Below are 115,343 nucleotides of genomic sequence, written 5' to 3' on the forward strand. Positions count from 1 at the left end.
TGGGTCATCATGACGCCTGCTTCGGCCAGCCAGCGATTGATGGTCTTGAACAATTGACGGGCCAGTTGATGCTGCTCGAGCAGGTGGCGGAAATTCATGATGGTGGTGCGATCCGGCAGGGCGCTATCCAGGGATAATCGGGCAAACAGGCGCATGGAGGCGATTTCGTACAGGGCATCTTCCATGGCACCGTCGCTCAGGTTGTACCAATGCTGCATGCAGTGAATACGCAGCATGGTCTCCAGCGGATAGGGCCGTCGGCCATTGCCCGCCTTGGGATAAAACGGCTCGATGACAGCGGTCATATTCTGCCATGGCAGAATCTGCTCCATGCGGGAGAGGAAAATCTCTTTTCGGGTCTGACGGCGCTTAGTGCTGAATTCACTATCGGCGAAGGTGAGTTGATGGCTCATGATGTCCCTCTGGGATGCGCTCCGGATGAATATGATGATCTCATATCAGGAACTTGTTCGCACCTTCCTTAGCCCAACTCATCATAACCCCTGTAAGTGATGTGCATAGAAAAATAAATGCAGCATTAACAAAATTATGTTTGGATGTGTAACCGTTAAGACTGTTCATGCTATTTTTGTCTATTTATTAATTGCAGTGAATAATAAAACAACTTGAATCATTCATTTGCTTTTTTAATATGATTCTACAATGCAGAATAAATATCATTTTCTCTTGTCAACTAAATATGCCACCAATAACGCCTGGGTGACATGGGGAAAGCTATTTTTATGTCATTGGCGAAAGGAAGGAAATGATTTTTTCGCCATGGTTTACGATACAGGAATGTATTAGCGTACCTGGATTTTCGGCAGCGTCCACGCTGTTTACCTTCGACTCAAGATACCGAGTCCATATAAAAAGAGTATCAGGTACAAACAGGGCAAGTGCCGTATTCCTTCATGCTTTAGCAACAAACCATCATTACGTAACGCAGGGTTACTGTTGACAACATTAGTCACTCGCAGGCAGACTTCAGGCCCATCATTATCTTCCGGATAATGCGTAAGCGTTTGACGTTATCCAACGCACCTTAATCCTGACGGTCAGGTGGAGGGGGCGTGGCGTTTCCTCGCCTTACTCTGCATTCTGGAGTAACGCATGACAGCAGTAACCCATAAAGAAAAAACATCTGCAGCGAACACATCGCTTTTTCGTATCGCGTTTGCGGTCTTTTTGACCTACATGACGGTCGGCCTGCCGCTACCCGTCATTCCACTTTTTGTTCATCATGAACTGGGCTATGGCAATACGATGGTCGGTATCGCCGTGGGGATTCAGTTTCTCGCAACCGTCTTAACACGCGGCTATGCCGGGCGACTCGCCGATCAGTACGGCGCCAAGCGTTCTGCGCTGCAGGGCATGTTTGCCTGCGCGCTGGCGGGCGGCGCGTGGCTACTGGCAGCACTCTTACCCGTTTCTGTACCGATCAAATTCGCGTTATTAATCGTCGGACGGCTGATCCTCGGCTTTGGGGAAAGCCAGTTACTGACCGGAACCCTGACCTGGGGACTGGGTCTGGTGGGGCCGGCACGTTCCGGTAAAGTGATGTCGTGGAACGGGATGGCAATTTACGGTGCGCTGGCGGCAGGGGCGCCGCTGGGTCTGCTGATCCACAGCCATTTTGGGTTTGCGGGTCTTGCGGGCACGACAATGGTGTTACCGCTGCTGGCATGGGCATTTAACGGAACGGTGCGTAAAGTACCGGCACATGCGGGTGAACGTCCCTCACTGTGGAGCGTAGTAGGGCTTATCTGGAAACCGGGTCTGGGCCTCGCGCTGCAAGGCGTGGGATTTGCCGTGATCGGCACCTTTATCTCTCTCTATTTTGCCAGCCACGGTTGGGCGATGGCGGGCTTTACGCTGACTGCGTTTGGCGGAGCCTTTGTGATCATGCGCGTGCTGTTTGGCTGGATGCCGGACCGCTTTGGCGGGGTCAGGGTGGCTATCGCTTCTCTGCTGATCGAGACCGTTGGGCTGGTCTTGCTCTGGCTGGCGCCGACGGCCTGGTTTGCGCTGCTCGGTGCGGCATTAACCGGAGCGGGGTGTTCGCTGATCTTCCCGGCGCTCGGCGTTGAAGTGGTGAAACGCGTACCGTCACAGGTCCGCGGGACCGCGCTGGGGGGGTATGCCGCATTTCAGGATATCTCTTACGCGGTCACTGGTCCGCTGGCGGGGTTGCTTGCCACGTCCTGTGGCTATCCATCCGTGTTTCTTGCCGGTGCGATTTCAGCGGTGCTGGGGATTGTGGTGACGCTACTGTCGTTTCGCCGGCGCTAGATGACCAGCCAGAAAATCAATAACGCGACCAGCAGGGCGATAAACAGCAGTCCGGGACGCGCGGTGAACGAGCGCAGCGTATCGATAACCGGTGTAAACGGACTATAAATCGGTTGAATGTGGCGGGGATCGTTTAATTCCCGATCGCGCTCGACGCGGCGCAGGAAGATCTGATTCAGGAGATCCTGCACTTGCGCGGTGGTCAGCACCGTCTGCGGTTGAATTTGCCAGGTCTGCTGGGCGTAATCTTTCAGGTTGAGCAGTTCATCGGCTTCCAGCGGTTGCTTGAGCGCCGCCTGTAGCGATTGCAGGGTAGGGGCGTGTTGCAGACTCAGGGTTTGACGCGCCTGCAGCCAGGTCGCCAGATGGGTGAACTGTTTTGCCGGGATCAGCTCACCGCTTTTCACGCCAGAAAGTTCCAGCATTGATTGCCAGATCAGCTTGCTGGATTCCCCCGTTGCGGCGGCCAGTTTGGTAACCAGTTGATTTAACGTATTGTGTTCGGCTGGCAGTAGCGGGCGATCGGTCGCCGGGCGCTGCTGCGGCTGCGGGATCGACAACTGTCCCTGCTGTAAAAGCGTTAGCACGTTCTTAAGCTGTTCCGGTTTGAGTTGGCTGAGCGCCGTTTGTCCGTACTGCTGACGAATAAAATCGCTGACCGCCTGGCGGTTATTTCCCTGAGTCAGTAATTCTGTCAACTGTGAAAGCACCTGGCGGTTGGCATGATTTTGTTGGGCCACACCGAGGCGCTGGTTGAGATTTTGTTCCGCCGCAGGGAAATGGCGCGACAGCAGTGGAGTATCGCTTTTTACGCCGAGATCGTGCTTCATACCTGCCCACACTTCCGCACTTTGCTGTTGCGTCAGTGAAATCAGGCGCGTTATCAGGCGTTCCAGTACGGTCCGCTGTTGCGTGGAGAGCGGTTGTTCGCCCGCCGTGGAAACCGCAGGTTGCCCTTCACCGGGAGGGCGTGCGGGAGTACCGGAAATGGGTTGCATCATCACTTATCCTTAAACCATCAATCTTAGCAAAGTATGCCTGGCGGCCAGATTATGGCACACTTGCCCGGTTAACTCTCGTTCTCAAACAGGTACGACAGACGTGAAAATTCTCGTTGATGAAAATATGCCTTATGCCCGCGAATTGTTTAGTCGTCTGGGTGAGGTCAAAGCGGTTCCCGGACGTCCCATCCCTGTCGCTGAGCTGGATGATGCCGATGCGTTAATGGTGCGTTCGGTCACCAAAGTGAACGCGTCGCTGCTGGAAGGGAAAGCCATCAAGTTTGTGGGTACCGCAACTGCGGGTACCGACCATGTGGATGAGGACTGGCTCAGGCAGGCGGGCATCGGATTTTCAGCGGCACCAGGCTGTAACGCCATTGCGGTGGTGGAATATGTGTTCTCCGCGCTACTGATGCTGGCAGAACGTGACGGATTCGCGCTGCGCGATCGTACAGTCGGGATTGTCGGTGTAGGTAACGTCGGTGGACGCCTGCAGGCGCGACTGGAAGCGCTGGGGATCCGCACGCTGTTATGCGATCCACCCCGTGCGGATCGCGGGGACGAGGGCGACTTCCGCTCGCTTGATGAACTGGTTCAGGAAGCGGATGTCCTGACATTCCACACGCCGCTGTTTAAAGAAGGGCCTTACAAAACGCTGCATCTGGCCGATGATGCGCTGATTTCTCGTCTGAAACCGGGCTCTATTCTGATTAATGCCTGTCGTGGCGCCGTGGTGGATAACGCCGCGTTGCTGGCGCGTCTTAAAGCCGGACAGGATCTGAGTGTGGTTCTGGATGTCTGGGAAGGCGAGCCGGATCTGAATGTCGACCTGTTGAACACGATCGATATCGGCACCGCGCACATTGCGGGCTACACGCTGGAAGGCAAAGCGCGCGGCACCACGCAGGTCTTTGAAGCATATAGCGCATTTATCGGTCATGAGCAGCGTGTCGCACTGGATACCTTGCTGCCGGCCCCGGAATTTGGCCGTATTACGCTGCATGGTCCGTTGGATCAGCCGACGCTGAAAAGACTGGTGCATTTGGTGTATGATGTGCGCCGCGACGATGCGCCGCTGCGCAACGTTGCCGGAATACCGGGTGAATTTGATAAACTGCGCAAAAATTACCTCGAGCGTCGTGAATGGTCCTCACTGTATGTGATGTGCGACGACGCAGATGCGGCGGCGTTACTGTGTAAACTGGGTTTTAACGCAGTTCATCACCCGACACGTTAATGTCTTCTTAATGCCCCCTGACGAATAATCGGCAGGGAGGCTTATGCTTTTCTGGAGTAAACCACCATGTCTGAAGGCTGGAATATTGCCGTCCTCGGCGCGACGGGCGCCGTTGGCGAAGCGTTGCTTGAAACCCTGGCTGAACGTCAGTTCCCGGTTGGGGAAATTTTTGCGCTGGCACGTAATGAAAGCGCAGGCGAACATCTGCGCTTTGGTGGTAAGTCAGTGATTGTGCAGGATGCGGCCGAATTTGACTGGACGCAGGCGCAACTGGCCTTTTTCGTTGCTGGCGTTGAGGCCACGGCGGCCTGGGTTGAAGAGGCGACAAACGCGGGCTGTCTGGTCATTGATTCCAGCGGTCTGTTCGCGCTTGAACCCGACGTTCCGCTGGTGGTGCCGGAAGTGAACCCGTTCGTGCTGGCGGACTATCGCAATCGCAATGTGATCGCCGTGCCGAACAGCCTGACCAGCCAACTGCTGGCCGCGCTGAAACCGCTTATCGATCAGGGTGGGCTTTCTCGCATCACCGTAACCAGTCTGCTTTCGGCATCTGCGCAGGGTAAAAAAGCGGTCGATGCACTGGCCGGACAAAGCGCGAAACTGCTGAACGGGATCCCCATCGATGAAGATGATTTCTTTGGTCGCCAACTGGCGTTCAACATGTTGCCGTTGTTGCCGGATCGCGAAGGCAGCGTGCGTGAAGAGCGGCGGATCGTCGATGAAGTACGCAAAATCATGCAGGATGATGGGTTGTTGATCTCGGCAAACTGCGTACAGTCACCGGTGTTTTACGGTCACGCGCAGATGGTGGCATTTGAAGCGCTGCGTCCACTGGCTGCCGAAGAGGCGCGTGATGCCTTTTCCCGCGGCGAAGACATTGTACTGTCAGAAGAGAGTGAATTTCCGACCCAGGTGGGCGACGCTTCAGGCAGCGCGCATCTGTCTGTGGGCTGCGTGCGTAACGATTACGGCATGCCGGAACAGGTTCAGTTCTGGTCCGTGGCGGATAACGTCCGCTTTGGCGGCGCGCTGATGGCGGTGAAAATTGCGGAAAAACTGGTGCAGGAGTACCTGTACTGATGTCTGACCAGCTACAACCGCCGGTGTATAAAATTGCGCTGGGCATCGAGTATGACGGCAGCAAATATTATGGCTGGCAGCGTCAGAATGAAGTCCGCAGTGTGCAGGAAAAGCTGGAAAAGGCGCTTTCACTGGTCGCCAATGAGCCGATTAACGTCTTTTGCGCCGGGCGCACCGATGCCGGTGTGCACGGCACCGGACAGGTTGTGCATTTTGAAACCACCGCGCTGCGTAAAGATGCGGCCTGGACATTGGGTGTAAATGCGAATTTGCCTGGTGACATTGCGGTGCGATGGGTGAAAGCTGTACCGGAAGATTTTCACGCGCGATTCAGCGCCACGGCTCGCCGATATCGTTACATCATCTACAATCACCGGTTACGTCCGGCGGTGTTAGGCAAAGGGGTGACGCATTATTACGAGCCGCTGGACGCCGAACGCATGCATCGTGCGGCGCAGTGTCTGATTGGCGAAAATGACTTTACGTCGTTTCGCGCCGTCCAGTGCCAGTCGCGCACGCCGTGGCGCAACGTGATGCATATTAATGTGTCGCGCCATGGGGCGTATGTGGTGGTCGATATCAAAGCGAATGCCTTTGTACATCATATGGTCAGGAACATTGTTGGCAGCCTGATGGAAGTAGGCGCCCACAACCAGCCGGAGAGCTGGATAGCAGAGTTGTTAGCGGCAAAGGACAGAACGCTCGCAGCGGCAACGGCGAAGGCCGAAGGACTGTATCTGGTTGCGGTGGACTACCCTGACCGGTTTGACCTTCCTAAACCGCCTATGGGCCCGCTCTTTCTGGCGGACTAATTCGAGTCGTATAAAGGCACAACTATGGACCTGATTTACTTTCTCATCGATTTTATCCTGCACATTGATGTGCACCTGGCGGAACTGGTCGCAGAGTACGGCGTCTGGGTTTACGCAATTTTGTTCCTGATTTTGTTCTGTGAAACCGGACTGGTGGTCACGCCGTTCCTGCCGGGGGACTCCCTGCTGTTTGTGGCGGGGGCGCTGGCGTCGCTGGGCACCAACGATCTCAATGTGCACCTGATGGTGGTGTTGATGCTGATTGCCGCGATTGTCGGGGATGCGGTGAACTACACTATTGGTCGCCTGTTCGGCGAGAAGTTATTCAGTAACCCGGACTCGAAGATTTTCCGCCGTAGCTATCTGGACAAAACACACCAGTTTTACGAAAAACACGGTGGAAAAACCATCATTCTCGCCCGCTTTGTGCCGATTGTCAGAACATTTGCACCGTTTGTGGCGGGAATGGGGCATATGTCGTATCGTCATTTTGCGGCGTATAACGTGATAGGGGCACTGTTGTGGGTTCTGCTCTTTACCTATGCCGGTTACTTCTTCGGCACCATTCCGATGATTCAGAACAACCTTAAGTTGCTGATCGTCGGGATTATTGTGGTATCGATCCTGCCGGGCGTGGTGGAAATTGTTCGCCATAAACGCGCAGCGTCACGTGTAACAAAATAGAAACTAACTCAGCGGTTCGACCACTTTTTTGTCCAAAGTTTCGGGCTGTTATGTTTTAATGTGCAACATTCATGGTCTGTTGGGGGCAAAAATGGCATTATGCGCCCCCACGGCAAAACTGGAACACACCAGGTTCAGGCAGAAAGGTCATAAATGAGCTGGATTGAACGAATTAAAAGCAACATTACTCCCACCCGCAAGGCAAGCATTCCTGAAGGGGTGTGGACTAAGTGTGATAGCTGCGGTCAGGTTTTATACCGTGCTGAGCTGGAACGTAATCTTGAGGTCTGTCCGAAGTGTGACCATCACATGCGTATGTCGGCGCGTAACCGCCTGCATAGCCTGTTAGATGAAGGAACGCTGGTGGAGCTGGGTAGCGAACTCGAGCCGAAAGACGTGCTGAAGTTCCGTGACTCCAAGAAATACAAAGACCGTCTGGCGTCCGCGCAAAAGGAAACCGGCGAGAAAGATGCGCTGGTCGTGATGAAGGGTACGCTTCACGGCATGCCGGTTGTGGCAGCGGCATTTGAGTTTGCTTTCATGGGCGGCTCGATGGGTTCTGTGGTCGGCGCACGTTTTGTCCGTGCCGTTGAACAGGCGCTGGAAGATAACTGCCCGCTGGTATGCTTCTCCGCCTCCGGCGGCGCGCGTATGCAGGAAGCGCTGATGTCGCTGATGCAGATGGCGAAAACCTCTGCGGCGCTGGCAAAAATGCAGGAGCGCGGTCTGCCGTACATCTCCGTGCTGACTGATCCAACAATGGGCGGCGTCTCTGCAAGCTTCGCGATGCTCGGCGATCTCAACATTGCTGAACCGAAAGCGCTGATCGGCTTCGCGGGTCCGCGCGTTATTGAGCAAACCGTACGTGAGAAACTGCCGCCGGGATTCCAGCGCAGTGAGTTTCTGATCGAAAAAGGCGCTATCGATATGATCATCCGCCGTCCGGAGATGCGCCTGAAACTGGCGAGCATTCTGGCGAAGCTGATGAATCTGCCGGCGCCAAATCCGGATACTCCGCGTGAAGGCGTGGTGGTGCCGCCGGTGCCGGATCAGGAACCCGAGGCCTGATAACTGAAAAGGGCAGGGCCACAGGCGCTGCCCTTTTGCTTTTCTCAACGTAACGATTTCACGGGCATCATGAATAACAAACGTATTCCTAAAGCCACGTCGCCCCTGGCCTCGTGGCTTTCTTATCTGGAAAACCTCCACGCGAAAACGATCGATCTGGGCCTTGAGCGCGTAAGCCAGGTGGCTGCGCGACTGGGCGTACTGAAGCCTGCGCCGTTTGTCTTCACCGTGGCTGGCACTAATGGCAAAGGCACGACCTGCCGGACGCTGGAGTCGGTATTGACGGCGGCGGGATATAACGTCGGGGTATACAGTTCGCCGCATCTGGTGCGTTACACTGAACGTGTGCGTGTACGTGGCAATGAACTGCCCGAATCGGCTCACACTGAATCCTTTGCCGAGATCGAAGCGGCGCGTGGGGACATCTCGCTGACCTATTTCGAATACGGCACTTTGTCTGCATTGTGGCTGTTTAAGCAGGCACAACTGGATGTGGTGATCCTGGAAGTTGGGCTGGGTGGACGACTCGACGCGACAAATATCGTCGATGCCGATGTTGGCGTAGTCACCAGCATCGCGCTGGATCATACCGACTGGCTGGGGCCGGATCGTGAAAGCATTGGCCGTGAAAAGGCCGGTATTTTCCGTGCGGGAAAACCGGCGATTGTCGGCGAACCCGAAATGCCTTATACCATCGCCGATGTCGCACTGGAGAAAGGCGCGCGGTTACAGCGTCGTGGCGAGGACTGGCAGTTTACGGTAACGGAGACGGGCTGGTCCTTTAGCGATCGCCACGGTAGCCTGGTGAATTTACCGCTGCCACAGGTGCCTCAACCTAATGCGGCGACTGCGCTGGCGGCACTGCGCGCCAGCGGCCTGAACGTCAGTGAGCAGGCGATTCGCGACGGGATTGCCCGGGCGATTCTACCAGGACGTTTCCAGATTGTGAGCGAGTCGCCGCGCGTCATTCTTGATGTCGCGCATAATCCTCATGCGGCGGAATATCTCACCGGACGGCTGAAAATGTTGCCGAAAAAGGGGCGCGTTCTTGCCGTTATCGGTATGCTACATGATAAGGATATTGCGGGAACGTTGGCCTGGTTGAAAAGCGTGGTCGACGACTGGTATTGTGCTCCGCTGGAAGGCCCCCGGGGCGCAACGGCAGAACAACTGCTGGAACATCTCGGTAAAGGCAGTGTCTATGACAGTGTCGCGCTGGCATGGCATGCGGCGCTGGCAGACGCGAGACCAGAAGATACCGTACTGGTGTGCGGTTCATTTCACACGGTTGCACATGTCATGGAAGTGATGGACGCGGGGAGAATCGGTGGCGAGTAAGTTTCAGAATCGTTTAGTCGGCACGATCGTGCTGGTCGCGCTGGGCGTCATTGTGTTGCCCGGGCTGCTCGACGGGCAGAAAAAACATTATCAGGATGAATTCGCGGCGATCCCGCTGGTCCCGAAACCGGGCGATCGCGATGAGCCGGATATGATGCCAGCGGCAACGCAGGCTTTGCCGACTCAGCCGCCAGAAGGGGCGGCGGAAGAGGTACGGGCAGGCGATGCGGCGGCACCGTCGTTGGATCCGTCACGCTATGCTTCAGCGAATAATCCTGAGCTTGATTCGACGCCAGCGCCGGTAGAGCAGCCCAAACCAAAACCGGTTGAAAAGCCGAAGCCGCAACCGAAGCCGCCTGTAGAGGCAACGCCTGCTCCGGTTCCCGCTCCTGCGCCAAAACCGGCGGCAGAAGAGAAACCGGCGCCAACGGGTAAAGCCTACGTTGTGCAGTTAGGGGCGCTGAAAAATGCCGATAAGGTCAATGAGATCGTGGGTAAACTTCGTGCCGCAGGTTTCCGGGTATATACTTCTCCGTCAACGCCAGTACAGGGTAAAATAACCCGTATTCTCGTGGGGCCGGATGCATCACGCGACAAGCTGAAAGGCTCGCTCGGCGAGCTGCAGCAAATCTCCGGATTAAGCGGAGTGGTGATGGGGTACAGCCCGAACTAAGTGAGGGTTGCCTGATGACAGCGCTCGGCGTCTTATCAGGCTTCCCACCTTGTTGTATGTCGGCCGGATAAGGCGTTTACACCGCCATCCGGCAGTGCCCGAAGAGGCATAAAACGGTATGGCGTTGAAGTTTTTTTCAGCGCCATTTTTATTTACGCGCGGGAAGGAAATCCCTACGCAAACGTTTTCTTTTTCTGTTAGAATGCGCCCCGAACAGGACGACAGGGCGTAAAATCGTGGGACACATATGGTCTGGATTGATTACGCCATTATCGCGGTGATTGGTTTTTCCTGTCTGGTTAGCCTGATCCGTGGCTTTGTTCGTGAAGCGTTATCGTTGGTGACATGGGGTTGTGCTTTCTTTGTCGCCAGCCATTACTACACTTACCTGTCTGTCTGGTTTTCGGGCTTTGAAGACGAACTGGTTCGAAACGGGATTGCCATCGCGGTGCTGTTTATCGCGACGCTGATCGTCGGCGCCATTGTGAACTACGTGGTAGGGCAACTGGTTGAGAAAACCGGTCTGTCAGGTACCGACCGGGTTCTGGGGGTCTGTTTCGGGGCTCTGCGCGGCGTGTTGATTGTGGCTGCTATTCTGTTCTTTCTCGACACCTTTACCGGCCTGTCGAAAGGTGAGGACTGGAGTAAGTCACGGCTGATCCCGGAGTTCAGTTTCATCATCAGATGGTTCTTTGACTATCTGCAAAGCTCGTCAAGTTTCTTGCCCAGAGCATAAGCGTTGGGTTGTAGCTTAACGAGGAAAAAGACGTATGTGCGGTATTGTCGGTATCGCCGGTGTTATGCCGGTTAACCAGTCGATTTATGACGCCTTAACAGTGCTTCAGCATCGTGGTCAGGATGCCGCTGGCATTATCACCATCGATGCAAATAACTGCTTCCGTTTGCGTAAGGCAAACGGTCTGGTGAGTGATGTTTTTGAAGCTCGCCACATGCAGCGTATGCAGGGCAACATGGGCATCGGTCATGTGCGTTATCCAACGGCTGGCAGCTCCAGCGCCTCTGAAGCTCAACCTTTCTACGTCAACTCCCCGTATGGCATCACGCTTGCCCACAATGGCAACCTGACCAATGCCCACGAACTGCGTAAAAAGCTGTTTGAGGAGAAGCGCCGTCACATCAATACCACCTCAGATTCTGAGATCCTGCTCAATATCTTCGCCAGTGAACTGGATAACTTCCGTCACTACCCGCTGGAAGCAGACAACATTTTTGCCGCGATTGCCGCGACCAACCGCCAGATCCGCGGCGCGTATGCCTGTGTGGCGATGATTATTGGTCACGGTATGGTTGCCTTCCGTGACCCGAACGGTATCCGTCCGCTAGTGTTGGGTAAACGTGATGTCGGCGACGGTCGCACCGAATATATGGTGGCGTCTGAAAGCGTCGCGCTGGATACCCTGGGCTTTGAATTCCTGCGTGACGTTGCGTCGGGCGAAGCGGTTTATATCACGGAGAAAGGGCAGCTATTCACCCGTCAGTGTGCCGAAAACCCGGTCAGCAATCCGTGCCTGTTCGAGTATGTTTACTTCGCGCGTCCGGATTCCTTCATCGACAAGATTTCCGTTTACAGCGCCCGTGTGAACATGGGTACCAAGCTTGGCGAAAAAATTGCTCGTGAGTGGGAGGATCTGGATATCGACGTGGTCATCCCGATTCCAGAAACCTCCTGCGATATCGCGCTGGAAATTGCGCGTATTCTCGGCAAGCCGTACCGTCAGGGGTTTGTGAAAAACCGCTACGTTGGTCGTACCTTTATCATGCCGGGACAGCAGCTGCGCCGTAAGTCCGTACGCCGCAAACTGAACGCCAACCGCGCGGAGTTCCGCGATAAAAATGTTCTGCTGGTGGATGACTCCATTGTGCGCGGCACCACCTCAGAGCAGATTATTGAGATGGCACGTGAAGCCGGGGCGAAAAAGGTCTATCTGGCCTCTGCGGCACCAGAGATTCGCTTCCCGAACGTGTACGGCATCGATATGCCTACTGCAAACGAACTTATTGCGCATGGTCGTGAAGTGGATGAGATTCGCCAGATCATCGGCGCAGACGGTCTTATCTTCCAGGACCTGGATGATCTGATCGACGCGGTCCGTACCGAAAACCCGGATATCCAGCAGTTTGAATGTTCCGTGTTTAACGGCGTATACGTTACGAAGGATGTAGATCAGCAGTATCTCGATTTTCTCGATTCCCTGCGTAATGACGATGCCAAAGCAGTTCAGTTGCAGAACGAAGTTGAAAACCTCGAGATGCACAACGAAGGGTAATCTCTGACCTGCCAGGGGGCGAATCCCGCCCCCTGACTTGCAACTCCCCATAAAATCCTGCAAAGTCAGCCCAGAAGTCAGACAGGGCGATAAATCATGAAGCGACTCATTATTGGTATTTCGGGTGCCAGCGGCGCCATTTACGGCGTGCGGCTGCTCCAGGTGTTGCGCGATGTACCGGATGTTGAAACGCATCTGATCATGAGCCAGGCCGCCCGCCAGACGCTTTCTCTCGAGACTGACTTATCGCTGCGTGATGTTCAGGCGCTCGCGACCGTGACGCACGATGCGCGCGATATTGCCGCCAGCATCTCCTCCGGCTCTTTTCAGACCGCCGGAATGGTCATTCTGCCGTGCTCAATTAAAACGCTTTCTGGCATTGTCCATAGCTATACCGATGGCCTGTTGACCCGCGCGGCAGACGTGGTGTTAAAAGAGCGCCGCCCACTGGTGCTGTGCGTTCGGGAAACGCCGCTCCATCTGGGGCATTTGCGCTTAATGACCCAGGCAGCGGAAATTGGTGCGGTCATTATGCCACCGGTTCCGGCGTTTTATCATCGTCCACAGACGCTGGATGATGTGATAAATCAGACAGTTAATCGCGTCCTCGATCAGTTTGATATCGCCCTTCCGCAGGACCTTTTTACCCGTTGGCAGGGTGCATAATATTGCCCCGTCGGCGGGCCTTTTTGCATCAATTGCCCTGAAACAGGGCAATTTTGTAACCGCGATCATATCCTCAACATTTAATTCGCTAAATCCATCTGAAACGCTGCGGTTCATCCGTCAGACCTGCTATCTTCAACATCAGGACAATATTGCAACGTTTTATTAACATATTTAACGTCGAATATCCCGAGCGGCGCGAAAATGGCATAAGACCTGCATGAAAAAGCCTGCAAACGCACAACACAACGTAAAACATAATAAAGTCATTCCACTTGAGGGTTATGTATGAAGAAGTCAATTCTCGCTCTGTCATTGCTGATTGGTCTATCTGCTACTGCATCCAGCTATGCAGCGCTGCCGCAAACGGTGCGCATTGGCACGGATACCACCTACGCTCCGTTCTCTTCAAAAGATGCCAAAGGCGACTTCATCGGCTTTGATATCGATTTGGGCAATGAGATGTGTAAGCGTATGCAGGTCAAATGTACCTGGGTCGCCAGTGATTTCGATGCACTGATCCCGTCGCTCAAAGCGAAGAAAATTGATGCCATTATCTCTTCGCTCTCCATAACCGATAAGCGCCAGCAGGAAATTGCCTTCTCCGACAAACTGTACGCGGCGGATTCGCGTCTGATCGCGGCGAAAGGCTCCCCGATTCAGCCAACGCTTGACGCGCTTAAAGGTAAGCACGTTGGCGTGTTACAAGGCTCCACTCAGGAAGCCTATGCCAATGACACCTGGCGTAGCAAAGGCGTGGATGTGGTGGCCTACGCAAACCAGGATTTGATTTACTCTGACCTGACGGCGGGCCGTCTTGATGCGGCATTGCAGGACGAAGTTGCCGCCAGTGAAGGTTTCCTCAAACAGCCTGCGGGCAAAGACTTTGCTTTTGCCGGCCCTTCCGTGAAGGATAAAAAGTACTTCGGCGACGGTACAGGCGTCGGTTTACGTAAAGACGATACGGAACTGAAAGCTGCCTTTGATAAGGCGCTGGCCGATCTGCGTCAGGATGGCACTTACGACAAGATGGCGAAAAAGTATTTTGACTTTAACGTCTACGGCGACTGATACCTGAATACGGGGGACCTGACTGCACCGTTTGGGTTAGCCATAGCGGTGCGTGACGGGTTGAATGCACCATTATGGTGCAATTATGGCGGTTGAACAGAGCGGAAGTGCATATTTAAGCGCTTTTCATGCAAAATAAACCGGGGACAGGGCAGAATGTTTTGCCTTGTCGACCCGATTAATGGCACGATAACTGCACCTGGTCCTGTAAACATCCCCTATAAAAGACAGTCTGTTGAGGATAGTTATGAAAAAACTGGTGTTATCTCTTTCTCTGGTCCTGGCTTTCTCCAGTGCTACCGCAGCCTTTGCCGCCATTCCACAAAAAGTTCGTATTGGTACCGATCCAACCTACGCCCCGTTTGAGTCGAAGAATGCGCAGGGTGAATTGGTGGGTTTTGATATCGATCTGGCGAAAGAGCTGTGCAAACGTATTAATACGCAATGTACCTTCGTTGAGAACCCGCTGGATGCGCTGATCCCGTCGTTAAAAGCGAAGAAAATCGACGCTATCATGTCCTCGCTTTCGATTACTGAAAAGCGTCAGCAGGAAATCGCCTTCACTGACAAACTTTATGCAGCTGACTCGCGTCTGGTCGTGGCCAAGTCATCAGACATTCAGCCGACCGTTGAGTCGCTGAAAGGCAAACGCGTCGGTGTGCTGCAGGGCACCACTCAGGAGACGTTTGGTAACGAACACTGGGCGCCAAAAGGCATTGAGATTGTGTCGTATCAGGGGCAGGACAATATTTACTCTGACCTGACTGCGGGGCGTATTGATGCTGCATTCCAGGACGAAGTTGCCGCAAGCGAAGGCTTCCTGAAACAACCCGTTGGCAAAGATTACAAATTCGGCGGCCCGTCTGTGAAAGACGAAAAACTGTTTGGTGTAGGGACCGGCATGGGTCTGCGCAAAGAGGATAACGAACTGCGTGAAGCCCTGAACAAAGCGTTTGCAGAAATGCGCGCTGACGGAACTTACGAGAAGCTGGCGAAGAAATACTTTGATTTTGATGTTTATGGCGGTTAATCCCCGCAGGTGCAGATAAAGCCCAGGACGTGATGATGAACCGGTTTTATGCTTGATGGCACTGCGCTTATCCGGCCTACAGGTGATTGCTGTAGGGCGGATAAGGCTACGCCGCCATTCGGCATAACAGGTAGCACCATCACGTCAAAAGAGGCTTCTAACTCGCCACTCACGACAGGACAGGCAGCATGTTGTACGGGTTTTCAGGTGTTATTTTACAGGGCGCAATTGTCACGCTGGAACTGGCTCTCAGTTCCGTGGTGCTGGCCGTTCTGATCGGCCTCGTCGGTGCGGGGGCTAAACTCTCGCAAAACCGGGTGACGGGGCTTATTTTCGAAGCTTATACCACCCTCATTCGCGGGGTGCCGGATCTGGTGCTGATGCTGCTGATTTTTTATGGCCTGCAGATAGCACTCAACACATTAACCGATGCGATAGGCATCAGTCAGATTGATATCGACCCGATGGTCGCTGGTATTATTACGCTCGGTTTTATCTATGGCGCGTATTTTACAGAAACCTTTCGTGGCGCTTTTATGGCGGTACCAATAGGACATATTGAAGCCGCTACCGCTTTCGGTTTTACCTCTTCACAAATTTTCCGCCGTATTATGTTTCCGGCAATGATGCGCTACGCGCTGCCGGGGATTGGGAATAACTGGCAGGTGATCCTCAAAGCGACGGCGCTGGTCTCGCTGCTCGGTCTGGAAGATGTGGTCAAAGCCACGCAACTGGCCGGAAAGAGCACCTGGGAGCCATTCTATTTCGCCATCGTCTGCGGGCTTATCTATCTGGTATTTACTACGGTTTCCAATGGTGTGCTGCTGTTCCTTGAGCGCCGTTACTCCGTCGGTGTGAAGAGGGCTGACCTGTGATTGAGATAATTCAGGAGTACTGGAAATCCCTGTTGTGGACGGATGGCTACCGGTTTACGGGGGTGGCGATTACGCTGTGGCTGCTGATTTCCTCCGTGGTGATGGGCGGCATTCTGGCCGTTTTTCTGGCCATTGGTCGTGTTTCCAGCAACAAATTCATCCAGTTTCCCATCTGGCTGTTTACCTATATTTTTCGCGGGACGCCATTGTACGTTCAGCTACTGGTGTTCTATTCAGGGATGTACACGCTGGAGATAGTCAAAGGCACCGATTTTCTGAACGCTTTCTTCCGCAGCGGTCTGAACTGTACCGTTCTGGCGCTGACGCTGAACACGTGCGCCTATACCACAGAGATTTTCGCCGGGGCCATTCGCTCTGTTCCGCACGGTGAAATTGAAGCCGCGCGCGCGTATGGCTTCTCCTCATTCAAAATGTATCGTTGCATTATTTTGCCTTCGGCGTTGCGTATCGCGTTACCCGCGTACAGCAACGAGGTCATTTTAATGCTGCACTCCACGGCGCTGGCGTTCACGGCAACGGTTCCGGATCTGCTGAAAATCGCCCGTGATATTAACTCGGCGACCTACCAGCCCTTTACCGCTTTCGGTATTGCCGCCGTGCTGTACTTAATCATATCGTATGTCCTGATAAGCCTGTTCCGCCGTGCGGAAAGGCGCTGGTTGCAGCATGTTTCCTCTAAATAATTCGGGTAACACGATGTCTGAGAATAAATTAAACGTTATCGATTTGCACAAACGCTACGGCGAACACGAAGTGCTGAAAGGGGTTTCACTGCAGGCCAACGCCGGAGATGTGATCAGTATTATTGGCTCATCCGGCTCCGGGAAAAGTACTTTTTTGCGCTGCATAAACTTCCTCGAAAAACCGAGCGAAGGGTCGATTGTGGTCAACGGCCAGAACATCAACCTGGTGCGTGACAAAGACGGTCAGCTTAAGGTAGCGGATAAAAATCAGCTTCGTTTACTGCGAACCCGCCTGACGATGGTGTTTCAGCACTTTAACCTGTGGAGCCACATGACGGTGCTGGAAAACGTCATGGAAGCGCCAATTCAGGTGTTGGGTCTGAGCAAACAGGAAGCCCGTGAACGGGCGACCAAATACCTGGCGAAAGTCGGCATTGATGAGCGTGCACAGGGGAAATACCCGGTGCATCTTTCCGGTGGTCAGCAGCAGCGAGTGTCGATTGCGCGCGCCCTGGCGATGGAGCCGGAAGTGTTGCTCTTTGATGAACCAACCTCGGCGCTGGATCCTGAACTGGTCGGCGAGGTGCTGCGTATCATGCAGCAACTGGCCGAAGAGGGGAAAACGATGGTGGTGGTGACGCACGAAATGGGCTTTGCCCGCCATGTCTCCAGCCACGTGATTTTCTTGCATCAGGGGAAAATCGAAGAAGAAGGCAATCCAGAGCAACTCTTCGGTAACCCCCAAAGTCCACGCCTGCAACAGTTCCTGAAAGGATCGCTGAAGTAACGGGTTCAGGCGTATCGTTAAGGTAAGCCGGGAAAGGCAACAGCCTCCCGGCTTTTTTTGCGAGTGACTTTCCGTAAGCCCTGAAAATATTGCAGACCAGCGCATTTACCCTGGATTCATCACCGCAAAGCGCAATGTCTGTTGGTGTCGCAGACGATTAACGCGCGTAACGTCATGTCATCGACTCACAGGGATGATGGTATGGCCATGACAACAGCTAAGGTTACAGCGCATGATGCGGTCTTTAAAACGTTCATGTGCCACCCGGACACTGCCAGAGATTTCCTGGAATTCCATCTGCCTGCTTCATTGCGGCAACTTTGCGATCTGGACTCGCTGAAACTCGAGTCAGGTAGCTTTATTGAAGAGAATTTCCGTGCGTATTATTCCGATGTTCTTTGGTCGTTAAAGACGGCGGAAGGAGAGGGCTTTATCTATGTGGTGATTGAACATCAAAGTTCACCCGATGCTCATATGGCATTCCGACTGATGCGCTATGCCATGGGGGCAATGCAACGTCATCTCGATGCCGGACATAAAAAACTGCCATTGGTGATCCCGATGTTATTTTATCACGGCGCGGTGACGCCCTATCCCTTCTCCTTGTGTTGGCTGGATGAATTTGCCGATCACTCTACGGCAAGACAGCTCTATACCGCTGCCTTTCCTCTGGTTGATATCACGGTTGTGGCGGATGATGACATTATGCAGCATCGACGGATAGCGCTCCTGGAGTTAATGCAAAAGCATATCCGCAAGCGTGATTTAATGGGCTTGATGGAGCAATTAGTTGCCCTGTTGATTAAGGGTTACGCTAATGACAGCCAGTTGAAAACGCTGTTTAATTATATGATGCAAACCGGTGACGCCGCGCATTTTAGTGAGTTTCTTGCCGAGGTTGCCCAGCGTTCACCCCACCACAAGGAGAGACTAATGACTATCGCCGACAGATTGCGTCAGCAGGGGTTAGATCAGGGGATTCAACAGGGCAAACGCGATGAAGCCCAGCGGATTGCACGTATGATGCTGGCAGATGGGATTGATGCCCACACCGTCGCCAGGATAACCGGTCTTCCCGTTGACGAGCTTACCGCTACGCGCGCCTGAGACTTTCTTGCGTCGATGAACGGTTAACCTCACGCCATCTCCAGACGGTATCCCCAGTCGTCATAGTGGATACCGTTGATCTCAAACGCTTTCTCCAGCACCTGCGTACGCACAAATCCCAGTTTTTCCAGCAGGCGGACTGAACCCCGGTTCTCGGCAAGCACCCAGGCGTTGATGGCTTTCACGCCAGCTTCGCGGAAGGCATAGTCGCAGACGGCACGAACGGCCTCACTGGCGATACCGCGTCCCTGGACGGCGGGAATAACGCAATAACCGATGTCAGCTTCCTGCGGAAAATGATGACTGATTTGTAAGCCAATGTCGCCCAGCGGTGTGACATCGTGATGCTGGCGGATCACGAAGGTGTGTTTTGAGGTAAGACGACGCGCAAACAGCAAACGCGTTTCGCGTTCCGGGCAGAGGTTGCCCATAAAACGCATGATGTCCGGATTTTCACGAAGCGCGAGGAAAAAGGGCCAGTCTGTGGGTTGAAACGGGGAAAGCGTCAGTCGTTCGGTTGTGAGTCGTGCCATAAAATCGCCATTCCGGGAGCCAGTGAGACTACCTTACCACCGGAACGGCGAGAGTGAACAGGGAAGACGTTAGCGAACGACATCCGCCAGCGCTTCTTCAAGGTCATACCAACGGAAGGGAAATCCGGCGGCTTCCAGTCGTTTGGGCAGGGCGCGTTGCCCACCCAGCACCAGTACCGATGATTCGCCCATCAGCAGGCGAATCACGGTGGCTGGTACGCGAAGAATGGCTGGCCGTTGCAGGGCATGTCCCAGCGCATGAGCAAACTGCTCATTGCGTACCGGATAGGGCGAGACCATGTTGAACGGCCCACGCAGGTCGTTATCCAGCAGCCAGAGAATCGCATTGACCATATCATCAATGTGGATCCAGGCCAGATACTGGCGACCGTTGCCAATGGGGCCACCGAGACCCAGACGAAACGGTGGAACCATTTTACCGAGGATCCCGCCCTTTGGTGCCAGCACCACGCCGGTACGCAGCAGGCAAACACGCGTTTTGTCGCTTTGCGCTTCGCAGGCAATTTGCTCCCAGCGTGCGCAAAGTTTATGGGTGAATTCGTTATGCGGCGGTTCTTCCTCAGTGACGACCACTTCGCCCAGATCGCCATAATAACCTGTGGCAGAACCTGAAATCAGGACTGACGGCGGGGTTTCACTGGCATTAATGAGGTCCGCCAGTTTCTGGGTGATGCGCCAGCGGCTCTGACACAAGCGATCTTTTTGCTCCGTCGTCCAGCGCTTGTCAGCAATGGGCTCACCGGCCAGGTTAATCACCGCGTCAAAACCGTCGAGATTTTGCTTATCTTCCAGCGTGTCCCACAGTGTCACCCGGTCATTGAGCTTTTCCCGGGCAGTATCGCGGTGGCGGGTCAGTACGGTCACCTGATGACCAAGTTCCTGCAGGCGCGGGACCAGGTGTCCTCCAATAAGGCCAGTCCCTCCAGTTACCAGTATCTTCATGCAGCCTCCCGTGATGTCGGTTAGCGCTGCCAGCTCAACGTCATGGAGACGGAATCGGCATAACGCAACGCGTGTAGTTTGTCGACTTCCACTTCAGCATAAGTGACCCAGTGGTGTTCGCGTGCGATATCGAGCACATCCTGGGTTAATTTTTCTAACAATGAGAAGCGATTGTTCTCAACGTGCAGGATGATATTTTTGGTGATCGTGCGGTAATTCAACGCATCATTGATATCTTCGCTGACGCGAGCCTTGTCCGCCGGATAGTGAATCGCAACGTTGATGACAATATCCTGTCGGTTATTGATCTCTTCCTCTTTGATGCCAATGAAAGTGCGTAAGCGAAGGTTTTTTATACGAATTATAGCGTCATGATGTGACATTGCAGGTCTCCTCCATGTATGAACTCTCGCATGATACACGAGAACCCGGTCGCGTTATCCTTTTGCTCACGCAGGATCCTGATGCGCCAGCATCATTGCGCGCTCTGTGGCGGGCCGACTGCGAATGCGCTCAAACCAATTCTTCACGGCAGGAAAGATGTCCAGGTCGACGCGCTGACGCTGCCAGGCGTTCACCCACGGCCAGCAGGCGATATCGGCAATGCTGTAATGCTCGCCGCCCAGCCACGGCGACATCTCCAGCCGTTTATTGAGAACGTTATACAGCCGTTGTGTTTCAACCTGATAGCGCTCAATAGCGTAGGGGATGGACTGTGGAGCAAAATGGTTGAAATGGTGGTTTTGACCAAGCATTGGGCCCAGCCCGCCCACCTGCCAGAACAGCCATTGCAGCGTGCTATGGCGCTCGCGTAATTCACCGCTAAGCAACAGGCCGCTCTTTTCCGCCAGATAGAGCAAAATGGCACCGGACTCAAACAGGCTCAGCGATGTGCCGCCATCGAGCGGGTTATGATCGACGATGGCGGGAATTTTATTGTTGGGTGAAATGGCGAGGAAATCGGGGCGAAACTGATTACCCTTACTGATATCCACTTTAATTAATCGGTAGTCCAGCGCGGCTTCCTCAAGGAAGAGGGTAATCTTGTGCCCATTGGGTGTCGGGGCGTAATAGAGGTCGATCATTTCTGCTCCACAACGTGTTTATCGGATAAGCCAACCACAAGTATAGAAAGCCTGTCGTGCTGTGTGAGTTTTCATCAGGTGACAGCGAGCGAAAGACCCTCTATGTTGGGAGAAAAGCCTAATAAAGACGAGGATGCCATGAGTAAACCCACTATCACGCTGTGGTCCGATGCAAACTATTTCTCCCCCTATGTGCTCTCCGTGTATGTCGCTTTGCAGGAAAAGGGACTGCCGTTTAGTCTGAAAACCGTCGATCTTAACAACGGTGAGCATCTACAACCGGGCTGGCAGGGGTATGCACTGACGCGTCGGGTACCGTTGCTGAACATCGATGGTTTTGAGTTGAGCGAGTCCTCCGCGATTGCTGAATACCTGGAAGACCGCTTTTCGCCACCCACCTGGGAGCGAATCTATCCTCACGACCTGCAAAAACGCGCGCGTGCGCGGCAGATACAGGCATGGTTGCGCAGTGATTTAATGCCCATTCGAGAAGAACGTCCGACAGATGTCGTTTTCGGTGGGGTAAAAAAAGGACCGCTGAGCGAGGTGGGGAAAATCAGCGCAGACAAACTGTTCTCCATAGCGGGGAATCTGCTGGCACATGACATGCCAAATCTTTTCGGTGAATGGTGTCTGGCCGATACTGATTTAGCATTGATGCTCAACCGTCTGGTTCTCAACGGCGACGACGTCCCGGAGCGACTGGCGGAATATGCAGCATTTCAGTGGCAACGCGCCTCTGTCCAGCGTTATATTGCGCTTTCCGCGAAGCGTTCAGGCTGATAAAACGTTTGTAATCCAGTATCATAATGCGGTTTTTGATGACACGGAGCATGTGATGAAACTGATGTTTGCATCCGACATTCATGGGTCCCTGCCCGCTACAGAACGCGTGCTGACCCTGTTTTCACAGAGCGGCGCGCAGTGGCTGGTGATACTGGGCGATATCCTCAACCACGGGCCGCGAAATGCGTTACCCGAAGGCTACGCACCCGCTCAGATCGCTGAGCGGCTCAATGAACAGGCGTCGCAGATTGTCGCGGTGCGGGGAAATTGTGATAGTGAAGTGGATCAAATGCTGCTGCAGTTTCCAATAACCGCGCCCTGGCAGCAGGTGCTACTGGAAAATCAGCGACTGTTTCTGACTCACGGTCATCTCTTTGGGCCGGATAACCTGCCGGCACTGCGGGCCGGTGATGTCCTGGTATACGGGCATACGCATCTGCCGGTGGCAGAAAAAAGAGGCGATATTTATCACTTCAACCCGGGTTCAGTAAGCATTCCGAAAGGTGGCTACCAGGCAAGTTATGGCCTGCTGGACGATAATGTTTTGAGCGTTATCGCACTCAATGATCAAAGTATCATTGCGCAGGTGGCGATTAATTCGTAATTTACCCCCACATATGTAAATGCGCCGTAAGAGCGCCAGAAAAAGAAGGTTTCCTGATGGTGGAACAGCGTCGTTTGGCAAGTACGGAATGGGTGGATATTGTGAATGAAGACAACGAAGTCATTGCACAATCCAGCCGGGAACAGATGCGAGCGCAGGGCCTGCGTCATCGTGCGACCTATATTGTTGTACACGACGGAATGGGCAAAATACTGGTGCAACGTCGTACCGAGACAAAAGACTTTTTACCCGGAATGTTAGATGCCACTGCCGGTGGCGTTGTGCAGGCTGACGAACAGTTGCTGGATTCTGCCCGCCGTGAAGCGGAAGAAGAGTTAGGCATCGCCGGTGTGCCATTCGCCGAACATGGTCAGTTCTACTTTGAAGATAAGAACTGTCGCGTCTGGGGTGCGCTGTTCAGCTGTGTGTCGCACGGCCCGTTCGCCTTGCAGGAAGAAGAGGTCAGCGAAGTTTGCTGGCTGACGCCGGAAGAAATTACCGCCCGCTGTGATGAATTCACGCCCGACTCGCTGAAAGCGCTGGCGCTGTGGATGACCCGTAACGCTAAAAATGAAGCGGCAAGGTCAGAGTCGCAACAGGAGAAGCAGGAAGAGGCGGAGTAACGCCCTTTCTGAACTAACCGTAAAAAGGAGCCATAAGCGGCTCCTTTTGTCTTTTAGTGGTATCCCATGATTTGAGCGCCAATCACCACCACGCTGGACATAATGAACAGCAGCCCCAGCAGCGTCGCACCCACTTTCAACCAGTTACGGAAATCCACCCGACAGACGCCTAATGTTGCCATCAGTGATGCAGAGGTCGGATAGATGATGTGGCTAAAGCCATCGCCAAACTGGAACGCCAGTACGGTGACCTGACGGTTAACCCCCACCAGATCGCCGAGCGGCGCTAACAGCGGCATGGTCAGCGCCGCCTGGCCCGATCCCGACGTTACAAAGAAATTAAACACTGCCTGGAAGAGCAGCATAAACCACGCGGCAACGGCGTTGTCCAGTCCGCTGATGCCGTTGGCGATGCTGTGTAACAGCGTATTGAGCACGCTGGCGTCACCCGCTTCGCCGTTGCCTACCAACAGTAAAATGCCTTTGGCAAAACCTACCAGCAGGGCGGGGGCAATCATCATGCGTGCGCCTTCGGTGAATGAGGACGCCATAATGTTGACCGTCATGCCGTTAAGACGGAAGACAACGGCGATAATGCCAATGACCAGGCCCATGGTGAAGAACTGGCTGGCTATCTCCGGAATAAACCATGCGTTGACGATAACGCCCCAGACCACCCAAACCATCACCCCGGTCAGTACCAGCAGCACCAGCCAGTCGCCGATTGTGAAGCGGCGCTCGACAACGTAATCCTGCTGTTCGCGAAAGAAACGGTCAGATTCATGCACGCGTGACAGAAGCGGATTCTTTTTCACCCGCGAGGCATAGACCAGGGTAAACGTCAGACCGATCAGTGTCGAAATAACCCATACCACGATGCGCAGACCGGAACCGGAGAGGACCGGTACGCCGGCAATGCCCTGCGCGACCACCACGCAGAAAGGGTTCATCCATGAACTGGCAAAGCCAATTTGTGTCGCAATATAGGTCACTAACACCGTGGTGATACTGTCATACCCCAGTCGCACCATCAGCGGCGCGATGATGATCGCGAAGGCAACCGCCTCTTCTCCCATGCCGAACACCGCACCGCCCAGCGAGAAGAGAATAAACAGTACCGGGATAAACAGAACCTCGTTGCCTTTGGTATGACGGATGAGCGCAAGGATGCCGTTATCAATAGTTCCCGTGCGCATAACGATGCCAAACGCACCGCCAATTACCAGCATAAACATGATGATACCGACGGCGGTACCGAATTTAGAGCCGGAGGTCAGCCCTTCGAACGGGAAGTTCATCAGTCCCGGGCTTTCATCGCCGGTAGTGAAGAATTTAACCGGATGATACTGCGCTTCACCGGCCTCGTTGGTCAGAATACGGAAAGAGTGGGGGTCAACCACTTTACGGGTTTTTGTCTGACCATCCACCTGGTATTGCACCTCCTGGCTGTCGAACATCCCGACGGGGACAACCCAGGTCGCAAGGCTGGTTAAAATGGCGACAAAGAAAATAATGACCAGCGTATCGGGCATGGCCCATTTTCTGGCTGGCTGTGTTTCGGTTACTGCAGACATGAAAGACTATCCCTGTTGCAAAGCAAAGAGGCTAAGTATGCAAACAGGCGAATGGTTATTCATTGATGCAGCGCAGTTAAGCAAATAAATCCGTTTTTGCATTGCCAGAAACGGCAATAAAAAAGCCGGAAATCAGGGTGATTTCCGGCTTTTGACCGGGCCCGTCTGGACCCAGCGGAGACAACTTACTGCTGTTGTGAAGACTGAATCGCGGTCAGAGCGATGGTGTAGACGATATCGTCAACCAGCGCGCCACGGGACAGGTCGTTCACCGGCTTGCGCATACCCTGCAGCATCGGCCCGATGGAGATCAGGTCGGCAGAACGCTGTACCGCTTTGTAAGTGGTGTTACCGGTGTTCAGATCCGGGAAGATGAACACGGTAGCGCGACCCGCAACCGGAGAGTTCGGCGCTTTGGATTTTGCCACGTCAGCCATCACGGCGGCATCGTACTGCAGCGGACCGTCGATCATCAGGTCAGGACGTTTTTCCTGTGCAAGACGAGTTGCTTCACGCACTTTCTCAACGTCGCTACCCGCACCAGAGGTGCCGGTGGAGTAGGAGAGCATTGCGACGCGCGGTTCGATACCAAAGGCAATGGCAGAGTCAGCAGACTGGATAGCGATTTCAGCCAGCTGTTCTGCGGTCGGATCCGGGTTGATCGCGCAGTCGCCGTAAACGTAAACCTGTTCTGGCAGCAGCATGAAGAAGACGGAGGAAACCAGTGAACTGCCTGGCGCAGTTTTGATAAGCTGCAGCGGCGGACGAATGGTGTTAGCCGTGGTGTGAACAGCGCCTGATACCAGACCGTCAACTTCGTCTTGTTCCAGCATCAGCGTACCGAGCACCACGTTGTCTTCCAGCTGTTCGCGGGCAACGGTTTCGGTCATGCCTTTGCTCTTACGCAGTTCAACCAGACGCGCGACATAGCTTTCGCGAACCACTTCCGGGTCCACGATTTCGATGCCAGCGCCTAGCTCAACGCCCTGAGAGGCCGCAACGCGGTTGATCTCTTCCGGGTTACCCAGCAGTACGCAGGTTGCGATACCACGTTCAGCACAGATGGCTGCCGCTTTCACGGTACGCGGTTCGTCGCCTTCTGGCAGCACAACGCGTTTACCGGCTTTACGCGCCAGTTCGGTCAGCTGATAGCGGAAGGCTGGAGGAGACAGACGACGGCTACGCTCAGAGGTCGCGGTCAGGGACTCGATCCAGTCAGCGTTGATGTAGTTCGCCACGTATTCCTGAACTTTCTCGATGCGTGCGTGATCGTCAACCGGCACTTCCAGGTTGAAGCTCTGCAGGCTCAGAGAAGTTTGCCAGGTGTTGGTGTTCACCATGAATACCGGCAGGCCGGTAGCGAAAGCGCGTTCACACAGTTTAGAGATGCGCGCATCCATTTCGTAGCCACCGGTCAGCAGCAGGGCGCCGATTTCAACGCCATTCATCGCGGCCAGACACGCGGCAACCAGCACGTCCGGACGGTCAGCGGAGGTGACCAGCAGGGAACCGGCGCGGAAGTGTTCCAGCATGTGCGGAATGCTACGCGCACAGAAAGTGACAGACTTCACGCGACGCGTATTGATGTCGCCTTCGTTGACGATGGTGGCATTCAGGTGGCGCGCCATGTCGATCGCACGGGTCGCGATCAGCTCAAAGCTCCACGGCACTGCGCCGAGAACCGGCAGTGGGCTGCTCGCGGTGAGCTGTGCCGGATCGACTTTTACGACCTGCGCTTTGGAAGAGTCGTCGAAAATCTCAGACAGATCCGGACGGGTACGACCTTGTTCATCAACCGGAGCGTTCAGTTTGTTCACGATAACGCCGGTGATGTTGGTGTTTTTTGCGCCGCCGAAGCTGCTGCGAGTCAGTTCAATACGCTCGTTCAACTGTTCCGGCGTATCGGTGCCCTGAGACATGACGAAGACGATTTCCGCGTTCAGCGTTTTAGCGATTTCGTAGTTCAGAGACTGCGCGAACTGGTGTTTACGGGTTGGGACCAGGCCTTCAACCAGTACCACTTCTGCGTCTTTGGTGTTCGCATGGTAGTTTGCGATGATCTCTTCCATCAGCACATCTTTCTGATTGCTGGACAGCAGAGACTCTACGTGGCTCATCTTCAGCGGTTCAGCCGCGGTGACAGAAGAGTTTGCACGAACGATAGCGGTGGTCTGGTCTGGCGCATCGCCACCGGCGCGTGGCTGGGCGATGGGCTTAAAGACACTCAGACGAACGCCTTTGCGTTCCATAGCACGGATGACGCCGAGGCTGACGCTGGTCAGGCCGACGCTGGTTCCGGTAGGGATCAGCATAATAATACGGGACACGGTTTATCCTCTTTCGTTACCGCCCGTTGGGCGGGTTACAAAACAGCACCGCCAGCTTAGCTGGCGGTGTGATATCAGGCAGTCAGACGGCTCGCGTCTTGCGCGATAACCAGTTCTTCGTTGGTTGGGATCACCACCGCAGGACGGGTACCTTCTTTGTTGATGAAACCAGATTTGCCGAAACGGGCAGCCAGGTTACGTTCATGATCAACTTCAAAGCCCAGCACGCCCAGTTTACCCAGGGACAGCTCGCGAACCATGGCCGCGTTCTCACCGATACCGCCGGTGAAGACAACCGCGTCCAGACGACCGTCCATCAGCGCCGTGTAGGAACCGATGTACTTCGCCAGACGGTGGCAGTAAACGTCCATTGCACGTTTCGCGTCTTCTTTGGTGGTGTAGTTGTCTTCAACATAACGGCAGTCGCTGGTCACTTCGGTCAGACCCAGCAGGCCGGATTCTTTGGTCAGCATCTTGTTGATCTGATCAACGCTCATGCCCAGTGTGTCGTGCAGGTGGAAAATGATTGCCGGGTCGATGTCACCAGAGCGGGTACCCATCACCAGACCTTCCAGCGGAGTCAGGCCCATAGAGGTATCAACACATTTACCATTGCGGATAGCAGAAACAGAACCCCCGTTGCCCAGGTGGCACGTGATGATGTTCAGCTCTTCTACCGGTTTGTTCAGCATTTTTGCCGCTTCCTGGGTAACGAAGAAGTGGCTGGTACCGTGCGCGCCATAACGACGAACGCCGTGTTCTTTGTACAGGCTGTACGGCAGGGCATAGAGGTAAGACTCTTCCGGCATGGTCTGATGGAACGCGGTGTCAAACACTGCCACATTTTTGTCTTTCAACTGCGGGAAGGATTTCAGTGCTTCTGCAATCCCGATCAGGTGAGCCGGGTTATGCAGCGGTGCGAAAGAGGCAGAATCTTTGATGCCCTGAATAACAGAGTCATCGATAACCACGGAGCTGGTATACTTCTCGCCGCCGTGTACGATACGGTGACCGATTGCAGTCAACTGCGCAGACAGTTCTGGTTTTTGTGCCAGAATAGTATTAACGATAAAGTTCAGCGCTTCACTGTGAGCGGCGCCTGCACCTAAAGCCGCTTCTTGTTTACCGCCGTCCATTTTCCATTTGATACGTGCTTCAGGGAGATGGAAACATTCGGCTAAACCAGAAAGGTACTCTTCACCGTTAACTGCATCGATGATTGCAAATTTCAGTGAGGAGCTACCGCAGTTCAGAACCAGTACTAACTTACTCGACATGGAAGTACCTATTATTGATACGTGGCTAAAAAAACGTCAGGGAGCCATAGAGCGTAGCGCAGTGTGACGCTGACATTTATGATTAACATCATGCCAGTTGTCTTTTTTGGCATGATGGAAGAAATACCTTTGAGTCTATGCCATTTTGCGTATTTTTCAGCCAATGGCATACTATATGTAAATTTGACGACTCAATGATTTTGGACTACAGGCCTTTTACAGGCCGCTACAGGATACCCGATAGTGGGTATCAATGACAAAATGTTTTGAACGTTGTCCCGTATAGTTGTTGTTTTGCACAAATATTTGAAATTTTATATGTGAAGTTGAGGTAAGCCATGTCGACGCCGGATCATCGCTCCGTAAATTTTTTTAGCCTTTTTTGTCGGGGGCAACATTACTCAAAGACGTGGCCAATGGAAAAGCGCCTGGCACCCGTCTTTGTTGAGAACCGCGTGATTCGGATGACACGTTACGCTATTCGCTTTATGCCGCCGATCGCTATCTTTACCCTGTGCTGGCAGATAGCACTGGGCGGCCAGTTAGGGCCTGCCGTCGCCACCGCGTTGTTCGCGCTCAGCCTGCCGATGCAGGGGCTATGGTGGTTAGGGAAGCGTTCCGTCACGCCGCTGCCGCCCTCGATCCTGAACTGGTTCTATGAAGTCAGAGGCAAATTACAGGAGGCGGGGCAAGCGCTCTCCCCAGTTGAAGGGAAGCCGGATTACCAGGCGTTAGCTGACACGCTTAAGCGTGCCTTCAAACAACTGGATAAAACTTTCCTTGATGATTTGTAATTGCCCCCTGATTACGCATATAAAAGAAGGCATATTAATGCCTTCTTTTTTTTCACCGTTGTAGAGTGATACAGGAGTCCCAAATGGAAATGACCAACGCTCAACGTCTTATTTTGTCTAATCAATACAAAATGATGACTATGCTCGATCCGACTAACGCCGAGCGTTATCGTCGTCTGCAGACGATCATTGAACGCGGTTACGGTCTGCAAATGCGCGAACTGGATCGGGAATTTGGCGAGCTGAAAGAGGAAACCTGTCGTACGGTTATCGACATCATGGAGATGTATCACGCTCTGCATGTCTCCTGGGCCAACCTGAAAGATGCGCAAAGTATTGATGAACGTCGGGTAACCTTCCTGGGCTTTGATGCTGCAACGGAAGCGCGCTATCTCGGTTATGTTCGCTTTATGGTGAATGTGGAAGGACGTTACACCCATTTTGATGCCGGCACGCACGGTTTCAACGCGCAGACCCCAATGTGGGAAAAATACCAGCGGATGTTAAGCGCGTGGCATGCCTGCCCGCGTCAGTATCATTTGAGCGCCAACGAAATCAACCAAATCATCAATGCCTGAGGAGGTGAACGTGCAATGCAAGGGCTTTCTGTTTGACCTGGATGGAACGCTGGTTGACTCGTTACCTGCTGTGGAACGCGCATGGTGTAACTGGGCCGATCGTTTTGGGCTGACGCATGACGAAGTGTTAAGTTTTGTTCATGGCAAGCAGGCGATTACCTCTTTGCGCCATTTCATGGTGGGCAAACCTGAGGCGGAAATCGCTGCGGAGTTTACGCGTCTGGAGCAAATAGAAGCGACAGAAACGGCGGGCATCACCGCGCTGCCTGGCGCGGTTGCGCTGCTTAACCATCTGAACAAGGCCGGGATCCCGTGGGCGATTGTGACATCAGGGTCGATGCCGGTTGCGCGCGCACGTCATCAGGTGGCCAACCTGCCAGCCCCGGAGGTTTTCGTGACCGCTGAGCGGGTCAAACGTGGTAAGCCGGAGCCGGATGCTTATCTGCTCGGCGCGCAACTGCTTGGTTTAGCGCCGCACGAATGTGCGGTGGTGGAGGATGCCCCTGCGGGCGTGCTCTCGGGACTCGCCGCAGGCTGCCATGTTATCGCAGTAAATGCCCCGGCGGATACGCCGCGTCTGGATGAGGTCGATTTCACCCTGACCAGCCTGGAGCAGCTTTCGGTGACCATACAACCGAATGGTGATGTGGTTGTATTAAGAAATACCTGATCATGATTTAGCCCCGGCTTGTCGGGGCTTTTTTATGGCAGAATCATTCCATCTTCTCATCTGACAAGGATAGGTTGTGAACGGTGAATTGATCTGGGTTCTCTCGCTGTTGGCGATTGCTGTGATTTTGTTTGCGACGGGCAGAGTGCGTATGGACGCGGTAGCTCTGTTTGTCATCGTAGCCTTTGTTCTCAGTGGCACACTGACCCTTACTGAGGCCTTTTCGGGATTCAGCGACCCTAATGTGGTGTTGATTGCCGCGCTGTTTATCATCGGCGACGGGCTGGTACGCACCGGCGTGGCGACCGTCATGGGCACCTGGCTGGTGAAAATGGCAGGCAGTAGCGAAATCAAAATGCTGGTCCTGCTGATGCTGACCGTTGCCGGACTGGGCGCGTTTATGAGTTCAACCGGCGTCGTTGCTATCTTTATTCCCGTGGTACTCAGTGTCTCGATGCGTATGCAAACGTCGCCGTCGCGCCTGATGATGCCGCTCAGTTTCGCCGGGCTTATCAGCGGCATGATGACGCTGGTGGCCACCCCGCCCAACCTGGTCGTTAACAGTGAATTGTTGCGCGAAGGCTATGCCGGTTTCAGCTTCTTCAGCGTCACGCCTATCGGCCTCGTCGTGCTGGTGCTGGGCATTATCTATATGCTGCTGATGCGCTTTATGCTCAAAGGCGACAATCCACAACAGCAGCGAGATAGCTGGAAACGTCGCACCTTTCGCGATCTGATCAAAGAATATCGCCTGACAGGGCGCGCGCGTCGACTGGCGATTCGTCCGGGGTCACCGATGATCGGTCAGCGCCTCGACGATCTTAAACTGCGTGAGCGCTATGGCGCCAACGTGATCGGCGTCGAACGCTGGCGGCGTTTTCGGCGGGTGATCGTAAACGTGAATGGGGTATCGGAGTTTCGCGCCCGTGACGTGTTACTGATTGACATGTCCGCCGCTGATGTCGATCTCCGTGAATTTTGTAGCGAGCAATTGCTGGAGCCAATGGTGCTGCGTGGGGAGTATTTCTCTGACCAGGCGCTGGATGTGGGAATGGCGGAAATCTCGCTGATCCCGGAATCGGAGTTGATTGGCAAGTCGGTGCGGGAAATCGGTTTTCGTACCCGCTATGGGCTGAATGTGGTTGGCCTGAAACGTGACGGCGTGGCGATCGAAGGTTCGCTTGCCGATGAGCCGCTGCTGATGGGCGATATTATCCTGGTCGTCGGTAACTGGAAACTGATCGGGATGCTGGCAAAGCAGGGGCGAGATTTTGTCGCGCTGAACCTGCCAGAAGAGGTGAGCGAGGCTTCCCCGGCGCACAGCCAGGCCCCGCACGCGATTTTTTGTCTGGTGCTGATGGTTGCGCTGATGCTGACTGACGAAATTCCTAATCCCATCGCGGCGATTATTGCCTGTCTGCTGATGGGGAAATTTCGCTGTATTGATGCCGAAAGCGCCTACAAAGCCATTCACTGGCCCAGTATCATTTTGATCGTCGGCATGATGCCTTTTGCGCTGGCGCTGCAAAAAACCGGTGGTGTGGATCTGGTCGTGAAAGGATTGATGGACGTGGGCGGCGGTTATGGCCCGTACATGATGCTGGGCTGTCTGTTTACGCTGTGCGCGACCATCGGTCTGTTTATCTCGAATACCGCGACGGCGGTATTAATGGCGCCGATTGCGTTGGCGGCGGCGAAGTCGATGGGCGTTTCTCCCTATCCCTTTGCGATGGTGATCGCGATGGCGGCCTCGGCGGCCTTTATGACGCCGGTTTCATCACCGGTCAACACGCTGGTGTTAGGACCAGGGAATTACAGCTTTAGCGATTTTATTAAGCTGGGCGTACCGTTCACCATTATCGTTATGGCGGTATGCGTGGTGATGATCCCGATGTTGTTTCCGTTTTAATGTTGTATCGCATTGCCGGATGGAGCTGATGCGCATCCGGCAAACCGTTACAGCGGAGAGTCCTGGCTAATTTCATCGAGAGACAGGTGAAAACTGGGGACGAAGACTTCCATAAAGTAATCCATCTCTGGGCTGCGGCGTGACTCCAGCGTTTTTTCCAGTCGCGTCTTTGCCAGCAGGAATTCATTATTCCCTGCCGACAACTCTTCCAGACACTTCAGATAAGCACACAGCGCATCGGCCTGTTTCACAATCGACTTTTCATCTTCGCTATATGCATGCTCATCAATCAGCGGGGCAAAAATATCCCGCAGCTCATCGGGCACCATATCGACCAGTTTCTGCTGAGCGATTTTCTCAATAGCCTTATATTCCTGGGCGATTTGCGAATTGAAATATTTTACCGGCGTGGGCAGATCCCCGGTCAGCACTTCTGACGCATCGTGATACATCGCCAACAGCGCAATGCGTTCGGCATTAACCTGACCGGCAAACTTACGGTTTTTGATCGCCGCCAGCGCGTGGGCCACCATCGCGACCTGGAGACTGTGCTCAGAGACGTTTTCTGTGCGCACATTGCGCATTAAAGGCCAACGGTTAATGAGTTTGAGGCGGGAGAGGTGGGCAAAAAAATGGCTCTGCTTCATAGTGACCTTTTCATGATGACAACCTAGAGGTCATTGTGCGCAGAGAAGGCCGCCGGATGCAAATGCTCGTCATACTTCACGTTGCAGGACAAAACACCCAGGGTGTTTTGTCCTGCAACGCATTTTGGATTAAAGCTGGTGATATCCCGACAAGAAACGTGCAAATTTGCTCAGCGACATCTCTATGTCGTCGATGCGGGGCAGGGTGACGATGCGCACGTGATCCGGCCACGGCCAGTTAAATGCCGTCCCCTGAACCAGCAGGACTTTTTCCTGTAACAGAAAATCGAGCACCATTTTCTGGTCGTCATGAATATTGAAGCGCTTCGCGTCAATTTTCGGGAACATATACAGCGCACCGCGCGGCTTCACGCAGGAGACGCCCGGAATATCGTTGATCAATTCCCAGGCGCGATTGCGCTGCTCATACAGACGACCGCCGGGCATGATGAATTCACTGATACTCTGGTAACCGCCCAGTGCCGTCTGAATGGCATGCTGTGCCGGCACGTTGGCGCAAAGACGCATCGATGCCAGCATTTCCAGCCCTTCGATATAACCTTTCGCATGCTTCTTCGGCCCGTTGAGAACCATCCAGCCCTGACGGAAACCGGCCACGCGATAGGTTTTGGACAGGCCGTTAAAGGTCACGGTCAGTAGATCCGGTGCCATCGCGGCGATGGAATGGTGCTCGGCGTCGTCATACAGGATCTTATCGTAGATCTCATCGGCAAAAATAATGAGATCATTCTGCCGCGCGATCTCGACGATCTCCATCAACAGCTCTTTGGAATAAACCGCGCCGGTCGGGTTGTTCGGGTTAATGATGACGATCCCACGGGTACGCGGCGTGATTTTGGCGCGGATGTCATCAAGGTCCGGGAACCAGTCGGATGATTCATCGCACAGGTAATGCACCGCATTGCCGCCGGAAAGCGCGACCGCCGCCGTCCACAGCGGATAATCCGGCGCGGGCACCAGCATTTCGTCCCCACTGTTCAGTAATGCCTGCATCGCCTGCACGATCAGCTCTGAAACGCCATTACCGATGTAGATATCTTCGACGGTGACGTCACGCATGCCACGCGCCTGATAGTGCTGCATGATGGCTTTACGCGCGGAATAGAGGCCTTTGGAATCGGAATAACCTTGTGCAGTAGGCAGATTACGGATGACATCCACCAGAATTTCATCGGGGGCGTCAAAGCCAAAAGGGGCGGGGTTACCAATGTTCAGTTTCAGAACCTTATTGCCTTCTTCTTCAAGGCGTTTCGCTTCCTTCAGAACAGGACCGCGGATGTCATAACAGACGTTATCTAATTTGCTGGATTTCTCAATGGGGGACATGAACCTTGACCTTTATGCTGTTATCACCACTTCCTGCCGTGGAAGTCAGTTTGGAACAATGTACTCCCCCAGCGGGGCGTTTTGAAGGCTTTGCAGAAGAAGATTTTGCTGAATGGTGACGTGCTATTGTGCTGTCATTGACTGATTTTTACGTAATATATAGAGATAAAAATAGGTTATGCCGATTTTTATAGCATGATATTGCGATTTTTACGTTCACGGGTGGCCGATTCTCTTGCTTACAAAAAGGTTCAGCGCCCGTGAAATTTCGGGGAGAATTCTGACGTCATTTAATAATTCGTAAATACTGAAAGATTAATCATTGCCCGTGTTATCGGGATGTACGGGAACCCTGGCTGTGTAAATCTAATGTTAAGCAGGATTTATGAATGACCTGGAATCTCATTAATTATTATTTAATAATTAAAAAGGCTTTACGCAAGGCGCGAATAATAGCGAGTTGATTTGAGAAACATAACAAAACTTTGCATCAGATTATTCGCATTAATGCTTATAAATAAAAAGGTTTTAGGTTAAGATACGCATGATGAAATGACATGTGGCCGCATGATTTGTTAATATCCCGAATGGGTTTTTGTGGCTAACTTACTGCCATGTATGCTTATTTCTCGTTGATGTATGCCCGGTTCCATTCTTTACATTTACACTTTTTACATCCAGAAAATGGCAGAAATCTACATAGGCTTTAATAGGTCAGCCCGTTCTTAACGAAATAACCTGAGAGTTCGCGTAAGGTATTATTACGTAAGAAAGAGGGTAGCATTTCGCCAGTCACATGATATACCTATTTACTTTCACCTGCTGTCAGCGGGTGACTCTGCTAAGGAAGCGCATTACAAACGGAATTGCTTGATTTTGTATGCACAGCATTAACAAGCTCAGTATGAGCCGCCAGTAAGTGAAAAATTATGATAAATGCAAATCGTCCGATAATTAACCTCGACCTCGATCTGCTGAGAACATTTGTTGCTGTTGCCGATCTGAACACATTTGCAGCAGCAGCTGCAGCGGTGTGTCGTACTCAGTCTGCGGTGAGCCAACAGATGCAGCGCCTCGAACAGCTCGTGGGAAAAGAACTCTTCGCTCGTCACGGTCGTAACAAACTGTTGACTGAACACGGCATTCAGCTTTTGGGTTACGCCAGAAAAATCCTACGTTTCAATGATGAGGCCTGCTCATCATTGATGTTCAGCAATCTTCAGGGAGTATTAACTATCGGGGCTTCGGATGAATCCGCCGATACGATACTGCCTTTCCTCCTGAATCGCATTAGCTCGGTTTATCCGAAGCTTGCGCTGGATGTCAGAGTGAAGCGAAATGCCTTCATGCTCGATATGCTGAAATCGCAAGAGGTGGATCTGATCGTCACCACTAACCGTCCCGGACCGTTTGAGAGCCTGACGCTGCGTACCTCGCCGACACACTGGTATTGTGCCGCAGAGTATGTGCTGCAAAAGGGCGAACCGGTTCCGCTGGTATTGTTGGATGATCCCAGTCCGTTCCGTGATGTGGTCCTTGCCACCCTGAATGCGGCGAACATCCCCTGGCGACTGGCCTATGTGGCGTCGACATTGCCGGCCGTGCGCGCGGCGGTGAAAGCTGGTCTTGGCGTGACGGCGCGTCCGGTAGAAATGATGAGTCCGGATCTACGCGTGCTGGGGGCAGTTGACGGATTACCGCCGTTGCCGGACACCGAATACCTGCTGTGCCGTGACCCGGCCTCGAAGAACGATCTGGCGCAGGTTATCTATCAGGCGATGGATACCTGGCAGAATCCGTGGCAGTACAGCCCAATTACCCCAGAAGGGGGAGATGATTCCGTGCTGGTCCAGGGAGACTATGAGTAACGGGTCACAAAAAAAGCATTAAAAAGGGCAAGTGTAAAAAAGAGCCACTGGAGATTAAAAAACATCCAGTGGTTCTTTTTTTGTACTAATATCCTTAACGGGCAGGAGGAAAAAGGTAAAAATCCTCATAAATCAGCGAGTAGACGTTGCGATTAAAAAATGCGTAAAAAAGAAGCGAAATTCGCAGGTCAACCCTCTCATGTTAAAAAACGAGAGAAATTGTTGCTGTTTTTTGAGGTGGATTAACAAAAGCGTGTCACAGATCAAGAAAATACTCCCTTTTAGGGGAAGGCTTTTGGATCAATTCCTGTCAAAATAGGCGCGTTTTTTTCTACTTACTTCACAACGGACACGATTCAACAACATCCCCATTTAGCCTGTGAATCGATCGACACGGTGCTAAAGCGCATTAAATGTTAAGGGTGTTGTTGTCATGTAAATTAATGTGAGGAAACTTTTGTTAAAGTTGACAAAAGGTTATAGAAAGGAGTAAAAAACCCCATCAATTGGCTGTCTAAAACATTTTCTGCAGCGATTGTAAGGTTTTTTTTATTCCTCCCCATGAATCGATGTGGCGTTCATCTGCCGAAAAGAGCAGAGAATTTGGCGCTACTTTTGATGAGTAAGCAATGAGTATGTCAACATCCACTGAAGTCATCGCTCATCACTGGGCATTCGCTATCTTTCTTATTGTTGCCATTGGCCTGTGCTGCCTGATGCTTATCGGCGGTTGGTTTTTAGGCGGTCGCGCACGCGCGAGGTCAAAAAACACCCCGTTTGAATCAGGTATCGACTCGGTCGGCACCGCCCGCTTACGCCTGTCTGCCAAGTTTTATCTGGTAGCCATGTTCTTCGTTATCTTCGACGTTGAAGCGCTGTATCTGTTCGCATGGTCGACCTCTATCCGCGAAAGCGGTTGGGTAGGCTTTGTGGAAGCTGCAATTTTTATTTTTGTGTTACTGGCAGGTCTGGTTTATCTGGTGCGTATTGGCGCGCTGGACTGGACGCCCGCGCGTTCACGCCGCGAGCGTATGAACCCGGAAACGAACAGTATCGCTAATCGTCAACGCTAACCGCGAGGCATTAAGATGGATTATACGCTCACCCGCATAGATCCTAACGGTGAGAACGACCGTTACCCCCTGCAAAAACTGGAGATCGTAACCGACCCCCTGGAACAGGAAGTTAACAAGAACGTGTTCATGGGCAAACTGCATGACATGGTTAACTGGGGTCGCAAAAACTCAATCTGGCCTTATAACTTCGGCCTTTCCTGCTGCTACGTAGAGATGGTGACCTCGTTCACCGCCGTACATGACGTGGCGCGCTTTGGCGCGGAAGTCCTGCGTGCTTCACCACGTCAGGCTGACTTGATGGTGGTAGCGGGGACCTGCTTTACCAAAATGGCGCCGGTCATTCAGCGTCTTTACGATCAGATGCTGGAGCCGAAATGGGTCATTTCCATGGGCGCATGTGCCAACTCCGGCGGTATGTACGATATTTATTCGGTCGTGCAGGGCGTTGATAAGTTTATCCCTGTGGATGTTTACATCCCGGGTTGCCCGCCGCGTCCGGAAGCGTACATGCAGGCGTTAATGCTGTTGCAGGATTCCATTGGCAAAGAACGTCGTCCGCTCTCCTGGGTGGTTGGCGATCAGGGCGTTTATCGCGCCAACATGCAGTCAGAGCGCGAGCGTAAACGCGGCGAACGTATTGCAGTAACGAATCTGCGTACACCAGACGAGATTTAATTTGCGCCTGTCGGCAGCAGCATTTTACTTCGCCTATCACTACATAAATCGCGCGAAGCTCTGTCGACAGTCACCACGGACCATTTGCAATGGTGAACAATATGACCGACTTAACCGCGCAAGAAGCCGCATGGCAGACCCGGGATCACCTTGATGACCCGGTCATCGGCGAACTGCGCAACCGTTTTGGGCCGGATGCCTTTACCGTTCAGGCGACTCGCACCGGGGTACCCGTTGTTTGGGTCAAGCGTGAACAATTACTGGAAGTGGGCGATTTCTTAAAGAGGTTGCCGAAACCTTACGTCATGCTGTTTGACTTACACGGCATGGACGAACGTCTGCGCACACACCGCGAAGGGTTACCCGCCGCGGATTTTTCCGTTTTCTACCACCTGATTTCCATTGAACGCAATCGCGATATCATGCTCAAGGTGGCCTTGTCTGAAAACGACCTGCGTGTACCGACCTTCACCAAACTGTTCCCGAACGCTAACTGGTATGAGCGTGAAACCTGGGACATGTTTGGTATTGAATTTGACGGACACCCGCACCTGACGCGTCTGTTGATGCCGCCAACCTGGAAAGGCCATCCGCTGCGTAAAGACTACCCGGCGCGTGCTACCGAATTCGATCCGTTTGAGCTGACCAAAGCGAAGCAGGATCTGGAAATGGAAGCGCTGACCTTCAAACCGGAAGACTGGGGCATGCAGCGTGGTACCGAAAACGAGGACTTTATGTTCCTCAACCTCGGCCCGAACCACCCGTCTTCACACGGTGCATTCCGTATTGTTCTTCAGCTTGATGGCGAAGAGATTGTCGACTGTGTGCCTGACATCGGTTACCACCACCGTGGTGCTGAAAAGATGGGCGAACGTCAGTCTTGGCATAGCTACATTCCGTATACCGACCGTATCGAATACCTCGGCGGCTGCGTCAACGAGATGCCGTACGTGCTGGCAGTGGAAAAACTGGCGGGCATTACCGTACCGGATCGCGTTAACGTTATCCGCGTGATGCTCTCCGAGCTGTTCCGCATTAACAGCCATCTGCTGTATATCTCGACGTTTATCCAGGACGTCGGCGCCATGACGCCGGTCTTCTTTGCCTTTACCGACCGTCAGAAAATCTACGACATCGTAGAAGCGGTCACCGGCTACCGTATGCACCCGGCCTGGTTCCGTATTGGCGGCGTGGCGCATGACCTGCCGCGCGGCTGGGACAAACTGCTGCGTGAATTCCTCGACTGGATGCCGAAGCGTCTGGCTTCTTACGAGAAAGCCGCACTGCAAAACACCATTCTGAAAGGGCGTTCGCAGGGCGTTGCCGCTTACGGTAAGAAAGAAGCGCTGGACTGGGGCTGCACCGGTGCGGCGCTGCGTGCGACCGGTATTGATTTCGACGTGCGTAAAGCACGCCCTTACTCTGGCTACGAAAACTTTGACTTTGAAGTGCCGGTTGGCGGCGGGGTTTCCGACTGCTACACCCGCGTAATGCTGAAAGTGGAAGAGCTGCGCCAGAGTCTGCGCATCCTTGAGCAGTGCCTCAACAACATGCCGGAAGGCCCGTTCAAAGCGGATCACCCGTTGACGACGCCGCCGCCGAAAGAGCGCACGCTGCAACATATCGAAACCCTGATCACCCACTTCCTGCAAGTGTCGTGGGGCCCGGTTATGCCGGCGAATGAGTCCTTCCAGATGGTGGAAGCGACTAAGGGTATCAACAGTTACTACCTGACCAGCGATGGCAGCACCATGAGTTATCGTACCCGTATTCGTACCCCGAGCTACGCGCATTTGCAGCAGATCCCGGTGGCAGTACGTGGCAGCCTGGTGTCCGACCTGATCGTCCATCTGGGTAGTATCGATTTTGTTATGTCAGATGTGGACCGCTAATTATGCACGAGAATCAACAACCACAAACCGAGGCTTTTGAGCTGAGTGCGGCAGAGCGTGAAGCCATTGAGCACGAGAAGCACCACTACGAAGACCCGCGTGCGGCGTCCATTGAAGCGCTGAAAATCGTTCAGAAGCAGCGTGGCTGGGTGCCGGACGGTGCGATCCACGCGATCGCCGATGTGCTGGGGATCCCGGCAAGCGATGTCGAAGGTGTTGCGACGTTTTACAGTCAGATCTTCCGCCAGCCGGTGGGTCGCCACGTGATCCGCTATTGCGACAGCGTGGTGTGCCATATCAACGGTTACCAGGGGATTCAGGCTGCGCTGGAGAAAAAGCTCAACATCAAGCCGGGGCAGACGACCTTCGACGGTCGCTTTACGCTGCTGCCGACCTGTTGCCTTGGGAACTGCGACAAAGGGCCGAACATGATGATCGATGAGGATACTCACGCTCACCTGACCCCGGAAGGCATTCCTGAACTGCTGGAGCGGTATAAATGAAAGACATTATCCGTACTCCCGAAACGCATCCGCTGACCTGGCGTCTGCGTGATGATAAACAGCCCGTGTGGCTGGACGAATACCGTAGCAAGAACGGCTACGAAGGTGCGCGTAAGGCGCTGACTGGTCTGTCCCCGGACGAAATCGTCAACCAGGTCAAAGACGCTGGCCTGAAAGGGCGCGGCGGTGCAGGCTTTTCCACCGGTCTGAAGTGGAGCCTGATGCCAAAAGACGAATCCATGAACATCCGCTACCTGCTGTGTAACGCGGATGAAATGGAGCCGGGCACCTATAAAGACCGTTTGCTGATGGAACAGCTGCCGCATCTGCTGGTGGAAGGCATGCTGATCTCCGCGTTTGCGCTAAAAGCGTACCGGGGCTACATCTTCCTGCGCGGTGAATACATTGAAGCCGCCGTGCATCTGCGCCGTGCGATTGCGGAAGCGACCGAAGCCGGTCTGCTCGGCAAAAACATCATGGGCACCGGTTTTGATTTCGAACTGTTTGTTCACACCGGGGCAGGGCGCTACATCTGCGGTGAAGAAACGGCGCTGATCAACTCCCTTGAAGGCCGTCGCGCTAACCCGCGTTCGAAGCCGCCGTTCCCGGCGACCTCCGGCGCATGGGGTAAACCGACCTGCGTCAACAACGTGGAAACGTTGTGTAACGTTCCGGCGATCCTCGCCAACGGCGTGGAGTGGTACCAGAACATTTCGAAGAGCAAAGATGCTGGCACCAAGCTGATGGGCTTCTCGGGTCGCGTGAAGAATCCGGGACTGTGGGAACTGCCGTTCGGTACCACCGCACGTGAGATCCTCGAAGATTACGCGGGCGGCATGCGCGATGGACTGAAGTTCAAAGCCTGGCAGCCTGGCGGCGCGGGAACTGACTTCCTGACCGAAGCGCACCTCGATCTGCCAATGGAATTTGAGAGCATTGGTAAAGCCGGAAGCCGTCTGGGTACCGCGCTGGCAATGGCGGTTGACCACGAGATAGGCATGGTGCCTCTGGTGCGTAACCTGGAAGAGTTCTTTGCTCGTGAATCCTGTGGATGGTGTACGCCATGTCGTGACGGCCTGCCGTGGAGCGTCAAAATTCTGCGTGCACTGGAGCGTGGCGAAGGCCAGCCTGGGGATATCGAGACACTTGAGCAACTGTGTCGTTTCCTCGGCCCGGGTAAAACCTTCTGTGCACACGCACCGGGCGCGGTTGAGCCGCTACAGAGCGCCATTAAATATTTCCGCGAAGAATTCGAAGCTGGCATTAAGCAGTCGTTCAGCAATACCCACGCGATTGGTGGTATTCAGCCGAACCTGCTGAAAGAGCGCTGGTGATTACAGGCCTCTGAGCCTGTATCGCGATATGAATTTCGATTAACGCTTAGTCTCTGACTAAGCCAACTGGAAGCATGCTGACTATGGCTACGATTCATGTAGACGGCAAAGAATATGAGGTCAACGGAGCGGACAACCTGCTGGAAGCTTGTCTGTCTCTCGGCCTTGATATTCCGTACTTTTGCTGGCATCCGGCGCTGGGAAGCGTTGGTGCTTGCCGCCAGTGTGCGGTGAAGCAATACCAAAACGCGGAAGACACGCGTGGTCGCCTGGTGATGTCTTGTATGACACCGGCAACCGAAGGCACGTTTATTTCGATTGACGACGAAGAAGCGAAACAGTTCCGCGAAAGCGTGGTGGAGTGGTTGATGACCAACCACCCGCACGACTGTCCGGTCTGTGAAGAGGGCGGTAACTGCCACCTTCAGGATATGACCGTGATGACCGGCCACAGTTTCCGTCGCTATCGTTTCACCAAACGTACTCACCGCAACCAGGACCTGGGGCCGTTCATTTCTCATGAAATGAACCGCTGCATCGCCTGTTATCGCTGTGTGCGTTACTACAAAGATTATGCAGATGGTCAGGATCTGGGCGTGTATGGCGCGCACGATAACGTCTACTTCGGACGTCCGGAAGACGGTACCCTGGAGAGTGAATTCTCCGGTAACCTGGTGGAAATCTGCCCGACCGGCGTATTCACCGATAAAACGCATTCCGAACGCTATAACCGTAAATGGGACATGCAGTTTGCGCCGAGCATCTGCCAACAATGTTCCATCGGCTGTAACATCAGCCCGGGTGAGCGTTACGGCGAACTGCGTCGTATCGAAAACCGTTATAACGGGACCGTTAACCACTACTTCCTCTGCGACCGCGGTCGTTTTGGCTATGGTTACGTGAACCTGAAAGACCGTCCGCGTCAGCCAGTACAGCGTCGTGGCGATGACCTGATCACCCTCAACGCCGAACAGGCAATGCAGGGCGCGGCAGATATTCTGCGTCAGTCGAAGAAAGTGATTGGCATCGGCTCACCGCGCGCCAGCGTTGAGAGCAACTTCGCGTTGCGTGAACTGGTCGGGGCAGAAAACTTCTATACCGGGATTGCACAATCCGAGCAGGAACGTCTGCAACTGGCACTGAAGGTGCTGCGTGAAGGTGGTGTGCATACCCCTGCGCTGCGTGATATTGAATCTTACGATGCGGTACTGGTGCTGGGCGAAGACATCACTCAGACCGGCGCTCGCGTTGCACTGGCCGTGCGTCAGGCGGTGAAAGGCAAGGCACGCGAAATGGCGGCAGCCCAGAAAGTGGCTGACTGGCAGATTGCGGCGATCCTCAACATCGGCCAACGCGCGAAGCACCCGCTGTTCGTGACCAATGTGGATAACACCCGTCTGGATGATATCGCGGCCTGGACCTACCGTGCGCCGGTTGAAGATCAGGCGCGTTTAGGCTTCGCGATTGCCCATGCGCTGGACAACAATGCGCCAGCCGTTGACGGCATCAGCAGTGACCTGCAAAACAAAATCGACGTGATCGTCCAGGCGCTGGCGGGGGCGAAAAAACCGCTGATCATTTCCGGTACCAACGCCGGTAGCGCAGAAGTGATTCAGGCGGCTGCCAACGTGGCGAAAGCGCTGAAAGGTCGCGGTGCGGACGTCGGCATCACGATGATTACCCGTTCGGTTAACAGTATAGGCCTGGGCATTATGGGCGGTGGTTCGCTCGACGATGCGCTGACCGAACTGGAAACCGGCCGTGCTGACGCGGTGGTCGTGCTGGAAAACGATCTGCATCGTCATGCGTCGGCAACGCGCGTGAATGCTGCGCTGGCAAAAGCGCCGCTGGTGATGGTGGTTGACCATCAGCGTACGGCGATCATGGAAAACGCCCATCTGGTGCTTTCCGCCGCCAGCTTTGCCGAAAGCGACGGCACGGTCATCAACAACGAAGGCCGTGCTCAGCGTTTCTTCCAGGTTTACGATCCGGCGTACTACGACAGCAATACCATCATGCTGGAAAGCTGGCGCTGGTTGCATTCACTGCACAGCACCGTACAGAACCGCGAAGTGGACTGGACGCAGCTTGACCACGTGATCGACGCGGTTGTCGCCGCGATGCCTGAACTGGCCGGTATTAAAGATGCTGCGCCGGATGCCACCTTCCGCATTCGTGGACAAAAACTGGCGCGTGAGCCGCACCGTTACAGTGGTCGTACGGCGATGCGCGCCAACATCAGCGTTCATGAACCGCGTCAGCCGCAGGACAAAGACACGATGTTTGCCTTCTCAATGGAAGGGAACAACCAGCCGTCTGCGCCGCGTTCACAGATTCCATTTGCCTGGGCGCCGGGCTGGAACTCTCCACAGGCGTGGAACAAGTTCCAGGATGAAGTGGGCGGGAAACTGCGCCATGGCGATCCGGGTGTGCGTCTGATTGAAGCCTCAGAGGGCAGTCTGGATTACTTCACGACGGTTCCTGCAAGCTTCCAGGCCCAGGACGGTCAGTGGCGTATCGCGCCGTACTACCATTTGTTTGGTAGCGATGAACTGTCTCAGCGTGCGCCGGTCTTCCAGAGCCGCATGCCGCAACCGTACATCAAACTCAACCCGGCCGATGCCGCGAAGTTGGGAGTGAATGCCGGTACCCGCGTCTCCTTTAGCTACGATGGCAATACGGTCACGCTGCCGGTTGAAATCGCCGAAGGGCTGACGGCAGGGCAGGTTGGCTTGCCGATGGGCATGCCGGGCATTGCCCCTGTTCTGGCGGGTGCGCGTCTTGAGGATCTGCAGGAGGCACAACAATGAGTTGGATTACACCGGATCTGATCGAAATCCTGCTGACCATCCTCAAAGCGGTGGTGATTCTGCTGGTGGTGGTCACCTGCGGGGCATTCATGAGCTTTGGCGAACGTCGTCTGCTGGGTCTGTTCCAGAACCGTTACGGACCGAACCGTGTAGGCTGGGGCGGTTCGCTCCAGCTGGTTGCGGACATGATCAAGATGTTCTTTAAAGAAGACTGGATCCCGAAATTCTCGGATCGCGTCATCTTTACCCTTGCGCCAATGATCGCCTTTACCTCGCTGCTGCTGGCGTTTGCCATCGTGCCGGTGAGTCCGGGTTGGGTGGTCGCGGATCTGAACATCGGGATCTTGTTCTTCCTGATGATGGCGGGTCTGGCGGTGTATGCGGTGCTGTTCGCCGGTTGGTCGAGCAACAACAAATACTCGCTGTTGGGTGCGATGCGTGCGTCTGCGCAGACGCTCAGCTACGAAGTGTTCCTCGGCCTTTCCCTGATGGGCGTGGTGGCGCAGGCCGGTTCCTTTAACATGACCGACATCGTCAACAGCCAGGCTGATATCTGGAACGTTATTCCGCAGTTCTTTGGTTTTGTCACCTTCGCTATCGCGGGCGTGGCGGTGTGTCACCGTCATCCGTTTGACCAGCCGGAAGCCGAGCAGGAACTGGCCGATGGTTACCACATTGAATACTCCGGGATGAAATTCGGTCTGTTCTTTGTGGGCGAGTACATCGGTATCGTCACTATTTCTGCGCTGATGGTTACCCTGTTCTTCGGTGGCTGGCAGGGCCCGTTCTTACCGCCATTCATCTGGTTCGCGATTAAAACCGCGTTCTTCATGATGATGTTCATTTTGATTCGTGCGTCGTTACCGCGTCCTCGTTATGACCAGGTAATGTCCTTCGGCTGGAAAATCTGCCTGCCGCTGACGCTCATCAACTTGCTGGTAACGGCGGCTGTCATTCTCTGGCAGGCGCAATAAGGGGCACAAAGACCATGACCTTAAAAGAATTGTTAGTAGGCTTCGGCACCCAGGTACGCAGTATCTGGATGATCGGCCTGCATGCGTTCGCCAAACGCGAAACGCAGATGTACCCGGAAGAGCCGGTCTATCTCCCGCCCCGTTTTCGTGGTCGCATTGTTCTGACGCGCGACCCGGATGGTGAGGAGCGCTGCGTTGCCTGTAACCTGTGTGCGGTAGCGTGTCCGGTAGGCTGTATCTCTCTGCAAAAAGCAGAGACCAAAGATGGTCGCTGGTATCCGGAGTTTTTCCGCATTAACTTCTCACGCTGCATTTTCTGCGGTCTGTGCGAAGAAGCCTGTCCAACAACCGCGATTCAGCTTACGCCAGATTTCGAACTGGGTGAGTACAAGCGCCAGGATCTGGTTTACGAGAAAGAGGATCTGCTGATCTCCGGTCCGGGCAAATACCCGGAATATAACTTCTACCGGATGGCAGGTATGGCAATCGACGGCAAAGATAAGGGCGAAGCAGAGAACGAAGCCAAGCCTATCGACGTCAAGAGCCTGTTACCGTAAGGAGAGGGGCAATGGAGTTCGCTTTTTATATCTGTGGCCTGGTCGCCATTCTCGCAACCTTGCGGGTGATCACCCATACCAATCCGGTGCACGCACTGCTGTACCTGATTATTTCGCTGCTGGCGATTTCCGGGGTGTTCTTCTCGCTGGGCGCTTACTTCGCGGGTGCGCTGGAAATTATCGTTTACGCGGGCGCCATTATGGTGCTGTTCGTGTTTGTGGTGATGATGCTCAACCTGGGCGGTTCTGAAATCGAACAGGAACGTCAGTGGCTGAAGCCGCAGGTGTGGATTGGCCCGGCAATTCTGTCGGCCATCATGCTGGTGGTGATTGTTTACGCCATTCTGGGGGTTAACGATCAGGGTATCGACGGTACACCAATCAGCGCGAAAGCGGTAGGTATTACCCTGTTCGGGCCTTACGTACTGGCGGTTGAACTGGCATCCATGCTGCTGCTGGCAGGTCTGGTTGTTGCCTTCCACGTTGGACGCGAAGAGCGTTCAGGTGAAGTGCTGAGCAACCGTAAAGACGATAGCGCGAAAAGAAAAACGGAGGAGCACGCATGATCCCCTTACAACATGGACTGATCCTCGCTGCGATTTTATTCGTTCTGGGTTTAACCGGTCTGGTTATCCGCCGCAATCTGCTGTTTATGCTGATTGGCCTGGAAATCATGATCAACGCTTCCGCGCTGGCCTTTGTGGTTGCCGGTAGCTACTGGGGCCAGACCGATGGTCAGGTGATGTATATTCTCGCCATCAGCCTTGCGGCTGCCGAAGCGAGTATAGGGCTTGCGCTGTTGCTGCAACTTCATCGCCGTCGCCAGAACCTGAACATCGATTCAGTAAGTGAGATGCGTGGATGAACATGCTTGCCTTAACCATCATTCTGCCATTGATTGGCTTTGTCCTGCTGGCGTTCTCTCGCGGACGCTGGTCAGAAAATCTCTCCGCAACCGTGGGCGTAGGCTCCATTGGTCTGGCGGCGCTGGTCACTGCCTTTGTCGGGATGGACTTCTTCGCCAACGGCAAGCAGGCGTTCAGCCAGCCGCTGTGGACGTGGATGTCTGTCGGTAACTTCAACATTGGTTTCAACCTGGTACTGGACGGCCTGTCGCTGACCATGCTGTCGGTTGTCACTGGTGTCGGTTTCCTGATCCACATGTTCGCCTCCTGGTACATGCGCGGTGAAGAGGGCTACTCCCGCTTCTTCGCTTACACGAACCTGTTTATCGCCAGCATGGTTGTTCTGGTGCTGTCCGATAACCTGCTGTTGATGTACCTCGGCTGGGAAGGCGTGGGCCTGTGCTCTTACCTGCTGATCGGTTTCTATTACACCGATCCAAAGAATGGCGCTGCGGCGATGAAAGCGTTCGTCGTGACCCGTGTGGGTGACGTGTTCCTCGCGTTCGCACTGTTCATTCTGTACAACGAGCTGGGTACCCTGAACTTCCGTGAAATGGTTGAACTGGCGCCAGCACACTTCGCCGCAGGCAACAATATGCTGACGTGGGCGACGCTAATGCTGCTGGGTGGTGCTGTGGGTAAATCGGCACAGCTGCCGTTGCAGACATGGCTGGCTGACGCGATGGCGGGCCCGACGCCTGTCTCCGCGCTGATCCACGCCGCAACGATGGTGACCGCTGGTGTTTACCTGATTGCCCGTACGCATGGCCTGTTCCTGATGACCCCGGAAATTCTGCATCTGGTCGGTATCGTGGGTGCGGTGACGCTGGTGATGGCAGGTTTTGCCGCACTGGTGCAAACCGACATCAAGCGCGTACTCGCCTATTCCACCATGAGCCAGATCGGTTACATGTTCCTGGCGCTGGGCGTTCAGGCATGGGATGCGGCGATTTTCCACCTGATGACGCACGCCTTCTTTAAAGCGCTGCTGTTCCTGGCGTCCGGTTCCGTCATTCTGGCCTGCCATCACGAACAGAACATCTTCAAGATGGGTGGCCTGCGTAAGTCCATTCCGCTGGTTTATCTCTGCTTCCTGGTGGGCGGTGCGGCGCTGTCGGCGCTGCCGCTGATTACCGCAGGCTTCTTCAGTAAGGATGAGATTCTGGCAGGCGCGATGGCGAATGGTCATATCAATCTGATGGTGGCAGGACTGGTCGGTGCGTTCATGACCTCCCTGTATACCTTCCGTATGATTTTCATCGTGTTCCACGGTAAAGAACAAATTCATGCTCATGCAGGGAAGGGGATTACTCACCACCTGCCGTTGATTGTCCTGATGATCCTGTCCACCTTCGTAGGCGCGCTGATTGTGCCGCCGCTGCAGGGTGTACTGCCGCAGACAACTGAACTTGAGCATGGCCGCGTGATGACCCTGGAAATGACTTCTGGCGTGGTAGCGATTGCGGGCATCCTGATTGCCGCATGGTTGTGGCTGGGTAAACGTACTCTGGTAACCTCGATTGCCAACAGTGCGCCGGGTCGTCTGCTGGGCACCTGGTGGTATAACGCCTGGGGCTTCGACTGGCTGTACGACAAAGTGTTCGTTAAGCCGTTCCTTGGCGTCGCCTGGCTGCTTAAACGCGATCCGCTCAATGCCCTGATGAACGTGCCAGCTATCCTTTCCCGCTTTGCAGGTAAAGGCCTGCTGTTCAGCGAGAACGGTTATCTGCGCTGGTATGTCGCATCAATGAGCATTGGCGCCGTAGTGGTGCTGGCACTGCTGATGGTACTGCGTTGAGTTTGCGGGCTGGATGAACGACTGCCGGATGGCGCTACGCTTATCCGGCCTACACGCTCAAAGAGAATTTTTAGAAAATTCGTTGAAAATCAGGTCCAACTGGACAGGCGTTATCGGCGAAGTCAGAGTGAGCACCGCCTGTGCACCGCAACCGGAGCGTACTGAGGTATGTGAGGATTGCGAGCACTGTCGGGGTTCGCTATGACGAGTGAGATAGCCTGAACCGGACTTAAACAAGGAACAAAGATCACCATGTTATTACCTTGGTTGATATTAATCCCCTTTATCGGTGGCTTCCTGTGCTGGCAGACCGAACGCTTTGGCGTGAAGGTGCCGCGCTGGATCGCGCTGATCACCATGGGACTGACGCTCGCGCTTGGCCTGCAACTGTGGCTACAGGGCGGTTATTCGCTGACGCAGTCTGCTGGCATTCCGCAGTGGCAGTCTGAATTTGTCCTGCCGTGGATCCCGCGCTTTGGCATCTCGATTCACCTGGCAATCGACGGTTTGTCGCTGCTGATGGTGGTGCTGACCGGTCTGCTTGGCGTTCTGGCGGTGTTGTGTTCCTGGCGAGAAATCGAAAAATACCAGGGCTTCTTCCACCTGAACCTGATGTGGATCCTGGGCGGCGTGATCGGTGTGTTCCTTGCCATCGACATGTTCCTGTTCTTCTTCTTCTGGGAAATGATGCTGGTGCCGATGTACTTCCTGATCGCGCTGTGGGGCCACAAGGCGTCCGACGGTAAAACGCGTATCACGGCGGCAACCAAGTTCTTCATTTACACCCAGGCGAGCGGTCTGGTGATGCTGATTGCCATCCTGGCGCTGGTGTTCGTTCACCATAATGCGACCGGCGTGTGGACCTTCAACTATGAAGACCTGCTGAAAACGCCGATGTCGCACGGCGTCGAATATCTGCTGATGCTGGGCTTCTTCATCGCGTTTGCGGTGAAAATGCCGGTGGTTCCACTGCACGGCTGGCTGCCAGATGCGCACTCCCAGGCACCGACCGCGGGTTCTGTTGACCTCGCCGGTATTTTGCTGAAAACCGCTGCTTACGGTCTGCTGCGTTTCTCCCTGCCGCTGTTCCCGAACGCGTCAGCGGAGTTCGCGCCTATCGCGATGTGGCTGGGCGTTATCGGTATCTTCTACGGTGCATGGATGGCGTTCACGCAGTACGACATTAAACGTCTGATCGCCTACACCTCGGTTTCACACATGGGTTTCGTGCTGATTGCCATCTACACCGGCAGCCAGCTGGCGTACCAGGGGGCGGTGATTCAGATGATTGCGCACGGCCTGTCCGCTGCGGGTCTGTTCATTCTGTGTGGTCAACTGTACGAACGTTTGCACACCCGCGACATGCGTATGATGGGCGGCCTGTGGGGCAAAATGAAATGGTTACCGGCACTGTCGATGTTCTTCGCCGTGGCGACGCTGGGTATGCCTGGCACCGGTAACTTCGTTGGCGAATTCATGATCCTGTTTGGCAGCTACCAGGTGGTTCCGGTCATCACCGTGATTTCGACCTTTGGTCTGGTGTTTGCCTCTGTTTACTCGCTGGCGATGCTACATCGCGCTTACTTCGGTAAAGCGAAGAGCCAGATTGCGCAACAAGAGCTGCCAGGGATGTCGCTGCGTGAGCTGTTTATCATCCTGTTGCTGGTCGTGCTTCTGGTACTGCTTGGCTTCTATCCGCAGCCGATTCTGGATACCTCGCATTCTGCGATGAGCAACATCCAGCAGTGGTTTGTTAATTCCGTTACTACTACAAGGCCGTAAATCGCCATGACAATAACTCCACAACACCTGATTGCGCTGCTACCGCTGCTGATCGTCGGCTTGACGGTGGTGGTTGTGATGCTCTCCATTGCGTGGCGACGCAATCACTTCCTCAATGCCACGCTGTCGGTCATTGGGCTTAACGCCGCGCTGGTTTCGCTCTGGTTTGTTGGCCAGGCTGGCGCGATGGACGTGACCCCGCTGATGCGGGTTGACGGTTTCGCAATGCTCTACACCGGACTGGTTCTGCTGGCGAGTCTGGCGACCTGTACTTTTGCCTACCCGTGGCTGGAAGGCTATGACGATAACCGGGAAGAGTTCTACCTGCTGGTGTTGATTGCCGCGCTGGGTGGCATTCTGCTGGCGAACGCCAATCATCTGGCGGCGCTGTTCCTTGGTATCGAACTGATCTCCCTGCCGCTGTTTGGTCTGGTGGGCTATGCCTTCCGTCAGAAACGTTCGCTGGAAGCCAGTATCAAATACACCATCCTGTCTGCTGCCGCCTCATCATTCCTGCTGTTTGGTATGGCGCTGGTGTACGCGCAGTCTGGCAACCTGTCGTTTGTTGCGCTCGGTAAGAGCCTCGGCGACGGTATGTTGAACGAGCCGCTGCTGCTGGCGGGCTTCGGGATGATGATTGTTGGTCTGGGCTTTAAACTCTCTCTGGTTCCGTTCCACCTGTGGACGCCAGACGTATACCAGGGCGCACCGGCTCCGGTTTCCACCTTCCTGGCGACGGCGAGCAAAATCGCTATCTTCGGCGTGGTGATGCGTCTGTTCCTGTACGCGCCGGTTGGCGACAGTGAAGCGGTTCGCGTGGTGCTTGGCGTGATCGCCTTTGCTTCCATCATCTTCGGTAACCTGATGGCGCTGAGCCAGACTAACATCAAGCGTCTGCTGGGTTATTCGTCTATCTCTCACCTCGGCTACCTGTTAGTGGCGCTGATTGCTCTGCAGAGCGGCGAGATGTCCATGGAAGCGGTCGGCGTTTACCTTGCCGGTTACCTGTTCAGCAGCCTCGGCGCGTTCGGCGTGGTCAGCCTGATGTCCAGTCCGTACCGTGGTCCGGATGCCGATTCTCTGTTCTCCTACCGTGGGCTGTTCTGGCATCGTCCGATCCTCGCGGCAGTGATGACGGTAATGATGCTGTCTCTGGCGGGTATCCCGATGACGCTGGGCTTTATCGGTAAATTCTACGTGCTGGCAGTCGGTGTGCAGGCGAACCTATGGTGGCTGGTTGCTGCTGTGGTGGTTGGTTCCGCGATTGGTTTGTATTACTACCTGCGTGTTGCCGTGAGTCTGTACCTGAGCGCGCCGCAGCAGCTTAACCGCGATGCGCCGTCTAACTGGCAGTACAGCGCAGGCGGTATTGTGGTACTGATCTCCGCACTGCTGGTGCTGGTGCTGGGTATCTACCCGCAGCCGCTGATCAGTATTGTGCAGTTAGCCGCACCGCTGATGTAAGCGACAAGCAAAAACGAAAAACCCGCCGAGGCGGGTTTTTTTATGGATGAAGAATCTTCAGGCAATCAACTGACGACTGACCAGCGGGCCGCTGATGTTTTGCGCCGCGCGGTCCATCACTTCCTGAATAACGGATGACAGTTCATTCACTTCAAACTTCGCCACGTAGCCATCGGCTTTCACTTTGCGGACGTGATCTTCATTGGCACTACCGGAAAGAGAAGAGTGGATCACCACCGGAATTTTCTTCAGCCGCTCGTCGGTTTTGATTTTTCGGGTCAGGGTGAAACCATCCATCTCCGGCATTTCCAGATCGGTTAACACCAGTGCGATCTTCTCGCTAATCGCTTTGCCTTCCGCTTCCGCTTCCTGCGCCAGTTGCTGAATTTTGTCCCAGGCATCTTTACCGGTGACGTGCATTTGATGGGGAATGTCCATGGCCGTCAGACCTTTCTCCAGCATCGCACGGGCCACGCGGGAGTCTTCCGCGACAATAGCCACGGCACCGGGGGTGATGTTGAACTTATTGGTTTTCAGTTCCGTTGCGCGCAGGTCGTGATTCGATGGCACGATGTCATACAGAATCTGTTCTACGTCGAGCACCAGCGCCAGGTTGTTGGTCTCTTTGTCTTCATCCAGACAGGCGATACTGGTGATGTAGCGGCCGTTCACCGCTTTCTCTGCGGTGTGTACCTGCTTCCAGTCCAGGCGCATGATGTTTTCGACCGACTCGACGGCGAAGGCCTGCACGCTACGGGCATATTCGGTGATTAACAGAATGTTGAGTCCATTCTCCGGCTTGCAGCCGGCTACGGCGGGGAGGTCAATAACCGGAATCACCTGATCGCGAATATTGACCATTCCCAGCAATGGCGCCTTCATCCCTGCCGGACGAGTAAAGGCAGGCATAGGTACAATTTCGCGCAACTTGAACACGTTAATGCCAAACAGCTCAGATTTCTGTTCGTGCAGGGAGTTTCCCAGACGAAACAGCAGCAGTTCAAAGCGGTTGGACAGGGTCAGATTCGCCCTGTCATCGATATCTTTCTGGAAATTGTCCATGCTGTCCTCAGTGTGAATACTGCGTTTTTACTGTTATCGGCACTGAGAGCAAAAAATGGAGCCCTAAACCGTGAAAATGGCGAAATCGTCGGCAAGTTCAGTGGAAGGGAAGATAGCCTGACACTCTGCCAGCAGTCGCTGGCAACCTGCGGCGTCATAGCGCGAACTGACGTGCGTTATGATGAGCTTTCCGACTGCAGCCTCCCGTGCCAGCAGTGCCGCCTGGCGGGTGGAACTGTGTCCACGGCTGTTGGCCTTTTCTTCCATTGACGTATCCAGCGTGGTTTCGTGAATCATCACGTCGACCCCTTTCGCCAGATCAAGCGCGGATGCGCAGGGCGCGGTATCGCCAAAAATCGCGACCGTTTTACCGGGCGTCGCTGGGGCAAGAAAATCGGCCCCGCGTATCACGCTGCCGTCTTCCAGGGTGACCGTTTTGCCTGCTTTCAGATCCTGAAACCAGGGACCGGCCTTCACCCCAGCGGCTTTCAGCGCTTTGGCGTTGAGCGCGCCGGGTTTATCATGCTCCTCAACGCGGTAACCGTAACATTCCAGCGGGTGTTCAAGCGGGTAAGCCGTTACTTTTCGCAGCCCGTCATCAAGAATTTCCCCGGCGGTGATTTCGACGATTTCCAGCGGATAGTCAGTCCATGAGCCGCTCAGACGCAGCGCGGTTTCAGTAAACTCACGCAGCCCCTTCGGCCCGTAAAGCGTTAGCGGCTGAGCATTGCCCGCCATCGAACGACTGCACAGTAAACCCGGCAAACCGAACAGATGATCGCCGTGCAGATGGCTGATGAAAATCCGTTCAATTTTGCCGGGATGATATGCCGTGCTCAACATCTGATGTTGCGTACCTTCACCACAGTCAAACAGCCATAGCGCGGGCTGCGTCGGGTGTTGATGATGTAGCAAAATGGCTGTCACGTTGCGCGTACGCGTGGGCACGCCAGCTGAGGTACCCAGAAAGAGAAATTCCATTATTTCATTACACTTTTAAAAAATAATCTGGCTAGTATAAATCGTTTACGGAAAAGGAGCGCACGATGATTATCTGGCAAGACCTGCATCATTCGGAATTAACCGTCCCACAGCTCTATGCGCTGTTAAAACTGCGCTGTGCGGTGTTTGTTGTGGAGCAGAACTGTCCCTATCTCGACGTAGACGGTGACGATCTGGTGGGTGAGAACCGCCATATCCTGGGCTGGCATGACGGCGAGCTGGTGGCGTATGCGAGGATTCTGAAAAGCACTGAAGATCTGGAGCCCGTCGTGATTGGACGGGTGATCGTCAGTGAAGCGTTACGCGGTGAAAAGCTGGGCCAAAATTTGATGGCGCAGACGCTGGCGTCTTGTCAGCGACACTGGCCGGAGAAGGCGCTGTATCTGGGCGCACAGGCGCATTTGCAGGCATTCTATGCACGATTTGGTTTTGCTCCGGTCACCGAAGTCTATGAGGAAGATGGCATCCCACATGTGGGGATGGCGCGCGAAGCGATTCGGGCGGGATCCTGAGTCGTTGTCTATAGTTAGGGGCAGGTTTACTAACATGGAGAACGAGAATGTCTTATCAATTTGGTGATTCGCGTATTGATGACGACCTGACGTTGCTGAGTGAAACGCTGGAAGAGGTGCTGCGTTCCTCAGGGGATCCCGCCGATCAGAAATACATTGAGCTGAAAGCGCGGGCTGAAAAGGCGCTGGATGAGGTCAAAAATCGCGTAAGTCAGGCTTCAGATAGTTATTATTATCGTGCCAGACAGGCCGTTTATCGTGCAGATGATTATGTGCACGAAAAACCCTGGCAGGGGATTGGCGTTGGCGCGGCGGTCGGACTGGTGCTCGGCTTACTGTTGGCACGACGCTAATCTGCAAGCGAGATCGCATTGACTCCCTAAACTGGGGTACTGCTTTTTTTGTGCAGTACCCCGTATAATGTGAGGTTTTTAACAGGGAGAGGTCCGCGTGCATTCACTCACTACTGCGCTGGAAGGTCTGACGCGTCTTTTGTCGCAGGCAATCCCGGCGGCACCAGGCATTCGGGTTCTCGATGTTCCTTTTCCCCTTAATGACGCTTTCGATGCGTTAAGCTGGCTGGCAAGTCAGTCCATTTATCCGCAATTTTACTGGCAGCAGCGCAACGGTGATGAAGAGGCCGCCGTGCTGGGCGTCGTTGCGCCATTTTCTTCTCTCGATGAGGCGCAATGCTTTCTTCGCCAACATCCGCAGCAAACCGACCTGCGTATCTGGGGACTGAATGCGTTTGATCCAGAGCAGGGTAACCTGGTGTTACCGCGTCTTGAGTGGCGGCGCTGTGCGGGCGTGGCTGTGCTGCGTCTGCATTTGTGGAGTGATGTTTCTCTGCGCGAGGATGCTGACCGGGCGCTGACCTTTCTCGCCTCGCTGGCGAGTGTAAAACCGCTGCCGACATTACGTCTGAGCAAAACCGCTGAACAGCACTGGCCCGAAAAAGCAGGCTGGATCACCCTGATTGAGCAGGCCACGCAGACGATTGCCGAAGGTGAACTGGATAAAGTGGTGCTGGCGCGCGCCAGCGATCTGCACTTTTCTCGCCCGGTGAATGCCGCTGCTGTGATGGCTTCAAGTCGCCGTTTGAACCTGAACTGCTACCATTTTTATATGGCTTTTTCTGCGCAGAGTGCGTTCCTGGGTTCGTCTCCGGAACGTCTCTGGCGACGTCGCGATACCGCGCTCCGTACCGAGGCGCTCGCCGGGACGGTAGCGAATCACCCGGATGATTATAAGGCCTGGCAACTGGGCGAATGGCTGATGAAGGACGACAAAAATCAGCGCGAAAATATGCTGGTGGTCGAGGATATCTGTCAGCGCCTGCAGGACTACACGCATACACTGGACGTTTTGCCGCCGCAGGTGCTGCGGTTGCGAAAAGTGCAGCATTTGCGACGCTGCATCTGGACGGCGCTGAATCAGGCGGATGACACGCTCTGTTTACTGCAGTTGCAGCCCACGGCAGCCGTGGCCGGGATCCCACGCGAACGGGCACGGGCATTTATTCAGCAGCGTGAACCTTTTGCGCGGGAATGGTACGCCGGGTCGGCGGGCTATCTGTCATTACAGCAAAGCGAATTTTGTGTTTCGCTGCGGTCGGCGAAAATCAGCGGTAACGTGGTTCGGCTGTATGCCGGTGCGGGTATTGTTCGTGGGTCAGACCCTGAGCAGGAGTGGCAGGAAATCGATAATAAAGCCGCTGGTCTGCGATCTTTGTTACAGATGGATGGATAATGAGTTACATATTCCCGACTCATATCAATAATCCCTTTTTTCCGTTCTTTATACTGAGTCGCAATATTGATACCGGACAATCTCATGTCAGTAAGCGCATTTAACCGACGCTGGGCGGCGGTCATTCTGGAAGCATTAACTCGCCATGGCGTCAGGCATGTTTGCATTGCCCCTGGCTCTCGTTCCACGCCGCTCACTCTGGCTGCGGCGGAAAATTCGGCTTTTATTCACCACACGCATTTTGATGAGCGTGGTCTTGGTCATCTGGCGCTGGGACTGGCGAAGGTGAGTAAACAGCCTGTTGCCGTGATCGTGACCTCCGGTACGGCGGTCGCTAACCTCTATCCGGCGCTGATTGAAGCGGGCCTGACCGGTGAAAAATTGATCCTTCTGACGGCCGATCGTCCTCCTGAACTGATTGACTGCGGCGCGAATCAGGCGATTCGTCAGGCGGGCATGTTTGCGTCACACCCGTCACAAACGCTTTCGCTTCCGCGCCCGACGCAGGACATTCCGGCCCGTTGGCTGGTGTCGACTATCGATAATGCGCTGGCCTCGCTGCATGCCGGCGCGGTCCATATCAACTGTCCGTTTGCCGAGCCGTTATATGGCGAGATGGATGATACCGGTCTGGCCTGGCAACAGCGTCTCGGTGACTGGTGGCAGGATGACAAACCCTGGCTGCGCGAAGCGCGTCGGCTGGAGAGCGACAAACAGCGCGACTGGTTCTTCTGGCGGCAAAAACGCGGCGTTGTTGTTGCCGGGCGAATGGGTGCAGAAGAGGGCAAGAAAGTTGCGCAATGGGCGCAGACGTTGGGCTGGCCGCTGATTGGCGATGTGCTGTCGCAAACCGGACAGCCGCTTCCCTGTGCCGACCTCTGGCTCGGCAATCCGAAGGCGGTGACGGAACTGCAGCAGGCACAGATTGTGGTGCAGCTGGGCAGCAGTCTGACCGGAAAACGCTTACTGCAATGGCAGGCAAACTGTGAGCCGGAGGAGTACTGGATTGTCGATAATATCGAAGGGCGGCTGGATCCGGCGCATCATCGCGGTCGTCGTCTGGTGGCAAAAATCGGCGATTGGCTGGAACTGCATCCTGCGGAAAAACGGCAACCGTGGTGTGTAGACATTCCGCGTTTGGCGGAGCTGGCCTGGCAGGCCGTGGCGGCGCGGCGTGATACTTTTGGCGAGGCGCAACTGGCGCATCGCATTCGCGACTATCTGCCCGAGCAGGGGCAGCTTTTTGTCGGCAACAGCCTGGTGGTACGCCTGATTGATGCGCTGTCGCAGCTTCCGGCAGGTTACCCGGTTTACAGCAATCGCGGCGCAAGTGGTATTGATGGTCTGTTATCGACCGCTGCGGGCGTGCAGCGCGCCAGCGCGAAATCGACGCTGGCGATCGTGGGCGATTTATCGGCGTTGTACGATCTCAATGCGTTAGCCCTGTTACGGCAGGTCTCCGCGCCGTTCGTACTGATTGTGGTGAACAATAACGGCGGGCAGATTTTCTCGCTGCTGCCCACGCCGCAGAGCGAACGTGAACGCTTTTACCTGATGCCGCAAAATGTCCATTTTGAACACGCGGCTGCAATGTTTAACCTCAAGTATCATCGCCCGGAAAGCTGGGATGAACTGGAGGCGGCGCTGGCTGGCGCGTGGCGTATGCCTGCGACCACGGTGATTGAACTGGTGGTCAACGACACCGACGGCGCGCAGACGCTACAACAGCTGCTGGCGCAGGTGAGCCAATTATGATCCTGCACGCGCAGGCAAAAGCCGCGCAGTCAGACTCACCCTGGCTGGTTTTCCTGCACGGTTTTTCCGGCGATAGCCAGGAATGGCAACCGATCGGCGAGCGGCTTTCCGGCTTTTCACGCTTGTACATCGATCTGCCTGGTCACGGTGGATCGGCGGAGATCCGCGTCAGCGGATTTACCGATGTGATCAGCTTGCTGCGTAATACTCTCCTTAGTTACAACATACTGAAATACTGGTTGGTGGGATATTCCCTCGGCGGCAGAGTGGCGATGATCGCGGCCTGTCAGGAAATGCCGGGGCTTTGCGGCCTGGTGGTTGAAGGCGGGCATCCGGGACTGCAAAGCGACGCCGAACGCGACACGCGCCGGGATTCTGACCATCACTGGGCGGAACGTTTTCGCCATGACGCGCTGACTGAGGTGTTTACTGACTGGTATCAGCAGCCGGTTTTTGCTTCGCTGAACGCGCGGCAACGAGAAGCGCTGGTCGCGCTGCGTAGCCAGAATAACGGCGAAACGCTGGCGGCAATGCTGGAAGCCACTTCGCTGGCGGTCCAGCCTGATTTACGCGCTGCGCTCACCGCGCGCGCCTTTCCGTTTTATTATTTATGTGGTGAACGTGACAGCAAATTCTGCGCCCTGGCGACGGAATTAGCGGCGACCCGCCATGTGATTCGTAACGCCGGACACAATGCGCACCGGGAAAATCCCGCAGGCGTGGTGGACTGTCTGGCTCAGATTCTGCGTCTCTGACTAAAGGACACACTATGATCTATCCTGATGAAACAATGCTTTACGCACCGGTAGAATGGCACGATTGCTCGGAAGGCTACACCGACATTCGCTATGAGAAATCGACCGACGGTATCGCAAAAATCACCATTAATCGTCCGCAGGTGCGCAACGCATTCCGTCCTCTGACCGTCAAAGAGATGATTCAGGCGATGGCGGATGCCCGTTACGACGATAACGTGGGCGTGATTATTCTGACTGGCGCAGGCGATAAAGCCTTTTGTGCCGGCGGCGACCAGAAGGTTCGCGGCGACTACGGCGGCTATCAGGATGACTCCGGTGTGCATCACCTGAACGTGCTGGATTTCCAGCGCCAGATCCGTACCTGTCCGAAGCCGGTCGTGGCGATGGTGGCGGGTTATTCCATTGGCGGTGGTCACGTGCTGCATATGATGTGCGACCTGACGATTGCGGCTGAAAATGCCATCTTCGGGCAGACCGGCCCGAAAGTCGGCTCCTTTGACGGCGGCTGGGGGGCGTCTTACATGGCGCGGATCGTGGGGCAGAAGAAAGCGCGTGAAATCTGGTTCCTGTGCCGTCAGTACGATGCCAAACAGGCGCTGGATATGGGGCTGGTGAACACCGTTGTCCCATTGGCTGAACTCGAAAAAGAAACCGTGCGCTGGTGTCGTGAAATGCTGCAAAACAGCCCGATGGCGCTGCGTTGCCTGAAAGCGGCGCTGAACGCCGACTGTGATGGTCAGGCCGGTTTGCAGGAGCTGGCGGGTAACGCCACCATGCTGTTCTACATGACGGAAGAAGGTCAGGAAGGCCGTAACGCCTTCAACCAGAAACGTCAGCCTGATTTCAGCAAATTCCAACGGAATCCGTAATGCGTAGCGCGCAGGTATACCGCTGGCAGATCCCCATGGACGCGGGGGTGGTTCTGCGCGACAGGCGGTTAAAAACGCGTGACGGGCTGTATGTTCGCCTGCACGACGGCGAGCGTCAGGGATGGGGAGAGATCTCCCCACTGCCGGGATTCAGTCAGGAAACCCAGGAAGAGGCGCAGGTTGCGCTGCTGGCCTGGGTTGACGGCTGGCTGCAGGGAGAAGATGCATTGCCTGACATGCCTTCTGTGGCCTTTGGCGTCAGTTGTGCGCTGGCGGAAATAGCCGGAACGCTGCCTGAAGCCGCAGACTATCGGGCGGCGCCGCTGTGTACCGGCGATCCGGACGATCTGGTGCTGCAACTGGCGGATATGCCCGGCGAAAAAGTCGCGAAGGTGAAGGTCGGACTGTACGAAGCGGTTCGCGACGGCATGGTGGTCAACCTGCTGCTGGAGGCGATCCCGGAACTGCGGCTGCGGCTGGATGCCAACCGCGCCTGGACGCCGTTGAAGGCGCAGCAGTTCGCGAAGTACGTGAACCCGGACTACCGTAACCGCATCGCCTTCCTCGAAGAACCGTGCAAAACGCGCGACGACTCGCGAGCCTTTGCCCGTGAAACCGGGATTGCTATCGCCTGGGACGAAAGCCTGCGTGAGGCGGATTTTGTCTTTGAAGCAGAAGAGGGCGTACGTGCAGTGGTGATCAAACCGACGCTGACCGGGTCGCTGGAAAAAGTGCGTGAGCAGGTACAGGCCGCGCATACACTGGGGCTGACGGCGGTGATCAGTTCATCCATCGAGTCGAGCCTGGGTCTGACCCAACTGGCGCGCATTGCCGCGTGGCTGACGCCAGACACCATTCCGGGACTGGATACGCTGAGCCTGATGCAGGCGCAGCAGATTCGTCGCTGGCCGGGAAGTCCATTACCACTGATTGACGAATCAGCCCTGGAACGCCTGCGATGACCTTTCCTGACTGGCCGTGGCGATACTGGCGGCAGGTTCAGGGAGACGCGCCAGCCATACGCCTGAATGATGAGGTGCTAAGCTGGCGCACGCTCTGTACGCGTATTGATGCCCTGGCGAGCGGTTTTGCCGCACAGGGGGTTACCGAAGGCTGCGGCGTGATGCTGCGCGCCTGGAATCATCCGCAGACACTGCTGGCATGGCTGGCGCTGTTGCAGTGCGGTGCACGGATCCTGCCGGTCAACCCGCAGCTTCCTCACGCCTTACTGGCAACATTGCTGCCCGATCTCACGCTGCAGTTTGCGCTGGACCTGGAGGGAGAAAACCGCTTTCCCTTTCTGATCCCGCTGAACTGCCTGAACGCGAACGGGCAGCATGCCGTCGACTGGCAGCCGCAGCGTCTGTGTTCCATGACGCTGACCTCCGGTTCGACCGGTCTACCGAAAGCGGCAGTTCATACCTGTCAGGCGCATATTGCCAGTGCTGACGGTGTGCTGTCGCTGATGCCGCTGGCAACAGAGGACGACTGGCTGCTCTCTCTGCCGTTGTTTCATGTCTCCGGACAGGGGATTCTGTGGCGCTGGTTAGTGGCCGGGGCGCGGATGACGGTACGGGAAAAACAGCCGCTGGAACAGATGCTGGCCGGATGCACCCATGCTTCGCTGGTGCCAACGCAACTCTGGCGACTGCTGGTGAACCAGACGCCGGTGGCGCTGAAAGCCGTTTTGCTGGGTGGCGCGGCGATTCCGGTGGCGTTAACCGAGCAGGCGCGCGCGCAGGGCATTCGCTGCTGGTGCGGATACGGCCTGACGGAATTTGCCTCAACGGTATGTGCAAAAGAGGCGGACGGTCTGGCTGATGTCGGTATGCCTTTACCGGGACGAGAAGTCAGAATCGTAAATGATGAAGTCTGGCTGCGGGCGGCCAGTATGGCGGAAGGCTACTGGCGAGACGATAAACTGGTTTCGCTGGTTAACGATGAAGGCTGGTTTGCCACACGCGATCGCGGCGTGCTGAATGACGGAAAACTGACCATCGCCGGACGTCTGGATAATCTCTTTTTTAGCGGCGGAGAGGGGATACAACCCGAAGAGGTGGAACGGGTCATTGTTACGCATCCTCACGTGCTGCAGGCGTTTATCGTGCCGATCGAGGACGCCGAATTTGGTCATCGACCGGTGGCGGTGGTGGAATGTGACGCAGACGTCGCAGAGACAGAACTTAACGAATGGGTGAAAGACAAACTGGCACGTTTCCAGCAGCCGGTACATTGGCTTTCTCTGCCTGCCGAACTGAAAAATGGGGGGATCAAGATATCCCGGCGTGCCGTCGTTGATTGGGTGAATGAAACATTAGGAAAACATTAATTTCACTTCGCAGTTTTACCAATTGATGCCCATTGCCACTTTGTTTATCTGCTACTGTGTAACGTAATGTAAAAGTTCCCGATACGTAAAGGTATGCAATGGAGTGGCAGGTGAAGAAGTCGTGCTATGACAAAAGGTCAGGGAAGCATGCATTAGTGTTAAGTGATGCCGGCGGTTCACTGAAAATGATCGCTGAAGTCCAGTCTGACATTGTGGTGAATGCCGGTGATATCCTTTCTCCGCAGAAGGATGCGCTGTATTCCGTCAACCGTGACAGCGGGCGGACGGTGAAGATTCTGGATGCCAGAAATTATACCTGTGACGAGTGGGAGCGCCTGAAGACGTTGTTGGGGAACAAATAAACGTCAGCGCGTTTTCCGCGGTGCGGGCAGAAAAATGAACATCAGTCCGGCCATGATACACAGTACGCCCAGCAGTGCTTTCAGAGAAAACGTGCCCTGCCAGCCGGGTAAGATTATCGACGCCACCCACACCAGCACATAACTCAGGCTGAGCAGCGCATAAGCCTTGCTCAGCGCGAGGTGATGCAGCGCGTTATGCCAGCAGAAAACCGACAGCAGATAGCCCACTAAACTGGTGAATAGCACGAGCGTACCGGTATGGAGGGAGAACAGCACCGGGATAAACGTCTGCCACTGTGTCATCGGCGGCAGGTTTGCCATCGCAAAGCTCAGGCCCAGTTGCGCGACGGACGTGATGATCACGCTGCACAGTCCCCAGAGTAATCCCATTACGCCGCACTCCCCAGAATAAAAATACCGCTGATGATCAAGACGATGCCCAGCCAGTGACGAAGCGCCACCGGTTCACGCCAGATTTTCCATGCCAGCAATGTGACCCAGACAAAGTTGAGACTGAGCATCGGGTAAGCGATACCCACGGGAATGTTCTGCAATACCAACAACCACAGGATCATCGCCAGGCCAAGGCAGGCGAGCGCCAGCCCCAGCCACAGGGCAACATGGCGTCTTCGCGCGCGGGTCGGCACGGGGAGCGTTGCCTGTTTCTGGCATAATTGCCCTGCAACGCTGAGCAGGCTGGCGAGTACTAATACCAGCCAGATCATTTGGGACGATACTGAATCAGCACCAGACGCCCCTGATTATCGATACTGTCAGCAGGGGGAATGGCAAGGCGGTTGATGTCTTCATCCTTCGCGATAGTGAGCACGAGCGTAATGATCCCCTCCTGGCGGTGCTGGCTGAGCCAGTCCGCAAAATCGCCGTAGCGAATGAACCGGCCTTTAGCATCGGGATAGTTAAGGCCATATTTCAACTCGCCGGTTTGCCCGTACATTAAAATGTCGTCGCGTTTCAGGCTCCAGGCCAGCCCGGCGGCGACGCCTACGCTGTCGGTAAGAATGTAGCGGCTTGGCGCCAGGTTTTCCCGGGTCATCTCGACAAAAAACTGTGGCTGTTTGGATTCCATGACCCGATCGGGCACGGAAAAACCAAACAACAGCGCCAGCGCCACGGGACACAGCGCGGCATAAATCCAGCTCTTTTCGGTGTTAGTCAGCGTATACCAGCCGAAAAAAGTCCACAGAGCAAACATCCCCAGCGTGCAGAAAACCTTATACACCTCAATGTGCATCCAGACCGGCGATTTCAGCGGTCCCCACGGCGAGACAACCAGCGTAGCGATAATCCCGATGACGCCGAACAGAATATTGATCCAGCCGTTGATGCGCAGCGCGGCAAAGCCCTTTTCCGCTGCGTTCAATCCGTATCTCGCCATCAGTATGGCGAGCGGGGCGAAACAGGACAGAATATAGGTCGGTAATTTGCCTTTCGCGATGCTGAAAAACACCAGCGGCATTACGATCCAACCGAGCAGATAGAATGCGCTGCGCGATTCATCTCGCGTCTGCCAGCCGGTCTTTAAGGCTCCGGGAAGCAGCGCAAGCCACGGCAGGCTTCCGGCGATCAGCACCGGCAGATAGTACCAAAACGGCGCTTTGTGCTGGGCGTCATCCATCGCGAAACGCTGGATGTGTTCGACCCAGAAAAAGTAGTGCCAGAAATCGGGTTCACGTTGGGCGATTGCCAGTCCCCACGGCAGAATGACGACGACACAACTGATGACCGCTAATCCGCCAAAGAGGAACAGATCTTTCCAGCGTTTCTGCGCGGCGACCCACGGCAGAACGCTGAGCACCGGTACCGCAAGCGCCAGAAAACCCTTGGTCATCACGCCCATCCCGCAGGTGACGCCCAGCAGCAAGAACCCTGCACTTTTCCCTTGCCAGGTGGTGGCCTGCATCGCCTGCCAGAAGCAGCACAGTCCCGCCATTAGCCAGAGCGCAATCAGCGGATCGAGCACTGCATAGGTGCCAATCCCGTAGACAATAAACAACGACAGGAAGATGATGGCCGACAGCAGGGCGGTACGCGTATCGCGCCATAGGCGCATGGCAAGCCATGCCACCAGCACGGCGGTGACCAGCGTCGCAAAAATGGCGCCCGCGCGAACGCCGAAATTGTTCGCACCAAACAACCCCTGCCCGATGCTGTTGATCCAGTACCCGGCAATGGGTTTTTCAAAGTAACGGACGCCAAGAAAATGAGGAACAAGCCAGTCGCCGGAGGCCAGCATTTCACGACTGATCTCGGCATAGCGTGTTTCATCAGGTTGCCACAACAGACGCAGGTTGATGGGGATGATGTACCAGAACGCGATTAGCGCGGCCAGTATCTGATAATAACGGGTGTTTTTCATCGTATGACACTCATTGCTTGCTGGCAGCCTAACCATCCTTCTCTTCCCGCGATGTGACCGCGAATAATCTCTCCCGGCGGCAAGGTGTTGTGATCCTCAGGCAGGAGATCGCCAAGTGGGCAGAAGGTGATGCCCGCATCGGCCGCACGCTGGAGCAGTTCCTCAAACTGGCTGTGCCAGGCACCACCTTCGACTTCGGCATGAATGGTATACACCGGCGTACCGGTATCCCGCTGTATTCGGGAGAGGATCCAGTCGTTGAAATCCTCTGCCTGAACCTCACGACCCACCGCTTCATCCCACGTGGGCAACGTGACCGGAATTTGTGGCGTAGCGAACGCTTCAGCCCCGAGAACCGGACGGAACGGCGCCCAGCCGCGGCAGTCGCTGTTGTATCGCAGAGGAAATGCCTCTTTGGCGAGCACCACACGCTGGTCAGCGCGCCAGCCCGCGACGGCTGAACAGGTCACGGGCTGGCCGGTGATCGCCTCCAGGGCGGTGATCCCGTGTGAAATATCGGCGATCAGTTGCTGTTCGCTCCACTGAGGACTCCGGGACTGCCAGGCGTGGTGATCCCAGGCGTGCAGACCCGTTTCATGCTGGCGTGCCGCTTCACGGATAATCTCGGCGTTTGCGCGACCGATTTCTTTTCCCGGCCAGGTGGTACCGGCCAGCAAAATATCCCAGCCGTAAAGAGACGCGGCGTTTGAGCGCAGCATTTTCCACAGAAACTGCGGTTTAATCAGGCGCCAGAGATGGCGCCCCATGTTGTCAGGCCCAACGCTAAAGAAAAAACTTGCCCGAATGTGGTATCGGCTCAATGACGCTAACAGGCGCGGCACACCTTCGCGGGTGCCGCGGAAGGTATCGACATCAATACGCAAGCCGACTTTTGTCATGATGAATGTTCCGTGAGTTCTACACTGCGCAGGAAGAAATCCAGCGTCTCGTCAACCGTTTCGCGCATATCGATGGTAGGCTCCCAGTCCAGGCAACGTTTTGCATTACGGATGTTGGGCTTACGGTGCTCCACATCCTGATAGCCTTTGCCATAATAGCTGCTGCTTTCAACCACCCGTAACCCGGCAAACGGTGGAAAATGATGGCGCAGTGGATGTTTGTCGAAACTCTCCAGCAGCATTTCCGCCAGTTCCTTGATGCTGGCTTCGTTTTCTGGGTTGCCGATGTTGATGATTTCACCGTCGCAGCGACCCCCCGCATTTTCAATGATCCGGTACAGCGCTTCGATGCCGTCGCGGATATCCGTAAAGCAGCGTTTCTGTTTTCCGCCTTCGATAAGCTTAATCGGCGAGCCTTCCACCAGGTTAAGGATCAACTGTGTGATGGCGCGTGAGCTGCCAATTCGCGCAGAATTCAGGCTGTCGAGTCGCGGCCCCATCCAGTTGAAGGGGCGAAAGAGGGTAAAGCGGAGCCCGTCTTTTTCGCCATAGGCCCAAATGACACGGTCGAGAAGCTGTTTGGACACCGAGTAAATCCAGCGGGGTTTATTGACCGGCCCGACAATCAGATTCGAGCTGTCTTCATCAAACACTTTGTCGGTACACATCCCGTACACTTCAGAAGTCGAGGGGAAAATGATCCGCTTACGGTATTTCACGCAGTAGCGAATGATTTTCAGGTTTTCTTCAAAATCCAGTTCAAAGACGCGCAGTGGGTTGCGGGTATATTCAATTGGCGTGGCAATGGCCACCAGCGGCAGCACCACGTCGCATTTCTTAACGTGATATTCGATCCATTCAGAGTGAATGCTGATGTCGCCTTCCACAAAATGAAAACGCGGGTGGTTGAGGAAGCGGCCAATCGCATCGCTGCCGATATCCAGACCATAGATTTCGTAGTGGTCTTCGCGCAGCAGGCGTTCGGTAAGATGGTTGCCAATAAAACCATTCACGCCGAGGATCAGCACGCGGGTACGGCGCTTGCTGGCAGCCAGCGATGGGCTGTTTAAACGGGAGCCTGCAACCAGGCCGAGTACCTGCGCTAACTGTGCACCCTGCATGGTGATGCCGTTACCCGCCTGTCCGGTCACTACCTCCAGCGCGCCTTCGGAACAGGCGATCAGCAGGGGCGCGACGGAAATCACGGTACCCGGTTGCGCGGTCTGGGGCTGTGAGTGGACGCGGGATGACCAGATGGTGAATTTTTGCGTGCCGGAATAGCTGAACGCGCCCGGCCAGGGGGCCGCGACCGCCCGCACCATGTTATGCAGCGTCGTTGCCGGTCGGTTCCACGTCAGGAAACTGTCTTCAGGCGTGCGACGACCAAAGTACGTTGCGTCGCTCTCGTTTTGCAAAACGTCACGCGTCTCTCTGCGTTTGATAGCGGGTAGTGCCTGTTCCAGCACCTGTCGGGCGGTCTGGCAAAGCTTATGATGTAGCGTAAGGGCCGTATCGTCAGGCGAAATAGCGACACGCTGTTGCCCGATAATGGCGCCTGCATCGGCGCGGTTGACCATGCGGTGCAGCGTCACGCCGGTTTCACTTTCGCCATTCACCAACACCCAGTTCAACGGGGCGCGACCGCGATACTTTGGCAGGAGTGAACCGTGCAGGTTGAATGCACCAGCCGGAGCCTGTTCCAGAATTGCATCGCTGAGTAGATGACGGTAATAGAAAGAGAAAATAACGTCAGGAGCGAGTTGGCTGATACGCTCAGCCCAGATTGGATGGTTCACGTCATCCGGGGCGTAGACCGGGATCCCCGCATCAGCGGCCAGGCGAGAAACGGAGCCAAAAAACGTGTTTTCTCCTGGATTATCCGCATGTGTAAAAATGGCGGCAATGTCATAGCCGGCGTCGAGCACGGCCTGAACGCCCAGACAGCCCATATCGTGATACGCGAAGACAACGGCTTTCATTATTGATTTTCCTTTGTAGAGTGCGGGCTTTCCGGACGAATAACTTGCTGGACGAAATAGCGGGGGCGGGCGCGGACATCGTTGTAAATTCGACCGATATATTCGCCGAGTAATCCCATGCCGATGAACTGCGCGCCGATAAAGGTAAACAGAACGGCAAACAGCATGAATACCCCTTCAGCCGCCCATTGTGGCCCCAGCGTCAGGCGGAGAATGACGAGGAGTATCGACAGAGTAAATCCGGTAACGGCGATGACGCTGCCGAGCAGGCTCAACATGCGCAAAGGCGTCGTCGTCAGGCAGGTCACCAGGTCGTACATCAGGTTAATCAGCCGCATAAAGCTGTATTTGGAATCACCAAATTCACGTTCCGCGTGATGAACGGGGATCTCCGTGGCGCGCCGGGCAAAAATATTCGCCAGAATCGGGATAAATGTGCTGCGCTCATGACAATGCAACATGGCATCGATAATGTGCCGGCGATAGGCGCGAAGCATGCAGCCGTAGTCGCCCATGGCTTTGCCCGTGGTGCGCTGAATCAGATGGTTGATCATCTTCGAGGCGGTTTTACGGAACAGACTGTCCTGACGATTCTGGCGTACGGTGCCAACGACGTCATACCCTTCATCGGCTTTTGCCACCAGACGCGGGATCTCTTCCGGCGGGTTTTGCAGATCGGCATCGAGCGTAATGATCAGGTCGCCAGTAACGTGACTGAATCCCGCCATGATGGCGGAATGCTGCCCGTAGTTGCGATTGAGTAAAATCGAAACGATGTGGCTGCCTTCAGCTTCTGATGCGTCGATCAACAACCGGGCAGAGTGGTCGCTGCTACCGTCATCAATCAACAGGATTTCATAGTCTTTTCCCAGACTCTCGCAGGCCGCAGTGGTTCGCCTGAACAGTTCCGGCAGGCTTTCCTGTTCGTTATAGACAGGGATCACCACCGACACTTTTGTAATCGGAAGGGCTTCAAACATGGTTATTTACCTGCAATCTGGCGAAGTGCGGTGATGACACGAGCGGTATCCGCCGGGGTCATATCAGGAAACAGCGGTAGCGAGCAGATACGTGCGCTGTTCCATTCGGTATGGGGGAGCGACAGAGTGTTAAAGCGCTCGCGGTAATATTTCTGCGTGTGCGCCGCGCGAAAATGCAAACCGGTCCCGATTCCCTGGGCTTTGAGCGCCTCCATCAGCGCGTCACGACTGATGCCACAGCGCTCTTCGTCGGTACGAATAATAAACAGATGCCATGCATGGACGTGGGGCCATGACGGCAGGCTCAGCGGTTGAAACGGCAGATCGGCCAGCGCTTGTTGGTACGCGTGGGCGATAGTTGCCCGGCGACGGTTTAGTGTCTCTAGTTTGTCTAACTGAACCAGCGCCATCGCTGCGTTAATATCGGTTAGATTGTATTTGTAACCTGGTGTCAGTACCTCGGCCTGAGGCGCGCGACCCCAGGTCTGGCGATCGTAGGCATCCACGCCGAGTCCGTGGAATTTCAGGGCGCGTAACTGCCGGACGAGTGGCTCATCATCGGTGACGATCAGTCCTCCCTCTGCGCAGGTGACATTCTTGATGGCGTGAAAGGAGAAAATCGCGGTACCTCGTGCGCCGACGTGACGACCCTGATAATAAGTCCCGACCGCGTGGGCGGCATCTTCGATAACCGCAATGCCGTGACGTTCTGCAAGGGCGTAAATGGCATCCAGATCGGCCGGTGCGCCGGCGTAATGGACGGGAATAATAGCTTTCGTGCGCGGCGTTATGGCGGCTTCAATGTGCTCAGCGGTGACCATCAGCGTGTCGCGGTCGACATCCACCAACACTGGGGTGGCGCCCAATAGCACAATCATGTTCAGGGTGGAAACCCAGGTCATTGACGGGGTGATGACTTCATCACCGGCACCGATTCCCAGCGCCATGAGGGCGATATGCATACCCGCCGTGGCGGAGCTGACGGCAATAGCGTGGTGGTTTCCCGTCAGCTGGCAGAAGGCCTCTTCCAGTTGCTGATTTTTCGGGCCGGTCGTAATCCATCCGGAATCAAGAACCGCTTTGATTGCGGCAAGTTCTTCCGTACCTATCGCCGGGCGAGAGAAAGGCAGAAAATCAGACATTATATTTCCTTTAGCCATTTGGATACTGCGATCCTCTTATTTATTAAGTCATAAACAGGAGGCTAAATGAGGATTATCCAGTTAGAGCCAAATAATAGTGGCTGAATATTAATTTAACCTTAAGAACTTAACGTTAAGAAAATATATCCTTTTTTCTCTATATTGCATTTGCATTGGCCAGGGTTTTCGGGCATTTTTCCCACTTAAATGATCATGCCTTTGATTAAGCGGTGTGCCGTAAAGTGATATTTCTGTTCGCCGGTAACGGGTGGAGTTTATTGTGTTTATCGTGTCCCAGTATTTCATTAAATCCAAAAAATATACGGTTATCCTGTTATCAGCGCTGGTGATAATGGTAGGGCTGGGCAGTCATTTCGCCTGGAGTAGTAACGGATTGCCGCGAATCGATTCCCGTACCCTGGCGGTACTGGCAAAACAGCATCCGGTGGTGGTGTTGTTTCGTCATGCCGAGCGCTGCGACAGGTCAGACAATCTCTGCCTGTCGGATAAAACCGGCATTACCGAGCATGGCGCGAAGCAAGCCCGTGCGTTGGGCGCCGCGTTTGGTAAAGAGATAAAAGACTACGATTTGTATGCCAGCGATACGGTACGCACCATTCAGTCAGCGACCTGGTTTTCTGCGGATAAAAAACTGACGGTAGATAAAGGCATGCATGCCTGTGGGCGGGGGACTTATCAGGCCATTGAGCGTTTAGCCAATAAGTCGGAAAATAAAGATGTGGTAATTTTTACCCACAATCATTGTTTGACATATCTGGCAAAAAATATGCGGGGTGTAAAATTGACCCCGGATTATCTGGACGGCCTGGTGATGCATGTCGATAAGGGAAAATTATTCCTTGATGGCAAACTGGTATCACTCTAACCCCTATTATGAATAAAAAATGACAGCCGTAATGGCTGTCATCAAATATTACAATAACCCTTTCAGTGTTAAGGTTTTCACCGTCGCAACGTTCAGATCGTATTTCGCTAAATCTTCCGGCTTGACCCAGGCAAACGCCTGAAACTCGTCATTGATATGTACCTCACGATTGGCAGCGATGCAGTCGAAAATCAGGTAAATCATATAAATCTCTTCCTGACGGCCATCGGGGTAGGTTTTGGTACGGATATCATCGCTGAAGGTCCAGGGTTTGATATCAGTCAGAACCAACTCAGTACCCAGTTCTTCGTGAATCTCACGGCGCAGGGCCTCTTCAATGCGTTCGCCTGGTTCAACGCCACCACCAGACAGCGCCCATTGGCCCGGGAAAACGCCCCGGTCGTCGGCCATCTGGCACAGGAGATAACTTCCAGCATTCTGTATTAAGGGGCAAACAATAGTCCTTTGACGCACGGTAATGTTCCTTGAAGCAGAGGGAGTGTTAGCAGGGAAAAGTTTATCCCCTGGCAACAGGGGAGAAAATGTTTATTTTCTATTCATATGAGAAATGTACTTTGATGGATTGCTATGAATAAAAAATAGTATCCTGGCGCTTTTCCGGACGGAAAAGAGGGTTAACGGGACTCTTCTTGTCTCTGAACGGTATTATTTAGTTACAAAATGCCGCACGATCGCTTTTTTAGCTCATTGATTCCTTTAGCGCTGGCAGTACAATCCTGCGGCTTTGGGGAACTTTACGTATTTGCTTGCTGGAAAGGGTAAAAATGAAAAAAAGCGTATTATTTGGCATAGCGGGAATGCTGTTCGTTTCCGCCTCTGCGAGTGCAATGAGCATCAGCGGACAGGCGGGTAAGGAATATACCAACGTTGGCGTCGGCTTTGGCACCGAGTCCACGGGACTGGCGCTAAGCGGTAACTGGATGCATAGCGATGACGACGGCGACGTCGCGGGTCTGGGGCTGGGGCTAAATCTACCGCTCGGTCCGCTGATGGCGACGGTGGGCGGCAAAGGGGTCTATACCAACCCGAACGACAGTGATGAAGGCTATGCTGCTGCGGTTGGCGGTGGATTACAGTGGCCAATAGGCGACAGTTTCCGCCTGTTCGGCGAGTACTACTACTCACCGGACTCGTTATCCAGCGGGATCCAGAGCTATGAAGAGGCGAATGCCGGCGCGCGTCTGACGATCATGCGTCCGCTCAGCATCGAAGCGGGTTATCGCTACCTCAACCTGGCGGGTAAAGACGGCAATCGTGATAACGCCATTGCGGACGGCCCGTATGTTGGGGTCAATGCCAGCTTCTGATTTTGGTGGCGCGGTCTTCTGCCGCGCCACTTTTGTTACCTTCCTGATATTTCTCTACCACGCCACTTCCCCCTTTGCGTTATAGTGTTTTCATCATAAAAGCAGGAGAACACGATGTTAAACGTGGAGATGTTATCCACCGGGGATGAAGTGTTGCACGGGCAAATCGTCGACACGAATGCAGCCTGGCTGGCCGATTTTTTCTTTAATCAGGGATTGCCCTTAACCCGTCGTAATACGGTGGGCGATAACCTCGATTGCCTGGTCGCCATTCTGCGCGAGCGGAGTCAGCATGCTGACGTACTGATCGTCAACGGTGGACTGGGGCCGACCAGTGACGATCTCAGCGCGCTTGCTGCGGCGACGGCGAAAGGGGAAGGGCTGGTTCTGCACGAAGCCTGGCTTGCCGAGATGGAACGATTCTTCCGCGAGCGCGGCAGAGTGATGGCGCCCAGCAACCGCAAACAGGCGGAACTGCCCGCCAGCGCTGAATTCATCAATAATCCTGTCGGCACCGCCTGTGGTTTCGCGGTACAGCTTAATCGCTGTCTGATGTTCTTTACGCCGGGTGTACCGTCAGAATTTAAGGTGATGGTAGAACATGAGATCCTGCCGCGTCTGCGCGAGCGCTTCTCTCTCACTGAACCGCCGCTGTGTCTGCGTCTGACCACCTTTGGTCGTTCGGAAAGCGATCTGGCGCAAAGCCTCGACTCGCTTTCATTACCAGAAGGGGTGACGCTGGGTTACCGTTCTTCGATGCCGATTATCGAACTGAAATTAACCGGACCGTATGCCCAGCGCGAAGCGATGCGCAGTCTGTGGCAGGAGGTCAAACGCGTTGCTGGCCAAAGCCTGATTTTTGAAGGTACCGAGGGACTTCCGTTGCAAATCGCCCGCGAGTTGCAGAAAAGGCAGCTCAGCCTGACGCTGAGCGAGCAGTTCACCGGCGGGGTGGTGGCACTGCAGCTCTCCCGCGTGGGCGCGCCGCTGCTGGCCAGTGAAGTGGTGCCTTCGCAGGAAGAGACGCTGGCGCAGACTGCGCACTGGACGACAGAACGGCGCGATAACCATTACGCCGGACTGGCGCTGGCGATCTCCGGGCTGGAAAACGATCACCTGAATTTTGCGCTGGCGACCCCCGACGGGACGTTTGCCCTGCGCGTGCATTTCAGCGTGACCCGTCACAGTCTGCTGGTCCGTCAGGAGGTCTGTGCGATGATGGCGCTAAACATGTTACGTCGCTGGTTCAACAAGCAGGATATTGCCAGCGAACACGGCTGGATTGAGGTGGTTGAATCCCTGACGCTGTAGTCTTTACCTCGCCCGAAGGCATTGCGTTTTTCGGGCTGATTCTTTTTTTGTCCAACCCATTGTACTCCCCACGAAAAAATCCGTGCGTCACCTCACATTCCTGCACGTAATTTCTCCATTCTGCTGGAAGAAAGGCGCGATATGACGCGCTTCACAAATTTACCTGACGCGACCGATCACACTGATTCCAGTATCTCAGACTGGAGTCCAGTATGTTGGAATCAAGCAAAGTCCCGGCGCTCACCCGCGCCATTGATATTCTCAATCTGATTGCGCGGATTGGCCCCTGTAGCGCCGCCACGATTATCGAAACGTTGGGTATTCCCAAAAGCACGGCGTACCTGCTGTTGAGTGAACTGAAGCGTCAGCGGTTTATCAGTGTCGATCACCAGGAGAACTTTTGTCTGTGGACCAAACTGGTGGAACTCTCCGGCCATGCGCTCAGCAAAATGGATCTGCGTGAACTGGCGCGACCACGCCTGACGCAACTGATGGATGAAACGGGGCTGCTCTGCCATTTGGGGATCATTGACCATGAAAGCGCGTATTACATCCTGAAGGTGGAATCGTCTTCGACCATCAGCGTGCGCTCCCATGAAGGGAAAAGCCTTTCGTTGTATCGCTCTGGTATTGGTAAGTGCCTGTTGGCCTGGCAGCCCGCCGCCGTGCGTAACGCCATTATTGAACAGCTGGTGTGGGAGCAGGCGACCCCCACCACGATCACCCAACCTCAGCAACTTAGCGATGAACTGGAACGCATCCGTCAGCGCGGCTGGAGCTTCGACAACGGAGAGGATTATCCGGATGTACGCTGTGTTGCTGCCCCTGTATTTAATGCCAATAACGAACCCGCCGCCGCCATTTCGGTGGTTGGCACTCGCTTAGAAATTAACGAAGAGAATCGTGATTATCTTGCCGGCAAAGCCATTGCCTGCGCGAAGGATATTTCACGTCTGTTGGGATGGAAAAGTCCCTTCGATTCACTCGCATCATAATAATGGAGAACATCATGACCCTACCCAAAATTAAACATGTCCGCGCCTGGTTTACCGGTGGCGCTACCGCAGAAAAAGGCGCTGGCGGCGGTGATTATCATGACCAGGGGGCGAATCACTGGATTGACGATCATATCGCCACGCCGATGAGCAAATATCGTGAATACGAACAGTCACGCCAGTCCTTTGGGATTAACGTGCTGGGTACGTTGATTGTCGAAGTTGAAGCCGAAAACGGACAGACGGGATTTGCGGTCTCTACGGCAGGGGAGATGGGGTGCTTTATTGTTGAAAAACACCTCAATCGCTTTATCGAAGGAAAATGCGTCAGCGATATCAAACTCATTCACGATCAGATGCTCGGTGCGACCATGTATTACTCAGGCTCTGGCGGTCTGGTGATGAACACCATCTCCTGCGTTGATTTGGCGCTGTGGGATCTTTTTGGCAAGGTGGTCGGCCTGCCGGTCTACAAACTGCTGGGCGGCGCGGTGCGCGATGAAATTCAGTTTTACGCCACGGGTGCTCGTCCGGATCTGGCAAAAGAGATGGGCTTCATTGGCGGCAAAATGCCGACGCACTGGGGACCACACGACGGCGATGCGGGGATCCGCAAAGATGCCGCGATGGTGGCGGAGATGCGTGAGAAGTGCGGCCCGGATTTCTGGTTGATGCTGGACTGCTGGATGAGTCAGGACGTGAATTACGCCACGAAGCTGGCTCACGCCTGCGCGCCATCTAACCTGAAGTGGATCGAAGAGTGTTTACCGCCACAGCAGTATGAAGGCTATCGCGAACTGAAACGCAATGCGCCGGCAGGCATGATGGTCACCAGTGGTGAACACCACGGCACACTGCAGTCCTTCCGTACGCTGGCGGAAACCGGTATCGATATCATGCAGCCGGATGTCGGCTGGTGCGGCGGCCTGACCACGCTAGTCGAGATTGCTGCGATTGCGAAATCGCGCGGACAACTGGTGGTGCCGCACGGCTCGTCGGTCTACTCACATCATGCGGTGATTACCTTCACCAACACGCCGTTCAGTGAGTTCCTGATGACCAGCCCGGACTGCTCAACCATGCGTCCGCAGTTTGACCCGATTCTGCTTGATGAACCGGTACCGGTACAGGGCCGCATTCATAAGTCCGTGCTGGATAAACCAGGATTCGGCGTGGAGCTTAACCGCGACTGCAATCTGAAACGGCCTTATAGCCACTAATGACCTGTGCGTTGCCGCAGCGTCGGCAACGCCCTCATCTCTTTGAGGATCTTGCTATGAGTACCACTCTTCTTGACGGCGTGGTGAAGAAAAACCGCGCACGTTTAATCCCGTTTATGCTGGCACTGTATGTACTGGCGTTTCTGGACCGTTCGAACATTGGCTTTGCCAAAGAGACCTATCAGATTGATACCGGGCTGAGCAACGAAGCTTATGCGCTTGGCGCGGGGATTTTCTTTGTGGTCTACGCCTTTCTTGGCGTGCCCGCTAACCTGCTGATGCGCAAGCTGGGGGCTCGAACCTGGATTGGCACCACCACGCTGTTGTGGGGATTCCTCTCCGCCGCGATGGCGTGGGCGGATACCGAGGCGAAATTCCTGATTATCCGTACCCTGCTGGGAGCGGCGGAAGCCGGTTTCTTCCCCGGCATGATCTATCTCACCTCGCAATGGTTCCCGCAGCGTAACCGCGCCAGCATTATGGGGCTGTTTTACATGGGGGCGCCGCTGGCGTTGACGCTGGGATCGCCGCTGTCCGGCGCGCTGCTGGAGATGCACGGTTTCATGGGGCATCCTGGCTGGTTCTGGATGTTCGTTATCGAAGGTTTGCTGGCAGTTGGTGCCGGGGTCTTCACCTTCTTCTGGCTGGATGATACCCCGCAGCAGGCCCGTTTCCTCAGCGCAGAAGAGAAAGCGGCGCTCATAAGCCAACTGGCGAGTGAAGAAGAGAAGAAGACCACGTCAAAACTGACGGATGCCCTGCGTAACGGACGCGTCTGGCAACTGGCGATTATCTATCTGACGATTCAGGTGGCGGTGTACGGACTGATTTTCTTCCTGCCGACTCAGGTTGCTGCACTGCTGGGCACCAAAGTCGGCTTCACGGCGTCGGTGGTGACTGCCATTCCATGGGTTGCCGCACTGTTCGGGACCTGGCTGATCCCTCGCTACTCAGACCGTACGGGTGAACGTCGTAATGTCGCTGCGCTGACGCTGCTGGCGGCGGGGATTGGCATCGGCGTATCCGGGCTGGCGTCTCCGGTGGTGGCGATTCTGGCGCTTTGCGTAGCGGCTGTCGGTTTTATCGCCGTACAACCGGTGTTCTGGACCATGCCGACGCAATTACTTTCCGGCACCGCGCTGGCGGCGGGGATCGGCTTCGTGAACCTGTTTGGCGCGGTGGGCGGGTTTATTGCGCCAATCCTGCGTGTTAAAGCAGAAACGATGTTTGCCAGCGATGCCGCAGGACTGTTGACGCTGGCGGGCGTCGCCATCATCGGCTCATTGATTATTTTCACCCTGAGCGTAAATCGTCCCGCGTCGCAACCGGGTGCTGCGCATCAATAAGTTTATCCATGTTGTAAGGATCATTATGAACGCATTGTTAGCAAACCCTTTTAAGGACGCACTCCGCAAAGGGGAAGTACAAATCGGACTGTGGCTGAGTTCGACCACCTCTTATATGGCGGAAATTGCCGCGACGTCGGGTTATGACTGGCTGCTGATCGACGGCGAACACGCGCCGAACACGATGCAGGATCTCTATCATCAGTTGCAGGCGATAGCCCCTTACGCCAGCCAGCCGGTGATTCGTCCGGTAGAAGGCGCTAAGGCATTGATCAAGCAGGTACTGGATATCGGCGCGCAGACGCTGTTGATACCGATGGTCGATAGCGCAGAACAGGCGCGGCAGGTGGTTGCTGCAACCCGTTACCCGCCGGTGGGGGAGCGCGGCGTCGGTGCCAGCGTGGCGCGGGCAGCGCGCTGGGGACGCATTGAAAACTATATGGCGCAGGCCAATGAGTCACTCTGTCTGCTGGTGCAGGTTGAAAGTAAAGCCGCGCTGGATAATCTGGATGCGATCCTCGATGTAGACGGGATTGACGGCGTGTTTATTGGTCCCGCTGATCTTTCGGCTTCGTTGGGGTATCCGGACAACAGCGGGCACCCGGAGGTGCAGAGGATTATCAAAGAGAGCATCCAGCGCATTCGTGCGGCCGGAAAAGCGGCGGGTTTTCTCGCCGTCGATCCGCTCATGGCGCAGAAATGTCTGGAATGGGGGGCAAACTTTGTCGCCGTGGGCGTTGATACTATGTTGTATACTGACGCGCTGGATCAGCGGCTGGCAATGTTTAAGCCCGGTCAGACGATGCCGAAACTGAAAAGCAGTTACTAAATCCATAGCCCGGCGGCGCTGCACCGCCGGGCCATCTGTCAGACTTTACGGACTGTTTGCCATGATATCGTCGAGTGACAGTCCGGTTATCATCAACACCTTGTCGCGTTCGATCCCGCTCTTCAGCATCATCCGCGCGATACGTAATGCCTCCTTCCTGGTGCCTTTTTGTAATCCTTCCTGTCGTCCCTTCTGTAGCCCCGTGTCGTGGCCTTCCTGCCGAAGCCTTTCTGCAATCGTCATCAATTTCTCCTTGTGATGGGGAACTCGCTCAGCGACGTTACGGATAAAGTCACTGAAGCGGGACACATCGCCGTACTGCACCAGATAATTAAACAGTGTATGCAACTGGCTGTCATTAGCAGTACCTGTAATTAACAGCGTGACCAGTCGATCAACCAGCCCCATCAAATCACGATCGCGGATATGTTTTTGCATCAGTTCCAGCAGAGCTATGCGCTTATGCTGCATGATTTCGTCGTCAGAGATGACCGTGATATCGATCAACGGAAAGGCTTCCGTGTAGAGTTGCCGCGCCAGCTGTGGGTCGTTAAATTCGTCCAGCCAGTTCAGTGAGAAAGGGTATGGGCTTTGTTCGCCATGATAAAACAGCATCGGGATCACCAGCGGCAGGGTTTTATTTCCGTTATCAAGGTGGTGTTGCATCGCGGCAGTGGCATAGCGCATCAAACGAAAGGCCATGTGCGGCACGGCGGTACTCTGATGTTCGATAACGCAGTAAATGTAACCCTCACCCTCGCGTGTTTTCAGCGACCACAAAACATCGGAATAGTAGGTTCTCAGGTCGTCTTCAATGAAGGTGGTGGATTCCAGTTTGAGCGTGGTTAACTCGCAAAGTTTGCATAATGACTCAGGAAGATGAATCTTAAGAAAATCCTGCGCAATTTCAGGATGGGTCATCATCTTTTTAAACACGGCATCGTGCGGTGTTGACGTCGTTGATTTCGCCATGGTTGTCCGTCACCAAAGAATCCAGTGACGTGACGATACGAGGTTACATTAAGGGCTGCATGCCCGAAATTCAGTCTTTGCGAAGAGGGACGGGAGATAAATACGTACGACGGTAACGTATTCAATTTTGTGGAAGGCTAAACGCAAAAACGCCCGGGGCACCGTGCCGCCGGGCGAGTCATTTAGCCTAATGCTTTCGCCAACAGGGTGATCGGATGTTCGCAGCGTTTGCTGGTGGACATCTCGATTTGCCATTTGCAGGTCTCGCAGTCGGTCACCACAATATCCGCGCCGCTGTCTTCAATCTGTTTAAACAGCGGTGCGCCGATGGCTTGCGAGGTAGGATAGTTCTCTTTTTTAAAGCCGTAGGTACCAGCTATTCCGCAGCACTGAGAATCCAGCACCGTGAGTTCCAGCCCCGGAATGCGGCGTAACAGTTCAAGGGTGTACAGCGTCCAGCCCATTTTTTCCATATGGCACGGCGTGTGATACACCACTTTTAACGGTAACGGCTTCAGCGGCAGGGTTTTTCCTTCGTCCAGTTTTCGCCACAGCCAGCGGGTTGCCAGTTCGATATGTTCCCGCAGACCGCTGTTGTCGACGTCCAGCACTTCCGGGTACTCGTCACGCAGCGCAAAAGTACAGGTCGAGGAAGTGGCAATGACCGGAATCCCCTTCACGCCAATCGCTTCACGCAGTGATTCGACGTTAGTCACCGCCTGTTTACGCGCCTTGTCGGTGAACCCGTTGGCAATCAGCGGCACGCCGCAGCACTTCTCTTTACTCAATAACTGGACGCCGGTGCCCATCGCGTTCAGCACTTTGATCAAATCTTTGCCGAGCTGCGGATGGTTGTAATTCACAAAACAACCGTGGAAGAAGGCAACCTGATCGTTGTACTGTGCCTGCTGGGCCGCCACGCTGCGATACCAGCGGCGGAAGGTGCCGAAAGAGTATTTTGGCAACGTCCGGCGATGGTCGATTTTCAGCGCGTAATCGAGCAACTGGCGCACCGGTTTCAGTGACGTTGCCGTGTTGACCACCGGCGCGAACGGGGTGGAAACACTGCCCATCAGATCGGTGTGGCTTAAGATAAAGTTACGCAGCGACGGGGTGGAGGTGTCATATTTTGCCCGCGCGCGCTGAATGATATCGCCGATTTTGACGTCAGACGGGCAGGCCACTTCGCAGCGTTTGCAGTTAATGCAATATTTCAGCGCGTCGTCGTACAGCGCGCCATCTTTCAGACGCAGGCGCTCGCCGTCGGGACCGGCCTGTTTGGGGCCCGGGTAACCTGGATTCACACGGCTGACCGGACAGGCGGTAGTACAGACCGTGCATTTGATGCAACTTTCAAAACTCGTATCGCTCATTGCTCACCTCCTGCACGTGCTGCAATGTGATGGGCGGCATGTAACGCGGTGACTGCGCAGACGCCACCTCCGCATCCCTGGGCAATGGGGTCGAATCCGCCGAGAACCGAGCCAATCGCATAGAGGTTGTCTACGGTTTGTCCGGCCAACGACGGGCGCAGCGCCTCATCAGTGGTGACGCCAAACTGTTGCCAGGGTTGCGCGTCAAAGAAATCGCGTTGATACCATTCGGCGCGGGTCGCCGTTTGCTGAACATCCAGTCCCAGAATCGGTTCGCGGATCCCTTCACGTTCGGCAAGCAGGCCGCTGCTAAAGAAACTCCCGCTGGCAAGCACCGCGAAACACGGGCGTAGCGGAATGTCCGCGTGGTTGCGCGTCCAGATTTCGCTCACCACGCCATTTTTGCAGGTGACTTTCTTCACCTCATCGCCTGGCATCCAGATCCCGCCCTGACGGACGAACTGACGCTGCAACTGGTTATGCAGACGGATCCCCAGCACCGATGGCGGTAGCGTAGGCAGTAGCATGAGCGAGCATGGCAGACGCTCATTGAGCCAGCGCCAGAGGCGGTCATCCGCCAGACCAAAGCAGGCGGGCATGATGATCATTTCGCAGGTTTTTGCGATCGGCAACAGCGCGTCATACAACAAGGGCCATTTATCTTCGTTATCCAGAAAACGCGCAATATTCACCGCCCGAAATTCGGTGGCGTTGTCACGCAACACGTCCAGTTCCGGCAGGTCGATTTCGGCGGTTTCAACCGTCAGATCCTGCTGACGTAAAGAGGCCGCCGCCAGGTGCGCCTGAAAATCGAGTAAGCCGCTAATGCCCACCACACAAAGGCGTTTTGCCGCCAGCGGCCAGACAGGGACTTCCGGTGAACTGAGCCAGGTCGAACGCAGTGTGCCGAGCGGGGTGACCCGCTGATGTGACTGCCGAACCTCGCCTTGCAAATGCGCGCCGGAGGCTTCCAGCAGCGCCTGTGTCTGTTCAGCGAGTGTCAGAACGCGTTGCGTACCCAGCGTGGCGTAGGGATGTGTTGGGGCCTGTTCGCGCAGGGCGTCCAGACCGGCAGTGATGTCATTCACTGGTTGCCCGTCCGGTAGCGCGCTGAGCAGATCCAGCGAGCCGGAAGAGAAGTGCAGCGCGCTCTGACCGCGAGTGACCACCGCACAGCGTAATCCGCTCTTTTGCAACTGCAGTCCGCACAGCAGTCCGGCAAGACCGCCGCCCATTATGACCGTATCAAATCTCATCGCGAGGCTCCTTTTCCAGACCACATAATCCCTGGTATACCCAGCGGGTAAATTCGCTTTCGCGCAGGGCATCACCCCAGGCGATCGGTTGTACGCCTTTCCAGCGTTCGTTGAGGAAGTCTGACAACTGGGTAATGGACTGCGCAGCGGTGGTGATGTTAAAGCGTTGCAGCAACCCGGCGGCACGGCAGGCGCAGAGCTCGCCCTGACAGGTGCCCATCCCCACGCGGGTGCGACGACGGAGATCAAGCAGGCTGTTGACGTTTAAATTTTCGACGGCGTACTGCACTTCACCCGCGGTGACGGCTTCACATTCACAGACCAGACTGCGGTGCTGACGACCATGACTCAGCCATGCTGGCGTACGGTCGCCGTGGCGATACACCGCGGAGCCTCGCAGTGGGGCTGGCAGAGAGATCACGCGCTTCAGCGTGCTTTCCGTGGGTTCCTGCGAGCCCGGTAGCGGCGTGTCTGCAGTGATGCAAGGACGCGTGTTACCCAGTTTCCGGCAGACCGCGTCGGTGGCCCATTCCGCCATTAGACGATAAGTCATCAGTTTGCCGCCGGTAATCGTGATAAACCCGTCCAGGCCGTCGCGTTTCGCGTGATCGAACAGCACAATGCCGCGACTGACGTTACGACCGCTGGGATCGTCATCGCTTGCCACCAGTGGACGCACCCCGGAGTAGGCGCGCAGAATGCGCGTTTTCGCCATGATCGGCGCCAGCTTTTCACCTTCGCGCAGCAGAATATCGACCTCATCGGCGGTGACGCGGTTGCTGTCGATATCATTGTAATCAATGTGGGTTGAGGTGGTGCCAATCAGCGAAATGGTATCGCCGGGTACCAGAATATCGGCGTCGGAAGGCTTGCGGCAGCGGTTAATGACGTGCTGGTTGATGCGGTGGTCCATAATGAGCAGCGACCCTTTCGCCGGGAACATGCGGATACTCAAATCGGCATATTCCGCGATCCGCTGTCCCCAGATCCCGGCGGCGTTCACCACCACCGGCGCATGCAGCGTTTGCGTTTCGCCATTGAGATGGTTGCGCACATGGACACCGCTAACGGTCGCGCCTTCACGGATCAACCCCGTCACTTCGTGGGCGGTCAGGATAATGGCACCGTGCTCTTTCGCATCAAGCATGTTGGCTGCAGTCAGGCGGAACGGATCGACCGTTCCGTCCGGCACTTTGACCGCGCCGATCAGCTGTGGATTCACCGACGGTTCGATAATCCGCGCCTGTTGCGGATCGATCGCTTCTGCCCGAATGCCCGCTTCTTGACAGGCACGGATAAAGGTGGCCTGAAAGGAAAGCTCATCTTCGGGCAGGGTAATAAACAGACCGTCTGTCGGCTCAACGCAGTGGCGGGCGATACGTTTCAGAATTTGGTTTTCGCTGATGCATTCGCGGGCAGATTCGGCGTCAGTCACCGCATAACGCGCGCCGCTGTGCAGCAGCCCATGGTTACGACCGGTCGCTCCGGTCGCAATATCATGACGCTCGACTAAAATAACACGGAGTCCACGCAGCGCGCAGTCGCGGGCAATCCCTGCGCCAGTGGCACCACCCCCAATGATAATCACGTCACTGGTTTGCGAGTCGCGAGTTTTCATTGTTTTCCCTCACAGTTCGTTTTTTATCATTTAGCCACATAAAAAGCATGATTTGTTTGATTTCGCGCATATTCGCTCATAATTCGAAAATGAAACGTGATTTCGTGCGCCTTTCTGAACATTCATCATAAATCTGTAACAATATGTGCTGTAATTCACATTCACGGCATGTATCTTTGCATAACATCGCGACCAACACTGGAAGCAGCGGGGGTTGCGTGTACCACCTGCGGTGTTTACTACTTATAAAAGACGGGCCACGGAGGCTACATTATGTTGAGTATTTTTAAACCAGCGGCGCATAAAGCTCGCTTGCCTGCAGCGGAGATCGATCCGACATACCGCCGGCTTCGCTGGCAAATATTCCTGGGGATATTCTTTGGCTATGCCGCGTACTATCTGGTGCGCAAGAACTTTGCCCTTGCAATGCCTTACCTGGTCGAGCAGGGGTTTTCACGCGGTGATTTAGGTTTTGCCTTGTCGGGGATCTCTATTGCCTACGGATTTTCGAAATTCATCATGGGGTCGGTTTCGGATCGCTCGAATCCGCGCGTTTTCCTGCCAGCCGGTCTGATTCTGGCCGCGGCAGTGATGCTGTTCATGGGCTTTGTACCGTGGGCGACATCGAGCATTGCCATTATGTTCGTGCTGTTGTTCCTCTGCGGATGGTTCCAGGGAATGGGCTGGCCGCCGTGCGGACGTACCATGGTGCACTGGTGGTCGCAGAAGGAACGTGGCGGGATTGTCTCCGTCTGGAACTGTGCGCATAACGTCGGTGGCGGGATCCCTCCGCTGCTGTTCCTGCTCGGGATGGCCTGGTTTAACGACTGGAAAGCTGCCCTGTATATGCCAGCGTTCGGCGCCATTCTGGTGGCTATTTTCGCTTTCGCGCTGATGCGTGATACGCCGCAATCCTGTGGCCTGCCGCCCATCGAAGAGTACAAAAACGACTATCCGGACGACTACAACGAGAAAGCGGAAGAAGAGCTGACCGCGAAGCAGATCTTCATGCAGTACGTTCTGCCGAATAAACTGTTGTGGTACATCGCGATTGCGAACGTGTTCGTTTATCTGCTGCGTTACGGCATTCTCGACTGGTCTCCAACCTATCTGAAAGAAGTGAAGCACTTTGCGCTGGATAAATCCTCCTGGGCCTACTTCTTCTATGAATATGCAGGGATCCCTGGCACGCTGCTGTGCGGCTGGATGTCGGACAAAGTGTTCCGTGGTAACCGTGGCGCGACCGGTGTGTTCTTTATGACCCTGGTGACGATCGCTACCATCGTTTACTGGATGAACCCGGCAGGTAACCCGACCGTCGATATGGTTTGTATGATTGTGATCGGCTTCCTGATTTACGGTCCGGTGATGCTGATTGGTCTGCATGCGCTGGAACTGGCACCGAAAAAAGCCGCAGGGACGGCAGCGGGCTTTACCGGCCTGTTTGGTTACCTCGGCGGTTCCGTGGCGGCCAGCGCCATCGTCGGCTACACCGTGGACTTCTTCGGCTGGGACGGCGGTTTCATGGTGATGATCGGCGGCAGCATTCTGGCGGTGATTCTGTTGATTGTGGTGATGATCGGCGAAAAACGCCACCATGCTGAGATGCAACTGAAACGCAACGGGGGCTAAGTGAATGAAAAAAACACTGAAAAACCTGAGCCTGACGCTGATGATGGCGGGCGCGGTAATGGGAAGTCATGCCCTGGCCGCCAGCAACACGGATAAAGTTGTGATTGCCCACCGTGGCGCGAGCGGCTACCTACCGGAGCATACGCTGCCCGCGAAAGCGATGGCCTACGCGCAGGGGGCGGATTATCTGGAACAGGATCTGGTGATGACGAAAGACGACCAACTGGTCGTCCTGCATGACCACTATCTTGATCGCGTGACGGATGTCGCCGAGCGTTTTCCGGATCGTGCGCGCAAAGACGGTCGTTATTACGCCATCGACTTTACGCTGGACGAAATCAAATCTCTGAAATTTACCGAAGGGTTTGATCTGGCAAATGGCAAGAAGGTGCAAACCTATCCTGGCCGTTTCCCGATGGGTAAATCGGATTTCCGCGTGCATACCTTTGCTGAAGAGATCGAGTTTGTTCAGGGACTGAACCATTCTACCGGCAAGAACATCGGTATCTATCCGGAGATCAAAGCGCCGTGGTTCCATCATCAGGAAGGGAAGGACATTGCGATGAAGACCCTGGAAGTGCTGAAACAGTACGGTTACAGCGACAAGCAGGACAAAGTCTATCTGCAAAGTTTTGATGTAGCAGAACTCAAGCGCATCAAAAATGAGCTGGAACCTAAAATGGGGATGGATCTGAACCTGGTGCAGTTGATTGCCTATACCGACTGGAATGAAACCCAGGAGAAGCAGCCGGACGGCAGTTGGGTCAATTACAACTACGACTGGATGTTTAAACCCGGGGCGATGAAGCAGGTGGCGGAATATGCGGACGGCATCGGTCCGGATTACCACATGCTGATTGACGAGAAGTCGACGAAAGGCAATATCGTCCTGACAGATATGGTGAAAGAGGCCCACCAGAATAAGATGGCGGTTCATCCTTATACGGTGCGCGCCGATCAGTTGCCGGAGTACACGACGGATGTGAATCAGCTGTACGACATCCTCTACAACAAAGCGGGCGTGGACGGGCTGTTCACCGACTTCCCCGACAAAGCGGTGATGTTCTTACGTAAAGAGTAACAACCGCGTTATCCCTCTCCACTGCACCCCAAAGGCGGGCAACCGCTGAGTAAGGTGCAGTTTTTTTATCTCTTTTCCTGCCGGTTTAATGCAAAAAAGCACACGTCAGATCAAGAAGTCCGTAGCCGATCATTAATTTCTTAAGATTTCCTTAAGAAGAAGATTTATATTTGTTCGATAAATAATTTATGTCGTTACTGTAACGGATGGTCACAATGGCGCAGGCAGCAGTGCAGGATGAGTTTGAGAGCTGGTGGGCAACGGAAGGCGATTGGGTCGAAGAACCGAATTATCGACGCAAAGGGATGAGCGGTGTGCAATGCATCGAACGTGACGGGAAGAAATTGTATGTGAAGCGGATGACACAACACCTGTTTCACTCGGTACGCTATCCTTTCGGACGTCCGACGATTGTGCGCGAAATCGAGGTGATCAACGAACTGGCCCGCGCGGGCGTTATCGTGCCGAAAATTGTCTATGGCAACGCGACAAAAGTTAACGGTGAATGGCGTGCGCTGCTGATCACCGAAGATATGAAAGGCTTTGTGAGCATCGAGGAGTGGTATAAACAGCATACAGTGACGCCGTATCCTGATGAGGTGCGAGATGCAATGCTAAACGCGGTCGCGCTGGCCTTTAAAAAGATGCACAGCGTCAATCGTCAGCACGGCTGCTGCTACGTAAGACATATCTATGTGAAAACGGAAGGGACGGTAGAAGCCGGGTTTTTAGATCTGGAAAAAAGCCGTCGTCGTTTGCGCCGCCATAAAGCGGCGCACCATGACTTCTCTCAGCTTGAGAAGTACCTGAGTCCCATCCCGAAAGCGGACTGGGAACAGGTGAAAGCGTATTACTACGCGCTGTAACGCGCGCTACATCTCAATTTCGATGTCGCCTTTTGCCCTGCAACAGCAGGGCAAAATTTCGCCGGGCTGAATGAATGCTAACGGCTCGGCGATCCAGTCCACTTGACCTGCAACCAGACGGCAGCGGCAAGAGCCGCAATAGCCTTCGCGGCACTGATATTCCACTTCAACGTTGTGCGATTCAAGCGCGGCGAGCAGGGAAGGGTGTTCATCCTGGCACAGCAACTGTGTGCCAGTGATGCGCAGTGTGACGCGTCCCATCAGAGCTGGAAGTTACTCAGATCGTCGGTATCGACTTCAGAGTCGATCTGCCCGACCAGATAAGAACTCACTTCCACTTCCTGCGGGGCCACCTGAACGTTATCGGACACCAGCCAGGTGTTGATCCACGGGATCGGGTTGGAACGGGTCTGGAACGGCAGATCCAGACCGACCGCCTGCATACGAATGTTGGTGATGTATTCGACGTACTGGCACAGAATGTCTTTGTTCAGGCCGATCATTGAACCGTCGCGGAACAGATAGTCTGCCCACTCTTTTTCCTGCAGGGCGGCCTGCACAAACAGGTCATAGCACTCCTGCTTACACTCTTCGGCAATTTCCGCCATTTCCGGATCGTCAACGCCGCTGCGCAACAGGTTCAGCATGTGCTGAGTGCCAGTCAAGTGCAGCGCTTCGTCACGGGCAATCAGGCGAATGATTTTAGCGTTGCCTTCCATCAGTTCACGCTCGGCGAAAGCGAATGAGCAGGCGAAGCTGACGTAGAAGCGGATTGCTTCCAGCGCGTTGACGCTCATCAGGCACAGATACAGTTTTTTCTTCAGCGCACGCAGGTTCACGGTGACGGTTTTGCCGTTCACGGTGTGTGTCCCTTCGCCCAGCAGGTGCCAGTAGCTGGTCATCTCAATCAGCTCATCGTAATAGCTGGAAATGCCTTCCGCACGTTTCTGGATCTGCTCGTTGGTGACGATGTCATCAAACACAATAGCCGGATCGTTAACGATATTACGAATGATATGGGTGTAAGAGCGCGAGTGAATGGTTTCGGAGAAGGCCCAGGTTTCGACCCAGGTTTCCAGTTCCGGAATAGAGATCAGCGGCAGCAGTGCCACGTTCGGGCTACGCCCCTGAATAGAATCCAGCAGCGTCTGGTACTTCAGATTGCTGATAAAAATGTGTTTTTCATGCTCTGGCAGCGCCTGGTAGTCGATGCGGTCGCGTGAAACGTCAACCTCTTCAGGACGCCAGAAGAAGGAGAGTTGTTTTTCGATCAGCTTTTCGAAGATGTCATATTTTTGCTGATCGTAGCGGGCCACGTTAACCGGCTGACCAAAAAACATCGGCTCCAGCAGTTGATCGTTTTTCGTCTGTGAAAATGTGGTGTATGCCATTGAAGTGAGTCCTGTCAGCTGTGTAATGCCGGATGGCGCTTCGCTTATCCGGCCTACAACATCCGATTGATTTTGTAGGCCGGATGAGGCTTTTCGCCGCCATCCGGCAACAGATTAAATCTTACATGCGCCGCTTTCGCAGCCATCGTCCTGAATGGATGGCACCAGATCGTCCTGGGCATCTTCCGCGCCGTCGCGGGTGTTCTGATAATACAGCGTTTTGACCCCGAACTTATAGGCGGTGAGCAGGTCTTTGAGCAACTGCTGCATCGGCACTTTTCCGGACGGGAAGCGCGACGGATCGTAATTGGTGTTGGCTGAAATCGACTGATCGATAAACTTCTGCATAATCCCGACCAGTTGCAGATAACCGTCATTCCCCGGCATTTCCCACAGCAGCTCATAGGCGTTGCCCAGGTGCTCGTAGTCCGGCACCACCTGACGCAGGATACCGTCTTTCGACGCTTTAATGCTGACGTAACCGCGCGGCGGCTCAATACCGTTAGTGGCGTTCGAGATCTGCGAAGAGGTCTCGGACGGCATCAGGGCAGAGAGCGTTGAGTTACGCAGACCGTGGGTCTTGATGGACTCACGAAGCGCTTCCCAGTCATGATGCAGCGGTTCACTGGTGATGGCATCCAGATCTTTCTTGTAAGTATCGATCGGCAGAATGCCCTGTGCGTAGGTGGTTTCGTTAAACCATGGGCAGGCGCCTTGTTCAATCGCCAGTTCGTTAGAGGCCTTCAGCAGATAGTACTGAATGGCTTCAAACGTTTTGTGCGTCAGGTTGTTGGCGCTGCCGTCGGAGTAACGTACGCCGTGCTTCGCCAGATAGTAAGCGTAGTTAATCACGCCAATACCCAGCGTACGACGCCCCATCGCACCACGTTTGGCGGCCGGGATCGGGTAGTCCTGATAATCTAACAGCGCATCAAGGGCACGAACGGCCAGTACCGCCAGCTCTTCCAGTTCCTCGAGGCTGTTGATTGCTCCCAGGTTGAACGCGGAGAGCGTACACAGGGCGATTTCACCGTTTTCGTCGTTCACATCCATCAGCGGTTTGGTTGGCAGCGCGATTTCCAGACACAGGTTGGACTGGCGCACCGGCGCGACCTGCGGATCGAACGGGCTATGGGTGTTGCAGTGGTCAACGTTTTGAATATAGATACGCCCCGTAGAGGCGCGTTCCTGCATCATCAGCGAGAACAGTTCAACGGCTTTGACACGCTGTTTGCGGATGCTGTCGTCTTTCTCATATTTCGTGTACAGACGCTCGAACTCGTCCTGATCGGCGAAGAACGCATCATACAGGCCAGGGACGTCGGACGGGCTGAACAGGGTAATGTCTTCCCCTTTCAGCAGACGGGTGTACATCAGTTTGTTGATTTGTACGCCGTAGTCCATGTGACGCACGCGGTTGCCTTCCACGCCACGGTTGTTTTTCAATACCAGCAGGCTTTCCACTTCCAGATGCCACATCGGGTAGAACAGCGTGGCCGCACCACCGCGTACACCGCCCTGAGAGCAGGATTTCACGGCGGTCTGGAAGTGCTTGTAGAACGGGATACAGCCGGTGTGGAACGCTTCGCCGCCGCGAATCGGGCTGCCCAGCGCACGGATACGACCGGCGTTGATACCGATACCAGCACGCTGGGAAACGTATTTCACAATCGCGCTGGAGGTGGCGTTGATCGAGTCCAGGCTGTCGCCGCACTCGATCAGCACGCAAGAGCTGAACTGACGCGTCGGGGTACGAACGCCGGACATGATCGGCGTCGGCAGAGAAATTTTGAACGTCGACACCGCGTCATAAAAACGTTTGACGTATTCCAGACGGGTTTCGCGCGGGTAATTCGAGAACAGGCAGGCTGCTACCAGAATATAGAGGAACTGGGCGCTTTCGTAGATCTCACCGGTGACACGGTTTTGTACCAGATATTTCCCTTCCAGCTGCTTAACGGCGGCGTAGGAGAAGGTCATATCACGGTCGTGTACGATGAACGAGTCCATCTGCTTGAACTCTTCTTCCGTGTAGTCTTCCAGCAGATGATTGTCGTATTTGCCCATTTCAACCATTTTCACCACATGGTCAAACAGTTTCGGCGGTTCAAATTCGCCGTAGGCTTTTTTACGCAGATGGAAAATCGCCAGACGCGCAGCCAGATACTGATAATCCGGCGCATCGCGGGAGATCAGGTCCGCCGCCGCTTTAATGATCGTTTCATGGATATCGGAGGTCTTGATACCGTCATAAAACTGGATGTGGGAGCGCAGTTCGACCTGAGAGATCGATACGTTATTCAGTCCTTCTGCCGCCCAATCCAGAACCCGATGGATTTTGTCGAGATTGATGCGCTCTGTACTACCATCACGCTTTGTCACCAGCAGACTCTGATTCATGTGGTTTTTTACCTGTCCGTGAAAGAAAAAATATCCCCTGCATTATCCACAATGCCACCTTGTGACTAACTCTGTGGATAAATACTACATGTAGGGGTTGAGTGTTAAAGTAAACGCTATATGGTGAGTATTCTAGTAGGGATTCTTTTCAGCACAAGAGTTGATTTTGAGGTTAAATTGAGGTTGCAAAAGGGTAAGAAAGGCTAAGTGCACGTCGCATAAGGCCTGGCGGGGATGTCAATAATTCATAAAAAAAATAGATAATTTGATCGAGTGCTGATTTCTTCAACGAAGGTGTAGAAAGTTCTCATGATCTGGCGCAATTTTTGTAAGCCGGATGGCGACAGTAATGTTGTATCCGGCCTACAGGCACATCTTTGTAGGCCTGATAAGCGAAGCGCCATCAGGCAGGGGGCTTATTCCGCTTTTGCGGTGGTATGCACCATATAGTTCACATCAACGCCAGGGCCAAGCTTGAAGGTGTTGGTGATAGGGTTGTAGTGCAACCCGGTCATATGGCGCTCCTGCAAGACCGTCTGATCCACCCAACCTAGCAGCTCCGCAGGTTTAATAAATTTCTTCACATCATGGGTCCCTTTCGGCACCATGCGTAAAATATATTCCGCACCGACAACCGCCATCAACCAGGATTTGCCATTACGGTTGAGCGTTGAGAAGAACACCTCGCCGCCGGGTTTCACCAGTTGTGCGCAGGCGCGAACCACCGATTGCGGATCGGGCACATGTTCCAGCATCTCCATACAGGTTACCACGTCATACTGATGGGCATGTTTTGCCGCGTGTTCTTCCACGGTTTCCTGCACGTAATCCATCTGAATACCACTTTCCAGCGCATGCAGTTTTGCTACCTGCAAGGGCTCAAACCCCATGTCCAGACCGGTCACTGTGGCGCCTTCACGCGCCATGCTCTCTGCCAGAATGCCGCCGCCGCAGCCGACGTCGAGCACCTTTTTACCAAACAGGCCGCCTGAGCGTTCAGCAATATAACCCAGCCGCAGCGGGTTAATGCGATGCAACGGCTTAAATTCGCCTTCCAGATCCCACCAGCGCGACGCGACTGCTTCAAACTTGGCAATTTCTTCATGGTCAACATTGTGGTTTACCGGTGGTTTTACGGCATTCATCGGGGCTTTTACTCCTTATAGGGCTAGTGACAGGAGTATATCAGTCCACGCGGGTGAATAAAGCTTATTGGTTTACCTCAATCTCTGCGGTTGTGTTATAATTTGCGACCTTTGAATCCGGGATACAGTAGAGGGATAGCGGTTAGATGAGCGACCTTGCGAGAGAAATTACACCGGTCAACATTGAGGAAGAGCTGAAGAACTCTTATCTGGATTATGCGATGTCGGTCATTGTTGGCCGTGCGCTGCCGGATGTCCGAGATGGCCTGAAGCCGGTACACCGTCGCGTACTTTACGCCATGAACGTATTGGGCAATGACTGGAACAAAGCCTATAAGAAATCAGCCCGTGTCGTTGGTGACGTAATCGGTAAATACCACCCGCATGGCGACTCTGCGGTATACGACACCATTGTCCGTATGGCTCAGCCGTTCTCGCTGCGATATATGCTGGTGGATGGCCAGGGGAACTTCGGTTCCATCGATGGCGATTCCGCGGCGGCGATGCGTTATACGGAAATCCGTCTGGCGAAGATTGCCCATGAGTTAATGGCCGATCTGGAAAAAGAGACGGTTGATTTTGTCGACAACTATGACGGCACGGAAAAAATCCCTGACGTTATGCCGACCAAAATCCCGAACCTGTTGGTAAACGGTTCGTCCGGTATCGCAGTAGGGATGGCGACCAACATCCCGCCACACAACCTGACGGAAGTGGTTAACGGCTGCCTGGCGTATATTGACAATGAAGACATCAGCATTGAAGGGCTGATGGAATACATCCCGGGTCCGGACTTCCCGACGGCGGCGATCATCAACGGTCGTCGCGGTATTGAAGAAGCTTATCGTACCGGTCGCGGTAAAGTGTACATCCGTGCCCGCGCGGAAGTGGAAGTAGACGCGAAAACCGGTCGTGAAACCATTATCGTGCATGAAATTCCGTATCAGGTGAACAAAGCGCGCCTGATCGAGAAAATCGCGGAACTGGTAAAAGACAAACGCGTTGAAGGCATCAGCGCGCTGCGTGACGAGTCTGACAAAGACGGTATGCGCATCGTGATTGAAGTTAAGCGCGACGCGGTCGGGGAAGTGGTACTGAACAACCTCTACTCCCAGACTCAACTGCAGGTCTCTTTCGGTATCAACATGGTGGCACTGCACCATGGTCAGCCGAAGATCATGAACCTGAAAGACATCATTTCAGCGTTTGTGCGCCACCGCCGTGAAGTGGTGACCCGCCGTACCATTTTCGAACTGCGTAAAGCCCGCGATCGTGCGCATATCCTTGAAGCACTGGCGATTGCGCTGGCGAACATCGACCCGATCATTGAGCTGATTCGTCGTGCGCCGACCCCGTCGGAAGCGAAAGCCGCATTGATCGCACGTCCGTGGGATCTGGGCAACGTGGCTGCGATGCTGGAACGTGCTGGTGACGACGCTGCGCGTCCGGAATGGCTGGAGCCAGAATTCGGCGTGCGTGACGGTCAGTACTACCTGACAGAACAGCAGGCCCAGGCGATTCTGGATCTGCGTCTGCAGAAACTGACCGGCCTTGAGCATGAAAAACTGCTCGATGAATACAAAGAGCTGCTGGAACAGATCGCGGAACTGCTGCACATTCTGGGCAGCGCCGATCGCCTGATGGAAGTGATTCGCGAAGAGCTGGAGCTGATCCGCGATCAGTTTGGCGATGAGCGTCGTACCGAAATCACCGCGAATAGCGCTGATATCAATATCGAAGATCTGATCAACCAGGAAGATGTAGTTGTGACCCTGTCTCACCAGGGCTACGTGAAGTATCAGCCGCTGACCGACTACGAAGCACAACGTCGTGGTGGGAAAGGCAAATCGGCTGCACGTATTAAAGAAGAAGACTTTATTGACCGTCTGCTGGTGGCCAACACCCATGACACGATCCTCTGCTTCTCCAGCCGGGGTCGTCTGTACTGGATGAAGGTTTATCAACTGCCAGAAGCGAGCCGTGGTGCGCGTGGCCGTCCGATCGTCAACCTGCTGCCGCTGGAAGCCGACGAACGTATTACCGCTATCCTGCCGGTTCGTGAGTACGAAGAGGGCGTGAACGTCTTTATGGCGACTGCCAGCGGTACGGTGAAGAAAACCGCGCTGACCGAATTCAGCCGTCCGCGTTCTGCCGGTATCATTGCGGTGAACCTGAACGATGGCGACGAACTGATTGGTGTGGATCTGACCTCCGGTTCTGACGAAGTCATGCTGTTCTCGGCGGCGGGTAAAGTGGTGCGCTTTAAAGAGGACGCCGTCCGTGCGATGGGCCGTACTGCGACTGGCGTACGAGGCATCAAGCTGGCGGGCGAAGACAAAGTCGTCTCCCTGATTATTCCACGTGGTGAAGGCGCGATCCTGACCGTGACGCAAAATGGTTACGGTAAGCGTACGGCGGCGGAAGAGTATCCGACCAAGTCCCGTGCGACGCAGGGCGTTATCTCTATCAAAGTGACCGAGCGCAACGGCTCTGTTGTTGGCGCGGTGCAGGTTGATGATTGCGACCAGATCATGATGATCACCGATGCCGGTACGCTGGTGCGTACTCGCGTGTCGGAAATCAGCGTGGTAGGACGTAATACTCAGGGCGTGATCCTCATCCGTACGGCGGAAGATGAAAACGTGGTGGGTCTGCAGCGTGTGGCTGAGCCGGTGGATGACGAAGAACTCGACTCCATCGACGGTAGCGCGGCGGAAGGGGATGATGATATCGCCCCGGAAGCGGAAACCGACGACGATGTCGCCGATGACGCTGACGAGTAATCGGCGAGTCTAACGACTGCACAAAAGGGAGGCGCTGCCTCCCTTTTTTTCATCCTGAATTCACCATTTCCCCTTGTCAAAAGGTCCTGTCCGGTGATTTTGCCTTTTATGTATAAAAATACAAAATAAAATGAATAATTATAACTCTGTGAAGGTGCTCACTGTTTGTGCAGCCATTTCCCGTTAACTTTCCTGTTACCAAACCGCGATATTTACGAGCCCTTACTGCCAGGAGAACTGAAAAATTATTAAATAACATCATCTGAATTCTTAAAGACAAAAGCGTTGGCTGCCTTCATCTGTCAATACACTTCTGACGGATGAATATACTTATACCTACACGTTGGGAGTTAACTATGATAGTTGAAATAGCAGAAGGCTTTATCCATCTTTTCCAGAGCGCAGGTAAGATATTCTCCGGGATGATCGTCAGTACCATTCCGATGCTGATAACCTTAATTTTGACCGTTAATTTTATTATGAAATTAATTGGCCAACAGCGAATGGAAAAAGTCGCCACCCTGATGGGGAAGTCAAAAATATTAACCTATGGAATTTTGCCGAGTTTTGCCTGGTTCTTTCTTAGCAGTCCGGGTGCGCTGACGATGGGTAAATTTCTGCCCGAACGTTGTAAACCCGCTTATCAGGATGCGCTGGGCAGCACCGTACACCCGCTGACCTCTCTGTTCCCACACATTGTGCCATCTGAACTCTTTATCTGGCTGGGCGTCGCCGCTGGCCTGACGCGACTCGATCTACCGGTTGCCGACCTGGCATTACGCTATATCGCTGCGGGTATTCTACTCGGTTTTATCCGTGGTTTTCTGACGGAATATATCTTCACCCGGCTGGAGAAACGCGAACTTAATCAGGAATAAGGGAAAACAATGAAAGTACTATTTTCGGCTGACGTCGTAAAGGCTGGAAGAAAAGTGGAAGAGGGACTGCTTAATGGCATGTTGATTACCTTTAATGACCATGCTCCGGAAGATTATCTCGATTATGTCCTGGTCATTAAGAATATTGTTTGTGATGTTACCCCATTACAAAAAACAATGGATTATGTTCTGCAGATTAATAATCAGACCTGGAATATAACCTGCTGGGGAGAGGCCGCATGGCAAAATTTATGCGAGTTAGGTCATGTGACAGTGGTATTTGACGGGGCTGAAAAGCCAATAGCCTATGGTTCATTACACGTTAACAGTCATTGTTCTCCATCCGTAAATGAATTGATTGGCCCATTGACAATAATGAGGAAAACCAATGAAAACCGTACTGATTAAAAAAGGTCATTCAGGGATTGGCGATGACATGTATTTATCTCGCGATACCCGCATGGTCATCCTGTCGCTTACCGGCAAAACCATTGATCCGGTCGCGAAAAAACTGGGTGAAATGCTGGAAATGACCGTGGTTAACGGCTTTGACGCCATGCCGGATGATAAGAAAATCCTTTGTGTGGTCATCAACTGTGGCGGTTCACTGCGCTGCGGCATTTATCCGCAGAAAAGAATCAAGACAATCAACGTACTCCCTACCGGTGCGATGGGGCCGCTGGCGAAATATATCACCGAAGATATTTACATCTCTGATGTCAGTCTTGAATCGCTTTCGCTGATTGAAACCATTAATCAACCGGTAACCGGGGAGGAAAACGTTGAGCTCAGTGATCCTCTCCCGGCAGACCATGCCTGTGCCGTGGCTCACGAACGCGTGGAGGCAAAACCACGCGGTTCCGCGACCAACACCGCGCTGGAGTTGATGACGCGTTTTGCGACGGGAATCGGTAACTTTGTCAGCCTGCTCTACTCCTCGGCGCGTGAATCGGTCGAGTTGTGTATTAAAAACGTGATCCCCTTTATGGCCTTTATCTCGGTTCTGATCGCTCTGGTTCAGGAGACCGCGATTGGTCAGTGGACCGGGAATGCGCTGTCGCCGCTTGCCGGATCGTTAACCGGTTTGTTTGTGATTGCGATTATTTGTGGTCTGCCCTTCATCTCTCCCATTCTGGCTCCTGGCGCGGCGATTGCGCAGGTCGTTGGTGTGCTGGTAGGAACGCTAATCGGTAGCGGGGTGGTTTCACCGCTGATGGCGTTGCCGGCGCTGTTCGCGATTAACGTCCAGGTCGGCGCCGATTTCATTCCCGTTGGGCTTTCCATGCAGGAGGCGAAAGAGAAAACCATTCGTCTTGGCGTGCCCTCTTTCTTGCTGTCACGGATGATTACCGCGCCTCTGGCGGTGGCCATCGGTTATCTGTTTTCGTTTGGCTTGTTTAACTGAGGAAATGTGTAATGAACAAAATCAATGCCGCGGTGGTGGGGGCCGGTATTTATGGCAAACATCATATCAATGCGTATCACTATAATCCGTGGGTGAACCTGGTGGGGTTTTGCGAGATCAATCCGGACATCCGCGCCAACGTTGCGGCGGAGTTTCAGGTGCCTGGTTATGCCTCGCTGGCAGAGTTGTTTGCCGCGACGGACGTTGATCTGATATCAATCGCGACGCCGGATCCGTTCCACTTTGATGCCACGATTGAAGCCATCAGGGCGGGCAAACATGTGCTGATTGAGAAACCGATGGCGACAACGTCAGCGGAATGTCGGGAAATCATCCGCTGTGCGCAGCAACAAGGAGTGAAGATTGGCGTTGATTACCACAAGCGTTGGGACGGGATGGCACAGCATATTCACAATGAGCTGCTGAAACCCGAAACCGGTCAGGTCCTGCGTGGCTATATGAGCATGGACGATATTATCGACGTGCCGAAAAACTGGCTGTCATGGGCGAATGAGAGTTCTCCCGTTCATTTTCTCGGAACGCATTGTTTTGATTTGATTAGATATTATATGAACGGTGCCAATGCGGTGAGCGTCTATGCGATAGGGCAGAAGAAGAAGCTGGTGGCGGAAGGCGTTGATTCCTGGGATACCATTCAGTCGTTTGTCACCTTTGATAATGGCGCGCAATGGACCGTTGAAGTGGGGTGGTGCTTACCACCTTCATTTCCCAAAGCAAACGATGGGCGTAGTTTTGTTATTACCGAGAATAACTATTATCGCGCCGATGCGCAGTTGCGGGGATATGAAATGTTCACCCCTCAGCGCAGTGCAACGCCAAATTATAATTTTATTAATTACGTTAATAATAAAGCCAGTGGCTATGGGATTCAGCCAATACATGATTTTGTTGAGCACATATTATTTGATACCCCTTATCTGGCAACCGCTGATGATGGGTTGCAGGCGACGTTAATATGTGAAGCCGTACATCATTCGTTATCGACAGGACGTATTGTGCAGTTATAACTCATCGGTGGTTTACGCCTCATAAACCGTTTTGCTGGCTTTAATTTCTTTGATTAAGGCAGGGTTCGTTATTCCCCCTCAACCCGGTCGATGATCATTGTTTATGAGGCGCCTTTTCATTATTCATATTCAGATAGCAATATTGCAGCGCGTGGAAAAAAAGCGTGTGTAAAGACATTTTCAGTGCGGCGAAACTGAGGGGGCTGACGCTGGACTGAGGCGTATATAAGGTTACATCGGCAAGCGTCGCGCCGCTCTGATGGCAGGCGACTGCCAGTGAGGCGGCCTCATGCTCGCGAATCAAGGTAATGAGTTGATTATCCGGCTCATCTTTGAGTCCAGGAAGCAGGATCACGGAATCACAATCCGTCAAGGTGTTTGTCAGCAATAAATGGGCATTCTGGTACTCTACGGGAATGCAGACTTTGCCAATATCACTATAATCCTGAATGATATTGCTGAGTAATGAACTCAGTTCTCGCGGATGACAGAAATAGAGGTTACGGCTGGAATTAATAATTTCAAAGAAAGTATTAAGGGCCGCAGGGTTATTATTATTAATAAACTCGCCAAGAATAACATTGTTTTTCGTTGCCTGGGCCGGAAGCAGTGCCTCAGGTGCGCTGCGCAGACACTTAATTAAATCATATTTAAATGAAGTAAAGCCGGTATAACCGAGAGATTGCGCAAAGCGAACAATGGAGGGTTGGCTGGTTTGCGTCTTTTTTGAAATTGCCGTCGACGTCAGTTTTTCCGCGCCCGATAATGTAGCCAGAATGTAACGGCTAATTGTTTGCTCCGCGTGCGTACCTGTTTTTACCAGTAACTGAAGTTGTTCGATAATGTTCATTGAGGTCCCTCGGTTTTGTTTATTATGACAGATACACTTTATCCTTCAAGCAGCCTCTGTGTTGGCGATGGAGCGATCCGGCTCGTCCATGAGCCTCGTCCCTTTAAGCCAGCGCAAGCGTTGTTCAAAATGCCTGCTGCCTGTTGTCCTGCGACTCGAAGGATTTAGTGTCTAACCAGGGGACCCCAGGGATTAATTCATCCTTTCCACAATCATTGCAATGCCCTGACCGCCGCCGATGCACAGCGTTGCCAGACCCAGCGTTTTATCCCTGGCGGAAAGCGCATGCAGCAATGTCACCAGGATCCGCGCGCCGCTGGCGCCGATCGGATGCCCAAGCGCAATCGCGCCACCGTTCACGTTCACCTTTTGTGGGTCGAAGCCCAGCGTCTTGCCGACGGCAAGGAACTGCGCGGCAAACGCCTCATTGGCTTCAATCAGATCGATATCGGAAAGCTGCAATCCGCATTGTTTCAGGGCTTTCTGCGTGGCGGGTACCGGCCCCATCCCCATCAGCGCTGGCGCGACGCCGCCGCTGGCATATGCCTTAATGCGTGCCAGCGGTTTCAGTCCTGCCGCCAGTGCGGCAGATTCTTCCATGACCACCAGCGCGGCCGCGCCGTCGTTGATCCCAGAGGCGTTGCCAGCGGTGACGGTGCCGGCCTTATCAAATGCCGGACGCAGTGCCGCAAGACCTTCTGCTGTTGAGTCAGCCTTGGGGAATTCGTCGCGGTCAAAGACAATGGTTTTTTTACGCGACGTGACGCTGACCGGCACAATTTCGGCCTCAAAGGCGCCAGAATGGATGGCGGCGACCGCTTTTTGCTGAGAGAGCAGTGCGAGCTCATCCTGCATGTCGCGGCTGATACCGTATTCACGGGCGACGTTTTCGGCGGTGATCCCCATGTGATAACCATGGGTGGCACAGAGCAGACCGTCACGCAGAATCACATCCGACAACTGGCCGTCGCCGAGGCGATAACCCCAGCGGGCTTTCGCATCCAGCAGATAGGGGGCCAGACTCATGTTTTCCATGCCGCCAGCAACCAGCGCCTGTGCCTGACCGGCCTGAATTGCCTGGGCGGCCAGTGCGACGCTTTTGAGCCCTGAACCGCAGACTTTGTTGACGGTAAACCCGCAGACGGTTTCGCTAAGGCCGCTTTTTAACAGTGCCTGCCGCGCCGGGTTTTGTCCCAGACCGGCCTGCAACACGTTGCCCATGATCACTTCATCCACACGTTGCGGGTCGAGTTGCGCGCGTTCCAGCGCGGCGCTAATCACAGTCGCGCCAAGTTCGATGGCACTGGTGGTGGCCAGCGCGCCGTTGAAGCTGCCGATGGCGGTACGTACTGCGCTGACGATGACACAATTTTTCATCTTCTGTTCCTTAAAAGTGAGTCGCTGCCGTCAGAAAAAGGTCAGACCGACAACAAAAATGACACCGGAGAAAAGCAGGGCGGTGATGCAGTACCCCATGATGTCGCGAACCCCCAACCCGGCGATGGCCAGTGCGGGAAGCGCCCAGAAGGGTTGCGCCATGTTCATCCACTGCTCGCCGTAGGCAATCGCCATCACGGATTTACCCAGATCGGCCCCTAGCGCTTGCGCGGCTGGCATGACGAACGGTCCCTGTATAACCCAGTGACCACCGCCTGACGGCACGGCAAAGTTGATCAGCGCAGAGCTGAAGAAGGTCATGACCGGGAAGGTGTCTTTATTGGCGACGTTGATGAAGAACTCGGTGATGAGTCCTCCGAGACCGGAGTGCTCCATCATCAACTGGATACCGGCATAGAACGGGAACTGCACCAGGATACCGGCGGTGCTGCGCGCAGCGGCACTAATGGCGCGCATATAGGCCATCGGCGTTTTGTGCAGCAGCAGACCGGCAATCATAAACATCAGGTTGACGGTGTTGATGGTGATGTTGAACCCTTTCTCGGCGAAGTAGATCCCGAGATAAGCGATGCCTAATGCCCCAATGATCAGCGCCAGGATTCGGCTCTCTTCCAGTTTTTCGGACGGAGGCGCATCTGCTGGCAAGGTCTTCTGGAAATCAGGCTCTTCCATCAACAGTTTCGGATCGACGCTGACAACATCCGACGGTTTTGGCGTCATCATGCGGGTGATAAACGGCATGACCACAATCAGACCGAGAGTGATGAAGATGTTGAAACCGGTAAACAGGGTGTCGCTGACCGGAATCAGGCCCGCAATGTGTTCCACCGGGTTACCCGGCGTTGCCGCCAGCAGGGGCATCGAGCCGGAGAAGCCGCCGCCCCAGGTCAGAAAACCGATATAAGCGCAGGCAATCAGCAGCGGATAATCGGATCCCGGCACGCGACGGGCAACTTCACGGGCAAACATCGCTCCCACTACCAGACCGAAGCCCCAGTTGATGACGCAGGCGACGGAGCCAAAGAAGGTTACCAGCATTACGCCCTGCGCGGGCGTTTTTGCGGCAGACGCGGCAGTACGCAGCAGGTTTTTCACCGGACCGGAACTGGCCAGCGCGTGACCTGTCACGATGATCAACGCCATCTGCATCCCGAAGGCCAGCAGATTCCAGAAGCCATCCCCCCAGAAACGCACCATACTGATCGGCGTTTGCGGCGTCAGCCACAGCGCGATGCCGAACGTCAACAGCGTCAGCAGCATGGCGAAAATCAGGGGATCGGGCAGCCAGCGACTGACGAAGCGCGTCATGAAACGCGAGATACGGCCGATCATGCTTCACCTCGCTGAACGACCAGATCGGCGACAATGTCAAACTGCGCTTCTGTTTTTGCTCGCAGAGTATCGAGGTCGCACCCGTCGACGATTTCCGTCAGCCACATTTTGCCGTCGATAAAGCGGAACACGGCGAGTTCGGTAACCAGCATATGCACCGCATGCTGGGCCGTCAGTGGCATGGTGCAGTGGCGAAGAATTTTCGCCGAGCCGTCTTTCGCGCAGTGTTCCATCGCGATAATCACTTTGCGCGCTCCGGTTACCAGATCCATCGCGCCGCCCATCCCAGGGACCATTTTGCCGGGCACGACCCAGTTCGCGAGGTTAGCCTGTTCATCAACCTGCAACCCGCCCAGTACGCAGGCATCGACGTGGCCGCCACGAATCAGCGCGAATGACATCGCGCTGTCGAACATCGCCGCACCCGGCAATATTCCGCAGGGTTGACCACCGGCGTTCACCAGATCGGGATGCGCGGTCGTGACCGGTCCCAGTCCGAGAAATCCGTTCTCTGATTGCAGGGTGATATGAATGTCATCCGGCAGATAGTTGGCGACCATCGTCGGCAGGCCAATGCCTAAATTCACAACATCACCATCGCGAAGTTCTTGCGCCACACGGCGCGCAATACGTTGTTTAGCATCCATTATTTGCTCTCCTGTGGCATGACGATATGGTCGATAACGGCGCCGGGGGTGACTATCTGATCAGGCAACAGATCGCCTGTCTCAACGAGTTCGTCAGGTTCCACCAGAGTGATATCGGCGGCGAGGGCAATAAGCGGGTTGAAGTTGCGGGCGCTGAGTTGGTAGGTCAGGTTGCCGAGTGGGTCGGCACGGTGCGCGCGGATGAGTGCCAGGTCGGCACGCAACGGTCGCTCCAGTAGCCAGGTTTTGCCGTCAAGCGTCAGGGTTTGTTTGCCATCTTCCACAATCGTGCCGACGCCGGTTGGGGTCAGGAAGCCGCCGAGTCCAGCACCGCCGCAGCGGATCTGTTCAATCAGCGTACCCTGCGGCACCAGCAGAACGTCCATCTCTTTGGCAATCATCCGACGCCCGGTTTCCGGGTTAGTGCCGATATGGGACGCAATGACTTTGTTCACCCGGCCATTGACGATCAGCGGGCCGATGCCGGTATCGACAAAGGCGGTATCGTTGGCGATCAGTGTCAGGTCTCTGACGCCGGATTCAAGTAAGGCTTCGACAAGGCGGGGCGGGGTCCCGACCCCCATAAAACCACCAACCATGATGGTCATGCCGTCACGAAAGAATCCGGCAGCGTTCTGTAAGGTAATCAGTTTTGTTTTCATTATGTTTCCCTTTTGCATACTCCATTTTGGGTACACAAAGGGAATAGCAAGCGGGATGCCAGAATGGCTAACGGACAGGGATATTAGTTAACCTGTTGAATATAATTAAATATTCATGGGGGTGTTGTGTGATCTTAGTGCGGATGCTATGCAGAATTTTGCGCACTGTGCAAAATTCTGCATAGCAGATTCTGGTTCTACAAGCCTGCCGTATCGATACCGTATTCCTGCAATTTATACATCAGGGCACGTCGACTGATGCCTAACATCAGGGCGGCGCGGGTGCGGTTTCCTTCATGCTGTTCAAGTACCTCGATAATGATCCGCTTCTCTTCGCGTTTAATCTCTTCTTTCAGATTGCGTTCACCGGGCTGTGTGGCCTTTATCTCGCTGCCACCACCCACCGGCTGGCGGAGCGGGGCAGGCAGATCTTCTGCAAAAATGACGGCACCGGTATTCATCACCACCGCCCGCTCAATGACGTTTGAAAGTTCGCGGATGTTTCCGGGCCAGGGCCAGGTGGTAAGCATCGACATGGCCGCCGGATCGATCTCAATAATGTCGCGCTGATTTTCCGAACTGAATTTCTGCAGGAAGTGGTTAGCCAGCAGCGCAATGTCTTCCCGTCGTTCGCGCAGCGGGGGAAGTTGCAGATGAATCACATTCAGACGATAGAACAGGTCTTCACGGAAAGCGCCTTCTTTCACCATCGCATGGAGATCGCGGTTGGTGGCAGCGACGATGCGGATATCCACCTGAATCGTCTGATGCCCGCCCACGCGTTCGAATTCCCGTTCCTGCAGAATGCGCAGTAATTTAGCCTGGAGCACCAGCGGCATTTCACCAATTTCATCGAGTAGCAGCGTTCCCTGATGAGCGCGTTCGAACAGTCCCTGACGCTGAGTTTGTGCGCCGGTGAAAGCCCCTTTTTCATGACCGAACAACTCGCTTTCCAGCAGCGACTCCGGTAACGCGGCGCAGTTGATTTTGATAAACGGACCGTTTGCCCGGCGCGAATTGTAGTGAATAGCGCGCGCAATCAACTCCTTGCCGGTACCGCTTTCACCACTGATCAGAACGTTGGCCTGCGACAGGGCAATTTTCGCCGTGTCTTTGCAGATATCCATCATCCGCGGACTGTTGGTCAGGATATGTCCCCACTGCCAGCTGGTGCTCAGCGCCTGATGCAGGCTGCGGATCTCCTGTTTCATCGCCTGCAGTTGCAGGGCGCGTTGGATCAGTAAATTCAGTTCATCGAGATCGAAAGGTTTGATCACGTAATCAAACGCCCCGCTGCGTAATGCTTCGACGGCGGTTTCGACTTCGGCATAAGCGGTCATCAGGATCACGGGGATGCGCGGCTGCTGAGTGCGCATGACTTTCAGGGCGTCGATCCCGTTCATTTCCGGCATGCGGATATCCATCAGCACCACATCCGGTTGAGCGTCGGCAAAGCGCTGCAACGCTTCCTCCCCGTTGCTGGCACAGTGCGTTTCATGCCCCTGTAGCGAAAAGGCGGTGGTGAGCATGCGACGAACGTTATCTTCGTCATCCACAATGAGGATACGGTAGCGGGTTTTCATACTGACAAGTTTCCCTGCGGGTTAATCGGTAAAATAAGGGTAAACGTCGCGCCACATCCGGGCATGCTGGCGACGTGAATATCACCCTGATGAGCATTGATAATGCGCTGGCTGAGCGCGAGTCCAAGCCCTGTTCCTGAGGCTTTGGTGGTGAAAAAGGGGTCAAAAATCTTTTTCTGTAGCGCGATATCGATCCCACCGCCGTTATCTTCAATCGCCACGGCTTGTTGCGTGGCTGAATATTGCCAGGTGCGAATGCGGATTTCACCGCGTGCGTTGATGGCCTGCACGGCATTAATCAAAAGATTGAGGATCACCTGTTTTAACAGTTCACGATCGGCAACGATGGCAGGCAGCCCCGTATCCTGTTCAAAGTTGAACGTGATCCGTGCCTGAACGCCGGAGGTTTGCACCAGAATCAGCGTCTCTTCGATCAGCGAATTGAGCAGCACTTGCTGCCACTGGCTTTGTCGCGGCCGGGAGAAATCCAGCAACTGCTGAATGACTTTGTTGATGGAATCAATTTCTTTCAGTACCACGGACAGATATTCCTGATGCACAGGCAGGCTGGTTTGTTGACGGATGATCTGCACATACCCCCGGATGGCGGTGAGCGGATTACGTACCTCATGCGCCACCCCGGCCATCAGTTCACCCAAAGTGGCAAGTCTCTCGGTTTGCGCCAGGCGACGCTGCGTTTCTTTGCGGGCGGTCAGGTCGGAAAAAATCACCAGCGCACCGATCAATTCACCATTGGGGTTATGAATACGGCTGGTGGTGACACTGAGTTCAATGGTGCGGTCGCGCGCCGGAAAGCTAACTTCCTGTGCCAGATGCTCCGTCCCGTGCGCCAGGGTATCGAGAACCGGGCTGGCAAAATGCGGGTCGGAGAAGAGGGTGGCATAGGGGCGACCGACCAGTTCATTGAGCGTATAGCCGGTAATCATTTCCGCCGCAGGGTTCATGGTGGTGACATCGCCCTGTCTATCGATTGCGATCACCCCATCGGCGGCGTTTTCAATGATCAGATCGTTAAGGGTTTTCGTTTCACGCAACGTTTGCGCCAACGCGTTAACGCTGCGGCTAATTTGCCCCAGTTCGCCAGGCAGATTGGGAAGTTGCGCTGGCGTTTTTTGCGCCAGCGTCGACAGACCGTCCGTGATGATGTCGATATTGGCGCCAAGGCGTCGGGAAAACAGCACGATCAAGAGCAGGCTACAGAGCAGACCTGCCGCCAGCACCGCAATGATGCGCACGTCCATCCTCCACGCCTGACGCTGGATATCTTCCGTCAACTCATTCGCCCAGATGTAGCCCAGCACGTCGCCATCCCGGGTGATGGGGATCATGGAGTTAAGAATATCGCCGCGCACCTGGCGACCGGAAAAGACGACCGGGGCATTGCTGCGCATCACTTCGCGTCCGGGGTGATCGGCGGCAATCGTCACGCCAACGTTATTTTGGTACAGCGCGGAAGGGGCGTAGGTCACAATCGCATCCAGCGCTTTGTTATAGTAGCCCGCGCCGACGCCCGGAAATGCCTGAGTGATCCGCTCAGTGATGGGGCCGAGTTCGGTATTCAGCGCCTGAATACGTTCGTCCCGCGGCAGCGCCGTAAAATGGGTAAAGCGATCGCCCAGCGCCTGATCGAGCAGGTGTACAACGGCAGATAATTTTTTCTCTTTTTCAGATAAGACTGCTGACCGTCCTTCGGTTTCTACGATATAACCAATCGACAGCGTCGGCACGATGACCATCAGAAGCGCCATCAGGATCATCTGATTGCGTAAGCGTCGCGGGTATAACCCTCTCAAAAAGCGCATGCTGGCATCCCTGTGACCCATTTTCTGACAAACGCTAATTATCGGGGGTTGCGGCAACTGTTTCTCAGCGGTGTATCATATTCCCGCAAACGCAGGCGCGGGCATTGCGACGACGCGCATTTACCGCTACCTTAACCACACTCCATTTATCGCCTGAGGCGGAGCTTCGCCCTTTTGAAATACCTTGCATCCTTTCGCACGACCCTGAAAATCTCGCGCTATCTGTTCAGAGCGTTGGCGCTGTTGATTTGGCTGCTGATTGCCTTTGCTTCGGTGTTCTACATTGTGAACGCCTTGCATCAGCGGGAGTCAGAGATCCGCCAGGAGTTTAATCTCAGTTCCGATCAGGCCCAGCGCTACATTCAGCGCACGTCGGATGTGATGAAAGAGCTCAAGTACATCGCGGAGAATCGCCTGACGGCGGAGAACGGCGTGTTGTCTTCGCGGTCGCGTGACGATAAAACCGAGGTGCCGACCTTTCAGCCGCTGTTTGCCGATTCCGACTGCGCGGCAATGGGCAACGCCTGGCGCGGATCGCTGGAGTCGCTGGCGTGGTTCATGCGCTACTGGCGTGACAACTTTTCCGCTGCGTACGATCTGAATCGTGTATTTCTCATTGGCAGCGATAATCTCTGCATGGCGAATTTCGGCCTGCGCGATATGCCCGTCGAGCGCGATAACGCGCTGAAAACGCTGCACGAGCGGATTATGAAGTACCGCAACGCGCCGCAGGATGAATCCGGAAACAACCTCTACTGGGTGGCGCAGGGACCACGTCCAGGGATTGGCTATTTCTACGCGCTGACGCCGGTTTATCTGGCAAACCGCCTGCAGGCGCTGTTGGGCATTGAACAGTCCATTCGAATGGAAAACTTCTTTACGCCGGGCAGTCTGCCGATGGGCGTGACCATTCTGGATGAAAATGGGCATGCGTTGATTTCGCTGACCGGGCCGGAAAGTACCATCAAGGCGGAACCTCGCTGGATGCAGGAACGCTCCTGGTTTGGCTATACGCCGGGCTTTCGTGAGCTGGTGCTGAAGAAAAATCTGCCGCCGTCTTCGTTAAGCATTGTCTATTCCGTTCCGGTCGATCTGGTGCTGGAACGGATCCGGATGCTGATTCTGAATGCCATTCTGCTGAATGTGCTGGTAGGTGCGGCACTGTTTACCCTCGCGCGGATGTACGAACGACGGATCTTTATTCCGGCGGAAAGCGACGCCCAACGGCTGGAAGAGCATGAGCAGTTTAACCGTAAGATTGTCGCGTCCGCGCCGGTCGGGATCTGTATTCTGCGCACCGTTGACGGTATTAACATCCTCAGTAACGAGCTGGCGCATACCTACCTGAACATGCTCACCCATGAGGATCGACAGCGGCTGACGCAAATCATCTGTGGACAGCAGGTGAACTTTGTCGATGTGCTGACCAGCAATAACACCAATTTGCAGATTAGCTTCGTCCATTCCCGCTATCGCAATGAAAACGTGGCGATTTGCGTGCTGGTGGATGTTTCCGCCCGCGTCAAAATGGAGGAGTCGTTGCAGGAGATGGCGCAGGCGGCTGAACAGGCGAGTCAGTCGAAATCGATGTTCCTGGCGACCGTCAGCCACGAGCTGCGCACGCCGCTGTATGGCATTATCGGTAACCTTGATCTGCTACAAACCAAAGAATTGCCAAAAGGAGTCGATCGCCTGGTGACGGCGATGAATAACTCTTCCAGTCTGCTGCTGAAAATCATCAGTGACATTCTCGACTTCTCGAAAATCGAATCGGAGCAGTTGAAAATTGAGCCGCGTGAATTCTCGCCACGTGAGGTGATGAGCCACATTACCGCGAACTATCTGCCGCTGGTGGTGCGCAAGCAGCTCGGGCTGTACTGCTTTATCGAACCGAATGTGCCGGTTTCGCTTAATGGCGATCCGATGCGCCTGCAACAGGTGATTTCTAACCTGTTGAGCAACGCGATTAAATTCACCGATATTGGTTGCATTGTGCTGCATGTCAGCCGCGACGATGATTATCTCAGCATTCGGGTGCGGGATACCGGCGTCGGGATCCCGGCGAAAGAAGTGGTGCGCTTGTTCGATCCGTTCTTCCAGGTCGGTACGGGTGTGCAGCGCAATTTCCAGGGAACGGGGCTGGGACTGGCGATTTGCGAAAAGCTGATCAGCATGATGGATGGTGACATTTCGGTTGATTCTGAACCAGGGATGGGGAGCCAGTTTACAGTGCGTATTCCGCTGTATGGCGCGCAGTATCCGGCGAAAAAAGGGCTTGATGGACTTGCCAGAACACGTTGCTGGTTGGCGGTGCGTAATGCGTCTTTGTGCCAGTTTGTCGAAAACAGCCTGACGCGTAACGGTGTTGAGGTGATGCGTTATGAAGGGCAGACACCGGCGAGTGATGACATGTTGATCACCGACGATGCCCTGGAACAGCCGTGGCAGGGGCGGGCAGCGGTGATTTTCTGTCGGCGCCACATTGGTATTCCACTGGAAAGGGTGCCGGGTGAATGGGTGCACAGCGTGGCGTCGCCGCATGAACTGCCGGCGCTGCTGGCCCGGATCTACCGTATTGAGCTGGACGATGAGGAGCTCTCTTCCGCGTTACCGGCTCCGGAAAAAGCGGCGGCCACCAATGATGACATGATGATCCTGGTGGTTGACGATCATCCGATTAACCGCCGTCTGCTGGCCGATCAGCTGGGATCGCTCGGGTATCAGTGCAAAACCGCCAATGACGGCGTGGATGCCCTGAACGTGCTGAGCAAAAACCATATCGATATCGTGCTGAGCGACGTAAACATGCCGAATATGGATGGCTATCGACTGACACAGCGCATACGTCAGTTAGGGCTGACTTTACCTGTAGTTGGGGTGACGGCCAACGCTTTAGCCGAAGAGAAGCAGCGCTGTCTGGAGTCGGGGATGGACAGTTGTCTGTCGAAGCCGGTCACGCTGGACGTTATCAGGCAGACGCTGGCGGTGTATGCGGAGCGGGTCAGGAAAACGCGAGCATAAAAAAGCCCGGTAAGCGCTGAAACTTACCGGGCTTTTTTACGTCTGCAAGAATCAGTCTTTGTCTGCCGGACTCAGGGTCACGGAAGAGAGATAGTTCAGCAGTGCGATATCGTTTTCAACGCCCAGTTTCATCATCGCTGATTTCTTCTGGCTGCTGATGGTTTTGATACTGCGGTTCAGCTTCTTGGCGATTTCAGTCACCAGGAAACCTTCGGCAAACAGACGCAGAACTTCACTCTCTTTCGGAGAGAGACGTTTGTCACCGTAGCCGCCCGCGCTGATTTTTTCCAGCAGGCGAGAGACGCTTTCCGGGGTGAACTTTTTGCCTTTCTGCAGCGCAGCCAGCGCTTTCGGCAGGTCTGTTGGCGCGCCCTGTTTCAGGACAATCCCTTCGATATCGAGATCAAGCACCGCGCTCAGGATTGCCGGGTTATTGTTCATGGTCAGAACAATGATCGACAGGCTTGGGAAATGACGCTTGATGTATTTGATCAGGGTGATCCCATCGCCGTACTTGTCGCCCGGCATAGAGAGATCGGTAATCAACACGTGTGCATCTAATTTTGGCAGGTTGTTGATCAGTGCTGTGGAGTCTTCAAATTCGCCAACAACATTCACCCACTCGATTTGCTCAAGTGATTTGCGAATACCGAACAGTACAATCGGATGGTCATCGGCAATAATTACGTTCATATTGTTCATGTAAAGGCTACCTTGCTACAGCAAGCTCTTGACGTAGGTGTCAATGTCGCTGATGTATTTTTCTATTCCTGGAGCATCTTTCTCACGAATCAGATGTTCCAGCGTTTCACATAACTGCTTGCCGGGTACCAGATTTAGCATGGCAAACACGCCTTTCAGGCGGTGAGCCGTTTGGGCTAGCGCAGCAAAATCGCTGATTGCAGCCTCAGTATACAACCTCTTAACATCATCCGGTACTGTGTCTACAAATAGTGCGTAATAACCGCTGGCATGAAGTTCGGCGTTTTCATCACCTCCCAGAGGGGATTCCGGGATCGCTTCTTGTGCCAGTTGCTCTTCAATTAGTTGTAGTACAGCTTCCTGCATAGCGTTGCTCATATTAAAGTTGACGCGAAGCTGGCCTGGGCCAATTTTCCGCACGCCTGACTCATCATCGCTTAAAAGCAAGCCGGAGGCAGTAAGATTAGACGGATTATCAGTTAAAAAGAGATCATATTCTTGACTTATGAGTCTCTCATCCGGGGTGATGCAGGTCGCTCCCCAGTTTTCCAACTGGCGAAGCACGATATTGCGCACCTCGTTAGAGGTCACGTCGATCATCACGCTGACATCATCCAGCAGACGCTCTTCGTCTTCTTTATGCTGGTCGAGCGGCGTCATTTTAACATGGACTGTATAGCGTGTACCCAGCGCATCTCGCGCTTTTATGCTCAAATGTCCGCCAAGTTTACGTGCCAGCTGATCGCATAACCAAAAGGCCAGCGGATTGGCTTTACCGTAACGGTCTTTCTGCGTCTCACTGATGAACGGGAAATGCAGGTTGTCAATTTCGCTTAACGTCACGCCTTCGCCGGTATCCAGAATGCGGAACGTCAGGCGCTCGGCCACCGATTCGTCCTGATCAACCTCGAGCGTGATTTTGCCAATCTGGGTAGTTGTTACCGCGTACTGCATCAGCAGCAGTAAGATCCGTCGCAGTGCATCGCGATCGCCATGTCGTTCGTCGTTTGCCTTCAGATGGTTGTTGATGAGCAGTTGCAGGCCTTTACGCTTCATCGCGGGCAGCACTTGCGGGACGACTTCGTCAATTAACGCCTGAACCGAGAAGAGGGTAGGCTCACTCTTCCAGGCGTCGTTTTCCAGCATGTTCGCCAGTTGAATTTCATCGATCATGCGGACCAGTACATCGGCATGATTCGCCAGTTGCTGTGCATCAGACGTTTGCAATTGAGCAACTTTCGCTGCCAGCGTTTTGACCGGCTCTTTCAACGTCTCGCTGATGTTTTGCATAAAGGCGACGCGGCCCTGCTGATTTTTTTCATATAACCGCTGAGCCTGTTTGAGCTTTTTGTTCACCAGCACTTCACGATCCTGGTCGCGGATAATAAAGATCTGGGTGCGTGGAGCGACCTGGCTGCGGAACAGGCGTATCTCATACAGCTCGTTATTGACGGTCGCCTGGATCACGCCCTGATGCTGTTCCGCCATGCTGGTGATGTTTTGCAGATTCAGATGCGGCAACAGATGGTCGGCAATTTTGTTACTCATCACTGTGCGGTTCGCTTCTTGATCATGCACCAGCAGACCCAGCGGCAGTAGGGAGACAATCTCTTCGTTAATCGCGCGCAGAATCCGTAGCTCATTATTAGCTGCGGTATTGGGCGCGACTTCCGTTGTGCGTCCCGGCTGGTTGCGGAAGGTGGTATAGCCGAACAGGGCGAGCGCCAGTAGCCCGATATTCAGCAATAGCGGTAACAGGATGTTTTGCAGCGTATCGAGCAGTAGGGTGCCAAACGGCACCTGCCAGACCAGGCGCATTCCCGTCGAGTTCAGCGCCGACGAGATTTCAATTTTCGAACTGTTAAAGCTGATGCTTACGCTGTCGGGCGATTCTTTATCTGCATTGCGTGCGCTGGCTGGAGTCGTGTCAGGCTCAAGGCGGAAGCTGTCCAGTGGCATGCCGGGAGGAATTAAGTCGTTGATGGGCAGGTCAAACGCGACAACGGTCGCCAGGTGTCCCGGCTGATTAAACGTGGTTCGCAGCGTAAAATAGTGGCCGTTTTGCCATGCCAGCCGACGCAGCGATGAGAAACTTTCCCGTTCGTCAAGCGCATTGGCCTGCTGGAGCATTTCTGCCCGACGGGAATCGACAATGCTGCCGATGGTCGACTCTTTAAATCCCGAAGAGAGATCTTTTAACGGCAGCGTCGAGATGAGCGTCAGGCTGTTATCCTGCCCGTTGAGATAATACATGGACCACGGCACCGTCTCAGCGCCCCACAGCGTGTCGAGGTAGGACGAGATGCGCTGCGTCATTTCCAGCGTTGAGCTGTCATGCGAGCCAAAGATCAGCGCTTCGGTTTTTCGCCGTGGTTTTTCAAGATAGTAAACGTCCTGTTTCAGGCGCGTTTCCTGCAATCCTTCGCTGCTCGACGGATTCGTCGTCGCGGCGATGTTGTCATAGATTTGCCAGGTCGCGTAACGCCAGGTATCGATACGCTTATGAATTGCATGGGTGATATCGACGATTTGATAGCTTTTATCTTTCAACCAGGCGTTAACCGCGCTTTGCACCATCACGCCCATCGTCACCAGCAACACAATGATCAGCAATAAAAAGAAACGGGTAATGCTTCCCGGCAGGAGGGAAAATCGGGACGTAGCCGTTGTATCAGACTGACTCATTCGTGGTTATGACCTGTAAAACAACGCAGAAGGTGAAAGGGCAGTATAAAGGGTACGGTGTGAATTTCCACACTCTCTACTCATTGATGTTCTGCATTTTTTGCCAAAAAGAATTCATCAGTTAAATGGCGTAAAAGTGTACAGGCCCACCAGAGGCGTACACATATTCCCCGTCAAGTGTGAAAAAATAGCACGAAATAACAAGAAATCGGTTTCTGATATCAGTCAGTGACTGAATGAAGGTAAATAGTTAATAGTTGTTATTATTTTTATGCGGTAGCACATAAAGAGAAAATAAGTGTAAAGAAGGGTAAAAAAAAACCGGACGCATCGCATCCGGTTGAAATAGGGGTAAACAGACATTCAGAAATGAATGACGGTAATAAATAAAGTTAATGATGATAGCGAGAGATATTTTAGAGATGCATGACGATTTTGTTTTGTCATTCAGTGCTATCAAACTTATTTGTGTAATTAATTGTTTTATATGTATTTTATATATTTCTTGAGTGATCGTGCTTATTTTTTGTCTTTTTGAAGCAAAAAAAAAGTTCCTTGGAATTTACATTTTGAAACATCTATGTGGATAAATGAAACATCTTAAAAGTTTTAGTATCATATTCGTGTTGGATTATTCTGCAATTTTGAGGAGAATGAACTTGCCGACTGGTTAATGAGGGTTAATCAGTATGCAGTGGCATAAAAAAGCAAATAAAGGCATATAACAGAGGGTTAATAACATGAAAGTTAAAGTACTGTCCCTCCTGGTACCAGCACTGCTGGTAGCAGGCGCAGCAAATGCGGCTGAAATTTACAACAAAGACGGCAACAAATTAGACCTGTTCGGTAAAGTCGACGGTCTGCATTATTTCTCCGATGATAAAAACGCTGATGGCGATCAGACCTACATGCGTATTGGCTTCAAAGGCGAAACCCAGGTTAACGATCAGATCACCGGTTACGGCCAGTGGGAGTATCAGATCCAGGGTAACGCGCCTGAATCCGAAAACAACTCCTGGACTCGTGTTGCCTTCGCCGGTCTGAAATTCGGCGATGCGGGTTCTTTCGACTACGGTCGTAACTACGGCGTTGTGTATGACGTCACGTCCTGGACCGACGTCCTGCCAGAATTCGGTGGGGATACCTACGGTTCTGATAACTTCATGCAGCAGCGTGGTAACGGCTTCGCGACTTACCGTAACGCTGATTTCTTCGGTCTGGTTGATGGCCTGAACTTTGCCCTGCAGTATCAGGGTAAAAACGGTAGCCCATCTGGTGAAGGTGCTGATGGCATCGCTTACACCGGCGTGACTAACAACGGTCGTGAAGCGCTGCGTCAGAACGGTGACGGCGTTGGCGGTTCTGTAACCTATGACATCGGCGAAGGCTTCGGTCTGGGTGCGGCAGTGAGCAGCTCCAAACGTACTGATGAGCAGAACAGAGCGATCTACCTGGGTAACGGCGATCGCGCTGAAACCTACACCGGTGGCCTGAAATACGACGCTAACAACCTGTACCTGGCGGCGCAGTACACTCAGACCTATAACGCAACGCGTGTAGGCGGCGAAGGTTGGGCAAACAAAGCGCAGAACTTCGAAGTGGTTGCTCAGTACCAGTTCGACTTCGGTCTGCGTCCGTCCGTTGCTTACCTGCAGTCCAAAGGTAAAAACCTGGGGACTCTCAACGGTCGTAACTACGACGATGAAGATCTGCTGAAATATGTTGATGTGGGCGCAACCTACTACTTCAACAAAAACATGTCCACCTACGTTGATTACAAAATCAACTTGCTGGATGACAACAACTTCACTCGTGATGCCGGTATCAGCACCGACGACGTTGTTGCACTGGGCCTGGTTTACCAGTTCTAAGTTTGCTTAATGTCGATAAAAGGCCCTGCGGGGCCTTTTTTTGTGCGGTTTTTCGGCGTACAACCGCCGGTTTTTGGTGTACTCTTGCGCCTCTTTTGCAGGAGGACAATCACGTATGGAAATGAACGTTGCTCGTGCGGCCTTACTGGCTGTGACTCTCTTTTTTACCGGGTGCGATAACGCACCGGACGCGGCGCAAACGCCTGCCGCGGCTCCGGTCGTGCTGGAAGGGAAAACAATGGGCACCTTCTGGCGTGTGAGCGTGGTCGGAGTCGATGCCAAATCAGCAGCGGCGCTACAAACGAAAATTCAGACGCAACTGGATGCCGACGACCAACTGCTCTCCACTTATAAAAATGATTCGGCGCTAATGCGCTTCAACCAGTCGAAAAGTCTTTCTCCCTGGCCCGTCAACGAGGCAATGGCGGACATTGTTACCTCAGCGCTGCGTATTGGGCAAAAAACCCAGGGGGCGATGGACATCACCGTTGGGCCGTTGGTGAACTTGTGGGGGTTTGGTCCCGACAAGCAACCGGTCCAGATCCCGACGCAGGCGCAAATTGATGCGGCAAAAGCCAACAGCGGGTTGCAGCACCTGTCGGTGATCAACCAGGCGAAACAGCAGTACCTGCAAAAAGATCTGCCAGATTTGTTTGTCGATCTCTCCACTGTCGGTGAAGGCTATGCCGCCGATCACCTGGCACAGTTGATGGAGCGCGAAGGTATCGCACGCTATCTGGTCTCTGTCGGGGGGGCGCTGAACAGTCGCGGGATGAACGCTGAAGGGCATCCGTGGCGGGTGGCGATCCAGAAGCCTACCGACCGTGAAAACGCGGTTCAGGCGGTGGTGGATATTAACGGGCACGGTATTAGTACCTCCGGCAGCTATCGCAACTATTATGAGCTGAACGGAAAACGCCTCACTCATGTTATCGATCCGCAGACGGGACGCCCCATTGAGCATAATCTGGTGTCAGTGACGGTGATAGCGCCAACGGCGCTGGAAGCGGATGGCTGGGATACCGGACTGATGGTGCTCGGCACGGAGAAAGCCAAAGAGGTCGTACGCCGGGAAGGGCTGGCGGTGTACATGATTATCAAAGAGGGGGAGGGATTCAAAACCTGGATGTCTCCGCAGTTTGAAAGTTTTCTCATTCGTGAACAAAATTAAAAAGCAAGATTG

General features: G+C 54.3%; 102 protein-coding genes and 1 pseudogene. 65 read left to right on the forward strand and 38 right to left on the reverse strand.

Features of this window, described 5'->3' with window-relative positions:
- Positions 1-413 (reverse strand): annotated as a pseudogene (locus tag OGW13_RS15990) (IS5-like element ISKpn26 family transposase); the annotation flags it as partial.
- A 700-nt stretch (positions 414-1,113) separates the two neighbouring features.
- Here OGW13_RS15990 and OGW13_RS15995 point away from each other — a divergent pair.
- Entirely contained in the window at positions 1,114-2,292 is a 1,179-nt protein-coding gene (locus OGW13_RS15995; protein WP_196010723.1) for an MFS transporter, read from the forward strand.
- Here the strand turns inward: OGW13_RS15995 and flk are convergent.
- Positions 2,289-3,290 carry a flagella biosynthesis regulator Flk gene (gene flk, locus OGW13_RS16000; protein WP_043001872.1) on the reverse strand — a complete coding sequence of 334 codons (1,002 nt, stop codon included), beginning with the start codon at positions 3,288-3,290 and terminating at the stop codon, positions 2,289-2,291. The two genes, OGW13_RS15995 and flk, sit on opposite strands and share 4 nt — an antisense overlap.
- A 103-nt stretch (positions 3,291-3,393) precedes the next feature.
- On the opposite strand from flk, the gene pdxB reads away from it, so the two are divergent.
- The 16 genes from pdxB to OGW13_RS16080 all read left to right on the forward strand — a co-directional run bounded on the left by pdxB (position 3,394) and on the right by OGW13_RS16080 (position 18,713).
- Positions 3,394-4,530, forward strand: a complete 1,137-nt coding sequence (gene pdxB, locus OGW13_RS16005; RefSeq protein WP_042999991.1) for a 4-phosphoerythronate dehydrogenase PdxB — start codon at positions 3,394-3,396, stop codon at positions 4,528-4,530.
- Positions 4,531-4,596: 66 nt separating this feature from the next.
- Entirely contained in the window at positions 4,597-5,610 is a 1,014-nt protein-coding gene (locus OGW13_RS16010; RefSeq protein WP_042999992.1) for an aspartate-semialdehyde dehydrogenase, read from the forward strand.
- Entirely contained in the window at positions 5,610-6,422 is an 813-nt protein-coding gene (gene truA / locus OGW13_RS16015) for a tRNA pseudouridine(38-40) synthase TruA (RefSeq protein WP_042999993.1), read from the forward strand. The genes OGW13_RS16010 and truA overlap by 1 nt, the downstream gene beginning before the upstream one ends.
- Before the next feature lie 24 nt (positions 6,423-6,446).
- Positions 6,447-7,106 (forward strand): DedA family protein, encoded by a 660-nt coding sequence (locus OGW13_RS16020; RefSeq protein WP_042999994.1) that lies wholly within the window; start codon positions 6,447-6,449, stop codon positions 7,104-7,106.
- 153 nt (positions 7,107-7,259) lie between these two features.
- On the forward strand, positions 7,260-8,174 hold the full coding sequence (accD, locus tag OGW13_RS16025; protein ID WP_042999995.1) for an acetyl-CoA carboxylase, carboxyltransferase subunit beta: 915 nt from the start codon (positions 7,260-7,262) through the stop codon (positions 8,172-8,174).
- Between the two features lie 69 nt (positions 8,175-8,243).
- Positions 8,244-9,512, forward strand: a complete 1,269-nt coding sequence (gene folC / locus OGW13_RS16030) for a bifunctional tetrahydrofolate synthase/dihydrofolate synthase (protein WP_054175961.1) — start codon at positions 8,244-8,246, stop codon at positions 9,510-9,512.
- On the forward strand, positions 9,502-10,185 hold the full coding sequence (gene dedD, locus OGW13_RS16035; RefSeq protein ID WP_042999997.1) for a cell division protein DedD: 684 nt from the start codon (positions 9,502-9,504) through the stop codon (positions 10,183-10,185). Before folC ends, dedD begins: the two co-directional genes overlap by 11 nt.
- A gap of 247 nt (positions 10,186-10,432) precedes the next feature.
- On the forward strand, positions 10,433-10,921 hold the full coding sequence (cvpA, locus tag OGW13_RS16040) for a colicin V production protein (RefSeq protein ID WP_042999998.1): 489 nt from the start codon (positions 10,433-10,435) through the stop codon (positions 10,919-10,921).
- Positions 10,922-10,955: 34 nt separating this feature from the next.
- Complete coding sequence (purF, locus tag OGW13_RS16045) at positions 10,956-12,473, forward strand: amidophosphoribosyltransferase (protein WP_042999999.1); 1,518 nt, start codon at positions 10,956-10,958, stop codon at positions 12,471-12,473.
- A gap of 96 nt (positions 12,474-12,569) precedes the next feature.
- Positions 12,570-13,139, forward strand: a complete 570-nt coding sequence (locus tag OGW13_RS16050) for a UbiX family flavin prenyltransferase (RefSeq protein ID WP_109740430.1) — start codon at positions 12,570-12,572, stop codon at positions 13,137-13,139.
- Between the two features lie 288 nt (positions 13,140-13,427).
- Positions 13,428-14,210 (forward strand): lysine/arginine/ornithine ABC transporter substrate-binding protein ArgT, encoded by a 783-nt coding sequence (gene argT, locus OGW13_RS16055; protein ID WP_043000001.1) that lies wholly within the window; start codon positions 13,428-13,430, stop codon positions 14,208-14,210.
- Positions 14,211-14,457: 247 nt separating this feature from the next.
- Positions 14,458-15,240, forward strand: coding sequence for a histidine ABC transporter substrate-binding protein HisJ (hisJ, locus tag OGW13_RS16060; RefSeq protein WP_044258497.1), 783 nt, complete (start codon positions 14,458-14,460; stop codon positions 15,238-15,240).
- Between the two features lie 188 nt (positions 15,241-15,428).
- Complete coding sequence (locus tag OGW13_RS16065) at positions 15,429-16,115, forward strand: histidine ABC transporter permease HisQ (protein WP_043000003.1); 687 nt, start codon at positions 15,429-15,431, stop codon at positions 16,113-16,115.
- Positions 16,112-16,819, forward strand: coding sequence for a histidine ABC transporter permease HisM (gene hisM / locus OGW13_RS16070; protein WP_043000004.1), 708 nt, complete (start codon positions 16,112-16,114; stop codon positions 16,817-16,819). The genes OGW13_RS16065 and hisM overlap by 4 nt, the downstream gene beginning before the upstream one ends.
- Before the next feature lie 13 nt (positions 16,820-16,832).
- Positions 16,833-17,606: a histidine ABC transporter ATP-binding protein HisP gene (gene hisP / locus OGW13_RS16075; RefSeq protein ID WP_043001873.1), complete on the forward strand. Its 774-nt coding sequence runs from the start codon at positions 16,833-16,835 to the stop codon at positions 17,604-17,606.
- A gap of 207 nt (positions 17,607-17,813) precedes the next feature.
- Positions 17,814-18,713, forward strand: a complete 900-nt coding sequence (locus tag OGW13_RS16080) for an Rpn family recombination-promoting nuclease/putative transposase (RefSeq protein WP_502874028.1) — start codon at positions 17,814-17,816, stop codon at positions 18,711-18,713.
- 29 nt (positions 18,714-18,742) lie between these two features.
- Here OGW13_RS16080 and OGW13_RS16085 read toward each other — a convergent pair whose 3' ends face one another.
- From OGW13_RS16085 to yfcG, 4 genes are all read right to left on the reverse strand, one after another.
- Positions 18,743-19,246, reverse strand: a complete 504-nt coding sequence (locus tag OGW13_RS16085) for a GNAT family N-acetyltransferase (RefSeq protein ID WP_125340006.1) — start codon at positions 19,244-19,246, stop codon at positions 18,743-18,745.
- A 69-nt stretch (positions 19,247-19,315) separates the two neighbouring features.
- Entirely contained in the window at positions 19,316-20,209 is an 894-nt protein-coding gene (locus tag OGW13_RS16090; protein ID WP_287116277.1) for a TIGR01777 family oxidoreductase, read from the reverse strand.
- A 20-nt stretch (positions 20,210-20,229) separates the two neighbouring features.
- Entirely contained in the window at positions 20,230-20,592 is a 363-nt protein-coding gene (gene folX, locus OGW13_RS16095; RefSeq protein ID WP_043000007.1) for a dihydroneopterin triphosphate 2'-epimerase, read from the reverse strand.
- Positions 20,593-20,658: 66 nt separating this feature from the next.
- A complete protein-coding gene (yfcG, locus tag OGW13_RS16100; RefSeq protein WP_142765297.1) occupies positions 20,659-21,294 on the reverse strand; it encodes a GSH-dependent disulfide bond oxidoreductase in 636 nt (211 codons plus the stop codon).
- 138 nt (positions 21,295-21,432) lie between these two features.
- Between yfcG and yfcF the strand changes: the two genes are divergently transcribed.
- From yfcF to yfcD, 3 genes are read left to right on the forward strand one after another with little or no spacing between them, the layout of a single operon-like run.
- A complete protein-coding gene (gene yfcF, locus OGW13_RS16105; RefSeq protein WP_044258731.1) occupies positions 21,433-22,077 on the forward strand; it encodes a glutathione transferase in 645 nt (214 codons plus the stop codon).
- 55 nt (positions 22,078-22,132) lie between these two features.
- Entirely contained in the window at positions 22,133-22,684 is a 552-nt protein-coding gene (gene yfcE / locus OGW13_RS16110; RefSeq protein WP_287116278.1) for a phosphodiesterase, read from the forward strand.
- Between the two features lie 56 nt (positions 22,685-22,740).
- Positions 22,741-23,307, forward strand: a complete 567-nt coding sequence (yfcD, locus tag OGW13_RS16115) for an NUDIX hydrolase YfcD (protein WP_042317782.1) — start codon at positions 22,741-22,743, stop codon at positions 23,305-23,307.
- Between the two features lie 53 nt (positions 23,308-23,360).
- On the opposite strand, the gene yfcC is transcribed toward yfcD, so the two are convergent.
- From yfcC to ackA, 3 genes are all read right to left on the reverse strand, one after another.
- Positions 23,361-24,881: a putative basic amino acid antiporter YfcC gene (yfcC, locus tag OGW13_RS16120; protein WP_287116279.1), complete on the reverse strand. Its 1,521-nt coding sequence runs from the start codon at positions 24,879-24,881 to the stop codon at positions 23,361-23,363.
- Between the two features lie 185 nt (positions 24,882-25,066).
- The gene (pta, locus tag OGW13_RS16125; protein ID WP_043000012.1) at positions 25,067-27,208 is read right to left on the reverse strand and encodes a phosphate acetyltransferase; all 2,142 of its coding nucleotides are present in this window, start codon (positions 27,206-27,208) and stop codon (positions 25,067-25,069) included.
- Between the two features lie 74 nt (positions 27,209-27,282).
- On the reverse strand, positions 27,283-28,485 hold the full coding sequence (gene ackA, locus OGW13_RS16130) for an acetate kinase (RefSeq protein WP_042317795.1): 1,203 nt from the start codon (positions 28,483-28,485) through the stop codon (positions 27,283-27,285).
- 338 nt (positions 28,486-28,823) lie between these two features.
- Between ackA and yfbV the strand changes: the two genes are divergently transcribed.
- The 4 genes from yfbV to OGW13_RS16150 all read left to right on the forward strand — a co-directional run bounded on the left by yfbV (position 28,824) and on the right by OGW13_RS16150 (position 32,436).
- Entirely contained in the window at positions 28,824-29,279 is a 456-nt protein-coding gene (gene yfbV, locus OGW13_RS16135) for a terminus macrodomain insulation protein YfbV (protein WP_287116280.1), read from the forward strand.
- A gap of 83 nt (positions 29,280-29,362) precedes the next feature.
- Positions 29,363-29,857 (forward strand): YfbU family protein, encoded by a 495-nt coding sequence (locus tag OGW13_RS16140; RefSeq protein ID WP_042290698.1) that lies wholly within the window; start codon positions 29,363-29,365, stop codon positions 29,855-29,857.
- Entirely contained in the window at positions 29,850-30,527 is a 678-nt protein-coding gene (locus OGW13_RS16145) for a sugar phosphatase (protein WP_287116281.1), read from the forward strand. The genes OGW13_RS16140 and OGW13_RS16145 overlap by 8 nt, the downstream gene beginning before the upstream one ends.
- Before the next feature lie 76 nt (positions 30,528-30,603).
- A complete protein-coding gene (locus OGW13_RS16150) occupies positions 30,604-32,436 on the forward strand; it encodes an SLC13 family permease (RefSeq protein ID WP_099433995.1) in 1,833 nt (610 codons plus the stop codon).
- A 47-nt stretch (positions 32,437-32,483) separates the two neighbouring features.
- On the opposite strand, the gene yfbR is transcribed toward OGW13_RS16150, so the two are convergent.
- A complete protein-coding gene (gene yfbR, locus OGW13_RS16155) occupies positions 32,484-33,083 on the reverse strand; it encodes a 5'-deoxynucleotidase (protein WP_043000015.1) in 600 nt (199 codons plus the stop codon).
- A 129-nt stretch (positions 33,084-33,212) separates the two neighbouring features.
- Positions 33,213-34,430, reverse strand: coding sequence for an alanine transaminase AlaA (gene alaA, locus OGW13_RS16160; protein WP_043000016.1), 1,218 nt, complete (start codon positions 34,428-34,430; stop codon positions 33,213-33,215).
- 929 nt (positions 34,431-35,359) lie between these two features.
- On the opposite strand from alaA, the gene lrhA reads away from it, so the two are divergent.
- The 14 genes from lrhA to nuoN all read left to right on the forward strand — a co-directional run bounded on the left by lrhA (position 35,360) and on the right by nuoN (position 52,068).
- A complete protein-coding gene (lrhA, locus tag OGW13_RS16165; RefSeq protein WP_043000017.1) occupies positions 35,360-36,298 on the forward strand; it encodes a transcriptional regulator LrhA in 939 nt (312 codons plus the stop codon).
- A 629-nt stretch (positions 36,299-36,927) separates the two neighbouring features.
- Positions 36,928-37,371 carry an NADH-quinone oxidoreductase subunit NuoA gene (gene nuoA, locus OGW13_RS16170; RefSeq protein WP_042317806.1) on the forward strand — a complete coding sequence of 148 codons (444 nt, stop codon included), beginning with the start codon at positions 36,928-36,930 and terminating at the stop codon, positions 37,369-37,371.
- 15 nt (positions 37,372-37,386) lie between these two features.
- Positions 37,387-38,049 carry an NADH-quinone oxidoreductase subunit NuoB gene (gene nuoB / locus OGW13_RS16175; protein ID WP_287116282.1) on the forward strand — a complete coding sequence of 221 codons (663 nt, stop codon included), beginning with the start codon at positions 37,387-37,389 and terminating at the stop codon, positions 38,047-38,049.
- Between the two features lie 89 nt (positions 38,050-38,138).
- Positions 38,139-39,941, forward strand: coding sequence for an NADH-quinone oxidoreductase subunit C/D (nuoC, locus tag OGW13_RS16180; RefSeq protein ID WP_080343264.1), 1,803 nt, complete (start codon positions 38,139-38,141; stop codon positions 39,939-39,941).
- Between the two features lie 2 nt (positions 39,942-39,943).
- The gene (gene nuoE / locus OGW13_RS16185; RefSeq protein ID WP_042317807.1) at positions 39,944-40,444 is read left to right on the forward strand and encodes an NADH-quinone oxidoreductase subunit NuoE; all 501 of its coding nucleotides are present in this window, start codon (positions 39,944-39,946) and stop codon (positions 40,442-40,444) included.
- Positions 40,441-41,778 (forward strand): NADH-quinone oxidoreductase subunit NuoF, encoded by a 1,338-nt coding sequence (nuoF, locus tag OGW13_RS16190; RefSeq protein WP_042317808.1) that lies wholly within the window; start codon positions 40,441-40,443, stop codon positions 41,776-41,778. The genes nuoE and nuoF overlap by 4 nt, the downstream gene beginning before the upstream one ends.
- 83 nt (positions 41,779-41,861) lie before the next feature.
- Positions 41,862-44,588, forward strand: coding sequence for an NADH-quinone oxidoreductase subunit NuoG (gene nuoG, locus OGW13_RS16195; RefSeq protein WP_287116283.1), 2,727 nt, complete (start codon positions 41,862-41,864; stop codon positions 44,586-44,588).
- Entirely contained in the window at positions 44,585-45,562 is a 978-nt protein-coding gene (gene nuoH, locus OGW13_RS16200; protein WP_043000018.1) for an NADH-quinone oxidoreductase subunit NuoH, read from the forward strand. Before nuoG ends, nuoH begins: the two co-directional genes overlap by 4 nt.
- A 14-nt stretch (positions 45,563-45,576) precedes the next feature.
- Positions 45,577-46,119: an NADH-quinone oxidoreductase subunit NuoI gene (gene nuoI, locus OGW13_RS16205; protein WP_005129470.1), complete on the forward strand. Its 543-nt coding sequence runs from the start codon at positions 45,577-45,579 to the stop codon at positions 46,117-46,119.
- Between the two features lie 11 nt (positions 46,120-46,130).
- Complete coding sequence (nuoJ, locus tag OGW13_RS16210; RefSeq protein ID WP_043000019.1) at positions 46,131-46,685, forward strand: NADH-quinone oxidoreductase subunit J; 555 nt, start codon at positions 46,131-46,133, stop codon at positions 46,683-46,685.
- On the forward strand, positions 46,682-46,984 hold the full coding sequence (gene nuoK / locus OGW13_RS16215) for an NADH-quinone oxidoreductase subunit NuoK (RefSeq protein ID WP_000612644.1): 303 nt from the start codon (positions 46,682-46,684) through the stop codon (positions 46,982-46,984). Before nuoJ ends, nuoK begins: the two co-directional genes overlap by 4 nt.
- A complete protein-coding gene (gene nuoL / locus OGW13_RS16220) occupies positions 46,981-48,822 on the forward strand; it encodes an NADH-quinone oxidoreductase subunit L (RefSeq protein ID WP_125339998.1) in 1,842 nt (613 codons plus the stop codon). The genes nuoK and nuoL overlap by 4 nt, the downstream gene beginning before the upstream one ends.
- A gap of 252 nt (positions 48,823-49,074) precedes the next feature.
- Complete coding sequence (nuoM, locus tag OGW13_RS16225) at positions 49,075-50,604, forward strand: NADH-quinone oxidoreductase subunit M (RefSeq protein WP_043000021.1); 1,530 nt, start codon at positions 49,075-49,077, stop codon at positions 50,602-50,604.
- 6 nt (positions 50,605-50,610) lie between these two features.
- Positions 50,611-52,068, forward strand: coding sequence for an NADH-quinone oxidoreductase subunit NuoN (gene nuoN, locus OGW13_RS16230; protein WP_043000022.1), 1,458 nt, complete (start codon positions 50,611-50,613; stop codon positions 52,066-52,068).
- A gap of 57 nt (positions 52,069-52,125) precedes the next feature.
- Here nuoN and OGW13_RS16235 read toward each other — a convergent pair whose 3' ends face one another.
- Both OGW13_RS16235 and rbn read right to left on the reverse strand, forming a co-directional pair.
- On the reverse strand, positions 52,126-53,130 hold the full coding sequence (locus OGW13_RS16235) for a chemotaxis protein (RefSeq protein WP_044258510.1): 1,005 nt from the start codon (positions 53,128-53,130) through the stop codon (positions 52,126-52,128).
- Positions 53,131-53,193: 63 nt separating this feature from the next.
- The gene (gene rbn, locus OGW13_RS16240) at positions 53,194-54,111 is read right to left on the reverse strand and encodes a ribonuclease BN (protein ID WP_043000024.1); all 918 of its coding nucleotides are present in this window, start codon (positions 54,109-54,111) and stop codon (positions 53,194-53,196) included.
- A gap of 65 nt (positions 54,112-54,176) precedes the next feature.
- Here rbn and OGW13_RS16245 point away from each other — a divergent pair, with 65 nt between their 5' ends.
- The 9 genes from OGW13_RS16245 (at position 54,177) to pmrD (ending at position 62,466) form a co-directional block, all read left to right on the forward strand.
- A complete protein-coding gene (locus OGW13_RS16245) occupies positions 54,177-54,644 on the forward strand; it encodes a GNAT family N-acetyltransferase (RefSeq protein ID WP_043000025.1) in 468 nt (155 codons plus the stop codon).
- Positions 54,645-54,691: 47 nt separating this feature from the next.
- Positions 54,692-54,997: a stress response protein ElaB gene (elaB, locus tag OGW13_RS16250; RefSeq protein WP_043000026.1), complete on the forward strand. Its 306-nt coding sequence runs from the start codon at positions 54,692-54,694 to the stop codon at positions 54,995-54,997.
- Between the two features lie 97 nt (positions 54,998-55,094).
- Positions 55,095-56,393: an isochorismate synthase MenF gene (gene menF, locus OGW13_RS16255; protein WP_044258518.1), complete on the forward strand. Its 1,299-nt coding sequence runs from the start codon at positions 55,095-55,097 to the stop codon at positions 56,391-56,393.
- 84 nt (positions 56,394-56,477) lie between these two features.
- Positions 56,478-58,148, forward strand: coding sequence for a 2-succinyl-5-enolpyruvyl-6-hydroxy-3-cyclohexene-1-carboxylic-acid synthase (menD, locus tag OGW13_RS16260; RefSeq protein WP_287116284.1), 1,671 nt, complete (start codon positions 56,478-56,480; stop codon positions 58,146-58,148).
- Entirely contained in the window at positions 58,145-58,903 is a 759-nt protein-coding gene (gene menH, locus OGW13_RS16265; RefSeq protein WP_043000029.1) for a 2-succinyl-6-hydroxy-2,4-cyclohexadiene-1-carboxylate synthase, read from the forward strand. Before menD ends, menH begins: the two co-directional genes overlap by 4 nt.
- A gap of 14 nt (positions 58,904-58,917) precedes the next feature.
- Positions 58,918-59,775 carry a 1,4-dihydroxy-2-naphthoyl-CoA synthase gene (gene menB, locus OGW13_RS16270; RefSeq protein ID WP_287116285.1) on the forward strand — a complete coding sequence of 286 codons (858 nt, stop codon included), beginning with the start codon at positions 58,918-58,920 and terminating at the stop codon, positions 59,773-59,775.
- A complete protein-coding gene (gene menC, locus OGW13_RS16275) occupies positions 59,775-60,737 on the forward strand; it encodes an o-succinylbenzoate synthase (protein ID WP_109740425.1) in 963 nt (320 codons plus the stop codon). Before menB ends, menC begins: the two co-directional genes overlap by 1 nt.
- Positions 60,734-62,104 carry an o-succinylbenzoate--CoA ligase gene (gene menE, locus OGW13_RS16280; RefSeq protein WP_287116286.1) on the forward strand — a complete coding sequence of 457 codons (1,371 nt, stop codon included), beginning with the start codon at positions 60,734-60,736 and terminating at the stop codon, positions 62,102-62,104. Before menC ends, menE begins: the two co-directional genes overlap by 4 nt.
- A 98-nt stretch (positions 62,105-62,202) precedes the next feature.
- Positions 62,203-62,466 (forward strand): signal transduction protein PmrD, encoded by a 264-nt coding sequence (gene pmrD / locus OGW13_RS16285; protein ID WP_044258528.1) that lies wholly within the window; start codon positions 62,203-62,205, stop codon positions 62,464-62,466.
- Positions 62,467-62,469: 3 nt separating this feature from the next.
- On the opposite strand, the gene arnF is transcribed toward pmrD, so the two are convergent.
- Genes arnF through arnB form a run of 7 tightly spaced genes read right to left on the reverse strand, consistent with a single transcriptional unit; the run spans position 62,470 to position 69,843 of the window.
- Positions 62,470-62,856 (reverse strand): 4-amino-4-deoxy-L-arabinose-phosphoundecaprenol flippase subunit ArnF, encoded by a 387-nt coding sequence (arnF, locus tag OGW13_RS16290; RefSeq protein ID WP_043000034.1) that lies wholly within the window; start codon positions 62,854-62,856, stop codon positions 62,470-62,472.
- Positions 62,856-63,191, reverse strand: a complete 336-nt coding sequence (gene arnE / locus OGW13_RS16295) for a 4-amino-4-deoxy-L-arabinose-phosphoundecaprenol flippase subunit ArnE (RefSeq protein ID WP_044266227.1) — start codon at positions 63,189-63,191, stop codon at positions 62,856-62,858. The genes arnF and arnE overlap by 1 nt, the downstream gene beginning before the upstream one ends.
- Positions 63,188-64,843, reverse strand: a complete 1,656-nt coding sequence (gene arnT, locus OGW13_RS16300; RefSeq protein ID WP_044266224.1) for a lipid IV(A) 4-amino-4-deoxy-L-arabinosyltransferase — start codon at positions 64,841-64,843, stop codon at positions 63,188-63,190. Before arnT ends, arnE begins: the two co-directional genes overlap by 4 nt.
- Positions 64,840-65,742 (reverse strand): 4-deoxy-4-formamido-L-arabinose-phosphoundecaprenol deformylase, encoded by a 903-nt coding sequence (arnD, locus tag OGW13_RS16305; protein ID WP_287116287.1) that lies wholly within the window; start codon positions 65,740-65,742, stop codon positions 64,840-64,842. The genes arnT and arnD overlap by 4 nt, the downstream gene beginning before the upstream one ends.
- Complete coding sequence (gene arnA / locus OGW13_RS16310) at positions 65,739-67,721, reverse strand: bifunctional UDP-4-amino-4-deoxy-L-arabinose formyltransferase/UDP-glucuronic acid oxidase ArnA (RefSeq protein ID WP_287116288.1); 1,983 nt, start codon at positions 67,719-67,721, stop codon at positions 65,739-65,741. Before arnA ends, arnD begins: the two co-directional genes overlap by 4 nt.
- Positions 67,721-68,701, reverse strand: coding sequence for an undecaprenyl-phosphate 4-deoxy-4-formamido-L-arabinose transferase (gene arnC, locus OGW13_RS16315; RefSeq protein WP_044266219.1), 981 nt, complete (start codon positions 68,699-68,701; stop codon positions 67,721-67,723). Before arnC ends, arnA begins: the two co-directional genes overlap by 1 nt.
- 2 nt (positions 68,702-68,703) lie before the next feature.
- Positions 68,704-69,843, reverse strand: coding sequence for a UDP-4-amino-4-deoxy-L-arabinose aminotransferase (gene arnB / locus OGW13_RS16320; RefSeq protein WP_287116289.1), 1,140 nt, complete (start codon positions 69,841-69,843; stop codon positions 68,704-68,706).
- Between the two features lie 280 nt (positions 69,844-70,123).
- On the opposite strand from arnB, the gene OGW13_RS16325 reads away from it, so the two are divergent.
- Positions 70,124-70,729 (forward strand): histidine phosphatase family protein, encoded by a 606-nt coding sequence (locus tag OGW13_RS16325; protein ID WP_043000041.1) that lies wholly within the window; start codon positions 70,124-70,126, stop codon positions 70,727-70,729.
- A 48-nt stretch (positions 70,730-70,777) separates the two neighbouring features.
- Here the strand turns inward: OGW13_RS16325 and nudI are convergent, their stop codons facing one another.
- A complete protein-coding gene (gene nudI, locus OGW13_RS16330) occupies positions 70,778-71,203 on the reverse strand; it encodes a nucleoside triphosphatase NudI (RefSeq protein WP_044258544.1) in 426 nt (141 codons plus the stop codon).
- A 311-nt stretch (positions 71,204-71,514) separates the two neighbouring features.
- Between nudI and OGW13_RS16335 the strand changes: the two genes are divergently transcribed.
- From OGW13_RS16335 to yfaU, 6 genes are all read left to right on the forward strand, one after another.
- The gene (locus OGW13_RS16335) at positions 71,515-72,057 is read left to right on the forward strand and encodes a YfaZ family outer membrane protein (protein WP_043000043.1); all 543 of its coding nucleotides are present in this window, start codon (positions 71,515-71,517) and stop codon (positions 72,055-72,057) included.
- A gap of 114 nt (positions 72,058-72,171) precedes the next feature.
- Positions 72,172-73,368, forward strand: coding sequence for a nicotinamide mononucleotide deamidase-related protein YfaY (locus tag OGW13_RS16340; protein ID WP_287116290.1), 1,197 nt, complete (start codon positions 72,172-72,174; stop codon positions 73,366-73,368).
- Positions 73,369-73,580: 212 nt separating this feature from the next.
- Positions 73,581-74,363 carry an IclR family transcriptional regulator gene (locus tag OGW13_RS16345; RefSeq protein ID WP_043000045.1) on the forward strand — a complete coding sequence of 261 codons (783 nt, stop codon included), beginning with the start codon at positions 73,581-73,583 and terminating at the stop codon, positions 74,361-74,363.
- Positions 74,364-74,377: 14 nt separating this feature from the next.
- Complete coding sequence (gene rhmD, locus OGW13_RS16350; protein WP_046401879.1) at positions 74,378-75,583, forward strand: L-rhamnonate dehydratase; 1,206 nt, start codon at positions 74,378-74,380, stop codon at positions 75,581-75,583.
- A gap of 56 nt (positions 75,584-75,639) precedes the next feature.
- On the forward strand, positions 75,640-76,929 hold the full coding sequence (locus tag OGW13_RS16355) for an MFS transporter (RefSeq protein WP_044258550.1): 1,290 nt from the start codon (positions 75,640-75,642) through the stop codon (positions 76,927-76,929).
- Between the two features lie 25 nt (positions 76,930-76,954).
- Positions 76,955-77,758 carry a 2-keto-3-deoxy-L-rhamnonate aldolase gene (gene yfaU / locus OGW13_RS16360; protein ID WP_044258552.1) on the forward strand — a complete coding sequence of 268 codons (804 nt, stop codon included), beginning with the start codon at positions 76,955-76,957 and terminating at the stop codon, positions 77,756-77,758.
- A 45-nt stretch (positions 77,759-77,803) separates the two neighbouring features.
- Here the strand turns inward: yfaU and OGW13_RS16365 are convergent, their stop codons facing one another.
- From OGW13_RS16365 to glpA, 4 genes are all read right to left on the reverse strand, one after another.
- Positions 77,804-78,730 carry an Rpn family recombination-promoting nuclease/putative transposase gene (locus OGW13_RS16365; RefSeq protein WP_287116291.1) on the reverse strand — a complete coding sequence of 309 codons (927 nt, stop codon included), beginning with the start codon at positions 78,728-78,730 and terminating at the stop codon, positions 77,804-77,806.
- Positions 78,731-78,912: 182 nt separating this feature from the next.
- Positions 78,913-80,103 (reverse strand): anaerobic glycerol-3-phosphate dehydrogenase subunit GlpC, encoded by a 1,191-nt coding sequence (gene glpC / locus OGW13_RS16370; protein WP_043000049.1) that lies wholly within the window; start codon positions 80,101-80,103, stop codon positions 78,913-78,915.
- A complete protein-coding gene (glpB, locus tag OGW13_RS16375; RefSeq protein WP_287116292.1) occupies positions 80,100-81,359 on the reverse strand; it encodes a glycerol-3-phosphate dehydrogenase subunit GlpB in 1,260 nt (419 codons plus the stop codon). Before glpB ends, glpC begins: the two co-directional genes overlap by 4 nt.
- Entirely contained in the window at positions 81,349-82,977 is a 1,629-nt protein-coding gene (gene glpA / locus OGW13_RS16380; protein ID WP_287116293.1) for an anaerobic glycerol-3-phosphate dehydrogenase subunit A, read from the reverse strand. The genes glpB and glpA overlap by 11 nt, the downstream gene beginning before the upstream one ends.
- Before the next feature lie 273 nt (positions 82,978-83,250).
- Here glpA and glpT point away from each other — a divergent pair, with 273 nt between their 5' ends.
- The 3 genes from glpT to inaA all read left to right on the forward strand — a co-directional run bounded on the left by glpT (position 83,251) and on the right by inaA (position 86,556).
- Positions 83,251-84,609, forward strand: coding sequence for a glycerol-3-phosphate transporter (gene glpT / locus OGW13_RS16385; RefSeq protein WP_044258558.1), 1,359 nt, complete (start codon positions 83,251-83,253; stop codon positions 84,607-84,609).
- 4 nt (positions 84,610-84,613) lie between these two features.
- Positions 84,614-85,690, forward strand: a complete 1,077-nt coding sequence (gene glpQ / locus OGW13_RS16390; protein ID WP_287116294.1) for a glycerophosphodiester phosphodiesterase — start codon at positions 84,614-84,616, stop codon at positions 85,688-85,690.
- A 215-nt stretch (positions 85,691-85,905) separates the two neighbouring features.
- Positions 85,906-86,556, forward strand: a complete 651-nt coding sequence (gene inaA, locus OGW13_RS16395; protein ID WP_054175983.1) for a lipopolysaccharide kinase InaA — start codon at positions 85,906-85,908, stop codon at positions 86,554-86,556.
- A gap of 6 nt (positions 86,557-86,562) precedes the next feature.
- Here the strand turns inward: inaA and yfaE are convergent, their stop codons facing one another.
- The 4 genes from yfaE to ubiG form a co-directional block, all read right to left on the reverse strand.
- Positions 86,563-86,817 carry a ferredoxin-like diferric-tyrosyl radical cofactor maintenance protein YfaE gene (yfaE, locus tag OGW13_RS16400; protein ID WP_043000054.1) on the reverse strand — a complete coding sequence of 85 codons (255 nt, stop codon included), beginning with the start codon at positions 86,815-86,817 and terminating at the stop codon, positions 86,563-86,565.
- Entirely contained in the window at positions 86,817-87,947 is a 1,131-nt protein-coding gene (gene nrdB / locus OGW13_RS16405) for a class Ia ribonucleoside-diphosphate reductase subunit beta (RefSeq protein WP_042317865.1), read from the reverse strand. Before nrdB ends, yfaE begins: the two co-directional genes overlap by 1 nt.
- Before the next feature lie 114 nt (positions 87,948-88,061).
- A complete protein-coding gene (gene nrdA / locus OGW13_RS16410; RefSeq protein ID WP_044258561.1) occupies positions 88,062-90,347 on the reverse strand; it encodes a class 1a ribonucleoside-diphosphate reductase subunit alpha in 2,286 nt (761 codons plus the stop codon).
- Positions 90,348-90,763: 416 nt separating this feature from the next.
- Entirely contained in the window at positions 90,764-91,492 is a 729-nt protein-coding gene (ubiG, locus tag OGW13_RS16415) for a bifunctional 2-polyprenyl-6-hydroxyphenol methylase/3-demethylubiquinol 3-O-methyltransferase UbiG (RefSeq protein ID WP_287116295.1), read from the reverse strand.
- A gap of 146 nt (positions 91,493-91,638) precedes the next feature.
- Between ubiG and gyrA the strand changes: the two genes are divergently transcribed.
- From gyrA to OGW13_RS16440, 5 genes are all read left to right on the forward strand, one after another.
- Entirely contained in the window at positions 91,639-94,275 is a 2,637-nt protein-coding gene (gene gyrA, locus OGW13_RS16420) for a DNA topoisomerase (ATP-hydrolyzing) subunit A (protein ID WP_044266198.1), read from the forward strand.
- A gap of 356 nt (positions 94,276-94,631) precedes the next feature.
- Entirely contained in the window at positions 94,632-95,153 is a 522-nt protein-coding gene (gene srlA / locus OGW13_RS16425) for a PTS glucitol/sorbitol transporter subunit IIC (protein WP_042317872.1), read from the forward strand.
- Positions 95,154-95,162: 9 nt separating this feature from the next.
- Entirely contained in the window at positions 95,163-95,561 is a 399-nt protein-coding gene (locus OGW13_RS16430) for a PTS glucitol/sorbitol transporter subunit IIA (RefSeq protein WP_043000058.1), read from the forward strand.
- Positions 95,542-96,558: a PTS glucitol/sorbitol transporter subunit IIB gene (gene srlE, locus OGW13_RS16435; RefSeq protein ID WP_044266195.1), complete on the forward strand. Its 1,017-nt coding sequence runs from the start codon at positions 95,542-95,544 to the stop codon at positions 96,556-96,558. Before OGW13_RS16430 ends, srlE begins: the two co-directional genes overlap by 20 nt.
- Before the next feature lie 11 nt (positions 96,559-96,569).
- Complete coding sequence (locus OGW13_RS16440; protein ID WP_287116296.1) at positions 96,570-97,586, forward strand: Gfo/Idh/MocA family protein; 1,017 nt, start codon at positions 96,570-96,572, stop codon at positions 97,584-97,586.
- A 94-nt stretch (positions 97,587-97,680) separates the two neighbouring features.
- Here the strand turns inward: OGW13_RS16440 and OGW13_RS16445 are convergent, their stop codons facing one another.
- The 7 genes from OGW13_RS16445 to atoS form a co-directional block, all read right to left on the reverse strand.
- Positions 97,681-98,436, reverse strand: a complete 756-nt coding sequence (locus tag OGW13_RS16445; protein ID WP_061069843.1) for a MurR/RpiR family transcriptional regulator — start codon at positions 98,434-98,436, stop codon at positions 97,681-97,683.
- Positions 98,437-98,628: 192 nt separating this feature from the next.
- Positions 98,629-99,813: an acetyl-CoA C-acetyltransferase gene (locus OGW13_RS16450; protein WP_044258577.1), complete on the reverse strand. Its 1,185-nt coding sequence runs from the start codon at positions 99,811-99,813 to the stop codon at positions 98,629-98,631.
- A gap of 30 nt (positions 99,814-99,843) precedes the next feature.
- A complete protein-coding gene (locus tag OGW13_RS16455) occupies positions 99,844-101,166 on the reverse strand; it encodes a TIGR00366 family protein (RefSeq protein ID WP_043000062.1) in 1,323 nt (440 codons plus the stop codon).
- The gene (locus tag OGW13_RS16460; protein ID WP_181627639.1) at positions 101,163-101,813 is read right to left on the reverse strand and encodes a 3-oxoacid CoA-transferase subunit B; all 651 of its coding nucleotides are present in this window, start codon (positions 101,811-101,813) and stop codon (positions 101,163-101,165) included. Before OGW13_RS16460 ends, OGW13_RS16455 begins: the two co-directional genes overlap by 4 nt.
- The gene (gene atoD, locus OGW13_RS16465; protein ID WP_222167985.1) at positions 101,813-102,475 is read right to left on the reverse strand and encodes an acetate CoA-transferase subunit alpha; all 663 of its coding nucleotides are present in this window, start codon (positions 102,473-102,475) and stop codon (positions 101,813-101,815) included. Before atoD ends, OGW13_RS16460 begins: the two co-directional genes overlap by 1 nt.
- A gap of 197 nt (positions 102,476-102,672) precedes the next feature.
- Entirely contained in the window at positions 102,673-104,058 is a 1,386-nt protein-coding gene (gene atoC, locus OGW13_RS16470; RefSeq protein ID WP_287116297.1) for an acetoacetate metabolism transcriptional regulator AtoC, read from the reverse strand.
- A complete protein-coding gene (gene atoS, locus OGW13_RS16475) occupies positions 104,055-105,881 on the reverse strand; it encodes a two-component system sensor histidine kinase AtoS (protein ID WP_054175989.1) in 1,827 nt (608 codons plus the stop codon). The genes atoC and atoS overlap by 4 nt, the downstream gene beginning before the upstream one ends.
- Before the next feature lie 174 nt (positions 105,882-106,055).
- Between atoS and rcsC the strand changes: the two genes are divergently transcribed.
- Positions 106,056-108,902 (forward strand): two-component system sensor histidine kinase RcsC, encoded by a 2,847-nt coding sequence (gene rcsC, locus OGW13_RS16480; RefSeq protein WP_044327578.1) that lies wholly within the window; start codon positions 106,056-106,058, stop codon positions 108,900-108,902.
- Between the two features lie 51 nt (positions 108,903-108,953).
- Here rcsC and rcsB read toward each other — a convergent pair whose 3' ends face one another.
- Positions 108,954-109,604 carry a response regulator transcription factor RcsB gene (gene rcsB / locus OGW13_RS16485; RefSeq protein WP_001061917.1) on the reverse strand — a complete coding sequence of 217 codons (651 nt, stop codon included), beginning with the start codon at positions 109,602-109,604 and terminating at the stop codon, positions 108,954-108,956.
- Positions 109,605-109,619: 15 nt separating this feature from the next.
- Positions 109,620-112,289 carry a phosphotransferase RcsD gene (gene rcsD / locus OGW13_RS16490; protein ID WP_287116298.1) on the reverse strand — a complete coding sequence of 890 codons (2,670 nt, stop codon included), beginning with the start codon at positions 112,287-112,289 and terminating at the stop codon, positions 109,620-109,622.
- A gap of 740 nt (positions 112,290-113,029) precedes the next feature.
- Here rcsD and OGW13_RS16495 point away from each other — a divergent pair.
- Both OGW13_RS16495 and apbE read left to right on the forward strand, forming a co-directional pair.
- Complete coding sequence (locus tag OGW13_RS16495; RefSeq protein ID WP_043000069.1) at positions 113,030-114,160, forward strand: porin OmpC; 1,131 nt, start codon at positions 113,030-113,032, stop codon at positions 114,158-114,160.
- Positions 114,161-114,275: 115 nt separating this feature from the next.
- On the forward strand, positions 114,276-115,331 hold the full coding sequence (gene apbE / locus OGW13_RS16500; protein ID WP_043000070.1) for an FAD:protein FMN transferase ApbE: 1,056 nt from the start codon (positions 114,276-114,278) through the stop codon (positions 115,329-115,331).
- Positions 115,332-115,343: the final 12 nt, after the last annotated feature.

Source organism: Citrobacter sp. Ca225 (assembly GCF_030337175.1).
GTDB classification, from domain to species: domain Bacteria; phylum Pseudomonadota; class Gammaproteobacteria; order Enterobacterales; family Enterobacteriaceae; genus Citrobacter_A; species Citrobacter_A amalonaticus.

Excerpts from the sequence above, each read along its gene's own strand:
- OGW13_RS15995 (WP_196010723.1), top strand. The coding sequence starts at position 1,114 with ATGACAGCAGTAACCCATAAAGAAAAAACATCTGCAGCGAACACATCG.
- flk (WP_043001872.1), bottom strand. The coding sequence starts at position 3,290 with ATGCAACCCATTTCCGGTACTCCCGCACGCCCTCCCGGTGAAGGGCAA.
- OGW13_RS16010 (WP_042999992.1), top strand. The coding sequence starts at position 4,597 with ATGTCTGAAGGCTGGAATATTGCCGTCCTCGGCGCGACGGGCGCCGTT.
- truA (WP_042999993.1), top strand. The coding sequence starts at position 5,610 with ATGTCTGACCAGCTACAACCGCCGGTGTATAAAATTGCGCTGGGCATC.
- OGW13_RS16020 (WP_042999994.1), top strand. The coding sequence starts at position 6,447 with ATGGACCTGATTTACTTTCTCATCGATTTTATCCTGCACATTGATGTG.
- accD (WP_042999995.1), top strand. The coding sequence starts at position 7,260 with ATGAGCTGGATTGAACGAATTAAAAGCAACATTACTCCCACCCGCAAG.
- folC (WP_054175961.1), top strand. The coding sequence starts at position 8,244 with ATGAATAACAAACGTATTCCTAAAGCCACGTCGCCCCTGGCCTCGTGG.
- cvpA (WP_042999998.1), top strand. The coding sequence starts at position 10,433 with ATGGTCTGGATTGATTACGCCATTATCGCGGTGATTGGTTTTTCCTGT.
- purF (WP_042999999.1), top strand. The coding sequence starts at position 10,956 with ATGTGCGGTATTGTCGGTATCGCCGGTGTTATGCCGGTTAACCAGTCG.
- OGW13_RS16050 (WP_109740430.1), top strand. The coding sequence starts at position 12,570 with ATGAAGCGACTCATTATTGGTATTTCGGGTGCCAGCGGCGCCATTTAC.
- argT (WP_043000001.1), top strand. The coding sequence starts at position 13,428 with ATGAAGAAGTCAATTCTCGCTCTGTCATTGCTGATTGGTCTATCTGCT.
- hisJ (WP_044258497.1), top strand. The coding sequence starts at position 14,458 with ATGAAAAAACTGGTGTTATCTCTTTCTCTGGTCCTGGCTTTCTCCAGT.
- OGW13_RS16065 (WP_043000003.1), top strand. The coding sequence starts at position 15,429 with ATGTTGTACGGGTTTTCAGGTGTTATTTTACAGGGCGCAATTGTCACG.
- hisP (WP_043001873.1), top strand. The coding sequence starts at position 16,833 with ATGTCTGAGAATAAATTAAACGTTATCGATTTGCACAAACGCTACGGC.
- OGW13_RS16080 (WP_502874028.1), top strand. The coding sequence starts at position 17,814 with ATGACAACAGCTAAGGTTACAGCGCATGATGCGGTCTTTAAAACGTTC.
- OGW13_RS16085 (WP_125340006.1), bottom strand. The coding sequence starts at position 19,246 with ATGGCACGACTCACAACCGAACGACTGACGCTTTCCCCGTTTCAACCC.
- OGW13_RS16090 (WP_287116277.1), bottom strand. The coding sequence starts at position 20,209 with ATGAAGATACTGGTAACTGGAGGGACTGGCCTTATTGGAGGACACCTG.
- folX (WP_043000007.1), bottom strand. The coding sequence starts at position 20,592 with ATGTCACATCATGACGCTATAATTCGTATAAAAAACCTTCGCTTACGC.
- yfcG (WP_142765297.1), bottom strand. The coding sequence starts at position 21,294 with ATGATCGACCTCTATTACGCCCCGACACCCAATGGGCACAAGATTACC.
- yfcF (WP_044258731.1), top strand. The coding sequence starts at position 21,433 with ATGAGTAAACCCACTATCACGCTGTGGTCCGATGCAAACTATTTCTCC.
- yfcE (WP_287116278.1), top strand. The coding sequence starts at position 22,133 with ATGAAACTGATGTTTGCATCCGACATTCATGGGTCCCTGCCCGCTACA.
- yfcD (WP_042317782.1), top strand. The coding sequence starts at position 22,741 with ATGGTGGAACAGCGTCGTTTGGCAAGTACGGAATGGGTGGATATTGTG.
- yfcC (WP_287116279.1), bottom strand. The coding sequence starts at position 24,881 with ATGTCTGCAGTAACCGAAACACAGCCAGCCAGAAAATGGGCCATGCCC.
- ackA (WP_042317795.1), bottom strand. The coding sequence starts at position 28,485 with ATGTCGAGTAAGTTAGTACTGGTTCTGAACTGCGGTAGCTCCTCACTG.
- yfbV (WP_287116280.1), top strand. The coding sequence starts at position 28,824 with ATGTCGACGCCGGATCATCGCTCCGTAAATTTTTTTAGCCTTTTTTGT.
- OGW13_RS16140 (WP_042290698.1), top strand. The coding sequence starts at position 29,363 with ATGGAAATGACCAACGCTCAACGTCTTATTTTGTCTAATCAATACAAA.
- OGW13_RS16145 (WP_287116281.1), top strand. The coding sequence starts at position 29,850 with ATGCCTGAGGAGGTGAACGTGCAATGCAAGGGCTTTCTGTTTGACCTG.
- yfbR (WP_043000015.1), bottom strand. The coding sequence starts at position 33,083 with ATGAAGCAGAGCCATTTTTTTGCCCACCTCTCCCGCCTCAAACTCATT.
- alaA (WP_043000016.1), bottom strand. The coding sequence starts at position 34,430 with ATGTCCCCCATTGAGAAATCCAGCAAATTAGATAACGTCTGTTATGAC.
- lrhA (WP_043000017.1), top strand. The coding sequence starts at position 35,360 with ATGATAAATGCAAATCGTCCGATAATTAACCTCGACCTCGATCTGCTG.
- nuoA (WP_042317806.1), top strand. The coding sequence starts at position 36,928 with ATGAGTATGTCAACATCCACTGAAGTCATCGCTCATCACTGGGCATTC.
- nuoB (WP_287116282.1), top strand. The coding sequence starts at position 37,387 with ATGGATTATACGCTCACCCGCATAGATCCTAACGGTGAGAACGACCGT.
- nuoC (WP_080343264.1), top strand. The coding sequence starts at position 38,139 with ATGGTGAACAATATGACCGACTTAACCGCGCAAGAAGCCGCATGGCAG.
- nuoE (WP_042317807.1), top strand. The coding sequence starts at position 39,944 with ATGCACGAGAATCAACAACCACAAACCGAGGCTTTTGAGCTGAGTGCG.
- nuoF (WP_042317808.1), top strand. The coding sequence starts at position 40,441 with ATGAAAGACATTATCCGTACTCCCGAAACGCATCCGCTGACCTGGCGT.
- nuoG (WP_287116283.1), top strand. The coding sequence starts at position 41,862 with ATGGCTACGATTCATGTAGACGGCAAAGAATATGAGGTCAACGGAGCG.
- nuoH (WP_043000018.1), top strand. The coding sequence starts at position 44,585 with ATGAGTTGGATTACACCGGATCTGATCGAAATCCTGCTGACCATCCTC.
- nuoI (WP_005129470.1), top strand. The coding sequence starts at position 45,577 with ATGACCTTAAAAGAATTGTTAGTAGGCTTCGGCACCCAGGTACGCAGT.
- nuoJ (WP_043000019.1), top strand. The coding sequence starts at position 46,131 with ATGGAGTTCGCTTTTTATATCTGTGGCCTGGTCGCCATTCTCGCAACC.
- nuoK (WP_000612644.1), top strand. The coding sequence starts at position 46,682 with ATGATCCCCTTACAACATGGACTGATCCTCGCTGCGATTTTATTCGTT.
- nuoL (WP_125339998.1), top strand. The coding sequence starts at position 46,981 with ATGAACATGCTTGCCTTAACCATCATTCTGCCATTGATTGGCTTTGTC.
- nuoM (WP_043000021.1), top strand. The coding sequence starts at position 49,075 with ATGTTATTACCTTGGTTGATATTAATCCCCTTTATCGGTGGCTTCCTG.
- nuoN (WP_043000022.1), top strand. The coding sequence starts at position 50,611 with ATGACAATAACTCCACAACACCTGATTGCGCTGCTACCGCTGCTGATC.
- OGW13_RS16235 (WP_044258510.1), bottom strand. The coding sequence starts at position 53,130 with ATGGACAATTTCCAGAAAGATATCGATGACAGGGCGAATCTGACCCTG.
- rbn (WP_043000024.1), bottom strand. The coding sequence starts at position 54,111 with ATGGAATTTCTCTTTCTGGGTACCTCAGCTGGCGTGCCCACGCGTACG.
- OGW13_RS16245 (WP_043000025.1), top strand. The coding sequence starts at position 54,177 with ATGATTATCTGGCAAGACCTGCATCATTCGGAATTAACCGTCCCACAG.
- elaB (WP_043000026.1), top strand. The coding sequence starts at position 54,692 with ATGTCTTATCAATTTGGTGATTCGCGTATTGATGACGACCTGACGTTG.
- menD (WP_287116284.1), top strand. The coding sequence starts at position 56,478 with ATGTCAGTAAGCGCATTTAACCGACGCTGGGCGGCGGTCATTCTGGAA.
- menH (WP_043000029.1), top strand. The coding sequence starts at position 58,145 with ATGATCCTGCACGCGCAGGCAAAAGCCGCGCAGTCAGACTCACCCTGG.
- menB (WP_287116285.1), top strand. The coding sequence starts at position 58,918 with ATGATCTATCCTGATGAAACAATGCTTTACGCACCGGTAGAATGGCAC.
- menC (WP_109740425.1), top strand. The coding sequence starts at position 59,775 with ATGCGTAGCGCGCAGGTATACCGCTGGCAGATCCCCATGGACGCGGGG.
- menE (WP_287116286.1), top strand. The coding sequence starts at position 60,734 with ATGACCTTTCCTGACTGGCCGTGGCGATACTGGCGGCAGGTTCAGGGA.
- pmrD (WP_044258528.1), top strand. The coding sequence starts at position 62,203 with ATGGAGTGGCAGGTGAAGAAGTCGTGCTATGACAAAAGGTCAGGGAAG.
- arnF (WP_043000034.1), bottom strand. The coding sequence starts at position 62,856 with ATGGGATTACTCTGGGGACTGTGCAGCGTGATCATCACGTCCGTCGCG.
- arnE (WP_044266227.1), bottom strand. The coding sequence starts at position 63,191 with ATGATCTGGCTGGTATTAGTACTCGCCAGCCTGCTCAGCGTTGCAGGG.
- arnT (WP_044266224.1), bottom strand. The coding sequence starts at position 64,843 with ATGAAAAACACCCGTTATTATCAGATACTGGCCGCGCTAATCGCGTTC.
- arnD (WP_287116287.1), bottom strand. The coding sequence starts at position 65,742 with ATGACAAAAGTCGGCTTGCGTATTGATGTCGATACCTTCCGCGGCACC.
- arnA (WP_287116288.1), bottom strand. The coding sequence starts at position 67,721 with ATGAAAGCCGTTGTCTTCGCGTATCACGATATGGGCTGTCTGGGCGTT.
- arnC (WP_044266219.1), bottom strand. The coding sequence starts at position 68,701 with ATGTTTGAAGCCCTTCCGATTACAAAAGTGTCGGTGGTGATCCCTGTC.
- arnB (WP_287116289.1), bottom strand. The coding sequence starts at position 69,843 with ATGTCTGATTTTCTGCCTTTCTCTCGCCCGGCGATAGGTACGGAAGAA.
- OGW13_RS16335 (WP_043000043.1), top strand. The coding sequence starts at position 71,515 with ATGAAAAAAAGCGTATTATTTGGCATAGCGGGAATGCTGTTCGTTTCC.
- OGW13_RS16340 (WP_287116290.1), top strand. The coding sequence starts at position 72,172 with ATGTTAAACGTGGAGATGTTATCCACCGGGGATGAAGTGTTGCACGGG.
- OGW13_RS16345 (WP_043000045.1), top strand. The coding sequence starts at position 73,581 with ATGTTGGAATCAAGCAAAGTCCCGGCGCTCACCCGCGCCATTGATATT.
- rhmD (WP_046401879.1), top strand. The coding sequence starts at position 74,378 with ATGACCCTACCCAAAATTAAACATGTCCGCGCCTGGTTTACCGGTGGC.
- OGW13_RS16355 (WP_044258550.1), top strand. The coding sequence starts at position 75,640 with ATGAGTACCACTCTTCTTGACGGCGTGGTGAAGAAAAACCGCGCACGT.
- yfaU (WP_044258552.1), top strand. The coding sequence starts at position 76,955 with ATGAACGCATTGTTAGCAAACCCTTTTAAGGACGCACTCCGCAAAGGG.
- OGW13_RS16365 (WP_287116291.1), bottom strand. The coding sequence starts at position 78,730 with ATGGCGAAATCAACGACGTCAACACCGCACGATGCCGTGTTTAAAAAG.
- glpC (WP_043000049.1), bottom strand. The coding sequence starts at position 80,103 with ATGAGCGATACGAGTTTTGAAAGTTGCATCAAATGCACGGTCTGTACT.
- glpB (WP_287116292.1), bottom strand. The coding sequence starts at position 81,359 with ATGAGATTTGATACGGTCATAATGGGCGGCGGTCTTGCCGGACTGCTG.
- glpA (WP_287116293.1), bottom strand. The coding sequence starts at position 82,977 with ATGAAAACTCGCGACTCGCAAACCAGTGACGTGATTATCATTGGGGGT.
- glpT (WP_044258558.1), top strand. The coding sequence starts at position 83,251 with ATGTTGAGTATTTTTAAACCAGCGGCGCATAAAGCTCGCTTGCCTGCA.
- glpQ (WP_287116294.1), top strand. The coding sequence starts at position 84,614 with ATGAAAAAAACACTGAAAAACCTGAGCCTGACGCTGATGATGGCGGGC.
- inaA (WP_054175983.1), top strand. The coding sequence starts at position 85,906 with ATGGCGCAGGCAGCAGTGCAGGATGAGTTTGAGAGCTGGTGGGCAACG.
- yfaE (WP_043000054.1), bottom strand. The coding sequence starts at position 86,817 with ATGGGACGCGTCACACTGCGCATCACTGGCACACAGTTGCTGTGCCAG.
- nrdB (WP_042317865.1), bottom strand. The coding sequence starts at position 87,947 with ATGGCATACACCACATTTTCACAGACGAAAAACGATCAACTGCTGGAG.
- nrdA (WP_044258561.1), bottom strand. The coding sequence starts at position 90,347 with ATGAATCAGAGTCTGCTGGTGACAAAGCGTGATGGTAGTACAGAGCGC.
- ubiG (WP_287116295.1), bottom strand. The coding sequence starts at position 91,492 with ATGAATGCCGTAAAACCACCGGTAAACCACAATGTTGACCATGAAGAA.
- gyrA (WP_044266198.1), top strand. The coding sequence starts at position 91,639 with ATGAGCGACCTTGCGAGAGAAATTACACCGGTCAACATTGAGGAAGAG.
- srlA (WP_042317872.1), top strand. The coding sequence starts at position 94,632 with ATGATAGTTGAAATAGCAGAAGGCTTTATCCATCTTTTCCAGAGCGCA.
- OGW13_RS16430 (WP_043000058.1), top strand. The coding sequence starts at position 95,163 with ATGAAAGTACTATTTTCGGCTGACGTCGTAAAGGCTGGAAGAAAAGTG.
- srlE (WP_044266195.1), top strand. The coding sequence starts at position 95,542 with ATGAAAACCGTACTGATTAAAAAAGGTCATTCAGGGATTGGCGATGAC.
- OGW13_RS16440 (WP_287116296.1), top strand. The coding sequence starts at position 96,570 with ATGAACAAAATCAATGCCGCGGTGGTGGGGGCCGGTATTTATGGCAAA.
- OGW13_RS16445 (WP_061069843.1), bottom strand. The coding sequence starts at position 98,436 with ATGAACATTATCGAACAACTTCAGTTACTGGTAAAAACAGGTACGCAC.
- OGW13_RS16450 (WP_044258577.1), bottom strand. The coding sequence starts at position 99,813 with ATGAAAAATTGTGTCATCGTCAGCGCAGTACGTACCGCCATCGGCAGC.
- OGW13_RS16455 (WP_043000062.1), bottom strand. The coding sequence starts at position 101,166 with ATGATCGGCCGTATCTCGCGTTTCATGACGCGCTTCGTCAGTCGCTGG.
- OGW13_RS16460 (WP_181627639.1), bottom strand. The coding sequence starts at position 101,813 with ATGGATGCTAAACAACGTATTGCGCGCCGTGTGGCGCAAGAACTTCGC.
- atoD (WP_222167985.1), bottom strand. The coding sequence starts at position 102,475 with ATGAAAACAAAACTGATTACCTTACAGAACGCTGCCGGATTCTTTCGT.
- atoC (WP_287116297.1), bottom strand. The coding sequence starts at position 104,058 with ATGAAAACCCGCTACCGTATCCTCATTGTGGATGACGAAGATAACGTT.
- atoS (WP_054175989.1), bottom strand. The coding sequence starts at position 105,881 with ATGCGCTTTTTGAGAGGGTTATACCCGCGACGCTTACGCAATCAGATG.
- rcsB (WP_001061917.1), bottom strand. The coding sequence starts at position 109,604 with ATGAACAATATGAACGTAATTATTGCCGATGACCATCCGATTGTACTG.
- rcsD (WP_287116298.1), bottom strand. The coding sequence starts at position 112,289 with ATGAGTCAGTCTGATACAACGGCTACGTCCCGATTTTCCCTCCTGCCG.
- OGW13_RS16495 (WP_043000069.1), top strand. The coding sequence starts at position 113,030 with ATGAAAGTTAAAGTACTGTCCCTCCTGGTACCAGCACTGCTGGTAGCA.
- apbE (WP_043000070.1), top strand. The coding sequence starts at position 114,276 with ATGGAAATGAACGTTGCTCGTGCGGCCTTACTGGCTGTGACTCTCTTT.